At 74.1% G+C, this 114,286-nt stretch carries 98 protein-coding genes and 1 pseudogene (2 of these 99 cut by a window edge); 44 read left to right on the top strand and 55 right to left on the bottom strand.

From position 1 onward, the window contains the following. The 4 genes from IE295_RS07645 to IE295_RS07630 form a co-directional block, all read right to left on the bottom strand. Window positions 1–757, bottom strand: the 5' portion of a protein-coding gene (locus tag IE295_RS07645) for a cytochrome P450 (protein ID WP_190062740.1). The gene continues 455 nt to the left of window position 1, outside the view; 757 of the gene's 1,212 nt are visible here — the first part of the coding sequence; it begins with the start codon at window positions 755–757; its stop codon lies beyond the left edge, outside the window. 110 nt (window positions 758–867) lie between these two features. Then, entirely contained in the window at window positions 868–1,593 is a 726-nt protein-coding gene (locus IE295_RS07640; protein WP_190062739.1) for a transglycosylase SLT domain-containing protein, read from the bottom strand. Between the two features lie 289 nt (window positions 1,594–1,882). After that, complete coding sequence (locus tag IE295_RS07635) at window positions 1,883–2,461, bottom strand: hypothetical protein (protein ID WP_190062738.1); 579 nt, start codon at window positions 2,459–2,461, stop codon at window positions 1,883–1,885. A gap of 27 nt (window positions 2,462–2,488) precedes the next feature. After that, the gene (locus IE295_RS07630) at window positions 2,489–3,148 is read right to left on the bottom strand and encodes a hypothetical protein (RefSeq protein ID WP_190062737.1); all 660 of its coding nucleotides are present in this window, start codon (window positions 3,146–3,148) and stop codon (window positions 2,489–2,491) included. 181 nt (window positions 3,149–3,329) lie between these two features. On the opposite strand from IE295_RS07630, the gene IE295_RS07625 reads away from it, so the two are divergent. Beyond that, a complete protein-coding gene (locus tag IE295_RS07625) occupies window positions 3,330–4,574 on the top strand; it encodes a sensor histidine kinase (protein ID WP_190062736.1) in 1,245 nt (414 codons plus the stop codon). Continuing rightward, window positions 4,571–5,266, top strand: coding sequence for a response regulator (locus IE295_RS07620; protein ID WP_190062735.1), 696 nt, complete (start codon window positions 4,571–4,573; stop codon window positions 5,264–5,266). Before IE295_RS07625 ends, IE295_RS07620 begins: the two co-directional genes overlap by 4 nt. 75 nt (window positions 5,267–5,341) lie before the next feature. Here IE295_RS07620 and IE295_RS07615 read toward each other — a convergent pair whose 3' ends face one another. Continuing rightward, window positions 5,342–7,102 (bottom strand): serine/threonine-protein kinase, encoded by a 1,761-nt coding sequence (locus tag IE295_RS07615; protein WP_224323166.1) that lies wholly within the window; start codon window positions 7,100–7,102, stop codon window positions 5,342–5,344. Between the two features lie 94 nt (window positions 7,103–7,196). Continuing rightward, window positions 7,197–8,231 carry a methyltransferase gene (locus tag IE295_RS07610; protein ID WP_190062734.1) on the bottom strand — a complete coding sequence of 345 codons (1,035 nt, stop codon included), beginning with the start codon at window positions 8,229–8,231 and terminating at the stop codon, window positions 7,197–7,199. A gap of 216 nt (window positions 8,232–8,447) precedes the next feature. Here IE295_RS07610 and IE295_RS07605 point away from each other — a divergent pair, with 216 nt between their 5' ends. After that, complete coding sequence (locus IE295_RS07605) at window positions 8,448–9,863, top strand: sensor histidine kinase (protein WP_224323165.1); 1,416 nt, start codon at window positions 8,448–8,450, stop codon at window positions 9,861–9,863. 7 nt (window positions 9,864–9,870) lie between these two features. Next, window positions 9,871–10,554 (top strand): response regulator, encoded by a 684-nt coding sequence (locus IE295_RS07600; RefSeq protein ID WP_190062733.1) that lies wholly within the window; start codon window positions 9,871–9,873, stop codon window positions 10,552–10,554. On the opposite strand, the pseudogene IE295_RS07595 reads toward IE295_RS07600, so the two are convergent. The 6 genes and pseudogenes from IE295_RS07595 to IE295_RS07570 all read right to left on the bottom strand — a co-directional run. After that, window positions 10,552–11,250, bottom strand: a pseudogene (locus IE295_RS07595) (phosphatase PAP2 family protein); the annotation flags it as partial. The gene IE295_RS07600 and the pseudogene IE295_RS07595 overlap by 3 nt on opposite strands. An 87-nt stretch (window positions 11,251–11,337) precedes the next feature. After that, window positions 11,338–11,931 (bottom strand): hypothetical protein, encoded by a 594-nt coding sequence (locus IE295_RS07590; RefSeq protein ID WP_190062732.1) that lies wholly within the window; start codon window positions 11,929–11,931, stop codon window positions 11,338–11,340. A 122-nt stretch (window positions 11,932–12,053) separates the two neighbouring features. After that, window positions 12,054–14,096: an RICIN domain-containing protein gene (locus tag IE295_RS07585; protein ID WP_224323164.1), complete on the bottom strand. Its 2,043-nt coding sequence runs from the start codon at window positions 14,094–14,096 to the stop codon at window positions 12,054–12,056. Between the two features lie 182 nt (window positions 14,097–14,278). After that, complete coding sequence (locus IE295_RS07580; RefSeq protein ID WP_308013119.1) at window positions 14,279–15,856, bottom strand: sigma-70 family RNA polymerase sigma factor; 1,578 nt, start codon at window positions 15,854–15,856, stop codon at window positions 14,279–14,281. A 165-nt stretch (window positions 15,857–16,021) separates the two neighbouring features. Continuing rightward, on the bottom strand, window positions 16,022–18,259 hold the full coding sequence (locus tag IE295_RS07575; protein WP_224323163.1) for a HelD family protein: 2,238 nt from the start codon (window positions 18,257–18,259) through the stop codon (window positions 16,022–16,024). 162 nt (window positions 18,260–18,421) lie between these two features. Continuing rightward, a complete protein-coding gene (locus IE295_RS07570; protein ID WP_190062731.1) occupies window positions 18,422–19,483 on the bottom strand; it encodes an enoyl-CoA hydratase/isomerase family protein in 1,062 nt (353 codons plus the stop codon). A gap of 222 nt (window positions 19,484–19,705) precedes the next feature. Between IE295_RS07570 and IE295_RS07565 the strand changes: the two genes are divergently transcribed. Beyond that, on the top strand, window positions 19,706–20,830 hold the full coding sequence (locus IE295_RS07565; protein ID WP_190062730.1) for an alpha/beta hydrolase family protein: 1,125 nt from the start codon (window positions 19,706–19,708) through the stop codon (window positions 20,828–20,830). A gap of 166 nt (window positions 20,831–20,996) precedes the next feature. On the opposite strand, the gene IE295_RS07560 is transcribed toward IE295_RS07565, so the two are convergent. Both IE295_RS07560 and IE295_RS07555 read right to left on the bottom strand, forming a co-directional pair. Next, window positions 20,997–22,484: an amino acid permease gene (locus IE295_RS07560; protein ID WP_190062729.1), complete on the bottom strand. Its 1,488-nt coding sequence runs from the start codon at window positions 22,482–22,484 to the stop codon at window positions 20,997–20,999. Between the two features lie 416 nt (window positions 22,485–22,900). After that, complete coding sequence (locus tag IE295_RS07555; RefSeq protein ID WP_224323162.1) at window positions 22,901–24,034, bottom strand: L,D-transpeptidase family protein; 1,134 nt, start codon at window positions 24,032–24,034, stop codon at window positions 22,901–22,903. A gap of 262 nt (window positions 24,035–24,296) precedes the next feature. Here IE295_RS07555 and IE295_RS07550 point away from each other — a divergent pair, with 262 nt between their 5' ends. The 3 genes from IE295_RS07550 (at window position 24,297) to lepB (ending at window position 26,379) form a co-directional block, all read left to right on the top strand. Beyond that, entirely contained in the window at window positions 24,297–24,611 is a 315-nt protein-coding gene (locus tag IE295_RS07550; protein WP_190062727.1) for a DUF937 domain-containing protein, read from the top strand. A 69-nt stretch (window positions 24,612–24,680) separates the two neighbouring features. Further along, on the top strand, window positions 24,681–25,265 hold the full coding sequence (locus IE295_RS07545; protein WP_190062726.1) for a hypothetical protein: 585 nt from the start codon (window positions 24,681–24,683) through the stop codon (window positions 25,263–25,265). Between the two features lie 268 nt (window positions 25,266–25,533). Next, window positions 25,534–26,379, top strand: a complete 846-nt coding sequence (gene lepB, locus IE295_RS07540) for a signal peptidase I (protein WP_190062725.1) — start codon at window positions 25,534–25,536, stop codon at window positions 26,377–26,379. Window positions 26,380–26,454: 75 nt separating this feature from the next. On the opposite strand, the gene IE295_RS07535 is transcribed toward lepB, so the two are convergent. Next, on the bottom strand, window positions 26,455–27,201 hold the full coding sequence (locus IE295_RS07535) for a lysophospholipid acyltransferase family protein (RefSeq protein WP_190062724.1): 747 nt from the start codon (window positions 27,199–27,201) through the stop codon (window positions 26,455–26,457). Window positions 27,202–27,283: 82 nt separating this feature from the next. Beyond that, complete coding sequence (locus IE295_RS34100) at window positions 27,284–29,617, bottom strand: MMPL family transporter (RefSeq protein WP_190062723.1); 2,334 nt, start codon at window positions 29,615–29,617, stop codon at window positions 27,284–27,286. Window positions 29,618–29,804: 187 nt separating this feature from the next. On the opposite strand from IE295_RS34100, the gene IE295_RS07525 reads away from it, so the two are divergent. After that, window positions 29,805–30,197 carry a rodlin gene (locus IE295_RS07525; RefSeq protein WP_190062722.1) on the top strand — a complete coding sequence of 131 codons (393 nt, stop codon included), beginning with the start codon at window positions 29,805–29,807 and terminating at the stop codon, window positions 30,195–30,197. A 53-nt stretch (window positions 30,198–30,250) separates the two neighbouring features. Here IE295_RS07525 and IE295_RS07520 read toward each other — a convergent pair whose 3' ends face one another. Then, complete coding sequence (locus IE295_RS07520) at window positions 30,251–31,048, bottom strand: VOC family protein (protein WP_190062721.1); 798 nt, start codon at window positions 31,046–31,048, stop codon at window positions 30,251–30,253. Between the two features lie 188 nt (window positions 31,049–31,236). Here IE295_RS07520 and IE295_RS07515 point away from each other — a divergent pair, with 188 nt between their 5' ends. Continuing rightward, window positions 31,237–31,422 carry a hypothetical protein gene (locus tag IE295_RS07515; protein WP_190062720.1) on the top strand — a complete coding sequence of 62 codons (186 nt, stop codon included), beginning with the start codon at window positions 31,237–31,239 and terminating at the stop codon, window positions 31,420–31,422. An 8-nt stretch (window positions 31,423–31,430) separates the two neighbouring features. On the opposite strand, the gene IE295_RS07510 is transcribed toward IE295_RS07515, so the two are convergent. The 3 genes from IE295_RS07510 to IE295_RS07500 form a co-directional block, all read right to left on the bottom strand. Continuing rightward, window positions 31,431–31,712 carry a hypothetical protein gene (locus IE295_RS07510; RefSeq protein WP_190062719.1) on the bottom strand — a complete coding sequence of 94 codons (282 nt, stop codon included), beginning with the start codon at window positions 31,710–31,712 and terminating at the stop codon, window positions 31,431–31,433. 133 nt (window positions 31,713–31,845) lie between these two features. Then, entirely contained in the window at window positions 31,846–32,424 is a 579-nt protein-coding gene (locus tag IE295_RS07505) for a hypothetical protein (protein ID WP_190062718.1), read from the bottom strand. Window positions 32,425–32,573: 149 nt separating this feature from the next. Then, window positions 32,574–34,898 (bottom strand): polyprenyl synthetase family protein, encoded by a 2,325-nt coding sequence (locus tag IE295_RS07500; RefSeq protein ID WP_190062717.1) that lies wholly within the window; start codon window positions 34,896–34,898, stop codon window positions 32,574–32,576. Window positions 34,899–35,129: 231 nt separating this feature from the next. On the opposite strand from IE295_RS07500, the gene IE295_RS07495 reads away from it, so the two are divergent. From IE295_RS07495 to IE295_RS07485, 3 genes are read left to right on the top strand one after another with little or no spacing between them, the layout of a single operon-like run. Beyond that, the gene (locus IE295_RS07495) at window positions 35,130–37,367 is read left to right on the top strand and encodes an MMPL family transporter (RefSeq protein ID WP_190062716.1); all 2,238 of its coding nucleotides are present in this window, start codon (window positions 35,130–35,132) and stop codon (window positions 37,365–37,367) included. Continuing rightward, entirely contained in the window at window positions 37,364–37,960 is a 597-nt protein-coding gene (locus IE295_RS07490; RefSeq protein WP_190062715.1) for a hypothetical protein, read from the top strand. Before IE295_RS07495 ends, IE295_RS07490 begins: the two co-directional genes overlap by 4 nt. Before the next feature lie 49 nt (window positions 37,961–38,009). Further along, window positions 38,010–39,182, top strand: a complete 1,173-nt coding sequence (locus IE295_RS07485; protein ID WP_190062714.1) for a DUF5005 domain-containing protein — start codon at window positions 38,010–38,012, stop codon at window positions 39,180–39,182. On the opposite strand, the gene IE295_RS07480 is transcribed toward IE295_RS07485, so the two are convergent. Then, window positions 39,175–39,750: a GlcG/HbpS family heme-binding protein gene (locus tag IE295_RS07480; RefSeq protein ID WP_190062713.1), complete on the bottom strand. Its 576-nt coding sequence runs from the start codon at window positions 39,748–39,750 to the stop codon at window positions 39,175–39,177. The two genes, IE295_RS07485 and IE295_RS07480, sit on opposite strands and share 8 nt — an antisense overlap. 300 nt (window positions 39,751–40,050) lie before the next feature. On the opposite strand from IE295_RS07480, the gene IE295_RS07475 reads away from it, so the two are divergent. Both IE295_RS07475 and IE295_RS07470 read left to right on the top strand, forming a co-directional pair. Then, window positions 40,051–41,214 carry a sensor histidine kinase gene (locus tag IE295_RS07475; protein WP_224323171.1) on the top strand — a complete coding sequence of 388 codons (1,164 nt, stop codon included), beginning with the start codon at window positions 40,051–40,053 and terminating at the stop codon, window positions 41,212–41,214. Then, on the top strand, window positions 41,208–41,864 hold the full coding sequence (locus IE295_RS07470; RefSeq protein ID WP_190062964.1) for a response regulator: 657 nt from the start codon (window positions 41,208–41,210) through the stop codon (window positions 41,862–41,864). Before IE295_RS07475 ends, IE295_RS07470 begins: the two co-directional genes overlap by 7 nt. A 1-nt stretch (window position 41,865) precedes the next feature. Here the strand turns inward: IE295_RS07470 and IE295_RS07465 are convergent, their stop codons facing one another. Further along, window positions 41,866–43,098 (bottom strand): globin domain-containing protein, encoded by a 1,233-nt coding sequence (locus IE295_RS07465; protein ID WP_190062963.1) that lies wholly within the window; start codon window positions 43,096–43,098, stop codon window positions 41,866–41,868. A 286-nt stretch (window positions 43,099–43,384) separates the two neighbouring features. Here IE295_RS07465 and IE295_RS07460 point away from each other — a divergent pair, with 286 nt between their 5' ends. Next, entirely contained in the window at window positions 43,385–44,203 is an 819-nt protein-coding gene (locus IE295_RS07460) for a VOC family protein (protein WP_190062712.1), read from the top strand. Here the strand turns inward: IE295_RS07460 and IE295_RS07455 are convergent. Beyond that, a complete protein-coding gene (locus IE295_RS07455) occupies window positions 44,183–44,437 on the bottom strand; it encodes a hypothetical protein (RefSeq protein ID WP_190062711.1) in 255 nt (84 codons plus the stop codon). The two genes, IE295_RS07460 and IE295_RS07455, sit on opposite strands and share 21 nt — an antisense overlap. A 217-nt stretch (window positions 44,438–44,654) precedes the next feature. Here IE295_RS07455 and IE295_RS07450 point away from each other — a divergent pair, with 217 nt between their 5' ends. Beyond that, entirely contained in the window at window positions 44,655–45,350 is a 696-nt protein-coding gene (locus IE295_RS07450; RefSeq protein ID WP_308013118.1) for an AAA family ATPase, read from the top strand. 26 nt (window positions 45,351–45,376) lie between these two features. On the opposite strand, the gene IE295_RS07445 is transcribed toward IE295_RS07450, so the two are convergent. Together IE295_RS07445 and IE295_RS07440 are read right to left on the bottom strand one after the other, a co-directional pair. Beyond that, entirely contained in the window at window positions 45,377–45,829 is a 453-nt protein-coding gene (locus IE295_RS07445) for a nitroreductase family deazaflavin-dependent oxidoreductase (RefSeq protein WP_190062709.1), read from the bottom strand. A gap of 108 nt (window positions 45,830–45,937) precedes the next feature. Further along, on the bottom strand, window positions 45,938–51,907 hold the full coding sequence (locus IE295_RS07440; protein ID WP_190062708.1) for a TIR domain-containing protein: 5,970 nt from the start codon (window positions 51,905–51,907) through the stop codon (window positions 45,938–45,940). 71 nt (window positions 51,908–51,978) lie between these two features. Here IE295_RS07440 and IE295_RS07435 point away from each other — a divergent pair, with 71 nt between their 5' ends. Next, a complete protein-coding gene (locus IE295_RS07435; RefSeq protein WP_224323160.1) occupies window positions 51,979–53,169 on the top strand; it encodes an ArsB/NhaD family transporter in 1,191 nt (396 codons plus the stop codon). Here IE295_RS07435 and IE295_RS07430 read toward each other — a convergent pair. The 5 genes from IE295_RS07430 to IE295_RS07410 all read right to left on the bottom strand — a co-directional run bounded on the left by IE295_RS07430 (window position 53,159) and on the right by IE295_RS07410 (window position 57,823). Beyond that, complete coding sequence (locus IE295_RS07430; protein ID WP_190062706.1) at window positions 53,159–54,055, bottom strand: inositol monophosphatase family protein; 897 nt, start codon at window positions 54,053–54,055, stop codon at window positions 53,159–53,161. The two genes, IE295_RS07435 and IE295_RS07430, sit on opposite strands and share 11 nt — an antisense overlap. Further along, complete coding sequence (locus tag IE295_RS07425) at window positions 54,036–54,725, bottom strand: hypothetical protein (RefSeq protein WP_190062705.1); 690 nt, start codon at window positions 54,723–54,725, stop codon at window positions 54,036–54,038. The genes IE295_RS07430 and IE295_RS07425 overlap by 20 nt, the downstream gene beginning before the upstream one ends. A gap of 8 nt (window positions 54,726–54,733) precedes the next feature. Beyond that, on the bottom strand, window positions 54,734–55,696 hold the full coding sequence (locus IE295_RS07420; protein WP_190062704.1) for a hypothetical protein: 963 nt from the start codon (window positions 55,694–55,696) through the stop codon (window positions 54,734–54,736). A gap of 68 nt (window positions 55,697–55,764) precedes the next feature. Beyond that, entirely contained in the window at window positions 55,765–56,337 is a 573-nt protein-coding gene (locus tag IE295_RS07415; protein ID WP_190062703.1) for a L,D-transpeptidase, read from the bottom strand. 49 nt (window positions 56,338–56,386) lie between these two features. Next, window positions 56,387–57,823 carry an NAD(P)/FAD-dependent oxidoreductase gene (locus IE295_RS07410; protein ID WP_190062702.1) on the bottom strand — a complete coding sequence of 479 codons (1,437 nt, stop codon included), beginning with the start codon at window positions 57,821–57,823 and terminating at the stop codon, window positions 56,387–56,389. Between the two features lie 274 nt (window positions 57,824–58,097). On the opposite strand from IE295_RS07410, the gene IE295_RS07405 reads away from it, so the two are divergent. The 3 genes from IE295_RS07405 to polX all read left to right on the top strand — a co-directional run bounded on the left by IE295_RS07405 (window position 58,098) and on the right by polX (window position 64,092). After that, window positions 58,098–61,949, top strand: coding sequence for an nSTAND1 domain-containing NTPase (locus IE295_RS07405; protein ID WP_190062701.1), 3,852 nt, complete (start codon window positions 58,098–58,100; stop codon window positions 61,947–61,949). A 180-nt stretch (window positions 61,950–62,129) separates the two neighbouring features. Further along, the gene (locus IE295_RS07400) at window positions 62,130–62,324 is read left to right on the top strand and encodes a hypothetical protein (protein ID WP_190062700.1); all 195 of its coding nucleotides are present in this window, start codon (window positions 62,130–62,132) and stop codon (window positions 62,322–62,324) included. Between the two features lie 40 nt (window positions 62,325–62,364). Beyond that, on the top strand, window positions 62,365–64,092 hold the full coding sequence (gene polX, locus IE295_RS07395) for a DNA polymerase/3'-5' exonuclease PolX (protein ID WP_190062699.1): 1,728 nt from the start codon (window positions 62,365–62,367) through the stop codon (window positions 64,090–64,092). A 38-nt stretch (window positions 64,093–64,130) separates the two neighbouring features. On the opposite strand, the gene IE295_RS07390 is transcribed toward polX, so the two are convergent. The 3 genes from IE295_RS07390 to IE295_RS07380 form a co-directional block, all read right to left on the bottom strand. Then, complete coding sequence (locus IE295_RS07390; RefSeq protein ID WP_224323159.1) at window positions 64,131–65,306, bottom strand: macrolide family glycosyltransferase; 1,176 nt, start codon at window positions 65,304–65,306, stop codon at window positions 64,131–64,133. Window positions 65,307–65,381: 75 nt separating this feature from the next. Beyond that, window positions 65,382–66,032, bottom strand: a complete 651-nt coding sequence (locus IE295_RS07385; RefSeq protein ID WP_190062698.1) for a CatB-related O-acetyltransferase — start codon at window positions 66,030–66,032, stop codon at window positions 65,382–65,384. Between the two features lie 214 nt (window positions 66,033–66,246). Further along, the gene (locus IE295_RS07380; RefSeq protein ID WP_190062697.1) at window positions 66,247–66,759 is read right to left on the bottom strand and encodes an Ig-like domain-containing protein; all 513 of its coding nucleotides are present in this window, start codon (window positions 66,757–66,759) and stop codon (window positions 66,247–66,249) included. A gap of 238 nt (window positions 66,760–66,997) precedes the next feature. On the opposite strand from IE295_RS07380, the gene IE295_RS34095 reads away from it, so the two are divergent. Next, window positions 66,998–67,825: an NAD(P)H-binding protein gene (locus IE295_RS34095; protein WP_190062696.1), complete on the top strand. Its 828-nt coding sequence runs from the start codon at window positions 66,998–67,000 to the stop codon at window positions 67,823–67,825. 23 nt (window positions 67,826–67,848) lie between these two features. Here the strand turns inward: IE295_RS34095 and IE295_RS07370 are convergent, their stop codons facing one another. Continuing rightward, complete coding sequence (locus tag IE295_RS07370) at window positions 67,849–68,601, bottom strand: acyltransferase (protein ID WP_190062695.1); 753 nt, start codon at window positions 68,599–68,601, stop codon at window positions 67,849–67,851. A 13-nt stretch (window positions 68,602–68,614) separates the two neighbouring features. After that, window positions 68,615–70,024, bottom strand: a complete 1,410-nt coding sequence (locus IE295_RS07365) for a flavin monoamine oxidase family protein (RefSeq protein WP_190062694.1) — start codon at window positions 70,022–70,024, stop codon at window positions 68,615–68,617. Between the two features lie 120 nt (window positions 70,025–70,144). Between IE295_RS07365 and IE295_RS07360 the strand changes: the two genes are divergently transcribed. Both IE295_RS07360 and iscX read left to right on the top strand, forming a co-directional pair. Beyond that, window positions 70,145–71,602 carry an amino acid permease gene (locus IE295_RS07360; protein ID WP_224323169.1) on the top strand — a complete coding sequence of 486 codons (1,458 nt, stop codon included), beginning with the start codon at window positions 70,145–70,147 and terminating at the stop codon, window positions 71,600–71,602. Continuing rightward, window positions 71,589–71,783 carry a Fe-S cluster assembly protein IscX gene (gene iscX / locus IE295_RS07355; protein ID WP_190062692.1) on the top strand — a complete coding sequence of 65 codons (195 nt, stop codon included), beginning with the start codon at window positions 71,589–71,591 and terminating at the stop codon, window positions 71,781–71,783. The genes IE295_RS07360 and iscX overlap by 14 nt, the downstream gene beginning before the upstream one ends. A gap of 79 nt (window positions 71,784–71,862) precedes the next feature. Here iscX and IE295_RS07350 read toward each other — a convergent pair whose 3' ends face one another. The 3 genes from IE295_RS07350 to IE295_RS07340 all read right to left on the bottom strand — a co-directional run bounded on the left by IE295_RS07350 (window position 71,863) and on the right by IE295_RS07340 (window position 74,999). Beyond that, entirely contained in the window at window positions 71,863–72,570 is a 708-nt protein-coding gene (locus IE295_RS07350) for a VC0807 family protein (RefSeq protein WP_190062691.1), read from the bottom strand. An 88-nt stretch (window positions 72,571–72,658) separates the two neighbouring features. Continuing rightward, entirely contained in the window at window positions 72,659–73,885 is a 1,227-nt protein-coding gene (locus IE295_RS07345) for a cytochrome P450 (protein ID WP_190062690.1), read from the bottom strand. A gap of 148 nt (window positions 73,886–74,033) precedes the next feature. Beyond that, window positions 74,034–74,999, bottom strand: coding sequence for a GlxA family transcriptional regulator (locus IE295_RS07340; RefSeq protein WP_190062689.1), 966 nt, complete (start codon window positions 74,997–74,999; stop codon window positions 74,034–74,036). Window positions 75,000–75,198: 199 nt separating this feature from the next. Here IE295_RS07340 and IE295_RS07335 point away from each other — a divergent pair, with 199 nt between their 5' ends. Next, window positions 75,199–76,245, top strand: a complete 1,047-nt coding sequence (locus IE295_RS07335) for a questin oxidase family protein (RefSeq protein WP_190062688.1) — start codon at window positions 75,199–75,201, stop codon at window positions 76,243–76,245. Between the two features lie 24 nt (window positions 76,246–76,269). Here the strand turns inward: IE295_RS07335 and IE295_RS07330 are convergent, their stop codons facing one another. The 5 genes from IE295_RS07330 to IE295_RS07310 all read right to left on the bottom strand — a co-directional run bounded on the left by IE295_RS07330 (window position 76,270) and on the right by IE295_RS07310 (window position 81,827). Further along, on the bottom strand, window positions 76,270–77,184 hold the full coding sequence (locus IE295_RS07330; RefSeq protein WP_190062687.1) for an NAD-dependent epimerase/dehydratase family protein: 915 nt from the start codon (window positions 77,182–77,184) through the stop codon (window positions 76,270–76,272). Beyond that, on the bottom strand, window positions 77,181–78,407 hold the full coding sequence (locus IE295_RS07325; protein ID WP_224323158.1) for a cytochrome P450: 1,227 nt from the start codon (window positions 78,405–78,407) through the stop codon (window positions 77,181–77,183). Before IE295_RS07325 ends, IE295_RS07330 begins: the two co-directional genes overlap by 4 nt. Window positions 78,408–78,532: 125 nt before the next feature. Then, on the bottom strand, window positions 78,533–80,035 hold the full coding sequence (locus IE295_RS07320) for a class I adenylate-forming enzyme family protein (protein WP_190062685.1): 1,503 nt from the start codon (window positions 80,033–80,035) through the stop codon (window positions 78,533–78,535). Continuing rightward, window positions 80,035–80,799, bottom strand: coding sequence for a glycosyltransferase family 2 protein (locus IE295_RS07315; protein ID WP_190062684.1), 765 nt, complete (start codon window positions 80,797–80,799; stop codon window positions 80,035–80,037). Before IE295_RS07315 ends, IE295_RS07320 begins: the two co-directional genes overlap by 1 nt. Then, a complete protein-coding gene (locus IE295_RS07310; protein ID WP_190062683.1) occupies window positions 80,796–81,827 on the bottom strand; it encodes a 3-oxoacyl-ACP synthase III family protein in 1,032 nt (343 codons plus the stop codon). Before IE295_RS07310 ends, IE295_RS07315 begins: the two co-directional genes overlap by 4 nt. Window positions 81,828–82,071: 244 nt before the next feature. Here IE295_RS07310 and IE295_RS07305 point away from each other — a divergent pair, with 244 nt between their 5' ends. After that, on the top strand, window positions 82,072–83,187 hold the full coding sequence (locus tag IE295_RS07305) for a WD40/YVTN/BNR-like repeat-containing protein (RefSeq protein ID WP_190062682.1): 1,116 nt from the start codon (window positions 82,072–82,074) through the stop codon (window positions 83,185–83,187). Between the two features lie 28 nt (window positions 83,188–83,215). Here IE295_RS07305 and IE295_RS07300 read toward each other — a convergent pair whose 3' ends face one another. The 4 genes from IE295_RS07300 to IE295_RS07285 form a co-directional block, all read right to left on the bottom strand. Continuing rightward, window positions 83,216–84,994 (bottom strand): choice-of-anchor A family protein, encoded by a 1,779-nt coding sequence (locus tag IE295_RS07300; protein WP_190062681.1) that lies wholly within the window; start codon window positions 84,992–84,994, stop codon window positions 83,216–83,218. A 176-nt stretch (window positions 84,995–85,170) separates the two neighbouring features. After that, window positions 85,171–85,887, bottom strand: coding sequence for a L,D-transpeptidase (locus IE295_RS07295; RefSeq protein ID WP_190062680.1), 717 nt, complete (start codon window positions 85,885–85,887; stop codon window positions 85,171–85,173). 112 nt (window positions 85,888–85,999) lie between these two features. After that, window positions 86,000–86,326, bottom strand: coding sequence for a putative quinol monooxygenase (locus IE295_RS07290; RefSeq protein ID WP_190062679.1), 327 nt, complete (start codon window positions 86,324–86,326; stop codon window positions 86,000–86,002). Window positions 86,327–86,468: 142 nt separating this feature from the next. Further along, the gene (locus IE295_RS07285; protein ID WP_190062678.1) at window positions 86,469–87,383 is read right to left on the bottom strand and encodes a LysR family transcriptional regulator; all 915 of its coding nucleotides are present in this window, start codon (window positions 87,381–87,383) and stop codon (window positions 86,469–86,471) included. 95 nt (window positions 87,384–87,478) lie between these two features. Here IE295_RS07285 and tdh point away from each other — a divergent pair, with 95 nt between their 5' ends. Then, on the top strand, window positions 87,479–88,519 hold the full coding sequence (tdh, locus tag IE295_RS07280; protein WP_190062677.1) for an L-threonine 3-dehydrogenase: 1,041 nt from the start codon (window positions 87,479–87,481) through the stop codon (window positions 88,517–88,519). 34 nt (window positions 88,520–88,553) lie between these two features. Further along, window positions 88,554–89,735: a glycine C-acetyltransferase gene (locus IE295_RS07275; protein ID WP_224323157.1), complete on the top strand. Its 1,182-nt coding sequence runs from the start codon at window positions 88,554–88,556 to the stop codon at window positions 89,733–89,735. 187 nt (window positions 89,736–89,922) lie between these two features. Here IE295_RS07275 and IE295_RS07270 read toward each other — a convergent pair whose 3' ends face one another. From IE295_RS07270 to IE295_RS07260, 3 genes are all read right to left on the bottom strand, one after another. Beyond that, entirely contained in the window at window positions 89,923–90,102 is a 180-nt protein-coding gene (locus tag IE295_RS07270) for a hypothetical protein (protein WP_190062676.1), read from the bottom strand. Window positions 90,103–90,118: 16 nt separating this feature from the next. Then, window positions 90,119–90,859, bottom strand: coding sequence for a hypothetical protein (locus tag IE295_RS07265; RefSeq protein WP_190062675.1), 741 nt, complete (start codon window positions 90,857–90,859; stop codon window positions 90,119–90,121). A 234-nt stretch (window positions 90,860–91,093) separates the two neighbouring features. Next, the gene (locus tag IE295_RS07260) at window positions 91,094–92,317 is read right to left on the bottom strand and encodes a DUF418 domain-containing protein (RefSeq protein ID WP_190062674.1); all 1,224 of its coding nucleotides are present in this window, start codon (window positions 92,315–92,317) and stop codon (window positions 91,094–91,096) included. Between the two features lie 295 nt (window positions 92,318–92,612). On the opposite strand from IE295_RS07260, the gene IE295_RS07255 reads away from it, so the two are divergent. The 8 genes from IE295_RS07255 (at window position 92,613) to IE295_RS07220 (ending at window position 99,055) form a co-directional block, all read left to right on the top strand. Beyond that, window positions 92,613–92,996 carry a hypothetical protein gene (locus IE295_RS07255; RefSeq protein WP_190062673.1) on the top strand — a complete coding sequence of 128 codons (384 nt, stop codon included), beginning with the start codon at window positions 92,613–92,615 and terminating at the stop codon, window positions 92,994–92,996. Beyond that, on the top strand, window positions 92,993–93,805 hold the full coding sequence (locus IE295_RS07250; RefSeq protein ID WP_190062672.1) for a transcriptional regulator: 813 nt from the start codon (window positions 92,993–92,995) through the stop codon (window positions 93,803–93,805). The genes IE295_RS07255 and IE295_RS07250 overlap by 4 nt, the downstream gene beginning before the upstream one ends. Window positions 93,806–93,902: 97 nt before the next feature. Beyond that, window positions 93,903–94,295, top strand: a complete 393-nt coding sequence (locus tag IE295_RS07245) for a roadblock/LC7 domain-containing protein (RefSeq protein WP_224323156.1) — start codon at window positions 93,903–93,905, stop codon at window positions 94,293–94,295. Window positions 94,296–94,397: 102 nt separating this feature from the next. Then, window positions 94,398–94,772, top strand: a complete 375-nt coding sequence (locus tag IE295_RS07240; RefSeq protein WP_190062670.1) for a hypothetical protein — start codon at window positions 94,398–94,400, stop codon at window positions 94,770–94,772. A 166-nt stretch (window positions 94,773–94,938) separates the two neighbouring features. Beyond that, window positions 94,939–95,610: a hypothetical protein gene (locus tag IE295_RS07235; protein ID WP_190062669.1), complete on the top strand. Its 672-nt coding sequence runs from the start codon at window positions 94,939–94,941 to the stop codon at window positions 95,608–95,610. Between the two features lie 85 nt (window positions 95,611–95,695). After that, entirely contained in the window at window positions 95,696–97,216 is a 1,521-nt protein-coding gene (locus IE295_RS07230; RefSeq protein WP_224323155.1) for a hypothetical protein, read from the top strand. 193 nt (window positions 97,217–97,409) lie between these two features. Continuing rightward, window positions 97,410–98,267 carry a geranyl diphosphate 2-C-methyltransferase gene (locus IE295_RS07225; RefSeq protein ID WP_190062668.1) on the top strand — a complete coding sequence of 286 codons (858 nt, stop codon included), beginning with the start codon at window positions 97,410–97,412 and terminating at the stop codon, window positions 98,265–98,267. A gap of 143 nt (window positions 98,268–98,410) precedes the next feature. After that, a complete protein-coding gene (locus IE295_RS07220; protein ID WP_190062667.1) occupies window positions 98,411–99,055 on the top strand; it encodes a 50S ribosomal protein L25/general stress protein Ctc in 645 nt (214 codons plus the stop codon). Between the two features lie 73 nt (window positions 99,056–99,128). On the opposite strand, the gene IE295_RS07215 is transcribed toward IE295_RS07220, so the two are convergent. Next, the gene (locus IE295_RS07215; RefSeq protein ID WP_190062666.1) at window positions 99,129–100,544 is read right to left on the bottom strand and encodes an erythromycin esterase family protein; all 1,416 of its coding nucleotides are present in this window, start codon (window positions 100,542–100,544) and stop codon (window positions 99,129–99,131) included. Window positions 100,545–100,751: 207 nt separating this feature from the next. Between IE295_RS07215 and IE295_RS07210 the strand changes: the two genes are divergently transcribed. Continuing rightward, the gene (locus IE295_RS07210) at window positions 100,752–101,471 is read left to right on the top strand and encodes an oxygen-binding di-iron domain-containing protein (RefSeq protein WP_190062665.1); all 720 of its coding nucleotides are present in this window, start codon (window positions 100,752–100,754) and stop codon (window positions 101,469–101,471) included. Window positions 101,472–101,483: 12 nt separating this feature from the next. Beyond that, a complete protein-coding gene (gad, locus tag IE295_RS07205) occupies window positions 101,484–102,899 on the top strand; it encodes a glutamate decarboxylase (RefSeq protein ID WP_190062664.1) in 1,416 nt (471 codons plus the stop codon). Between the two features lie 66 nt (window positions 102,900–102,965). On the opposite strand, the gene IE295_RS07200 is transcribed toward gad, so the two are convergent. Further along, window positions 102,966–103,880, bottom strand: coding sequence for a universal stress protein (locus tag IE295_RS07200; RefSeq protein ID WP_190062663.1), 915 nt, complete (start codon window positions 103,878–103,880; stop codon window positions 102,966–102,968). Window positions 103,881–104,303: 423 nt separating this feature from the next. Between IE295_RS07200 and IE295_RS07195 the strand changes: the two genes are divergently transcribed. From IE295_RS07195 to IE295_RS07180, 4 genes are all read left to right on the top strand, one after another. Beyond that, the gene (locus IE295_RS07195) at window positions 104,304–105,326 is read left to right on the top strand and encodes a zinc-dependent alcohol dehydrogenase family protein (protein WP_190062662.1); all 1,023 of its coding nucleotides are present in this window, start codon (window positions 104,304–104,306) and stop codon (window positions 105,324–105,326) included. 77 nt (window positions 105,327–105,403) lie between these two features. After that, window positions 105,404–106,360 carry an ABC transporter ATP-binding protein gene (locus IE295_RS07190; RefSeq protein ID WP_190062661.1) on the top strand — a complete coding sequence of 319 codons (957 nt, stop codon included), beginning with the start codon at window positions 105,404–105,406 and terminating at the stop codon, window positions 106,358–106,360. Next, on the top strand, window positions 106,357–107,190 hold the full coding sequence (locus tag IE295_RS07185) for an ABC transporter permease subunit (RefSeq protein WP_190062660.1): 834 nt from the start codon (window positions 106,357–106,359) through the stop codon (window positions 107,188–107,190). Before IE295_RS07190 ends, IE295_RS07185 begins: the two co-directional genes overlap by 4 nt. Before the next feature lie 171 nt (window positions 107,191–107,361). Beyond that, window positions 107,362–108,069, top strand: coding sequence for a response regulator (locus IE295_RS07180; protein WP_190062659.1), 708 nt, complete (start codon window positions 107,362–107,364; stop codon window positions 108,067–108,069). Between the two features lie 4 nt (window positions 108,070–108,073). Here the strand turns inward: IE295_RS07180 and IE295_RS07175 are convergent, their stop codons facing one another. Then, window positions 108,074–108,520: a MarR family winged helix-turn-helix transcriptional regulator gene (locus IE295_RS07175; RefSeq protein WP_190062658.1), complete on the bottom strand. Its 447-nt coding sequence runs from the start codon at window positions 108,518–108,520 to the stop codon at window positions 108,074–108,076. 83 nt (window positions 108,521–108,603) lie between these two features. On the opposite strand from IE295_RS07175, the gene IE295_RS07170 reads away from it, so the two are divergent. Next, a complete protein-coding gene (locus IE295_RS07170) occupies window positions 108,604–109,656 on the top strand; it encodes a hypothetical protein (protein WP_190062657.1) in 1,053 nt (350 codons plus the stop codon). Window positions 109,657–109,897: 241 nt separating this feature from the next. Beyond that, window positions 109,898–111,010 carry a helix-turn-helix domain-containing protein gene (locus IE295_RS07165; protein WP_263453574.1) on the top strand — a complete coding sequence of 371 codons (1,113 nt, stop codon included), beginning with the start codon at window positions 109,898–109,900 and terminating at the stop codon, window positions 111,008–111,010. A 496-nt stretch (window positions 111,011–111,506) separates the two neighbouring features. On the opposite strand, the gene IE295_RS07160 is transcribed toward IE295_RS07165, so the two are convergent. Beyond that, entirely contained in the window at window positions 111,507–111,944 is a 438-nt protein-coding gene (locus IE295_RS07160) for a DUF4259 domain-containing protein (RefSeq protein ID WP_190062655.1), read from the bottom strand. A 20-nt stretch (window positions 111,945–111,964) separates the two neighbouring features. Beyond that, window positions 111,965–114,286, bottom strand: the 3' portion of a protein-coding gene (locus IE295_RS07155) for a polymorphic toxin-type HINT domain-containing protein (protein WP_224323154.1). 4,629 nt of this gene lie beyond the right edge of the window; the window shows 2,322 of its 6,951 coding nt (coding positions 4,630–6,951); its start codon lies beyond the right edge, outside the window; its stop codon occupies window positions 111,965–111,967.

The raw sequence follows: 114,286 nt of genomic DNA, 5'->3' as shown, positions 1-114,286 counted from the left end.
TGTTGACGCTGGCCTCGTGGCCGGCGTTGAGGAGCAGGACGCAGGTGGAGACCATTTCCTGCTCGGTGAGCCGGTCCCCGGCGTCGTGCGCGGCGATGAGCGCGCTGATGAGGTCGTCGGCGGGCCGCGCGCGCCGGTCGGCGATCAGTTCCCGCAGATAGGCGGAGAACTCCAGGGACGCCCGGACCGCGCGGCCCGCCGTCTCCTCGTCCGGATTCAGCTCGTACATCCCGCAGATGTCCGCCGACCAGGGCCGCAGCAGGGCCCGGTCCGCCGCGGGGATGCCGAGCATCTCGGCGATGACGGCCACCGGCAGCGGCTCGGCCACCGTGGCGATCAGATCGCCGCCGCCTTCCGCGAGCAGGTCGTCGACCAGCTCGCGGGCCAGCCGGCGCACGGTCGGCTCGAGCCCCTCGACCGTGCGCGGGGTGAAGGCCTGCGACACCAGGCGCCGGATCCTGGTGTGGTCGGGGGCCTCCAGGTCGAGCAGGCCGTTGCCGTTGAGGACGTGGAAGGGCTCGTGAGCGGCCGGCGGCGGGGTCCGGCCGAACTCCTCGTGCGTGAAGCGGTGGAGGTACGTGCGCCCCAGCCGCCGGTCGCGCAGCAGTGCCCGTACGTCCGCGTGGTGCGGCACCAGCCACTGCCGGCTGGGGGCGAACCAGTGGACCCGCCCGGAGGCGCGCAGCCGGGCGTAGCCGGGATACGGGTCGGCGACGAACCGGGGACTCCATGGGTCGAAATCGGCGCTCGCGTCCATGGACGGATGCTAGCCGGACGGCCGGGTTGTGTAGAGGGCCCGCCCACGCCGAGGCCCCCCGGGAACGAGTCCCGGGGGGCCTTGGGTGGTTTTGCGTCCGCTGAGTTCGATCAGTACGCGGAGTTGACGTTGTCCATCGAGCCGTACTTGTCGGCCGCGTAGTTACAGGAAGCGGTGATGTTGGCGACCGGGTCGTAGATGTCCCAGGACGTGCCCTCGACGTGATACGCCTTGAACGTCGGGTCGATGATCTGCAGCAGACCCTTCGACGGCACACCGTTCACAGCGTTGACGTCCCAGTCGTTGATCGCACGGGGATTACCGGTGGACTCACGCATGATGTTGCGCTTGATGCCCTCGTACGAGGCCGGGATGCCCTTGGAGCGCAGGACGTCCAGCGACTCGCTGATCCAGCCGTCCAGGTTGTCCGCGTAGGCCTTCTTCGCCGGAGCGGCGGGCTTGGCGGCCGGCTTGGCCGGGGCGGGCTTGGCGGCGGGCTTGAGGGCCTTGCGCTCGGTGGAACGGCTGGCGCGCTCGCGGTCGGCCTTGGCCTTCGCCTCGGCGTCCGCCTTCGCCTTCACCGCGGCCTTCGCGTCCACGCCCGCCTTCACGGCGGCGTCGTCGGCGGCCTTGGCCAGCTCGCCGTCCTGCGTCACACCGAACTCCTGAGCGCTCAGCGCCACCGGCTTCACACCCGCACTGTGAGCGTCCGCGGCCGAGGCCTGCGGGACCAGCGCGAACGTCAGCGCAGCGGCACCAGCAGCGGTCACCAGACCGGCAGCGGAGAACTTATGGGCCTTGGACAGAGCGGTATAACCGGAGACGGTGGAGCGCATAACGAGCTGAACCCTTCCAATCGCTTAGTCGCAATGGCCGTCAATGGCGCAAAGAAAGAGCGCCGTTTCTCGGTCGACGGCGCCGTGCGACTCGGCAATTGTTAGCGGCGCGAAAACCCGCTGGCAAAGGTGTGACCTACGGCCCCGGGCCGCACGACATGAGGCCGAATGCGGGGTTTTCCGCGTCATGACCGTGCGGGCGGAGCACGACTCTCTTTCGTATGTGAGCCAGGTCCCATGAGGGGCCTCACAGCGCCGCTTCTCCGTGCGAGCGTGCGCACGCGGAGCGTCAGCGAGCGCGGGTGCCGCGACGGCGCCGGTAGTAGGCGACCGTCACCAGGGCCAGCAGGGGGCCCCAGGCCAGTAGCGGGGCGTAGCAGACCGTCATCAGCGTGGCGAGCGCGCCCTTCGGGGACTCCGGCAGGTCCATCTGCCGTTGCCAGCCGCCGCATGCCGCTGCGACCGTGATGGCCGTGACCACCGCCGCGCCCAGTAGGGCGGGGACGACGGCGGCGAGGGTGGGAATGCGCCTGCCTCCGAGCCAGGGCACCCACCGGGGCAGTCTCTCGCCCCAGGACTGGACCAGGCCGAGGGTGAGCAGGCCCAGGCACTCGGCGAACACACTCAGTCCGATGAGATTGAGGGAGGTCGGGCCCGGAAAGTTGCTCTCGTGCAGGGGAGTGCCTTCGGCGAAGCCGGACGGCATGCCGAAGGCGACGGCACACCTCCAGAGCCCCGAGGGCACGAGGGTGAGCGCGGCCGCGTGGGCCGCCCAGCGGACCGGGCGGGAGACCGCCGGCTCGCCGGGCGGGCCCGCCGGCCGGTGGCGGGCCGGCGTGCCGGGTGCGGCCGTCAGGGAAGGGGACATGGGGTGTTCTCCTCGTCGCGGGGTCCGTCAGTGCTCTCGGCCGGGCCACCCGGCCGGCAGCGGGGGCAGCTCCGCGTGCCTGACCGTGAAGCCGCCCTCGGCCACGGGGGCGAAGGGAGCGGGTGCCATGCAGGTGCCGACGTGCGGCATGACGGCCTTGCCGTCGACGACGTCGAGGTTGCTGACGCCCAAGTGGAATCCGAACCGGCCCTTGCCCGGGCCCCCGGTCCTGACGCTGAAGCCCATGCGCGTGCCGATCTCCTTCGGGTCCTGCGACGTGGTGACGACGGCGGTGAGCGTCGCGGTGTCGCCACCGGTGACCAGGCAGTCCACGGCGGCCTCCCCGCGCCGCGCCTCCTTCTTCCCGGGAGACCAGTGGTAGATGGTGACCTTGCCCCGGGCGTCGGTGGGCATCCCCATCGGGAACTGGTCGACCGGGCGGCTGAAGGGCGCGGACTGGGCGTCCACGGAGAAGCGGATCTCGTCCTTGGGCGAGTAGGCGTAGGAGATGCGGGCCTGCCCGCTCACCCGGGCGACCGCCGCCGGCTTCTTCGCGCCGGCCGCCTCCCGAGCCGTGTCCGAGGCGGAAGCGGAAGTGGACACCGCGGCCAGAGCGGCGAATGTGGTCGCGGTGGCGACGGCCGCGGCGACGGTCCTGCGGCGGGTGGTGGAGAAGACGCCTGTCATGTCGGGCTCCTGGTGTTCGGGTTGTTCGGTGACTGGCTCCAATCTCGTCCGTGGCCCGGGGCCCGGGCCATCCGCCGATCAGCAGAGATGCGCGGTGAACGGGCCCGTGCGCTCTGCCGATCGGCAGAGGAGGGAGCCGGACGCCCGCTCGTAGGATCGAGGGGTGGGGACGACAGAACGCATGAGACAACGGGATGTGGGGCCGGCCGTGTTCGCGGCAGCGGCGGGCTGTGGCGGGGCGGGGGTCGTCGGCGCGTACGGCGCGCGGGCGGAGCCGTACGGGGTCGTGCCCGCCGTCGCCGCCGTGGCGCTGCTGGCGTGGTGCCTGGTCCGGTGGTCCCGGGCGCGGGGCCGTCTGGCCCTTCCCGTGGGGCTGGTGGGCGTCCTGTCGCTGGCGACCACGCTGGCCGGTGTTCCGCCGACGGTGTCCGGGGGCGCGTGGCCGCGGCTCGTGGAGACGGCGACGGTGCTTCTCCTGCTCGTGGTCGTGGCCCGCTGGGCGCCGCTGCGGCAGGCGGTGGCGGCGGGCGCGGTGGTGTGCGCGGCGGTGGCGGTGTGGACGCTCCCGCTGTTGCCGCACCCGTCGGTGCTGACGATGGGCGGCGCGGCGGCGTTCTGGACACTGCCCGTGGTCGGCGCGGCCGTCGTGGGCGGCTATCCGCGGCTGATGGAGCACCGCAGAGACCGGCTGGTCGCCGAGACGCGCCGCTCCCAGCAGCTGGAACTCGCCCGGGACCTGCACGACTTCGTCGCCCATGACGTCAGCGGCATCGTGGCGCAGGCGCAGGCCGCGCGGTTCGTCGCCGCGACCGACCCGGGGCAGGCCGTGCCGGCTCTGGAGCGCATCGAGAAGGCAGGCCTGAACGCCCTCGCGTCGATGGACCGCATGGTCCGGATGCTGCACGACGCGGACGGGACGGACGGTGCCGGCGGAGCACGTAAGGCCGGTACGGGCGACGACGAGATCGAGCCGCTGCCCGGGGTGGACCAACTGCCCGGCCTGGTCGAGCGGTTCACCGCCGCCGGGCCGGCCGAGGCCGGGCTCTCCGTGGACCCCGGGGCGGCCGGGGGCCTCTCCCGCGACACCGGCTCCACGGCCTACCGGGTGGTCGTCGAGGCCCTGACCAACGTGCGCCGGCACGCGCCCGGCGCCACGCGCGTCGACGTGACGCTCGGCCGCGTCCGGAGCGCCGACGGGGTACCCCGCGTCGAGGTGCGCGTGGCCGACGACGGCGGGGGCGGGACGCGCACCCGTGCGGCCGTGCGCCGGGAGCGGGAGGGCCACGGCGGGCGCGGCCTCGGTGGCTTGCGGGAGCGCGTGCGGTCGACGGGCGGGACCCTGTCCTACGGGCCGTGCGAGGGCGGCTGGCAGGTGGTCGCCGTGCTGCCGGCGGCCGCGGCCGTCGTCATGGGGCGGGCGTCATGAGCGGCGCGCCGACCCGCATCCTGCTGGCCGACGACCAGGACGACGTGCGCAGCGGCTTCCGTCTCGTCCTGGACTCGCAGCCGGACATGACCGTCGTCGGTGAGGCCGCCGACGGAGCCACCGCGCTCGAGCTGGCCCGGCGGCTGCGGCCCGACGTGGTGCTGGCGGACATCCGGATGCCGCGGCTCGACGGCCTGGAGCTGACGCGCCTCCTGGCGGGGCCCGAGGCGGTGCGGCCGACGCGGGTGGTCGTCGTGACGACGTTCGACCTCGACGACTACGTGCACACGGCGCTGCGCCACGGCGCCTGCGGCTTCCTGCTCAAGCGCTCGGGCCCGGCCCTGCTCATCGAGGGCGTCAGGGCGGCCATGGCCGGGGACGCGCTGATCAGCCCGCAGATCACCGTGCGGCTGCTGCGGCAGCTGTCCGCCACGCCGCCCTCGCCGTCCGCGTCGCCCGTTCCCGCCGCCCCGGCCGCCCCCGCCGAGGACCCGCTGACCGACCGTGAGCGGGAGATCGTCCGCCTGATCGCCCGTGGGCGCACCAACGCGGAGATCGGCACCGAGCTGTTCATCTCGCCGGGGACCGCGAAGACCCATGTCGCCAACATCCAGGCAAAGCTGAAGGCCGGCAACCGGGTCGGGATCGCGGCGTGGGCGTGGGAGACGGGCCTGGTGGCCCCGCGTCCGTAGGGTTCCCCGGCCCGTAGGGGTTCCCTAATACGGGCCGGAGGGGTTCCCTAATACGGGCCGGGGCCCGGCGGGCCGTCAGGAGGGCGGCTTCCAGAGGGTGAGCAGGCCGGAGTAGCCGGGCGGGTCGAAGGGGCGGCCCGTCGGCGTCACCTCGGTGATCTTGAACATGGCGAGATTGCCCTTGGAGGTCACCGTGCACAGCACGTCGTCCTTCTGCAGGACGTTCTTGTCCATCAGGTCCGCGCGGGTGAGCTCGGTGGGCAGCGGGGCGGTGTCCACCGCCTGGCGGCACTCCTGGGGCGTGGTCCCCTTGCTCTTGGCGGTCGCCTTCTTGAACGTCATCCACTGGGCCATGTACGACAGTTCCTTGTCGCCGGCCGGAAGGTCGTCGTTCGGTGACACCCGGGGCGCGTCGAAGTCCACGGTGACCAGCGAGCTGTTGGGCGGGCCGATGGTCAGCGCACGGTCGGTGAAGACGGTCTCGTAGTCGCGCTTGGCGGGCTTGTCGGGCTTGGCCTCCTGCGTCGCCTTCTTGCTCTGCTCGGCGGCGGGCGTGGCGTTGGCGGACGGCTTCGTCTCCGTGTGCGCGTCGGACTTCTCGTCGCCGCCGGACATCGCCCAGGCCGTGCCGGCCACGACGGCCAGGGCCACCACGAGTCCGATGGCCAGCGGCGTCCGCTTGCCACGGGACGGGGGCGTCGGGGCCGCCGGGGCGGGGGGTGTGTACGCGGGCGGCGGGGGCGTGGCCGGTGCGGCGCCCGCGGCCTGCGTGGGTGCGGCGTGCACGGAGTCGGCGGACGGCGTGCCCTGGTCGCGTCCCGGCGTCCGGGTGGGGACGTAGGTGGCCGTGCGCCGCGGCTCCTCCTGGCCCGGGCCCGGCGGCGTCTGCTCGCCGTCGCCCGACAGCAGCAGCCGCATCCGGCGCTCCCGTTCGCCGACCGCGGCCGCGAGCGGGGCCGGGAGCCAGCCGTCGAAGGCGCGCGGCGGGCGGCACGAGGCCCGCTCGCACAGGTCGGCCAGTTCGCGGGGCGTGGGCCGGGAGGCCGGGTCGGCGGCGAGGGAGCCCTCCAGCAGGGGGCGCAGCTCGTCCGGGTAGCCGGACAGGTCCGGCGGCCGCTGTGCGGTGTTGGCGATCTGCGTGGCCACGGTCAGGGCGCTGCCGGAGCCGTAGGGGTGGTTGCCGGTGGCGGTGACGGCGGCGATCAGGCCGAGCGAGAACACGTCGGCGGCGGGCGTGAGGTCGGCCCCGATGCCGTGCTCGGGCGACATGAACTGCGGGGTGCCGATGAACCCGCCGCTGCGGGTGAGCTGGGTGGCCTCGGCGGCCCGGGCGATGCCGAAGTCGATCACCCAGGGGCCGTCGGCGGCCAGCAGGATGTTGCCGGGCTTGAGGTCGCGGTGGATGACGCCGGCGGCGTGCACGGACTCCAGCGCCCGGGCCACGCAGCCGACGAGCTGCAGCGCCGCGGGCAGCGGCAGCGGGCCGTAGGTCTGCAGCGCCTCGTCCAGCGGCAGCCCCGGCACGTACGCGGTGGCCAGCCAGGGCTGTTCGCCGTCGGAGTCGTGGTCCACGACGGGCACGAGGTGGTAGCCGCGCACCTGCTGCGCGGCGCGCACCTCGTGCTGGAAGCGGTGGCGGAACTCCCCGTCACCGGCGTACTCCCGGCGGATCACCTTGAGGGCGACCGGCTGGTTGCCGCGCGTGTGCGAGAGGTAGACGGACCCCATGCCGCCCTCGCCGATCCTGGCGAGCAGCCGGTAGCCGGCGATCTCGCGCGGATCGGCCGCCGTCAGCGGGCGCAGTGCGCCGCCGTAGTTCCCACTGATGGGTCCCACCCCCGAGTGATGCGTTCATGCCGAAGATCAGAATCTACGTCATGGGGGAAGGCGGGGACGCATCCGGCCTCACGGGGCTCCCCATGACGTGCGCTCAGGAGGCGACGGCCTCGACGACCGACACGAAGCCGTCGGTCGGCAGGATGCGCGTGCGGCGCAGGCCCGCGCGCGCGAAGAGGGCGTCCAGCTCCTGCGGGTCGCGTCCCTTGCCGCCGAGGGCCGCCATCATCATCACGTCGACGGCCTTGCCGGGGTGGGGGGCGTTGCCCCGGGGCGGGACGGCGTCGACGACCAGGACGCGGCCGCCGGGGGCCATCGCGCGCCGGCAGGAGGCCAGGATGCGCACGGCGTTGTCGTCGTCCCAGTCGGGCAGCACGTGCTTGACGAGGTAGTAGTCGCCCCCGTCCGGTACGGAGGCCAGGAAGTCGCCGGGCTGCGTGCGCCAGCGGCCCGCCGTCCCGGGCGTGTCCACGAGGGGTTCGCGCAGCGCGGGTTCCTGGTCGAAGAGGACGCCGGTCAGGCCCGGGTGGCGCAGCAGGACCTCGCGGAGCAGGCCGCCGCGTCCGCCGCCGACGTCGACGACCGTGCCGTGGGCGGGAAAGGGGTAGGCGGCGGCGACGGCGGCGTCCCCGGGGCCGGAGAAGGCCGCCATGCCGGTGTCGAAGGTCTCGCGGGCGGCGGCGTCGGTCGCCAGGTACTCGAAGAAGGGCGCGCCGAACGCCGCCGGGAAGGCGGGCTTCCCGGTCCGTACGGTGTCGCCGAGGCCGGCCGAGGAGCGCAGGAACAGCTCGTCGGTGAACATCATGACGGCCGGGTGCAGTGAGCCGGGGACGTCGGTGCGCAGCGGCTGTGCGGCGGGCGTGAGGTGGAAGGCGCCGGCGTCGTCCTCGCGGAAGACCTCGCGCGAGGCGAGGTAGCGCAGGAGGCGGCGCAGGGCCGACGCGTCCGCTCCCGCGTCGCGGGCGAGGTCGGCGGCGGTGCGCGGGCCGTCCGCGAGCCGGTCGGCTATGCGCAGTTCGGCGGCGGTGCGCAGCGCGGCGGAGTAGAGGTGACCGAGGGTCAGCTCCTTCAGGTGCGCGGCCGCTGCGGCGTCGGCGGCGCCGTGGTCGGGGGTGGGTGTCGCGTCCAAGGCCGGCCTCCGGCGGTCGGGGGAAAGGGGTGCCGGGGCCACGCTGCCAGCCGGGCCGACCCGGGTCACCGGCCGTCGTACGGATCTTGGTGTGGGCCTTTCGGCCTAGGGCGGCCCCGGTCCGGGGCGGTGTGCCGGCGGGTCGACGGCCGGTCGCGTGTCCATGGGACCTTCGGCGAATGTCCTCGCGCCGGAGCCGCCCGTACCGTTCACGACGTGCGAAGAACGACAACGATGAGCAGGCGCGACCCCGGAGTGGTGCTCGCGGCGGCCGCGGTGGCGGCGACCGGGCTGAGTGCCGTGACGAGCCTGTGGTGGGCGCCCGCCGCCGCGACCGCCGCGTTCTCGGCGGGCCACCGTTCGGGGCGGACGCGGACCATGGCCGTGGCCGTGAGCGCGCTGGTCGTCGCGGGGGCGACGGCCGTGGTGACCGTGCCGGCCCTGCTGGCGCTGGGGGGCATCTTCGTGGCGCTGGTGGCCGCCGCGCTGCTGCTGCCCTGGTGCGCGGGCCGCGTCCTGCGCCAGTACCAGGAGCTGGTGCGGGCCGGCTGGAGCCGGGCGGAGCAGCTCGAGCGCGAGCAGCGGCTGATCGCCGAGCAGGCCCGGCTGCGCGAACGGGCCCGGATCGCACAGGACATGCACGACGCGCTCGGCCACGACCTGAGCCTGATCGCCCTGTCGGCCGGGGCGCTGAAGCTGGCCCCCGACCTGCCGGAGCGTCACCGCGCGGCCGCCGACGACCTGCGGGCACGGGCCGCGGGGGCCGTCGAGCGGCTGGGCGAGGTGATCGGCATCCTGCGCGAGGACGCCGAGGAGGTCCCCGGGGCCCCGGCGGACTTCGCCATCGGGCCGCTGGTCGAGGGTGCCGCGGCCTCCGGCCTCGACGTCACCCTGCACGTGGAGGGGGCACGGGCCGCCGAGGTGCCGGGGGTGGTGGAGCGGGCGGCCCACCGGGTCGTGCAGGAAGCGCTGACCAACGTCGTCAAGCACGCGCCCGGCGCGCGGGCGACGGTGCGTGTCGCGCACACGGCGGGCCGGACCACGGTCTTGGTGCACAACACCGCCCCGCACCCCGCGGCGACCGCCCCGCTGCCCGGCGGCGGCCGGGGGCTGATCGGGCTGGACGAGCGGGTGCGGCTGGCCGGCGGATCGCTCACGCACGGCCCGCACGACGGCGGCTTCGCCGTCACCGCCCACTTGCCGCACGTACCGCCGCCGCAGCCGCTCTCGCCCCCGGCCCGCAGCGCGCCCACCGCCCTGCCGCCCGAGCACCGGCGGGCCCGGCGGCGCGCGGGCCGCGCCCTCGTCGTCGCCGTCGTCGTGCCGCTGGCCGCCACGGCGGCGCTCGCGGCCGCGCTGGTGACCTGGGCTTCGCTGACGCTGTCCCACACCGTCCTCGACCCCGCCGACTACGCCGCCCTGCGCGTCGGGCAGAATCGCGCCGAGGTGGCGCCTCTGCTGCCCGAGCGTCAATTGCCGTACCGGCCCCGGGCGGCGGAACCGAAGGGACCCGGAGTCCGGTGCGAGTACTACGCGGTCACGGCCGACCGGTTCGTGGACGCCGCCGGCGACGCGTACCAGCTCTGCTTCCGGCGCGGCACGCTGGTGGGCCTCGCCGTCCTGCGCGAGTGAGCGCCCGGTGATCCGCGTTCTGGTCGCCGACGACGAGCCGATGATCCGCGCCGGCGTACGGGCCGTGCTCTCCACCGACCCCGGGCTGGACGTCGTCGCGGAGGCCGGCGACGGGGACGAGGCCGTGGAGCTGGTGCTCCGTCACCGGCCCGACGTGGCCGTGCTCGACATCCGCATGCCCCGCCTGAACGGCATCGAGGCGGCGGCACGCGTGCGTGCCGCCGCCCCGGACACGGCGGTCGTGATGCTGACGACGTTCGGCGAGGACGACTACATCCTCCGGGCCCTGTCCGGCGGGGCCGCGGGCTTCCTGGTCAAGTCCGGGCCGCCCGAGGAACTGATCGCGGGCGTCCGCGCGGTGGCCGGCGGCGCGGCCTGGCTCTCACCCTCGGTGGCCGCCCGTGTGGTCGCCCACCTGACGGCCACCGGCGCCGGTGGCGCGGCCGGCCGCCGTGCCACCGCCCGGGAACGCGTCGCCGCCCTCACCGCCCGGGAACGCGACGTGCTGTCCCATCTGGGCGCCGGCCTGTCCAACGGTCAGATCGCCCGGCGGCTGCACGTGGTGGAAGGCACCGTCAAGGCGCACGTCAGCTCCATCCTGGCCCGGCTGGGCGTGGACAACCGCGCCGCGGCGGCCGTCGTGGCCCACGAAGCGGGCGTCACTCCCCCGCCGGGCCCAGCCGGTCCGTGACACCACCCTGACGGCGAGCGGCCGCAGCGCCAGCATGGCGGCCGCCGCCACCGCGCCGCCGAGCAGCACGCCCGCCAGCACGTCGTGGGGGTAGTGGACGCCGACGGCCACGCGCAACAGCGCGGCGAGCGCGGCCAGCGGCAGGGTCACGGCGGCGAGCCGCGGGCGCACCACGGCCAGGCCGACGGCGAGCGCCGCGGCGAGGGTGGAGTGGTTGCTGGGGAACGACCAGTCCCCCGGCTCCGGGCACGGATCGACGGTGGCGACGGCCCCCAGCGCGCGGCAGGGGCGTTCCTCGTCGAGGACCGTCTTCAGGGCCTCGCTGGCCGCGTACGCCACCACGGTCGCCGCGCCCGCCAGCAGGATCCCGGCGAGGGCCCGCGCGTCGCGCCGGCGCAGGGCGATCAGGCCCACCCACACCAGCAGCAGCCCCAGCACCACCAGGGTGCCCTCGGTGGCCGCGCCGAGCAGCGAGCCCACCCAGGTGGGGGCGTCCGCGGCCGCGCCGGCCACCGAGCGGTAGGCGGAGACGGAGGGGCCGCCGGTGACCCGCACGGCCCCGGACGGGTCCGCTCCGGACGGTGCCAGCCAGGCCAGCAGCCCGGCGGCCACCGCCAGCACCCCGGCGGCGGCCAGGGGCCGCGCCCCGGCCTGCCGGGCGTGCCCCGCGCGTTCTTGTTCGGTAATGCGTTCCATGCCGCCGAACCTACGGACGGCGGGCCGTCGGCACCCGACCCGAACGGCATCGTCGTACCCCTGACGATCGTCAGGGGTGACGGCCGGTCAGGCGCCCTTCCCCGAGCGCCGGGCGCGCCGTACGAGCACCACGGCCGTGAGGGCGGCGGCGAGGACGGCGGCCGCGGTGACCGCCGTGGCGATGACGGTCCTGTCCGGGCCGTCGGCGGCATCGGCCTTCTCGGCCGGGCGCGCGGACGGCGCGGGGGCCGAGCGTGCGGCGGGCGACGACGACGGCGGGGAGGACGGGGGGACCTGGCCGAGGGCCGGTACGTTCACGGTGGCCTCGCCGTGGCCGAGGTCGGGGAAGCCGCAGTGGACGGTGATCTTCCAGGTGCCCGGGGTCAGCACCTCGCGGGTGGTGTACGTGGCCTTCGCGCCCTCGACGGGGACGAGCTGCCAGGGCCCGCGCGTGGTGCCGTTGGGGTCCTGCGCGGTCAGGGTGCCCGCGACCGGCTCGTCCACGGGGTCGTCGTCGTTGTCCCAGGCCGCGACGGCCCGTACGTGGCCGTCTGGCCGGTCGCCGGAGACGGTGAAGTGGATGGTGTCGCCGTGCGCGGCGGCCGGGTGGGCCGTGCCCAGCACGATCAGGGCGCCGAGCAGCCCGGCCGCCGGGGCGAGGGCTGCGGGACGGAAGGTCATCGGGTACTCCTCGTGGGGGGACGGCGAAAGACGGGGGAACGAAGGAGCCGGCGACCGCGGTGGGGGTGGTGAATGGGTCGCGGTCGCCGGCCCGGTTCAGGTGATGCCGGGGCTTTCGCCCGTCAGGACGCCTTGGTGAGCGTCCAGTTCTGGTAGCCCTGCTGGTTGCGCTGCTGCAGCTCGAGCAGCCATCCGCCGTAGTACCAGCGCTTGCTGATGCCCAGCGCCAGGGTGGACCCCTGCGGCTGGAGGACGTAGGAGCCGCCGCCGTTGTCGGTCAGCTTCCACTTCTGGGCGGCCGAGCCGCCGCAGGGCTGCTGGGCGACGTACTGGCCGGCCACCGCCCGCCCGTCGCTGCCCGGCTGGAGGCACTTGCCGGACTGGACGGACTTCACGCGCACGGCGCCGGCGCCCGCGTCCTCGAACGTCCACTGCTGGTTGGCGTAGCCGTGGCGCTGGTAGGCGATGGCGACCGTGCCGTTCGCGGTGGAGCCGCTCCACAGGTCGGCGGCCTGGCCGGTGAGGCCGTTGAGCAGCAGGAACTTGCCACCCGGCTTGGTCGGGCCGTTGCCGGCGGGCAGGGTGCGGAAGGAGGCGGTGCGGCCGGGCGCGGAGACCTTGCCGTTCGCGCCGCGCACGGCGACGGCGACCTTGTAGGCCGTGTCGGGGGTGAGGCGGACGAGCCGGACGGAGGTCTCCTTGACGTCCGCGTACTTCTTGCCGTTGAGCAGCAGGTCGTAGCCGGCGGCCGAGGCCGCCTTCGGCCAGCTGACCAGGGCGGAGTCCGGGGCGATCTGGGTGACCTGCGCGGCGGGCCCGGTGGAGGGGTCGGGGGTGGCGGTCCCGGTGGGGTTCGGGGTGGGGGTGGGGCTCGGGTTGGGGTTGGGGTCGGTGCTGCCGCCGCCGGCTATGAGGAAGCGGTTGTTGGCGATGTTCCAGTGGGTGGCCAGGTAGCTGCCGGGCCGTGGGTTGGTGTGGAAGTAGTCGTCGTGGCCGCAGTCCAGGCGCTCGTCGTTCGAGCGGTCGGGGCAGATGGTCTGCATCTTGGGGTAGTACGGCGCGTCCGAGTAGCACATGATGTCCCACTCGTCGACGCAGTGCGCGGCCTTGCTGGTGTGCGGGGCGCTGTTGTTGACCGCGCCGAGGTTGTGGCCCAGTTCGTGGGCGGGGGTGCTGCCGCCCCAGCAGCCGGAGTCCGTACGGCCGTAGGAGGGGCCGAAGTTGCTGAGGTTGTCCGAGCCGGGACGCTCGTCGCCGTTGAAGGTGCCGATGCCGCAGTACACCTGGGCGTCGGCGAAGATCATGTACTTGCGGTCGCGGCGGTTGAACCCCTTGGCGGCCAGGGCGTTGTTCATCGCCCCGAACTCGGCCAGGGAGCCGTCGGTGACCTCGACGTTCAGGACGGAAGCGGTGCAGTCGGACTCGGTGACGTAGCGGACGTGCCGCTCGCCGCCGGTCTCCTTGGCGCTCGCGTTGTAGATGACGTCGGTCTCCGCCGCCCACTGCTTGAACGAGGCGGCGTACTGCCCGAACCGGTCGCGGCCGGGGCCGTGGACGTACAGCACCTGGACCCGGTTGCCGGCGGAGCCGTCGCCCTCGCAGACGGTCTTCGAACCCCCGGGCGCCGCCGGGGCGGCCGGGGCCGTGCCGCCGGCGGCCGCGACGCTGCCGGTGCGGGCGTCGAGGGCGGGCGCCGAGCCCTGCAGGGCCTCGGCCGCCGCGGGAGCCTGCTTGCCGTCGCCGGTCAGGTCCGGCGCGGACGCGGCCTTGGCCACGGGCGGGGTGTCCTTGGTGATGTCGATGCCCTTGGGCGGCGCGTCCGGCCCGTGGGTGCACAGCCGGGCGTCGGAGACGCGGTAGACGCCCACGCAGGGGTCGCCCTTGGGCGCCGGGTCGAGGCCCTTGTAGACCAGACCGCGGGCCTTCTCGGCCTTGGGGGTCTTGGTCAGCGGCGCGGGCGGGGCCTTGTGCACCGGCTGGGCGGCGGCGGGAACGCCCTTGGCCTCGGGCGTCGACTCGTCCGGCGTCGTCGCCGAGCCGATGCCGATGACGCCGATGGCGAGGGCGGCGGCCGCGGCCGTCGCGGCCGCCGTGACGATCACCCGGCGCCGGGTTCTGCTCCGGCGGTGCGAGCTGGGTTTCTTACGAGCGTGTGTGGTGCGCATCGTGCGGTCCCATCGGTGGTGGAGGGTCACTGCTGCGGGGGCCCGAAGGCCCCGGGAACCGCCGGGCCCGCCCTTTGGCGGTGCGTGGGGGGTTCGTCCGGCGCCGTGACAGCGCACGGCGTGACGATCCGGGCGGGCCCGGCGGTGGTTCAGGGGGGTTCTGCGCAAGCGCCGGGGGCGCTTCAGCGGGTGGCGAAGGCCTGGTTCCAGCGCCGGGCGGCGGCGTCGGCCGTGACGCCGACGCCCAACTCGGTGCGCGAGCAGTCGAGGACGGCCTCGCGGCGGCCGGGCGTCTTCATCCAGACGGACACGACCGCGAGGGCGCTGGGCCGGCCGCCGACCGTGGTCACTCCCGAGAGGCTCCACCGGCCGCCGGCGGTCCGGCCCGCCCCGGCGGAGTGCTCCCGCGCGGTGTTCGCCAGCTCCGCGTTGTGCCGCAGCGGGCAGCAACCGGCCCGCGCGCGCTCGGCGTTGACCAGGCGTACGACCTCCTGCTCGAGGCCGTCGCGCGGGCCCCGCGGGCGCGGGGCGTCCCCGCGCGGGCCCTGCGGGGGCGTCGGGCGGCGGGGCGCCGTACGGGCCGGGGCGGGGGCCGGCGGGGTCGTCGGCGAGGTGACCGGCGCGGTGGCGGGGGCGGCCGGCTCCACGGCGCGGCGGCCGCCGGGCGAGGAGCGGTCGGCGGCCGCGGTCTCGTCGGCGCGCGCCGATGCCGACGGGGTGCCGGACGAGAGGGGAGCGGCGCCGGCCGGGACGTCACGGGCGGGGGCGCTCAGTTCCCTCGGCGCGGCCTGCTCCGGGGAGGCGAAGTACTCGCAGCCGCCCAGCACACCGCCGGCGACGACGGCGAGCGCGGCGACGGCCACGACGGGCCGGACCGCCCTGCGCGGGCCGCCGGCCGTGCCGTCCCGCCCGGGCGCGTCGTCCACGCCTTCCGGTGGAAGAGGCGTGGCGCCTGCGACGGGAGCGGCGGGCAGCGCCTCGGCGACCCGGTCGGCCAGCGCGGCGGCGACGGGCACCAGGCCCAGGCCGGCGAGCAGCCCCTCGGCGGGCACCAGGGCGGCCCGGTGGCCGCCGCACTCGGCGCAGCCGCGCGCGTGCCGGGCGATGCGCTTGCGCCACAGCGGGGAGGGCACGCCGTCCCAGGGGCCGAGGACGCCCGCCAGCTCCGGGCAGCGCGGGGCGGCCGACAGGACCCGCACGACGGACCGCGCGGTCTCCAGCTGGAGCTTGATGCGCTGGACGCGTACGGCCGTGTGCTGGGGCGAGAGTTCGAGCGCGGCGGCGACCTCGGCACGGGTCAGCTCGCCGGTCGCCTCCAGCCACCACAGGGACAGCACGGCCCGCTCGTCGTCGTCCAGCCAGCGGGTGGCCTCGGCGGCCTGTTTGCGCTCGCCCTCCAGGCTCAGCCGCACGATGGTCAGCCCCACGAAGTCCGCGTCGGGGTCGTGCACGTCGCCCGCGTCCTGCAGTCCGGTGACGGGCGCCTCCTGGCGCTCGCTGCGCCAGTGCCGGCGTATCTGGTTGACGGTGATCGCCACGAGCCACGAACGGAAGCGGCCCGGATCGCGCAGCCCGTCCAGGCCGCTGACCATCCGGATCATGGTCTCCTGCACGACGTCGTCGACGTCCGCGTGCCCGTTCAGCGCGCGCCCGACGATGTTGTAGACCAACGGAAGGCAGGCCGCGACGAGCTCCTCGCGCGCGGCCGTCTCCCCTGCCTGTGCCGCCTCGACCATGTCGGCCACGTTCGTTCCCGTCACGCTCCGCCCTCCTCGTTCCCGCCGCGCCGCTGTGGCGTTCCGGCACTTGGGAGACCTGAGGAGGACGGCCGCATAACAAAAAAGCTGCGATCCGATCGATTTTTCGTTCCGGCCCGGCCCGGCCCGCGGTGGCGTGGCGGGCCGGGACGGTCGTCCGGCGGACGGTCAGGCGGTGGCGGCCGGCACCTCCAGTCCGGCCGGCAGGGGGCCGGTGTGGGTCACGACCAGCCGCTGGGTGGCCCGGGTGAGCGCGACGTAGAGGTCGCTCACCCCGAAGTCCCCCGGCTCCGCCACGATCACCGTGTCGAACTCCAGCCCCTTGGCCTGCCGGGGGTCGAGCAGCACCACCGGGCTGGTCAGGTCGGGGGCCGGTCCGGCGGACGCGTCCGGGAGGGCGGCGGCCAGGGCCGCGTGGTGGTCCCGCGCGGCGATCACCGCCAGCCGGCCCTCCCCGCGCGTCTCGCGGGCGACGGCTTCGGCGACGGCACCGGGCAGGTCGCCGGTGCGGTGCGCCCGGGGCCGTACGCCCGTGGAGCGGATCGACTCCGGCGGTGCGAACGAGGGGTCCGCGGACCGGGCCACGCCCGCCGCGACCTCCATGATCTCCCGCGGGGTGCGGTAGTTGACGCCCAGCCTGACGTGGTGCCAGCGGTCGCCGACGTACGGGGCGAGGATCGTCTCCCATGCGCCGCACCCGCCCGGCTCGGCGGTCTGGGCCGGGTCGCCGACCAGAGTCATCGAGCGGGAGGGACAGCGGCGCATCAGCAGCCGCCACATCATCGCGGACAGCTCCTGCGCCTCGTCCACGATGATGTGGCCGAAGGCCCAGGTGCGGTCGGCGGCCGCGCGCTCGGCGGCGCTGCGGTGGTCGGCCTCCTCGTGGCGTTCGGCGAGCCGTTCGGCGTCGACGAGGTCGTGGGCGGCCAGCACCTCCGAGTCCTCGTCCTCGAGGTCCTCGAACTCCTGGGTGCGGGAGCCGTAGGAGAGGTCGAGGACGCCCTGCGCGTAGGCGATGCGCTCCTGCCGCTCGGCCTCGGCGGCCGCGCGGGCCGCCGAATCGTCCTCGCCGAGGAGTTCGGCGGCCTCGTCGAGCAGCGGCACGTCGGCGGGCGTCCAGGCGCCGTCCGCGCGGCGGACGGCGTCCGCGTCGGCGTCGGGGAGGTGGACGGGGTCGGCGAGGAAGTCGGCGACGAGGCGCTGCGGGGTGAGCGGCGGCCACAGCTCGTCGATCGCGGCGTGCACGCCGGGGCTGGCGGCGACGGCCTTGCCGAGCTGGGCGATGTCGTCGGGGCCGAGGAAGTTGGGGCCGCCGTAGGGGTCGGCGCCGAGCCGGTCGGCCAGTTGGGCGGTGAGCGCGTCGATGACGCGGAAGGCGAAGTAGGGGCGGGCGAGGTTGTGGGGCAGCCGGGTGGCGCGCGCGTGGCGGCGGGCCTCGGCGGCCATGCCGGCGTCCAGCAGCAGCTCGCCGTCCTCGTGGTCGATGACGGTCACCGGGTCGGGCAGGGTCTGCCGGTCCCGGACGAACGCGGCGAGGGCGCCGGCCATGGCGGCGGAGCCCTTGACCTCGGCGGCCCGGGGGGTGTCGGTGCCGTCGGCGCGCACGCCGGGGAAGAGCTCGCCGGGCGTGGCGAGCAGGACGCCCGTCTCGCCGAGCGAGGGCAGGACCTCGGCGATGTAGCCGAGGAACGCCGGGTTGGGCCCGACGATCAGCACGGCGCGGCGGGCCAGCTGCTCGCGGTGCGCGTAGAGCAGATAGGCGGCGCGGTGCAGGGCGACGACGGTCTTTCCGGTGCCGGGGCCGCCCTCGACGACGAGGACGCCGTGGTGCGGGGCGCGGATGATGCGGTCCTGTTCGGCCTGGATGGTCTGCACGATGTCGTGCATGCGGCCGGTACGGGCCGAGTCGAGCGCGGCGAACAGCACGGCGTCGGCGTCGGCGCCCTCGTGTCCGGTGCGTTCGGCGTCGGTGAGGTCCAGGATCTCGTCGTGCAGGGCGGTGACGCGGTGGTTCTCGGTGGTGATGTGACGCCTGCGGCGCAGCCCCATGGGGGTGTGCCCGGTGGCGAGGTAGAAGGGGCGCGCCACCTCGGCCCGCCAGTCGATGACCAGCGGGGTGCGGTCGGCGTCGTCGCGGCGGATGCCGATGCGGCCGATGTGGTGGTCGCGGCCGTCGCGGAACGCCAGCCGGCCGAAGCACAGCCCGCGCTCCCCCGCGTTGAAGGCGGCCAGCAGCCCGGACTGTTCGGCGACGAGGACGTCGCGCTCGAGCCGCGCCTGGTGGGTGGTGCCCGACGGTGCCAGGGCGGCCCGTACCTCGGCCTCGGCCGAGGCCCGCAGCTCGGTGAGGCGCTCATGGAGCAGGTCGATGAATTCCTGCTCGTGTCGCAATTCCTCGTTTGACAATTCGACTCCCGCCCGGATATGATGGCCTCATAAAGCTTCCCCATGCTCCGAGTTCAATCGGACATGGAAATCCCCAATATACGCGGGGAAATACCCCGGCCGTCAATGCGGCCGGGGTATTTCTTTCTCGTGACGGCTTCGCGCGGGGCGGGCGGGACGCGCTCAGTTCTTGGTGAACTCCGGTGCCGCCAGGGACAGTTCGCCCTCGCCGGGCGGGGCGAAGAAGCGGGCCACGTCCTCGTCCGTGACCTCGGCCAGGGTGGCGGGCGACCAGCGCGGACTGCGGTCCTTGTCGACGACCTGCGCGCGGATGCCCTCCACCAGATCGGCGGTGGACAGGGCCGCGCACGAGACGCGGTATTCCTGCTCGAGCACGCGTTCCAGCGAAATCGTTCCCCGGGCCCCGCGCAGCGCGGCGAGGGTGACCTTGAGCGCCGTCGGGGACTTCGCGAGGATCGTCGTGGCGGCCTCCTTCGCGGCGGGCGTGCCGTCGTCGAGGAGCCTTTCCACGATCTCCTCGACGGTGCCGGCGGCGTAGCAGTCGTCGATCCACGCGCGGTGTCCGGCGAGTTCACCGTCCGGCGCCGGGCGGGCGTAGCGGGGCAGGACGTCCCCGGCCGCGTCGCGCGCGAGGTCGGCGACCAGGTCCGGTACGGCCTCCGCCGGTACGAAGTGGTCGGCGAGCCCGCACAGCAGGGCGTCGGCCGCGCCGACCGCGGCGCCCGTGAGCGCCAGGTGGGTGCCGAGCTCGCCGGGCGCCCGGGCCAGCAGGTACGTACCGCCGACGTCCGGCACGAAGCCGATCCCGGTCTCCGGCATGGCCACGCGGGACCGTTCGGTGACGACGCGGACGTCGCCGTGGGCCGAGACGCCGACGCCGCCGCCCATCACGATGCCGTCCATGATCGCGACGTAGGGCTTGGGGTAGCGGGCGATGCGCGCGTTGAGCCGGTACTCGTCGCGCCAGAACGCCGCCGACGCCGCTCCCCCGCCGGAGCGGACGTCGTCGTGGATCGAGCGGATGTCGCCGCCCGCGCACAGGCCGCGCCCGCCGGCGCCGCTGATCACCACGGTCCCGACCGCGGGGTCGTGCTCCCAGGCGGTGAGCGCCTCGTCGATGCGGCGCACCATGGCGTGGTCGAGGGCGTTGAGGGCCCTGGGGCGGTTGAGCGTGAGGTGTCCGGCGCGCCCTTCGGTGCGTACCAGTACGGAGTCGTCGGTCATCGCGGGCCCTTCGATCGGGGACGATCTTCTCGACGCCATCGTCGCTCAGGCGGCCCCGGCCCCGCGCAAGGCCCCCGGCCCTGCGCGGGCCCCGGCCTCCGAGACCGATGACTGACGTTTCACGTCACACCGCCGCGCTCCTCCGGGCGGAGGAGCGGAAGCGGCCGCTCTCCCTCCTGAGTCGGATGCCGGGCCCGGTCGCGGCCGCCTAGCGTGTCGATCATGTTGAGCACGACGTCACGGCGGTCCTTCACGGTCGCCGCACTCCTGGCGGCCCTCGCCGCTCCGCAGATACCGGCGGCCGCGGCGGCGTCGCGCCCCGCCCCCACCCCCGCCCCGGCCGAACTGCCGGCGCCGGCCAAGGGCGCGCCGGTCGGCACCCGGACCCTGCACCTGGTCGACACCTCGCGGCCCGACCCGTGGAAGCCGGCCGCGGGCCACCGCGAGCTGATGGTCTCCCTGTGGTACCCGGCGGCGGTGCGGCACGGGCAGCGGGCGCCCTACGTCTCGAAGGAGCTGTCGAAGAAGATCCTCGGCACCGAGGCCCTGGCCGGCGTCCGGACGCACGGCCTCGTCAACGCGCTCCCCGCGCCGGGCCCCCGGCCGCTGGTCGTCCTCTCCCCCGGCTTCGGGATGAGCCGCGCCACGCTGACCACGCTGGGCGAGGACCTGGCCGCCCGCGGCTACACCGTGGCCGCGGTCGACCACACCTACGAGGCGCCGGTGGAGTTCCCCGGCGGACGCGTCGAGGACTGTCTGATCTGCGACAGGCAGGGTGCCCCCGTCGTGCCCAACCGGGCCAAGGACATCCGCTTCGTGCTCGACCGGCTGACGGCCCCCGGCAGCGGCCTGCACGTCGACCGCCGGCGCATCGGCGTGGCCGGGCATTCGATCGGCGGGGCGAGCGCGGTCGAGTTCATGCGCCAGGACCGGCGCGTGCGGGCGGCGGTCAACATGGACGGCAACTTCTTCACCGAGCCGCCCGCCGAAGGCCTCGACCGCCCGGTGCTGCTGCTCGGCGCCCAGCGGGAGAGGACGGCCGAGAGCAGGGCCGACTGGGAGCGCACGTGGAACCGGCTCGGCGGCTGGAAGCGCTGGCTCGACGTCCCCGACGGCGGGCACATGACCTTCACCGACGTGCCGTGGATCGCCGACCGGTTCGGCCTCGGGGACCGCATCCCGCCGGAGGCCGTGCCCTTCGCCTTCGGCACCCTCGCCTCCGACCGGGCCACCGCCCTGACCCGGGCCTATGTGAGCGCGTTCTTCGACCGGCACCTGCGGGGCGCGCGCGGCCCGCTGCTCGACGGGCCGTCCGCGGCGTACCCGGAGGTGACCTTCCTCAAGTAGGAGGACGCGCGGCGGGACGTCCCTCCAGGGACGCCGCGCTCCTCGCACAGCGGTGTCACCGGGACACACGGGGGTTCCGGCGGCACAACGCCGGAGGCGTCCCCCACGGCCACTGCCGTGGGGGACGCCTCCGTCTACGACCGGTTCCGGTCAGCCGATATGGGGGTTACGACTGCTCGGCACCGGCCCGCTCGAGCTCGCCCTCGCGCTGGATCCGGGCGACGCGACCGCGCACCATGAACCAGCCGCCGACCAGCGCCGCCACGATGATCGGCAGGCACAGCACGGTGGTGCGGCTGGCACCGGGCTCGGATGCCATCAGGCCCAGCACACCGGCCAGGAAGACCAGCGTGACGATCTGGGTGTACGGCGCCCAGGGCAGCTTGTAGCCGGGGCGGGTGACCCGGCCGTCCTGGGAGCGGCGGTAGAAGAGCAGGGAGCAGACCATGATCATGCCCCAGGTGCCGATGATGCCGATCGCGGCGAAGTTCAGCACGATCTCGAAGGCGTCCGCCGGGACGACGAAGTTCAGGCCGACGCCCAGCACGCAGAAGAACGCGGTGAGCAGGATGCCGCCGTAGGGCACCTGGCCCTTGTTCATCAGACCGGTGAACTTCGGCGCGGAGCCCGACATGGCCATCGAGCGCAGGATGCGGCCGGTGGAGTACAGGCCCGAGTTCAGGCTGGAGAGCGCCGCGGTGAGGACGACGAGGTTCATCACGCCGGCCGCGTACGGCACGCCGATCTTCGACAGGACGGTGACGAACGGGCTCTCACCGGCGACGTACTCGGTGAACGGCAGCAGCACCGCGAGCAGGATGACCGAGCCCACGTAGAAGAGGCCGACACGCCACATGATCGAGTTGATCGCCTTCGGCATGATCTTCTCGGGGTTCTTGGTCTCACCCGCGGCCACGCCGCACAGCTCGACGGAGGCGTAGGCGAAGACGACACCCTGGATGACGAGCAGCATCGGCATCACACCGGTCGGGAAGATACCGCCGTGGTCGACGATGTTCGCCAGACCCGGGGTCGTGTCGCCGACCTTGTGCTGGCTGGCCAGCAGGAAGATGCCGACGACCATGAAGAGCGTGATCGCGGCGACCTTGATGATCGCGAACCAGAACTCCATCTCGCCGAAGTACTTCACCGAGATCAGGTTCACGGTGAGGACGACCGCGAGGGCGATCAGGGCGAGCACCCACTGCGGGATGTCGCTGAACATGCCCCAGTAGTGGGTGTAGGTGGCGACGGCCGTGATGTCGGCGATGCCCGTCGTGGCCCAGTTCAGGAAGTAGAGCCAGCCGGCGGTGAAGGCACCCTTCTCGCCCATGAACTCACGGGCGTACGAGACGAACGCACCGGAGGAGGGACGGTAGAGCACCAGCTCGCCGAGCGCCCGCACCACGAAGAAGGCGAAGAGCCCGCACACCGCGTAGGCGATGAAGAGGGAAGGGCCCGCGCTCGCGAGGCGGCCACCGGCGCCGAGGAAGAGGCCGGTGCCGATGGCCCCGCCGATCGCGATCATGTTGACGTGGCGGGACTTGAGGTCCTTGCTGTAGCCCGCGTCACCGGCGTCGACGTGTGGGGACGTCGTCGCCGGCGCGGCAACGCCGGGCTGGGGGTCGGCCGCAGTGAGGGTGCGGTCACTCATATATGTCTTCGCCTTCACTGGAGGGGGGAACAGCATGCTCGGAATCCGGCTGGCGACGCCGGGGCCCGAGGTTGTTCGGAAGGTGTGGACCGGTGTTCAACGGTTATCGGACACGGTGGCTCGATCCAGTCCATGAGGTGAATGGTGTGAGGCGCGCCTGTACGCCGTCAAGAGTTTACGGAGAGTTGATTTTATGAATTGCATACGCTAGCCACGCCGGAACCCCCGGAACGAACGGCCGGGGGAATGCTGTGTAACGAAAAGACAACCGACCCCGGCGTGTGGCGGCCATAACAGCGGAGATCGCCGTCCGTAGCGCCCCCATAACCCTGAGGGGTGAATGCCGGGGGCACCTATTTTTGGAATAAAAAATCCGCGGGAGAGCCGATGGCCCTCCCGCGGACGATGGAAGCCGGTTACTTCAGCGCGCTGCGCTTCTGCCACTGCTCCCAGTTCTCCTGCCAGACCTCGAGACCGTTGCCGACATCGGTCACCTTGGTGCTGGTGGTGTTCTTGACCTCGACGGTGGAGCCGATGGACAGGAAGTCGTAGGCCCTCTTGGCGTCGGCGGTGGTCATGCCGAAGCAGCCGTGGCTGTTGTTCTCCACGCCGATCGAGTTGTTCCACGGCGCGGAGTGCAGGAACGTGCCGGAGGCGGTGAGGTGGGTGACCCACTTGGAGTCGAGCATCCACTCGTTGCCGTGGCCGATGGTCGCCGAGTCCATCGTCTCGGCGGCGTTCTTGCTGCGGACGGTGTGGATGCCGCCCCGGGTGGGGTCGACGGGCGAGCCCGCGGATCCCTTGATGGTGCCGACCGGCTTGCCGTCCTCGTACATGGTCAGGGTGTGCGAGGGAACGTCGATGACGGCCTTGTGGTCGGCGCCTATGGTGAAGCCGAAGTCGTAGTTCCGCGCGAACCAGCCGCCCTCGCCGGAGTCGACGCCCGTCAGGTTGCCCTTCACGGCGACCTTGGTGCCCGACGGCCAGTACGTCTTGGGCCGCCAGTCGATGCGGTCCTGTCCCGACCAGTCCTTCACCCAGCCCCAGGCGCCCTCCACCTTCGGCTGCGTGGTGACCGTCAGGGACTTCTCGATCTCGGCGCGCCTGTCCTTGTCGACGGGGTGGTCGAAGAGGATGGACACCGGCATGCCCGTACCGACGGTCTGCCCGTTGCCCGGGGTGTTGGTGAGCTTGTTGACGCTCGGGGCCGGCCGGGTGGTGAAGGTGGTCGTGGCGGAGGACTCCTTGCCCTTGCCGTCCTTGCCGCCCTTCGCGGTGGTGCGCACGGTGTAGGTGGTCTTGGGGCCGACCTTGCTCTCCGAGGTCCAGGAGGCGCCGTCGCCGGCCATCCGCCCCTCGACCTTCTGCCCCTTGTCGTCCTTGACCTCCACCCCCGTCAGGCGCCCGCCCTCGGCCTTCACCGATATCGGCGTGCCGAGAGCGACCTCCTTGCCTTCGCCCGGGGTGACGCTGACGCGGGCCTCGGCCGCCGAGCCGGAGCCCGAACCGCCGGAGCCCGACGAACAGGCGGAGAGGACCAGGGAGCCCATGAGCGCCGATGCCAACATGACGGAGCGACGACCCGTTCCGACGTGCACGTGAGTCGACCTTTCTCTACAGCGACGAAAGTGACGCGGCGGGCCTGCCTTTGCCGTCTCCTCCACGGGCGACGGCACCCCCCACCACACTCCTAGAGATGATCGACACGCTTGTACGGTTGCACGAAGAAAGAAACATTTGTTCAATGCGACCGGCCGGTGCGCCGCGCTACGTTCCGTACTCCGGCGGTCGCCTCCGCGTAATGTCGTCCGCATGGGAGATGACGCGCTGCGCGATGACGTCCTCGAGGAGCTGGGCGAGGACCGGATCCAGGAACTCGCCGGAGAGCTCGGCACCGACCCCGACGGGGCGAGACGGGTCGTGGCGGCCACCGTCTCCGCCCTCCCCGCCGACTTCGGCGACCGGTCCGGCGGCGGGCTGATGTCCGGGGTGCTGGCGCGGATCTCCACTCCGGTCGCCGAGTCCGTCGCCCGGCAGACCGGGATCCCCGTAGCGACCGTCGGCCGGGCCCTCGAGCTGCTGCTGCCCGTGATCGTGACGACCCTCGCCAAGCGCCGGAAGGGCTGATCCCGGCACCGGACGGCGAAGAACGGACCCCCGTGACCGGCCGCCCGAAGAGCAGCGGATCATGGGGGTATGAACAAGGAAATCGCAGGTCGCAAGGTATGGACAGGGGCGGCGATCGCCGCCTCGACGGCGGCACTGCTCGTCGAGATGTGCCTGGCGATCGCCGTCCTGGTCGTATGGGGCATGACCCACCCCGACCCCGACGAGGACCTCGACAGCCCCGCCATGGCCATCCTCGCCATGCCGGTCTGGCTGGGGTTCCTGACCGTGGCGTGCCTGATCCTCACCGTCGCCCTCGTCATGCCCTCCGCCACCCTCGCCCACCGGGCGGGCAGCCGGTGGGGCGGCGACGACTGGTGGTGGACGCCGGCCGCGGCCGCCGTGACGTCGACCGTGGTGGTGGGCGGGACGGGGCTGGCGGCGGGGCTGGGCGGGCACGTCGGCGCGCCCTCGGTCTACGCCTGGTGGTGGCTGGCGATCGCGGTGGCCATCGTGCCGGCGGGGTCGATGGCCCGGCTCTCCGCACGACGCGCCGCACGGGGGCAGGAGGCGGGGCTCGTCCGCCTCCTGCTCCTCAACGGCTGTGGTGGCGTGGCGGCGTTCCTCATCGTCGCCGCGATCGCCGGGATCCTGTGGGAGAGCGTCACCGGCTGAGGGGTGCGGGTCGTACGGAGGGTCAGTGGACGTTGCGCACGGGCCCCTTCCTCGAACTGGCGGAATCTCGAGGTGACCCCTGGGGGCCGTACGGTCGTTCGGTGCCGCCACGGAGCCCCCGATGATCGCGGGCGCACCCGCATCGGCGACAATTTCCCCGGGCCGGCCGACGGCCGGCCCGTGCGGCCCGGAACTCCCGATCGTTGACCAAGTGGTGGGCCCGCGCCGCGGACGGGGGTGGGCCGCAGCACAGACTGAGGAGTAACACGTGGGGAATCCAGCACAGACCGACGATCCCGTCGATGCGGGCGGCAGCCCGCCGGACGACGGGGATCCGACGGGCGGCACACGAGGCGGACGGCAGGCGGGGAACCAGCGCTCCTTCTGGAAGGAGTTCCCCTTCCTCATCGTCATCGCCCTGGTGCTGGCGCTGCTCATCAAGACCTTTCTCGTGCAGGCGTTCTCCATCCCGTCGAACTCGATGCAGAACACGCTGCAGATAGGCGACCGCGTCCTGGTCGACAAGCTGACGCCGTGGTTCGGCTCCGAGCCCGAGCGCGGCGAGGTCGTCGTCTTCCGCGACCCGGACAACTGGCTGGAGGGCGAGCCGACGGCCGAGCCGAACGCCCTGCAGAAGGCCCTCAGCTTCGTCGGGCTCATGCCGTCCGCCGACGAGAAGGACCTGATCAAGCGGGTCGTCGGGGTCGCCGGTGACACGGTGGAGTGCTCGGGCACGGGCCCGCTGAAGGTCAACGGCAAGGCGCTGAACGAGCCCTACGTCTTCGCCGGGAACACCCCCTGCAGCACTGACGACAAGGGCGGTCAGTTCAAGGTGACCGTGCCCAAGGGCAAGATCTGGGTGATGGGCGACCACCGGCAGGACTCGGCGGACTCCCGCTACCACCAGGAGGGCCCGGGCCAGGGCTTCGTGCCCGTCAACCACGTCATCGGCCGTGCCGTGGTGATCGCCTGGCCGCTGAACCGGTGGGACACGCTGCCCGTTCCGGACACCTTCGACCAGCGGGGCCTGAGCGCCGCGGCGGGCGTGGCCCCGGGGGCGCTGGCGCTCACCGCGGCCGTGCCCGTGGTGCTCTGGCGCCGGCGCCGCCGGTAGGTTCCCCCGTCGTCCCGGTCGCGCCGACGGCGCGACCNNNNCCCCCCCGGGACGGGGAAGCCCGGTGACGTACGGTCAGGCCGCGGCGGACCGGCCGGGCGACCGCACCGGTGCGGCGACGTCATGACCGGCGGGCGGGGGCGCCAGGCGCAGGGCCGCCCGGGCCTCGGTGGCGTAGGTGTCGACGTACTCCTGCCGCGAGAGCTTGAGGATCGCGTACATGATCTCGTCGGTGACCGCGCGCAGCACCGCGCGCTGGTCCTCCATCCCCGCGTAGCGGGAGAAGTCGAGCGGCTCGCCGAAGCGGATGGTGATGGGCACCAGGCGCGGCAGCCGCCGCCCGGTCGGCTGCGCCTCGAAGGTGCCGATCATGGCGCAGGGGATGACCGGGGCCCCCGACTTGAGCGCCATGGCGGCGACGCCGACCTTGCCCTTGTACAGCCGTCCGTCGTGCGAGCGCGTCCCCTCGGGGTAGATGCCGAGCAACTCGCCCCGCTCCAGCACGCCCAGCGCCGTGTCGACCGCCGCCTGCGCCGCCTCCTTGCCCGAGCGGTCCACCGGGATGCCGCCGATGCCCCGGAAGAACGCCGCCGTGAGCCGGCCCTTGAGGCCCGTGCCGGTGAAGTACTCCATCTTGGCGAGGAAGGTGATCCGGCGCTTGACCATCACCGGCATCATGAAGTGGTCGGAGAACGACAGGTGGTTCCCCGCGATGATGGCGGCGCCGGACGCCGGAAGGTGCTCCATGCCCTCGACCTTCGGCCGGAAGACCCACCGCAACAGTGGTATCAGCACGATGTTCTTGAAGAGGTAATAGAACATTGTTCGAGAAGCCCCTTGTCCGAGCGACCTGACCCCCGCGCCGACGCACGCTAGCCGGAGGGCGGGATCATGGGGAGAGTGTCTATTCGGCCACTCTCCGCGACCGCGTGGCGGGCCACCAATTGGCCTTTCCGGCCAGCGACATGATCGCGGGCACGAGCAGGGCGCGCACCAGGGTGCAGTCGATGACGACGGCCACGGCCAGGCCGAAGCCGATGAACTGAAGCATGATCAGGTCGCAGGCCGCCAGCGAGGCCATGACCACGGCGAAGATCAGCGCGGCTGAGGTGAACAGCCGCCCGGTGCGCTGCAGGCCGACGGCGACGGCATGTCCGGTGGGCGTGCCCCGGCGGTGTTCCTCGAGGATGCGGGAGAGCAGGAAGACCTCGTAGTCCATGGACAGGCCGAAGGCCGTACAGAACATCACCGCCGGAATGATCACGTCGGTGGTGGCCGGGCCGTTCATGTGGCCGAGCAGGGACTCCAGTCGGCCCTGCTGGAAGACGGCGACGATGATGCCGAACGTCGCGGCCAGGCTCAGGCCGTTGAGCAGCACCGCCTTGACGGGGACGAGCAGGCTGCGCGTGTAGAGGAACAGCAGGACGAGCGTGGCGGCCACGGTGAGCAGCATGGCCAGCGGCAGCGGGCCGGTGAGGGCCTGCTCGGTGTCGGTCAGCCGGGCCCCGGGGCCGCCCACCAGCGCCCGGGCGGGGGCGGGTTCCTCGCGCAGCCGCTCGGTCAGCAGACGGCCGTCGGGGGAGAGCGGGGTGTCGGTGGTGGGGGTGACGTCGAGCCAGGTGCCGGCCGGCCCGCTGAAGCCGGCGGCCCAGGGGCCGGCGGCGGCGGTGCGCCGGCCGTCGCGGTAGACGCCGGTGGCGGTCCTCACCTGGCGCACGCCGGGCAGGCCGGACAGCCGGGCGGCGTAGGCGTGCACCCGGGTCGTGGCGGCGGCGCCCGCGCGTGCGGCCGGGGTGGGTGGGGTGGCGGCCGCATCGTCGCCGGTGGGGGCGGTGGGGGCGGTGTCCCCGGACGCGGTGCCGCCCGGCGCGGTGTCCCCCGTGGCGCTGTTCGCGGGAGCGCCGCCCGCGGGCGGGACCTGGAGGTTCGGGAGGACGACGGTGGCCGCGGTGCCGCTTCCGCCGGCGAAGTCCTGGCGCAGCCGCTGGGAGGCCTGGGCCACGGGTGAGGAGGACGGCAGGACGCGGTCGTCGTACATGCCGAACCGCGCGCCGGCGCCGGGGGCGGCCAGCAGTCCGAGCAGCAGCAGGGTGCCGAGGGTGACGATGACCGGCCGCCGGGTCACCCACATGGCCAGCCGGTACCAGCGCCCTTCGGCGACCGGCCGTCCGGGACCGGTGCGCCAGCGGGCGAAGACGTCCCAGGCGTTGACCTTCTCCCCCAGCAGCACCAGCAGTGCGGGCAGCACCAGCAGCGCCCCCGCCGCCGAGCACAGGGCGACGGCCGCGCCGCCGACGGCGAGGGAACGGGTCAGGGTCAGCGGGAAGACCATCAGGGTGCCCAGGACCGCCGCGATGGTGGTCGCGGAGAAGAGCACGGCCCGCCCCGCGGTGCGCACGGCGCGCTCGACGGCCCTGAACGGTGAGGCGCCCTCGGCGAGCTCCTCGCGGCAGCGGCTGATGAGCAGCAGGCAGTAGTCGACGGCCAGCCCGAACCCGAGGGCGGTGGCGATGTTCAGGACGAACACCGAGACCGTCATCACCTCGCTCAGCGCGCGCAGCAGCGCGGTGGTGGTGAGGACGGCGAACGCGCCGACGGCCACGGGCAGGAGGGCGGCCACCAGGCTGCCGAAGACCCACAGCAGGATCAGCAGGACCACCGGCGCGACGATGACCTCGGCGATCAGCGCGCCCTTGGTGCTCAGGCGTTCCATCTCGGAGAACAGCGCGGCCTCGCCGGCGACGGAGACCCGCAGCGGTCCGGCGTGGCCGGTCTCGCTCTCGGCGACGGCCCGCCCGGCGGCCAGGACGGCCCGTTCGTCGCCCTTGAAGCGCACGGCGACGACGGCGGTGTGCCCGTCACGGCCGCGCAGTTCGGGCGTTCCCCGCGGCCAGTAGCCGTGCACCCAGGCGATGCGGGGGTCGGCGGCGAGGCGCTCGGTCAGCGCGCGGCCCGCGCGTGCGGCCCCGGGCGAGTCGACCGGCTCCTTGGAGGCGGCGAGCAGCATCAGGTGGGGCTGGCCCGCGCCGAAGCGGGCGGCCAGGAAGGCGTCGGCCCGGGTGGACTGCGCGGTGGCCGGCGTCCAGCCGCCGGGGGCGAGCCGTTTTCCCACGCCGTGGCCGGCCACGGCGGCCGCGAGGGCCACCAGGCCCAGCAGGACGAGCAGGACGGCGGCTCGCCGTCGGGTTCCGTAGGCCGTACGCGTCCAGGGCGGGCGGCGGGGCTGGTGGAGGAGCATCACACATCGCGCCCTTCGCCGCGTCACATGGCGGGTTATCTCGTCCTATTAAAAGGCGTACCGATGGAAATCCAAGCAGGAAACGTGGAGCGAATGAGTGAGCGTTCGAAACCTCGGCGGGAGAACGGAGTTACTCCGGTGGACTTCCCTCGACCGGGCAGCTCTTATTGATCCGAAGGACACAGACGTGCTCAAGAAAGTTCTCGCCACGGCCGTGCTCTCGGCCTCGGCCGTCGGTTTCGCCGCCTGCCCCGCCGTGGCGAGCGTCAACGACAGCAGGAACACCGCCAATGGCAACGACTCGGTGACCGAACACGGAAAGACCGTCACCGGCGGCCATGAGAGCCCGCAGATGACCGCCGTGCAGGGCTCGCTCGACAAGCTGTGCCTCGGCTTGGGGAAGCTGAATCTGCAGGCCATCCTCCTGGGCGGTGTCAACCTCCAGGACATTCCGGTCCTCACGTCGCAGCAGCAACAGCAGTGCACCGATAACTCCACCATCAACGACGGCGACGACCCGCTCTCGCACCTCGTCGACGAGATCGCCGTGGTCTCGGGCAACGGCTCCGCCAACGGCTGAGCACCGGCGCTCCCGCCGCCCCCGCCCGGGGCGGCGGGAGCGCCCGGCGGCGTCTAGGACTCCGTGGTCAGCCGGGGCATCTCGCCCTTCGTCGTTCCCGTGTCGATCACGGCGAAGGCCGCGCCCTGCGGGTCGCTCAGCGCCGCGAACCGGCCGAAGGGGCTGTCCACCGGCCCGAAGTGCAGCTGTCCGCCGTGCTCGACCGCCTTGGCCACGGTCGCGTCGCAGTCCCCGACGGCGAAGAACACGTTGATGTAGGGCGGGACCTCGGGCGGGAAGTCGTCCGTCATCCGCATCCGGCCCAGGACGATCTCGTCCCCCACGCTGAAGACCTTGAAGTCGACCGCCTCGTCCTCCATCCGCTTCACCGTGTACGGGAAGACGGCGGGGAAGAAGGCGTCGGCCTTCCCCGGCTCGCGCGTGAAGACCTCGGCCCAGCAGTAGGCGCCCGGCGTGCCGCGCTTCTCGAAGCCCTCGTGGGTGCCCGCCTGCCACACGCCGAAGGCCACCCCGCCCGGGTCCTGTGCGAGCACCATGGAGCCGAAGTCGCCCACCTTCATCGGCTCCATCAGCACGGTGCCGCCGTTGGCCCGGATCTTCTCCGCCGTGGCGCCGGCGTCCGGTGAGGAGAAGTACAGGCACCAGGCGGACTGGCCCTCCTGCCCCGGCATCGGGGGGACGACGGCCGCGACGGCCTTGCCGTCCGAGTAGGCCTGGGTGTAATTGCCGTACTCCGACGCGCTCTCACCGAACGTCCACCCCAGCACGTCGCCGTAGAACTTCTTCGCGCTCTCGAGGTCGGCGAACATCGCGTCGGCCCAGCACGGCACGCCTTCCGGTGGTGCGGCCATGACGGCGGCCCCTTCCCGTTCGATGGATGATCCGGCTTTCACGCTAACCGGACGATCACCTTCCGAGGCGTACGCACGACCGAGGCGACGATTCCCCTTGACCCGTACGGGCGACATGGGGCTTGTGCGACCGAGGGTGAGGGCAGGCACTGATACGTCAAAACCGATGACCGGATAAGAGGTCCTTCATGCGCCGTACCGCCGTCATGACCCTCGGAACCGCCGCCGTACTCGGTTTGCTGGGCGGTCCGGCCGCCGCCACGGGCAAGGGCTGCCGCGCTCCCGGCATCCCGGCGGCCCGTGCGCCGCACGGCCGCTCGGGCCGGCCCCTCGCCCCCGGCGCGGAGACGAAGGACCGGCGTTCCGGCGACTAGGCCGCGCGTCAGCGGCCGCTGTCGTCGCGGATGAGGGTGCGCACCATCCGGCAGGTGACGTCGGAGGGCCGGTGCACCCCGATCTCGGTCGCCACCCTCCGTATCCTGCGGTTGCTCGCCGTCCTCGGGCGGTAGACGCCGGAGTGGAGCAGCGCGATGGCCAGGCGCATGGCCTTCAGCCGGCGGTTGTGCGATTCGTACCACTCGCGCGGACGCCCGGCGGGCAGCCGCTTCCTGGGCAGGGTCGCAAGGCTCGGCAGCTCGGTAAGGGACGTTGCGGCGACAGCCATCGGCATCCTCCTGACGTGGTCGTGCGCTCTTCCTCGACTCTTCGATTTTACTGCGGGGCACTGACAATCGGCCCAGGTCAGAAGGTTCTTGAAGCAGCGCGACGGACGGCGCGGCAGGCGGCGCGAGGGCTCGTCAGGCGCTGCTGTTGAGGAAGCCGATGCCGGTCGCGCCCCACCAGCCGGCCTGGGAGAGGAGCACGCTCGCGGCGCAGCGGGCGAGCAGCGGGCGCGAGGCGCGGTGGTCGAGGAGGCGCCGGTGGAGGGCCATGGCGTGGACGCCGTTGAGGGCGACCAGGAGGACCAGGGCGAGCTTGACCTGGGTCAGGGTGGAGCCGGTGTCCGGGTGGAGGAAGACGCCGCTGGCGGTCAGGCCCACCAGGCCGCCCCATATCGGCAGGTGCACGGCGCCGGCGGTGGACAGGACGTCGCCGAGGGTGCGCCGGCCCATGAGCCACAGCGCCCCGATCCAGTCGACGGTCAGCACCGCGCCGAAGCCGACGAGCAGGCAGGCGAGGTGGGCGAAGAGCGCCACCCGGTGGAGCAGGGGGTCGGCGTGCACGTGCGGCGCGGTCCATACGGCCGCCGCCCACACCGCGCAGGCGGCGCCGGCCGCGAGCAGGTGGACGACGCCACGGGGGATCAGGCGCTCGGGTCCGGCCGGCGCCGGGCCGGCGGGAGCGGGGGCGGGAGCGTGCGGGGCGAGAAGCGTCATGGTCTGGCCCCCGGGTCGCGCGCGAGGCGGGCAGCACGGAGGCTCTCCGGGGAGTTCACTGCTGAACATCCGGGTATGGGCGATATGGAACTCACGGCAACCTCCACGTTTTTAGGCGAGGCTTACCTAAGAGCGTGCGCGGCCCAATGTCAAACCCGGTCGCCGGTCAGCCGCAGCGGCCTGCGGGGGGCCGGCGGCTGGGCGGCCGCGACGACCTCGGGCACGTCGTCCTCCCGCTGGGCGGCGTACCGCCCCAGGCCGCGCAGGAGCGCCTTGGGCATCGTCGGCGGCAGCACGGCGTCCACGGCGGGCCACGCCTCGTCGAGCAGCCGCACGGCGTGGGCGCGGGCGGCGTCCACCGCGCCGCACTCGGTGAGCACGGCGGCCACGGCCGCCGCGACGGCCGGGGTGGCCCGGCCGCCGCGCACGGCGGCCCACACGGCGCGCCGGCGCTCGGGCGACAGCAGCGGCACGGCGTGCGCCAGCGGCACGGTGACCTTGCCGTTCAGCAGGTCCTCCGCCACGCGCTTGGCCTGGCGGCGGCGCCCCTGGTGCCTGATGGTGCCGATGCCGCGCAGGTCCGCGACGTCGTCGCTGATCTGGTAGGCGACCCCGACGGCCTCGAAGTACGCGCCGATGGCGGCGATCTGCTCCTCCCCCGCGCCCGTCAACAGGGCGCTGGCCTCGGCGAACATCCGCACCGGCAGGCCGGACTTCAGCCGGTGGGTGGAGTGCAGCCGCTCCAGCAGCGCCGAGGCGTCGCCGGTGGCCACGGCGGCGTCCATGGCCCGGTCGTGCCCGGCGATGTCGAGCGCCTGCCCGGCGTGGCCGGCCCGCAGGGCGCGCAGGAAGGCCCGGTGCACGCGCAGGCGCAGCACGGGGTCCTCGGGCAGGACGTCGTCCCCGACCCGGTCGAACACGAAGTAGGCCGCCGTGCCCGCGTTGATGGCGGTCGGCACGCCGAAGACCTCGTGGACGGTGGGGCCGCCGCGCCGCAGCGGGGAGTCGTCCTCCACGTCGTCGACGATCAGGGATCCGGCGTGCAGCAGCTCGGTGACGGCCATCAGGGGGCGGTAGCGGTCGGCGTGGCGGCAGAAGAGGGCCATGACGCAGGCCGACGCGAACGAGCGCCAGGTCTTTCCGCCCAGGTCGGCCAGGTGCCGTACGGGCAGGACGAGTTGGGCGTGCACCTCGGCGGCCGAGGCGTCGTCGAGCGGCGCGTGGCCCTCGAGGCCGGCCAGGCCGCGCAGCACGGTGGGGTCCGCGGCGTCGGGGTAGTAGCGGCGCACTTCCGCGCGGGTGAGGCGGCCGACGCGGCGCATGAAGTCCTCGAGGTCGACGATGGCGTTGGGCGGGACGAACTCCACGCGGGCGTGCCCGCGCACGGGCCGGCCGCCCATGGTGCCCTCGACCTCGCACCCGCCCTGCCAGAAGGCGCGCCCCACGGCCATCGACAGGACCTCCTGCTCGCGCGGCGAGGCGGTCAGGCGCACGTCCAGGCCGGCCTCGGGGATCCGCAGCCGGGTGCCGACGGGATAGGAGTTGAGGGTGAGTGAGGAGTCCCAGTGCCGGAACGTGCGCAGCTCGGCCGTCACGGGACGGGCGGGGCCGTCGGGGCCGGCCAGGGCGCAGACCGTGTGCTGTGCCGTCGTGGTGTGGGTGGTCATCGGCCGGTCCGGTCCGGCGGGGTCCGGCGGCGGTGCCTCCGCCGTCTCCTCGACGAGGCTGGTGCGCAGGACGGTGGCGTCCCAGCCGTTGTCGAGCCGCACCTGCGCCCAGAGCCGGGCGCCGGGCCCGCCGTCCGGGCCGGGCGCGCGGCCCGGCGCACCGCCGTGGGAACGCTCCAGCCACGCCTCGCCGGTGACGGGCGCGGGAGCGCGGCCGGGTGCGGTCAGGGTGCCGCGGGCGGCCATGCGGGGCAGGCAGGAGGAGTGGAAGCCGCCGGGGCCCTCGCCGGCGCTCAGCGGCACCGGGGCCCTGCGGGGCCGGACGGTCAGCGCGAAGGCCTCGTCCCGGCCGGTCACCGTGAGCCCGTACGAGCCGTCGGGGTTCCGCCGCAGGGTGGCGACGCCCCCGAAGTCCAGGTCCAGCCGGTGTGCGGCGATGCGTACGGGCGCCGGCAGCAGCCGGTCCGGGAGCAGGGGGCGGCCGTCGGCCAGGGCGTCCAGGACGGCCCGGCGGACGTGGGGGTCCCAGGACCCGCCGTCCTCGAACGCCGAACGGGCGCGGGCGAAGGCGGCGTCGTCCAGCCAGGACTCGAAGGTGTGGGAACCCGTGGTGTGGTCGGTGTGCGACCAGATCAGGGTGTGGGCGGACGGCGGGGCCGGCGTGCCGCCGGGATCCGGGCGGTGGCAGAGGAACAGGACGGACAGGCCGTGTTCGTTCCCTTCGGCCGTCCGTACGCGGGCGTTGACGCACCACCTCTCCACGGCGCTGTCCGGGTGGGGCGGATCCTGTGCGATGTGCTGGTTCACGGGTGTCCCAAGGAGGAGGTTCCTGCGGTACGGAACGCGTACCGTCACGTAACCGCACGAACGTCAACACGGTCACGCGCGATCACCCGATCGATGGGTCACCGTCCGATGATTGACGCCCCGTCGACCGGCCATCCAGGTGAGGACGCAGCGCGCCGCCCGCGGGCGCGCCCGGCGGCCCCCGTATACCCGGGACACGACCCCCGACGTGGACGGGAACGGTGGACGAGCATGGTGACGCGGTGGGTGATCTCCCGTCCCTGGCGGGTGCTGACCGGGGCGGCGCTGCTCGCCGCGGTCCTGGGGCTGTGGCTCATGGGGGCGCGCCCGCAGTTCAGCGGCGGCGGCTATCTGGCCACCGGCACGGAGGCCGCGCGGGCCGACGCCGTACTGGCCGAGCGGTTCCACGCGGGCCTGCCGGACCTGGTGCTGCGGGCGGACGCCCGCTCCCCCGTCACGGACGAGGCGGTCACCCGCGCCGGCCTCGGCCTGACCGCCGCCCTCGCCCGGCAGCCGGGCGTCGAGCGGGTCTACTCCTACTGGAACACCGGCGCCGCCGAGCTGCTCGGCGCGGACCGGCGCGCCGCGCTGCTCGTGGTCGACCTGGCCGGGGACGACGCCGCCACGGCGCGGGCCGCCGAGCACCTGGTGCCGCGCTTCACCGGCCGCCACGGGCCGCTGCGCGTCTCGGCCACCGGCACCGCCTACGTCTCCGCCCAGGCCACCGCCGTCAGCCGGCACGAGCTGCTGCGGGCGGAGATGGTGGGCGTACCGCTGACCGCGCTGGCGCTGCTGCTGGCCTTCGGCTCCCCGGTCGCGGCCCTGCTGCCCGTGCTGACGGGGCTGTTCGCGGTGCTGGGCGCCTATCCCCTGCTCTGCGCGCTCGCCACCGCGATGCCGGTGTCCGCGCTGGCCACGAACCTCGTGACGGCCCTCGGCTTCGGAGTGGCCGTCGACTACGGCCTCTTCCTCGTCAGCCGCTACCGCCAGGAGCTCGCCGCGACGGGCGGCGACGCCCGCGAGGCCACCCTGCGCACCATGCGCACCGCGGGCCGCACCGTCTTCTTCTCCAGCGGCACGATCGCCCTCTGCCTGACGCCGATGCTGCTGTTCCCCGTGCCGTTCCTGCGCTCCCTGGCCTGCGCGGGCATCGCGGTCGTGCTGTGCTCGGGGCTCGTCACCGCGCTGCTGCTGCCCGCGCTGCTGATGCTCCTCGGCCGGTGGATCGACCGCGGTGACCCGTTCGCCCGGTGGCGCCGGGAAAGGTCCGCCGAGAGTGCGCTGTGGCGGCGCGTCGCCCGCGTCGCCACGGCGCGGCCACTGCTGACCGGCGGCTGCTGCGTGCTGCTGCTCGCCGCGTCGGCGCTGCCGTTCACGCACGTCCGCTTCGGCGTCACCGACTACCGCGTGCTGCCTCCCGAACTGGAATCGCATGCGGTCGCCGCGGGCATCGGGCGCGACTTCGCGCTCCCGTGGGACCGGGCCGTCACGGTGCTGCTGCCCGCCACCGACGCCGTCGAGCAGGAGGCGGAGGTGACCGACTACGCCCTCCGGCTCTCCGCACGCCCCGACGTCTCCCGCGTGGTGACGGGCCTGGGCGCCTATGCGCACGGGCGCGAGGTCGCCGGCCCCACGCCCGGATCGCTGCTGCAGATCACCGACGGCGGCACCTGGCTGGCCGTCACCGGCACGGGGCCTCCTTCACAGGACCCCGCGCTGGTACGGACGCTGCGCGCGCTGCCCGCCCCGGGCCCGCATCTGGTCACCGGCTCCCCGGCGCGCGTGCTGGACACCAAATCGGCGCTGGCGCACTCGCTGCCGTTCATCGGCGCGCTGCTGATCGGCTGTGTGCTGGTCCTGCTCTTCCTGTTCACCGGCTCCCTGATCGTCCCGCTCAAGGCGGTCGCGCTGGCCGCGCTGAGCCTGAGCGCCAGTTTCGGGGCGATGGTGTACGTCTTCCAGGAGGGCCATCTGCGGTGGCTCCTCGGGCCGTTCACGGTGACCGGCGAGCTGGAGACGTCCATGCCGGTGGTGATGTTCTGCTTCGCCTTCGGGCTCTCCGTGGACTACGAGCTGTTCCTCATCGCCCGCATCCAGGAGGAGTACCGCGCCGGTGCCGGCTGCCGGGACGCCGTGGTCGGCGGCATCGCCCGGACCGGACGCGTGATCACCACGGCGTCGGTCCTCGTCGCCATCGCCGTGCTGCCCCTGCTGACCTCGCACGTGGTCCTGCTGAAGATGTTCGGGTGCGGCATCGCGCTCGCCGTTCTCATGGACGCCACCGTCGTGCGCGGCGTCCTCGTCCCCGCCTTCATGCGGCTGGCCGGCCGGGCCAACTGGTGGGCGCCCGCGCCGCTGCCGCGGCTCCACCGCCGCCTGGGGCTGCACACCGCCTTCCTGCCGTCGGCGCCGGCCGGCGCCGTGCCGGCCCAGCAGAAACAGACCGTGAGGAAGAAGATCCGGACATGACCATCACCCGAGGCTCCCGCACCGCGGCCGTCCGCGGGGCCGCCGTCGCCCTGCTGCTCGGCGCCCTCACCACGGCGGCCTGTCCCACGGCGCCGCCCGCCACCGCCGTGCCCGCGCGGGGCGCGGCGGCCGCCCTCAGCTGCGCCCTGCAGACCGCGCCGGGCGAGCCCGTGGTCTTCCGCCCCGCCGTGACGGGCCGCATGCGCCAGGTCTCCGCGACGGGAACCCTCCTGCTCGACCGCTGCACGTCCCCCGACGGCAGCCAGCACGGCGTACGCTCCGGGCGGCTGGTCCTGAGCGGGTCCGCCATGGCCAACTGCCTGACGACCGACCGGATCGAGGGCTCCGGCACCATCACCTGGTACCACGGCTGGGCCCAGCGCGGCTACCGGGCCGGCGTCTCGCACCTCAGGCCCGCGGCCCGGGGCAGCGGCTACACCCCGGCCGACGCCTTCCTCAGCGGCGGCGTCGTCTCGGGACGGATGGCGCACCGCCGCGTCCGCGGCTGGGCGGTGCCCACCACCGACGTGACCGGCTGCGCCATCCGCGGGCTGCGGGCCGTCGCGGGACGGGGCAACATCTCCTTCAGATGACCCTTCAGGTGATCTGCCGTCAGCAGCGGGCTCCGTCGATCCTTGCGTCATGAAGAAGACCGCCCCGCCCGCCGTCCTCGCCGTCCTCGCCGCGCTCGCGGCCCTGTGCGCCTTCCTGCCCCCGCGGCCGGCTCCCGCCGGGCCGCCCCGCGTGACGGACGTACGGCCGCTGCGCTCCCTCGACGACGCGTTCACGCGGTACGCGGACCGCGGCCGTTCGCCGCGCCACTGGACGGGCGGCGACAGCACGTACTCCGTGCCGACGCCCGACGGCGAACTGTGGGTCTTCTCCGACACCTTCCTCGGCACCGTGCGGCGCGACGGCTCCCGCTCCCCCGTCACCGGCGAGGGCGGCACGACCCCCTTCGTCCACAACAGCTTCGTGCTGTGGACCGCGGGCGGACCCCGCACCGTCACCGGCCGGGACGCCTCCGGGCGGCCCGCCCCGCTCGTGCCCGGCACGGACCCCGGCCAGTGGTACTGGGCGCGGGCCGGCCTCGGCGACGGGCACGGCGTGAGCGTGGTCTACGCCCGCTACGCCCACACCGGGAGCGGCCCGCTGGACGTGGCCTGGCGCGGCAACGTCCTGGCCCGGTTCCGCACCGGGGCGCTGTCCCGCCCCGCGTCGCTGACCCCGCTGCCGTCCGCGTCCGGCGTCTCCTGGGGCGCGTGGCTCGAGCGCCGGGGTGCGTACACCTACGTCTACGGCACCGAGCGCTCCCCGTCGGGCGCCCACCACGTGCGGCTGGCCCGCGTCGACGGCCACGACCTGCGGCGGCCGTGGCGCTACCGCACGGCGCGCGGCGGCTGGTCCGCCCGCGAGGCGGACGCCGCCCGGCTGACCGGCCCCGGCGGCGCCGCGCTGCTCACCTCCGACGAGCTCAGCGTGGTCCGGCACGGCGACTGGTACGCCCTGGTGACCCAGCGCGCGGACCAGCCGTTCAGCGCCGAGACGCAGATCGCCTGGTCCCGGGACCCCGGCGGGCCCTTCACCCGGCCCCGGACGGTGCACACCGCGCCGGAAGCCGGACCCCTCGGCACGTACCGCGACGCGGACGTCATCGCCTACAACCCGCACGAGCATCCCGAGCTCGAGCGCCGGGGCCACCGGGAACTCGTCGTCTCCTACAACGTCAACAGCCTCCAGCCGCGCGACGTCATCCGCCGCGCGGCCATCTACCGGCCCCGGTTCCTGCGCATCACGCTCGCGCCCGCTACTTGACCCCGCCGAGCCCGGCCGCGCCCGCCCGGGCGTACTTCTCGTCCAGGTCCCCGCTCGGCGCGCCCGCGACGCCGATGCCCGCGACCGGGGCGCCGTCGGCCTGGACCGGGGTGCCTCCCGGCAGGAAGAGGGTGCCGGGGATGTCCTTCAGGCCCGGGGCCTGCTCGAGGCGCTTGACCAGCTCGGACGTGGGGGCGTTCCAGGAAACGGCCGTGAACGCCTTGCGCTGGGCGGACTCGTAGGACTGCGGGCCGGCGCCGTCGCCGCGCAGGACGACCACCGTGTTGCCGTTGCGGTCGACGACGGCGACGGTCACCTTCTGGCCGTCCTTGCGCGCGGCCGCCAGCGCGCCCTGCGCCGCCTTGGTCGCCGCGTCCACGGACAGGTGGGTCGAGCGGGTGAGGCCACCGCCGGAGGCCTGGACGGGAGCCGCCTGGTCCGCCGCGGGGGAGGCGGTCGCGGAGACGGCGCCGAAGGTGGCGGCGCCGACGGCGGCCGCCGCCGCGACGCCGGTCAGCACCCGGGCGCGGGTGGACGGACGGCGGGAGGGCTTGTCGGTGTTCGGCATGGGAACTCCTCGGTGAGATGGACGGGAGGTGGTGCGACGCACCCATCCTCGAAGCCCGGCCCGCCCCGGGGATCGCCGTTCCGGCTGCTCCGCCGAGGCGGTACGGACGACCCGGTGTCAACCGATCGGATGATGCGCGGTGGCCCCGCACGGTTTAGGACAGGAGACGGGAGATCCCCGCCGCGCGGACAGGCGCGGCACGACGAGCGGCCGAAGAAGGAGAACACGTACGTGCACGCCGACCCAGCGCACACCGCGGACCGGACACCGGAGCGGCAGCCCGACGCCTGGTGGCTCGCCATGGTCCGGCACACCGCGTTCCTCCTCCTGCTGGGCGCCTCCCTGGTCCGCTTCCTGATCCGCCACCCCGGCGACCCGCGCACCGCCTGGGTCGTCGCACTGAGCGCGGTGCTCGCGCTGCTGTACGGGATCGGCCGCGACGACGACCGCGCCACCACGAAGCGGCGGCTGTGGCTCGGCGCGCTGGTCGCGGTCTGGGCCGTGCTCGTCGTGCTCGCCCCGAGCTTCGCGTGGTGTGCGATCCCGCTGGTCTACACGAGCCTGCGGGCGCTGCCCACCCGCGCCGCCCTGGTCCTGATCGCCGCCCTGACGGTGTTCGTGACGGCCGCGCAGGTCAGCCTCTTCGGCCTCGACCCCGCCCTGGTGATCGCCCCGCCGGTCGTCGCCGCGATGGCGACCGCCGTCTTCGTCCACATGGAGCGGCAGGCGTCCCGGCAGCGGGCACTGATCGACGACCTGCTGCGCACCCGCCGCGAGCTGGCCGCGACCGAGCGGCGCGAGGGCACCCTGGCCGAGCGGCAGCGGCTGTCGATGGAGATCCACGACACCCTCGCCCAGGGCCTGTCCAGCCAGCGGATGCTGCTCCAGGCCGCCGACCGGGTCTGGGACGCCGACCCCGCCACGGCACGCGCCCACGTCCGTACGGCCACCCACATCGCCGCCCGCGGCCTGGCCGAGGCCCGCCGCTTCGTCCACGACCTCGCGCCGCCCGACCTCGAGCGCGGCGTACCGCTGGCCAGGGCCCTGCGCGGGCTGGCCGAGCGGGAGTCGGACGACGCCCTCACGGTGCGCTTCCATCTCGAGGGCGAGCCGGGAGAACTGCCGCCGCGGGTCGAATCCGCCCTGCTGCGCATCGCCCAGGGCGCCCTGGCCAACGTCCGCGAGCACTCCGGCGCCCGCCACGCGGCCCTGACCCTCACCTGCCTGGACGACCAGGTGGTCCTCGACGTGGCCGACGACGGGCGCGGCCTGGGCCCGCGCGGCGGCGAGCCGCGGCGGCCGGGCCGGGGCCGCGGGCACGGCCTGCCCGCCATGCGGGCCCGCGCCGAGCAGGTCGGCGGCCGGCTCAGCGTGGAGTCGGCGCCCGGCGAGGGCACCGTCGTCTCCGCCCGCGTCCCCCTTCCCGCTCACCCCGCCGCGTCGTCCCCCTCGGAGTCATCGTGAACGCCCCCGTACGCCTGCTGCTGTGCGACGACCACGTGGTCGTCCGGGCCGGTCTGCTGGCCCTGCTGGCCAGCGAGCCGGGCATCGAGGTGGTCGGCGAGACCGGCAGCGGCGAGGAGGCCGTCGCGCTGGCGGGCCGGCTGCGGCCGGACGTGGTGCTGATGGACCTGCAGCTCGGCCCGGCCACGGGCGCGGCGGGCGGCATCGACGGCGTGGAGGCCACCCGCCGCATCACCGCCGCGCCCGGCGCGCCGTACGTCCTGGTCCTGACGACCTATGACACCGACGCGGACGTCCGGCGGGCGGTCGAGGCCGGGGCGACCGGCTATCTGCTGAAGGCCGAACGCCCCGAGGAGCTGTTCGCCGCGATCCACGCGGCGGCCCGGGGGCGGACCGCCTTCTCCCAGCCGGTCGTCGGCCGGGTCATGGCGCAGATGCGCGGCGGCGCCGCTCCCGGCACGCTCACCGAGCGGGAGCAGGACATCCTCGGACAGCTGGCGCGCGGCCTGGGCAACCGGGAGATCGCCCGGGCGCTGTTCATCAGCGAGGCGACGGTCAAGACCCACCTGGGCCGGATCTACGCCAAGCTCGGCGTGGACACCCGCGCGGGCGCGGTGGCCGTGGCCAAGGAGCGGCGGCTGCTGCCCTGACTCACGGCCGGGCGCCGTGCCCGGCGGGGGCGGCGGCGTGCCGGGGGGCGTGCGGGAGGGGGTCGTGGTGGATCCGCCCGACGGGCAGGCCCATCGCGGTCAGCCGCGCGACGGTGGCGACGACCATCGCCGGGGGGCCGCTGACGTAGGCCGTCCTGTTCGACCAGTCGACGTCGTCCCGCCGGAGGGCGTCGACCACCGTGCCGCCGCCGCGCGTCGCGCTCTCGTCGCCGAGCACGGGCACCACGCGCAGCCACGGCCGCCGGCTCTCCAGGTCGGCGAGCCAGTCGCCGTCGTACAGGTCGGCGCGGTCCCGGGCGCCGACGACGAGGTGGACCAGCCGGTGCCCGGAGGGGCGTGCCGACACCTCCTGCAGCAGGGCCTTGAGGGGGGCCAGGCCCGTGCCGCCGGCCACCAGCAGCAGGTCGCGCGCGAGCTCGCCGCCCAGGGTCATCGCCCCCGTGGCGGGGCCGAGCCGCAGCGTGTCGCCCACGCCGGTGCGACGGACGAGCGCCTCGCTCACCCCGCCCGTGCCGGTCTGCCGGACGTGGAACTCGACGATGTCGTCGGCCCGGGGCGCGCAGGCGATCGAGTAGTGCCGCCAGGCGTGCGGGAGCAGCGGCGACTCCAGGGCGCCGTACTGCCCGGCCCGGTAGGGGTAGGCCTCATGGGTCCGCACGCGCAGCACCGCGAGGTCGGGGCGGCGGAGTTCGTGGGCGACCACCACCCCGTGCCAGGAGGGCGGTTCGCCGATGGCGGCGTCCGCGCCGGCGACCATGGCGTCGACGGCGGACCGCAGCATGCGCAGCCAGGCCTGTTCCAGCTCCGCGCTCCACCGCTCGCCCGCGCGGATCCGCAGCGCCTCGCACAGCGCGGCCTCGAAGGCCTCGTAGTGCGCCGGCCGGACGCCGAGCTTGCGGTGGTCGCGGCCGAGCCGGGTGAAGGTGGCGGCGACCTCGTCGGGGCGGTCCAGGTTCTCCGTCAGGTAGTGGAACATCCGGGCGAGGTGCTCGCGCTGGAAGGCCATGGACTCGGGGAAGAGGGACCTCAGGTAGGGCCAGCGCCTGAACATCACGTCGTACAGGTGGGTGATGAGGTCCTCGAAGGGCGTGACCAGGGGCAGCTCACGTCGGATCAGCCGCCGGTCGGCGTCGTCGGGGGCCGACGGGCGTGCCGGGGGCTCGTCCCGGGCGGATAACGCGCCGGGCGTCAGCAGCTGCCTGCGCAGCCGCATCGCGTCGTGCCTCGCCAGCAGCGCGTAGTAGTCGTTGCCCTGGGTGCTGGTGTTCACAGGCCGGATCTCCGGTAACGGGGGTGGGGTGGCAAAGCAGTATGTCACCGCCCGAACGGGCCCGTTCGGCCCGGGCGACAGGGCCGAACGGCCCTGTTCCGGCGGGCGGGTGCCGGTGGCCGGTGACAGGCTGTCCGGGCGAGGGCCCGGGCGGGTGCCACAGGGGACCGCCCGGGGATTTCGCCGCGGAACGGACGCGGAACGGACGAGGACCGGCGAAGGGCAGGCCATGATCACCACCGATTTCCGTCCCGGCTCTCCGAGCTGGATCGACCTGGGCGCCCCCGACGTGGCGGCGACGGCGGGGTTCTACCGGGCCGTCTTCGGCTGGGAGTTCGAGACCGCCGGTGCCGACATGGCCGATTACGGCATCTTCAAGCTGGACGGCCGGACGGTGGGCGGGCTGGGCCGGCTCACGGAGGAGGGTGCCCGTTCGGCCTGGATGATCTACTTCAACACCCCGGACGCCCGCGCCGCGGCCGAGGCCACCGAGCGGGCGGGCGGACGGGTGCGGGTCGCGCCGGTGGACGCCGACGGCGAGGGGATGATGGCCCAGCTCACCGATCCGCTGGGCGGGCAGTTCGCGGTGTGGCAGCCCGGCACGAGCCCGGGCCTGGAAGCGGTCGACGCCCCGGGCACGCTGGCCTGGACCGAGCTCTACACCACGGACGCGGCGGCCGCGAAGGCCTTCTACGGCTCCCTGTTCGGCTGGCAGACCTCGGACATGCAGCTGCCGGGCGGCGGCACGTACGCCCTCGTCACTCCCGCCGGCTGCGGCGAGGAGCGCATGCAGGGCGGCATCATGGAGCTCCCGGGGGAGCACCTGACCCTCACCTCCGGGCGCCCCTACTGGCACCCGGTCTTCGCGGTGACCGACTGCGACGCCACCGTCGACCGGGTCAGGGGCAACGGCGGCGGTCTGCAGATGGGCCCGGAGGACGCGGAGGGGGTCGGACGCCTGGCCATCTGCCTGGACCCCTCCGGCGCGGACTTCGTGGTGCTGGCCCCCGCGTCGGACGCCGGCGGATCAGGCGTCGGCCAGGGGTGACCGGACGTAGATCCGGCCGGTGGCCTCCTTGGGGATCTCCTCCTTCACCAGGGAGGCGGCCTGACCGACGGGCGCGGTGTCGACGGACGCCAGCCGGGAGACCCGCTCGGTCAGGGAAGGAGCTCCGGCGCCGTTCCCGTCGGCCGCCCGCGCGGTGCCCGCGGAGAGGGCGAGGCCGCACGCGGCGAGGAGAACCGGTCCCGCCGTGAGGCGCGTCGCGATGTGATTCTTCATGGTTTATTCAACGATCACGGCGTATTCCGGACACTGTCCGCGCCCTCCTTCCCCTCCCCCTGCCGCAGCACCCTGGCCGGTAGCCGGGGGCCGGGAAACCGACCGGCCCGCACCGGCGTCTCCCAGGCTGTCCCCCGCCCCTCCGGTGGGGGCTCTCCCGGGCCCGCCGGCAACGCCGTGCGAGGCTGGGGGACGACAGGTCGGGACAGGGGACACAGTGAGTGACATAGGCGGGCCGGCCACCACGGTCACGGAAACCGGGCCGGCCGAGGAGCCGGAGCGAGCGCTGAGGCCGCGTGGGCTGGTGGACCTGAGGGGGCGACGCGCCGTCCCGGCCGTGCTGTCCTATCCCCCGGGTGCCGTGGTGGTCGTCTCCGGCCTGCCCGGCAGCGGCAAGAGCACCCTGCTGCGCCGCTGGTCCCGCACGGCGGCCGTCGTGGACCCCCGGACCGTCCACGTCGCGTGCGAGGCCGTGATGCCGGCCCGGCTGCCCTACGCGGTGTACCGGCCCTGGGCCCGGCTCGAGCACGTCCGGTGGCTGCGCGCGGAGGTGCGCGGCGGCGGGCCGGTGCTGGTGCACGACTGCGGCAGCCGGCCCTGGATGCGCCGGTGGCTGGCCCGGGCCGCGGGACGCCAGGGGCGCGAACTGCACGTGGTGCTGCTGGACGTGGGGGCGGCCGAGGCCCTGGCCGGCCAGGAGGCCCGCGGCCGGTGGGCCCCGGCCCGCGTCTTCGACCGCCACCGGCGCGGCCTCGAACGACTGCTGACCGCCCTGAACGGGCACGACGGGCACGACGGGCGCCCGGAGCGGGAGGCCCCGCTGCCGGACGCCGTCGCCGAGGCGGCCTCGGTGGTGCTGCTCGACCGGACGTCGCGCGAGCGCGTCGCCGCCGTGGAGTTCGCCGGCCGCTAGGCGTGTCCGATGGGTCGGGGCGGGCCCTAGGCCGGCAGCCGGCCGGCAGCGGGCTCGAGGACGAACACGGGGATCTCGCGCTCGGTCTTGGCCTGGTAGTCGTCGTAGTCGGGGTACGCCTCGACCGCGCGCCCCCACCACAGGGCCTTCTCCTCGCCCTCGATCTCCCGGGCGACCATGTCCCGCCTGACCGGGCCGTCCTGCAGCTCGACGCGTGGCTGCGCCTTGAGGTTGAAGTACCACACCGGGTGCTTGGGGGCGCCGCCCAGGGAGGCGACCACGGCGTACAGGCCCTGGTGCTCGACCCGCATCAGGGGCGTCTTGCGGAGCTTGCCGGAGCGCGCCCCGACCGACGTCAGGATGATCACCGGCATGCCGCGCATCGTGGTGCCCTGGGTGCCGCCGGAACTCTCGTACAGCTCGACCTGCTCGCGTACCCACTGGGCGGAACTCGGCTCGTACTCACCGTCAAGAGGCATGCCCCCAGTGAACATCATGGGCCGGGCGCTCACCAGTGGCCACACGCCGGGGCATGCGGCCCCGCACGCCGTCGGACGGCGCCCGGATCGCGCCGTCCGACTGTGCCGTCAGATCGCCCCGTCCACCGGCAGGCGCCTCACCCCCGGCAGGAGGTCGTCGAGCTCGCCGGGCTCGAACCGGCACATCCCCACCACGTGCCAGAACTCGCCCGCCACGTCGCCGTCGAACTTGTAGCCCCCCGAGGGGTTCAGCGCGGCCCAGCCGCCCGGCACGCCGATCAGGACGGCCCGCGCGGTGGGCGGGCCCTCGGCCGGCACCGACCACAGCCGCACCGTGCCGTCCTCGCCGCCGCTGGCCAGCAACGCGCCGTCGGGGCTGAAGGCGAGGGCCAGGACGCGCCCGGTGTGGCCGGTGAGGCGGCCGGTCTCCCGGCCGGACTCGGGGTCCCACAGCCGCACGTCCCGGTCGTCCCCCGCCGTGGCCAGCAGCGAACGCGTCGGATGGGCGGCGGCGGCCCAGATCCTGCCGGAGTGGCCGCGCAGGCGGTGCCGGAGCCCGCCGTCCCGCCAGACGATGGCCTGCCCGTCCCACGAGGCGCTCGCCAGCCAGGCGTCGCCCGGGCCGTGGACCACCGCGTACACCCGGTCCTCGTGACCGGCGAGTTCGGCGACCAGGCCGCCTCCGGCCAGGTCCCACAGGCGTACGTACGTGTCGTCGCAGCCGGTGGCCAGTCGCGAGCCGTCCGCGGTGAAGGAGATGGAACGCACCCGTCCGCGGTGCCCGCCGAGCGTGGTCACCTGCGCGCCGGTGCTGCGGTACCACAGCCGCACGGTGTCGTCGTCGTTGGCGGTGGCGAGGATCTCGCCGTCGGCGCTGAAGGTCTCGGCCCAGACGTGGTCGGTCTCGGCGTCGATCTCGCGCTGGTACTCGCCCGTGGCGGCGTTCCACAGATAGACGTCGCCGTCGCTGCTGGGGGTCGCGAGCACGGGCGCGCCGGGGGTGAACACGGCGGAGACCAGGCGGTCGTTGTCCCCGGTGAGCTCGCGGACCTTGCGCCCGGTGGCGGGCTCCCACAGGCGGACCACGCCGTCGTTCCCGCAGGCCGCGAGGTGGGCGCCGCCGTCGCCGAACGCCAGGCTGACGATCTTGCGTCCGTGGCCGCGCAGGATGCTCCTGCCGCGGCCGGTGGCGGTGTCCCACAGCCGCACCGCTCCGTCGTTGCCCGCCGAGACCAGCAGCGGCCCGGCGTCCGGCGCTCCCGCCGCGCCGCCGTGCGGCCGGAACCGGCAGGCCCACACCGACCCCTGGTGGTCGGCCGGCTGCCGGCGCAGGGCGGTCGCCGACCAGCCGGCGCCGTCGGACGCGGGCGGGGTGAGCTGCCAGAGCCGGACCGAGCCGTCGCTGCCGCCCGCGGCCAGCATGCCGCCCTCGGGGTCGAACACCACTTGGTAGACGGCGCCGCCCCCGAGCAGCGGGGCGCCGGCGGGGCTTCCGGTGCGCGGGTCCCACAGCAGGACGCGGCCCTCGGTGTCGCCGCTGGCCAGCAGCGTGCCGGAGGGGTGGAAGTCGAGGGTGTAGATGCGGCCGGGGTGTCCGGCGCAGGTGTGGCGCAGCCGCCGTTCGGCGACGTCCCAGATCCGTACCGTGCCGCGGTCGCCCTCGCCCATGTCGCCGGTGGCCAGCAGCGTTCCGTCGGGGCTGAAGGAGGCGCGGTAGACCGCTCCCCGGTGGCCGGTCAGCTCGCCGAGGAGACGGCCGGAGCGGGTGTCCCACAGGCGTACGGCCGCCGCGGCGTCGCCGGTGGCCAGGACCGTGCCGTCGGGGCTGAACACGGCGGTGTAGACGGGGGCGTGGTGCCCCGCCAGCCGGTGCGCGGGCGTGCCGCCGGCGACGTCCCAGAGGGTGACGGTGCCGTCGGCGTCGCCGGTGGCCAGGCGGGTGCCGGACCGGTCGAGCGAGACCGGCCAGACGCCGCCGGAGTGCACCTCGAGCCGGTGCAGGCAGGCTCCCGAGACCGGGTCCCACAGTCGTACGGTGCCGTCGGCGCCTCCGGTGGCGAGCACGCCGGGGCGGAACTTGACGGCGTAGACGCGGCCCGTGTGCCCCTGGAGGGTGCGCAGGGCGGTGCCGGTGGCGGCGTCGCACACCAGGACGCCGCCGTCCTCGCTGCCGAGGGCGAGGAGTTCGCCGCCGGGGCTGAACGCGACGGGTTCGGGCAGGCGGCTGGTGCGCATGTCGAAGCCGTAGGGGACGCCGACCGCGGAGGGTCTGAAGCCCGGCTCGGCGGGCAGTCCGGGGGCGACGGCGGCGCCCCGCAGTTCGGGGGTGGCGAGGACGTCCCGGTCGGCGACGGTGTTGATCAGGGCCGCGCGGTGCCAGCTGCTGCCGGTGACCCGGGCGCCGCGCAGGTCGGTGCGCACCAGCCGGGCCCGGCGCAGGTCCGCGCCGCGCAGGTCGGCCCGGCTGAGGTCGGCGTCGTCCAGGCGGGCCCCGGCGAGGCGGGCCTCGCGCAGGATCGCGCCGGAGAAGTCGGCGCCCACCAGGCCGGCGTCGGTGAGGTCGGCGCGGGTGAGGTCGACGCCGGAGAAGTCGCGGTAGGAGAGGTCCTCCCCGGCGAGGACGGCGCCGCGCAGGTCGGTGTGGGCGGGCACCCGGAGGCGGTTGAGGATCTTCACGGCGTTGGCCCGGGCGGTCTCGCCCGCGCCGCCGTCCGCCTCGCCCGCCTCGGCGGCCAGCGTCGCCTCGGCCCACCGCTGGCAGGTGCGGTGGTCGGCGAGGTCGCACAGGAACTCGACGGCGAGCCGGCTGAGGTGGCGGCGGGCCAGCAGGCCGGCCTCGCCGTGGCCCTCCTGGCCGAGCCGCTCCGCGGCCTCGCGGGCCACCAGCCATTCGGCCACCGAGCCGTGGATGAACCGGAACAGGCCCTCGTCCGTACGGACGAGCAGGCTGCCCGAGCCGACGGCGTGCGCGGCCTGCGGCACGGACAGCCTGCTGTCGGCGAGCTCGGTGAGGGTCTCGGCGACGTCGTTGAGCTCGTCCAGCCGCAGGGCGCTCTCGCCGCTCTCCCACAGCCGCAGGGCCAGCGTGGTGACGGCCTGCCACAGCTGGCGCAGGCCGAGCCCGGGGGTGCCGCCGGGGCCGCCCTGGCCGCGCCGCTCCTCGTGGCGCAGCCAGGAGGTGAACACCTCTTCGTACAGCCGGGCGGGGCTCAGGGCGCGCCCGGCGCCGGCGACCGCGCGCAGCCGTTCGTGGTCGAGGTCGGCGACGAAGCTGAGGAGGCGGGGGTTGCGGCAGAGGGCGAGGAGGTCGGGGATGCCCTCCAGCAGCCGCATCCGGCGGTCGGCGGCGTGCTCGTCGCCGTAGCGGTTGACCAGGTAGGAGCGGATCTGGCGCGGGGTGAACTCCTGGACGGCCAGGACCCGGCGCTGCGGGAGGAGCCCGACCCGCTCGCCGAGGGCGGTGAGCACCTGGGCCTGGGAGCGGAAGTGCTGGGTGCGGCTGCTGACGACGATCTTGGCGCTGTCGACGGCGGCGTCGAGCAGCACCTGGAGGTGGTCGGCGGCGCGGTCGTAGCTGACCTGGTTGACGAGTTCGTCGAAGCCGTCGAAGAGCAGGACGATGCGGCCCTGCCGAAGCATGTAGCGGAAGGCGCGCAGGTCGATGCTGTCGACGCCGTGGCCGGCCAGGTGGGCGGCGACGAGGCCGTCGAGGGTGTGGGCCTTGTCGAGGGCGTTCAGCTGGATCAGTACGGGGACGAGGTGGGGCAGTTCCTCGGGGAGGCGGCGGGCGACCTCGCGCAGGGCGAAGGTCTTGCCGTGCCCGAAGTCGCCGAGGATCAGCAGGAAGCGGCCGTGGTCGGCGTCGAGCAGGCGCAGGACGTCGTCGACGAGGCCGTCGCGCTCGACGCCGCCGGGGCGTTCGAGTTCGCGGTAGCGCTGGGGGAGGTAGAGGGAGGGCTGGTACTGGGGGTCGCCGGCGAGCCGCTCGGTCTGGCCGGCGACGTAGCCGCGCAGGTCCAGCAGGCCCTGGAAGGCGGTGAAGCTGCGGACGAGGACGCCGCGGCGGCGGGCGCGTTCGCGCAGGGAGCGCTCGGGCGGCGGGCCGTCGTGGACGAGTTCGGCGTCGGGCTCGGTGTCGGAGGCGTGGACGTGGTCGATGAAGCGGTCGATGTCCTCGGCGCCCGGGGTGCCGGAGCAGACGCCGACGCGCTGTTGCCGGACGAAGCCGGCTTCGGTCCACGTGATCAGCAGGCTGGGCGGGTCGCCGGGGACGCGGCGCAGCTGGACGCCTTCGTGGCGGATGCGGCAGACGTCGGCGACGCGGTCCATCAGCGCCTCGAGGGGGGCCTGGACGGCGCGGGTCTCCGGCGCGGGGGGTTCGTCCCCGGCCGTGGGGTCGTCGGCGGGGGCCGGGTCGCCCGGGGCGGGGTCCGGCTCGAGGGCGCGGGTGCCGTGCCAGGCGACGGCGTAGCGGCGTGGCGCCCCGTCGGGGCTCTCCGGCCAGGCGGTGAATCCGTCGCGGGTGAGCTGGAGCAGCCGGTGCCGGCCCGGCCCGGGGGCGCCGAGGACGGGCAGGTCGCGGGCGGCCAGGGGCAGCGCGAAGGCGTCCGCCGGGCCGGAGGCCGGCCGCCCGTCGCCCGTGGGGCCGTGCAGCAGCAGGTGCAGGCGGGGCGCGGTGAGGCGGGTGAGGACGTCGGTGTCGCGCAGGCGCGGGGTGGTGGCGGTGCGCCGCGCGGGGCCGGGGGCGCGGACCGGGTCGTAGCCGAGGGTGGTGCGCGCGGGCCGGGCGGGGGTGGTGCCGGGGCGGCCCGGGCCGGCGTCGTCGGCGTCGAGCGCGCGGCCGGTCTCCGGGGCGTGCCGCAGGGCGCCGAGGCGCAGCCAGCCCTCCTGCTCGTACGGGCGCAGGGCCTGGGCGAACCAGGCGGCCTGTTCGGCGCCGATCCAGCCGTACTGGTCGTCGGGCCGGTGGCTGTAGGCCATGGAGGAGTTGAGGCCGGCGACGACCGTGCGCAGGGCGGGGACGGGGAAGAGGGTCCAGGGCTGATCGCTGTCGAAGACGGTGTCGAGGCCCTGGTAGAGCTCCTGGAACAGCCGTGCGTAGTGGCGCCACTTGGGCCAGTACGGGGGCCGCGGCTGCATCTCGTCGGCTTCGCAGGTGCTGAAGTAGGCGCGGCAGGCGGCCTGGTTGACGTCCTGGCCGCCGGGTACGACCGCGAGCCGGTCGGCGGCGAGGCCGAGCCGGGAGCGCAGGCCGGTCAGGAAGTTCAGCGCCTGGTCGCACTCGCGGGGGCTGCCGGAGGCGGTGAGGTCGCCGGTGACGACGAGGAGGTCGGGGGCGGGGGCGCCGGCGTCGGTGAGCTCGACGAGGTCGCCCCAGATGGTGGCCTGGAGTTCGGCCGGGTCGGCGCCGCGGCCGAAGGAGGGCCCGGCGAGGTGGAGGACGGTGAGGGACTCCCTGCCCCGGCCGCCGTCGGGGGCCTGGGGGTAGCCGGGCGGGCTCGCGGGGCGGCGGCGTCCCGCCCAGCCGGGGCTGCCCGGCTGCCGGCCGGGCGGCGGGACGCTCGCCGCGGGTCCCGACGGTCGGTCCGGTGGCTGGGGGAAGCCGGGGAAGCGGGGGTGGCTCTCGGGGCGGGCCCGGCCCTCGAGGGCGTGGCCGACGCGGGTGAGCAGCAGTTCGCGGGCGGCGTCGGTGTCCTGGACGCCGACGAGGTCGACGTAGGTGATGGTGGCGAGCAGGCCCTCGACGGGGATGTCCTCGACGCGGACGGTGATCAGCCGGCGTTCCGGGGCGTCGGGGTCGGCGCGCAGCGCGGCCTGCCACTCCATCCGGCCGTAGCGGGAGCGTTCGTAGTTGCGGGAGAGGACGGCGATGACGGCGGCGGACTCGCTGACGCCGCGGTCCATGAAGTCGACGAAGTTCGTTCCCGGTACGAAGTCCCAGGCCTGGATGACCGTGCGGTAGCCGGCCTCCTCGAGGATCCAGGCGATCCAGGCCGCCCAGCGTTCGTCGGCCGGGGAGTAGCTGATGAAGAAGTCCAACAGCCGGTGCTGCCCGGCGATTTCCTGGCGTGCGACCATGGTCCCCATCCTAGGAACGGTCTTCCCCGCGGTCACTGTGTTCGCGCGAATGGTGTGCGATGCTCTTGCCCGTGCACGCCTTACGACGTCTGCATGTGCTGGACTGGCTGGCCGGGGGGGTGCTGGCCTGCGGCCTGCTGTGCCTTGCCACGGGGCTGCTGCCGGCGCGGTCGGCGGGGGACGCGATGACGCGCATCGCGCCGCTGCTGGCGTTCCTCGGCACGGTGATCGTGCTGGCCGAGCTCACCAGCAGGGCCGAGGTGTTCGACGTGGTCGCCTCGTGGGTGGCGCGGGCGGGTCGCGGAAGTTACGCGATGCTGTTCGTGTTGTGCGTGGTGTTCGCCTCCCTCACGACGGTCACCCTCAACCTCGACACGACGGCGGTGCTGCTGACGCCGGTGATGCTGGCCCTGGCGTCCCGGGTGGGGATCGCGGCGGTGCCGCTGGCGATGACGACGGTGTGGCTGGCCAACACCGCGAGCCTGCTGCTGCCGGTGTCCAACCTGACGAACCTGCTGGCCGCCGACCGTGTGGCGCTCTCCCCCGCGGGCCTGGCCGCGCGCATGTGGGCGCCGCAACTGGCCTCCGTGGCGGTGACGATGGGCTGCCTGTGGCTGTTCTACTGGCGGCGCGGAGTGCGGGGCGCCGAGGTCTACGAGCCGCCCGCGCCGCACCGGCCGGCGGACCGGGTGCTGTTCCGGGTGTGCGCCCTGGCCTGCGCGGGGTTCCTGCTGGCCATCCTGGTCGACGCCGTGCCGCTGTGGGCCGCGTCGGCGGCGGCGGCCGCGGTCGCCGTGGGGGCCTTCGCGCTGCGGGAGCGGTCCGCGCTGCGGCCGTCGCTGGTGCCCTGGCGCCTGCTGATACTCGTACCGGGGCTGTTCCTCGTGGTGGAGACCGTCGACGTCAACGGCCTGCACAAGCTGCTGGCGGCCGCGGTGGGGACGGACGGCGCGCTGCCGGGGATGCTGCGGGCGGCGGCGGTCGGCGGCGGGCTGTCCAACGTGCTCAACAACCTCCCGGTCTACCTGGCCGGGGAGTCGGCGGTCCCGGTGGACAACCACGATCAGCTGCTGGCGCTGCTGGTGGGCACCAACGTGGGGCCGGTGGTGACGCCGTGGGCGTCGCTGGCGACCCTGCTGTGGTTCGAACGCTGTCACGCGCAGGGGGTCGGGGTGTCGTTCGGGCGGTTCGTGGCCACGGGCGCGGTGCTCGCCGTCACCGCCGTGCCGGCGGCCGTGGCCGCGCTGGCCCTCACGGGGTGAGCACGGGCGGGCGGCCGTTGTCCGCGCGGCGGGTGAGCAGGCCGAGGAGGTAGGGCATGTCCTCGGGCCGGCCCGCGACGAAACTGCGGTCGGTATCGGGGCCGCCGACGCCGCCCCGGAAGGCGCCGCCGTCCAGCGCCCGGATCTCCAGGCCCGCCTCGGCCGCCAGCAGCGCGCCCGCCGGGAGGTCGATGGCCTCGGCGCGGTAGCCGACGAAGCCGTCGATGTCGCCGCGGGCGAGCATCGCCCAGGCCAGCAGGGGCGCCCACAGCTGCAGCAGGCGGCGGCAGCGCGCCTCCAGCGCGTCCTTGAGCGCGTGGGCGACGGGGTCGCGGCGGCCGACGGCGTGCCCCTGGGTCCAGGCGAGCAGCGGCCCGGAGGGCGACAGCGGCGCGCGGGGGCCGGTGAGCCGGCCGCGCGGGCCGTAGGCGCCGCCGCCCTCCGACGCCGTCCACGTCCGCTCGGTCACGGGGTCGTGGACCACGCCGACCACGGGGCGGTCGTCGACGCACAGGGCGACCCCGACGACGTAGGCGGGCAGCCCGATGACGACGTTGTTGCTGCCGTCGAGCGGGTCCACCAGCCAGGTGCGGCGCGTGCCGGCGTCCGCCGCGCCCGTCGCGCCCGCCTCCTCGGCGAGGATCCGGTCGTGCGGATAGCGCTCCCGGATCCGGCGCACCACCAGGCGTTCGGCCAGCAGGTCGAGATCGGTGACCACGTCGCCCGCGTCGCCCTTGGCGCGGACGTCGTAGTCGTCCTGGAAGCGCGAGCGCAGCAGCGCCCCGGCCTCCCGGGCGGCGTCTACGGCCAGCCGGCGTTCCGCCGCGTACGGCCCGGCCGGCGGGGCCGGGGAGCGGGGGCTGTCGTCATCCGGAAGGGTGCCCATGGATCCTCCTGAGGACGGTGCGCGCCGTCCGGGCGGTCCGCTCGGCGCCGCATGTCTGTCGTACCACCCGGTGGACGGTGCCATGCACCGGCCCGAGGCTGAGGTCGTGCCGGCCGGGCAGCGCGCGCCCGAGCAGCAGGGTGGCGGCGAAGGTGCCGGGCGGCACCACGGTGGCGTGGAAGTGCCCGGCCGGGAGGGTGTAGATCTCGCCGCCGACGCTGGTCTCCTCGGGGCCGGACTCATAGGTCACCAGGCGTGGGGTCGGCCGGATCTCGTCCACGGACGAGGCGCCGCTGTGCACTTCGTAGACGCGGTGGGTGGGCCGCTCGGGGTTCTCGCGCACCCGGACCCGCAGATTGCCGACCTCCCCGTACAGCACGCAGCTGGCCAGGTCCCAGCTGTGCGCGTGGACGGGCGAGGTGGTCAGGGCGGCGGCCTGCCGCGCGCCGGGGCCGAAGACGTGGACGCAGACCCCGCGTTCCCCCTCCCGCTCCACGGGCAGGCACAGGAAGCCCAGCGGGTGGCGCACGGCCCGCAGTTCGCGCCGCCCGGAGGCGATCTCCTCGAGGGCCGCGGCGGCGGCGCCCAGCAGCGTGCCCGTTCCCCCGGTGCCGTCGCGGGCCCGGGCCATGGCCTCTTCGATCAGTCCGTACTCCACGGGACGACGCACTGGGGAGTTCACCTCCGGTACGGATTCTCCGCGTGCAGTGCCTTGTCGATGATGTCGCCGACGTCACCGTCGGTGAAGGCGGCGGGGAGCGGCAGCGCGAGCCGGTCGAAGAGCCGCAGCACCTCGTCGACGGTCGGTTCCTCGCTCAGCGGCTCGGTGCGGCTGAGGTCGAGGGTGTGGGCCTGTTCGCGGCTCTGGTGGAGCTCGGTGACGTAGTAGTCGTACAGCGGCCGGTCCCGCTCCACGAGCAGATTGACGCGCTGGGGGTCGTCCTGAGTGATGATCAGGCAGGACGAGGAGAGGTCGAAGCGGAGGGTGGGGACGACCGAGGAGAGATAGACGTCGACCTCCAGGGTGTCCAGGCGCTGGCGGTACCAGCAGGCGGCGAGCACCGTGGCGAAGGATTCCTTGCGGGTGCGCTCGGCGCTCCAGGCCTCGGCCGGCACGGCATGCAGCCGGTGGGCGAAGGTCTGCCGGAAGCGGGCGTAGGCCGCGCAGGCCTGCTCGTCGGCGGGGTTGACGATGTCGATCTTCATGGTGAGGGAGCGGCGCTGGCGCTGCGCCTCCCTGACGCACACCGGCAGGGTCACCGCACGCAGGTACGTGCCCGTGCCGCCCTTGAACACCCAGCGGTCGGTGTTCAGCCGGGCCCGGTCCAGGGCGCTCTCGAGCTCGGCGCCGGAGAGCGAGCGCACCATGGTCAGGTCCTCGAGGGCGTGCCGGGTGCCGCTCATCGCCTCCCTGATGTCGACGACCCGGCGCCGCCGCTCGGTCAGCGTCCCGAACACCAGCGCCGCCAGGACCAGCAGGATGGCACCGGAGGTGACATTGCTGTCGATCTTCTGGTCGAGGATGTCCAGGGTGCCGATGATCAGGGCGGCGGCCATGGCGACGACGCCGTCGAGATTGCGCAGGGTCCAGGCGACGGCCTGTTCGATCCCGCGTCCCAGTTCAGCAGTTCGGCGCGCCATGGCCCACGACCTCTCCCCCGGTTACGGCAATCGTAGGATCGGTGCCTGGCCGAAAGCCAGGCTGTGGATCAGCCGTTGACGACCCGCAGGGTCGTCGGCCAGCCATTTCTGTCGAGGGTGCGGAAGAGGCTCTTGATGTCCTGCGGGCTGAGTTTGACGCAGCCGTGGGAGGCGTAGTCGCCGGCGCCGTCCCAGCGCAGGCCCTCCGGGCCGGCCTGGCTTCCCTGGCCTCCGGCGCGGGTCATCTCGCTGTGGATGAACAGCTCGGTCCGGTTGATTCCCTGGTAGCAGAGCTTGTTGCCCAGCTCGATGGCGTAGCCCTTGATGAGGTTCCCGTCGTAGGCGGTGTGGTGCCGGCCGAGCGGATACGTGCCGTTGGGCAGCCAGCCGCGTCCGCGTTCGCACTCCTTGTCGTTGACTCCCGACCCGGCGCGGTAGACCGCGACGGTCCGGTTGTTCCGCACGACGCTCAGCCGGGAGTCGGTGGGCGAGTACTTCGTGAACTGCAGCCGGGTGGGCTCGGGGGCGGCCGCCGCCCGCCCCGAGGGGGCGGCGGCGAGCAGGGCGACGGCGGCCAGGGCCGCGGCCAGGGAGCCGCCGCGCACGACGGAGGCCGTGCGCGGCGGTGAGGTGGAGGACATCGTCGGCTCTCCTGGGTCTGCGCGTCTCGGACGCGGACGGAGCGGCCCGTCACCCCTGTTCTTCGGGGTGGGCCGGCGGCTCGGTGGGGGCCCACGGCGCGGGGCCGAAGAGGACGGCCCGGGCGATGGACGGTGCGAACAGGGCGGTGGTCGGGGCGGTGAGGGACAGCACGCCCCGGAAGACCTCGCCGACGCGCGGGTCGCCGGTGGCACGCTGCTGCACGCGCCGCAGGTACCAGTCGGCGGGCCGGTCGATGGCCCGGGGGCGCAGCGCGTTGCCGGTGGCGCCCGGCATGTTCTTGTCCGCCCCCGCCGATATCTCCCACGCCTGCCGGACGGCGTCGAACAGGGCCTTCTGCACGCGCCGCGTCGTGGGCACCCGGCGCCCTCCGGCCAGGGCGTCGCGGAGGACGACGGCGCTGAGCGCGGCCACCGACATGCCCTGCCCGTAGACGGGGTTGAAGGAGCACAGGGCCTCGCCGATGGCGAGGAAGCCGGCCGGGCGACGGCCCGGGCGGTCGTAGCGGCGCCGGACGTTGCCGGTCTTGCGGTAGCCGTGGATGGGCGTGTCCGGTACCGCCTTCAGCAGCCAGTCGTGCAGGACCGGGTGCGGCAGCCGGGAGGCGAACTCGAGGAAACCGGCCTCGTCGGTGGGCGGTTCGGCGCCGCGCAGGCCGGAGAGGATGACGGACCAGCGGCCGTTCTCCAGCGGCATGAGGATGCCGCCCTGCAGCTGGGCGGGGTTGGGGACGACGAAGATGCCCCGGTAGGGGAGCTCCTCGTCGCGGCCGGAGGAGCGGTAGAAGCGGGTGGCGTACGCCAGGCCGGTCTCGAGGGTCTCCTCGTGCGGCGGCTCGGCGCCCAGGTCGGTCAGCCACTGCGGGGCGCGCGAGGAGCGTCCGGAGGCGTCCACGACGAGGTCGGCCGCCAGGTCGCGGGTGTCCCGTACGCCCGTTCCCCTCTCGCGCAGCCGGACGCCGCGCACGCGGGTGGCGTCGCCGAGCAGGCCGGTCACCTCCACGCCCTCGACGGTGGCGACGCGGGCGCCGGCCAGGACGCGGCGGCGCACCAGCCAGTCGGTCAACGGCCGGGATCCGGTGAGGATGTGAGCGGTCGCCCGCGTACGCCGGTACCAGTGGCCCGCCTGCCACTGCACGACCTCGGTGGGCATGCCCACGCTCGGCGAGCCGTGCTCGCGCATCTCGTCGAGGATGCCCGGCAGCAGGTCCTCCAGCGCCCGCTGGCCGCTCTCCAGCATGACGTGCGTGTGCTTGTCCTGCGGCACGCCGGCTCGGGACTCGGGGCCGTCGGGGAAGCGGTCCCGCTCCACCAGCGTCACCTTGTCGGCGTGCGCGCTCAGCACGTGCGCCGCGAGGAGGCCGGCCAGGCCGCCCCCGATGACGACGGCGTGGCGCGGTGCCCGCCCGCCCACGGCCCGCAGGCCGTGGTCCCGTGCCGTGACGTCCGCGTCCGCTGTGTTCTCCATGCCCACCCCATCCGGTCGTCCGGGCTGTCAACTGCCCGTGTGGGCAACGGTACCGGCCGGGGGCGGTGCGCCGGACCGGACCCCGCGGAGCTTCGCCTCCCCCTGCGCCCCTCCCGTCACCTCCGTTCCGGCCGGTCACCCGAAGGACCGGTTTTGCCGGTGGCACATCCCCGTACAGCCCTCGCGCGCACCCCACGGGGACAGACTGCAGGAAAAGGGATTGGAAGAACGGGATCGGGGAAAACCGGATCGTTCGCGGAGAAAGGCCGCCTTCATGGCCCCACGGGGAGACGACGGCGAGAGCGGCGGCGCCCCCGCCTCCACCGTCGCGCCGGGTGAACACCTGCGCCGGCTGCGGCAGGAGCGCGGGATGTCGCTGGCAGGGCTGTCCCATCTGGTGCACTACACCAAGAGCTACCTGAGCCGGGTCGAGACCGGCGAGAAGCCGATGACCGCCGAGGTCGCCCGCCGCTGCGAGGGCGCTCTGCGGGCGGGCGGGGAGCTGACCCGGCTCGTCGCCCGCTCGGCGGGCCGGCGCGGGGCGCGCGGGGCACCGCTGGAGGTGTGCCCGTACCGGGGGCTCGCGGCCTTCGGGACCGCCGACGCGGACTGGTTCTTCGGACGCGAACGGGCGACGGCGGCGCTCGTGCGGCTGCTCACCGAGCGGCTGGACGGCTCCGGGCCGACCGCGGTGGTGGCGGCCTCCGGCACGGGGAAGTCGTCGTTGCTGCAGGCCGGGCTGGTGCCCGAGCTGCGCCGGGGCGTGCTGCCGGTGCACGGTTCGAGCCGCTGGCCCGTGGTCACCCTGCAGCCGGGGGAACGGCCGCTGGCGGAGCTCGCGGCCAAGGTCGCGTCCGCCGTCGGGGCCGACCCCGCGGACCTCGCGCGGGTGCTGGCCGACGACGGGCCCGGGGCCTTCGCCCGGGCCGTGCGGGCCGCGCTCGACGCGGCGCCGGGCGGGGAGGGGGAGCCCGTACGGCTGGTGCTCGTCATCGACCAGTTCGAGGAGGTCTTCACCCTCTGCCCGGACGCTCGCGAGCGGGCGGAGTTCATCCGTGCCGGGCACGCGCTGGCGACCGGCCCCGTACCCTCCGACGGCCCGGGCGCCCCGGCGGCGCTGGTGGTGCTCGGCCTGCGCGCCGACTTCTACGGGCGGTGCCTGGCCTTCCCCGAACTGGCCGCCGCCCTGCGGGACGGCCAGCTGCCCCTGGAACCCCTGCGGGCGGCGGAGCTGCGCGACGCCGTGGTGCGGCCCGCGCACGCCGTGGGCCTGGATCTCCAGCCGGGGCTGGTGGAGCTGATCCTGCGCGACCTGGGAGCCGGAGGGGGCGGGGGCGGCGGGGACCGGGAGCCCGGCCACGAGCCGGGCGCCCTGCCGCTGTTGTCCCACGCGTTGCTGGCCACCTGGCAGCGGCGCCGGGACCGCTCGCTGACGGTGGAGGGCTACCAGCAGGCCGGAGGCATCGCCGGGGCGGTGGCGGCCACCGCGGAACGGGCCTACGCGCGGCTGCCCCCGGACCGTCAGGAGGCCGCCAGGTCCGCGCTGCTGCAGCTGGTCCGCGTCGACGCCGACGGCCGGGCCGCCCGCCGCCGGGTGCCGCGCGAACTGCTGGCGCCGGAGACGGTGGAGGAGTTCGCCCGGGCCAGGCTGCTGACCGTCGACGCCGACCGCGTCGCCCTGGCCCACGACGCGGTGCCGCACGCCTGGCCCCGGCTGCGGGAGTGGATCGAGAGCCATGCCGCCCTGCTGCACGGCTGGCAGCGGCTGAGGGCCGCCGCCGAGCAGTGGGACGCGGAAGGCCGCGACCCGGCGCTGCTGCCGCGCGGCGCCCGGCTCGCCGCCGCCCGCGACCTGGCCGCCCACCCCGTCGCCACGGTGACCGGCGTCGAACAGGCCTATCTGGACGCCGCGACCGCGCACGCCGCCGCCGAGCTGGAATCCGAGCGCCGCCGCACCCGGCGGCTGCACCGGCTGCTGGCCTGCCTGGCCGTACTGCTCGTGCTGACCCTGACCGGCGGCGCGGTGGCGCTCCACCAGGGCCGGCGGGCCATGGCCGAGCGGGCCGCGGCCCGCTCGGACGAACTGGCCTTCCGCGCGGCGGCGCTGAGCACCTCCCGGCCGGAGGCTTCGATACTGCTGGCGACCGCCGCGTGGCGGCAGGCGCACACCCCGGCCGCGGCCAGCGCCGTGCTCAGCTCGCAGGCCCAGTCGTACGCCGGACGGCTGACGGGCCACCACGGCCCGGTCCTCGCCGTCGCCTGGCGGCCCGACGGGACCCGGGGCGGCGGCGGCCTGCTGTCGGCCGGGGCGGACGGGACCGTCCGCGCGTGGGACACCGCCCGCTCCCGGCAGGCGCGCGTCGTGGCGCGCGGGCGCGCGCCGGTCGGCGCGCTCGCCGTGGCGCGCGACGACGCCCTGGCCGCCTGGGGCGACGACGCGGGCACGGTGTCGGTCCGGGACACCGGCGCCGGCAGGCCCGTTCCGGTGCCGGCGGGCGCGGCTCACCACGGGCCGGTGCGGGCCGTGGCCCTGTCCGGCGACGGAAAGCTCATGGCAACGGCGGGCAGGGACGGCACGGTGCGGCTCTCCCACCCCCGCGACGGCGCGGCCGGGGTCACGGTGAGCGACCCCGGGCTCGGGCCGCTGTACGCCGTGGCCGTCACCGGCGACGGCGACCGGGTGGCCGCGGCCGGGCTGGACGGCAGGGTGTGGCTTCGCGACGTCCGCGACGGACACGCCCGGCTCATCGGCACGCGGGACCACGGGCAGGTCCACGCGCTCGCCTTCTCCCCCGACGGGCGGCACCTGGCCACGGGCGAATGGCACGACGCCGTCGGACTGTGGAACACCGCGACCGGCGAACGGGAGGCCGCCCTCGAGGGCGCCCAGGACTCGGTCTTCGCCGTCGCGTTCTCCCCCGACGGCACGCGCCTGGCCGCCGCGAGCCAGGACGACACCGCCGCCGTCTGGGACGTCGCCGGGCGGCGCCGCATCGCCCTCCTGGCCAGTCACCTCGGCCCCGTCCACGGCGTCGCGTTCTCGCCCGACGGCCGGTCGCTGGCGACCTCCGGCGAGGACGGCACGCTGCGCCTGTGGTCCCCGCAGTCGTCGGTCAGCGCTCCCCTTCCCGGTACGGCGTGGCTGGACGCGGCCATCGGCCCGGACCGGTCGCTGCTGGCGGCCGCCGGCCACGACGGCACGCTGCGCCTGTGGCGGACGCGCGAGGCCGGGCACCGTACGGTACGGACGCTGCGGGTGTCCCGGGAGCCCGTCCGCGCGGTGGCCTTCAGCCACGACGGTTCGCTGGTCGCGGCCGGTGACCAGCAGGGCGCCGTCACCGTATGGCGCACGGCCGACGCCGTGCGCCCGGCCGGCCCGTACCGGCCGGTGGGCCATTGGCGGGCGCACGGCCGCGCCGTCACGTCCCTGTCCTTCCGGCCCGGCGACGCCGGCTCGCTGGCCACCGGCGGCGAGGACCACACCGCCAGGCTGTGGCGCCTCGCCGGCGGGGCCGCCGAGGAGACCCCCCGGCCGGAGCGGACGTTCGCCGGCCACGACGACGCCGTCTACCGCGTGCTCTTCCTCGACGGCGCCACGCTCGCCACGGGCAGCCTGGACAACACCGCCCGCATCTGGCGGGTGTCCGACGGCCGCGTGCTGCACCGGCTGACCGAACACGCCGACACCGTCCTCGGCCTGGCCGTCGGCCCCACCGGCACCCTCGCCACGGCGAGCCGCGACGACACGGTCAAGCTCTGGAACCCGCGCGACGGGCGGAGCCTGCGCACCCTGGCGGGCCACACGGGCCCGGTCACCTCGGTCGCCTTCAGCCCCGACGGCACGCGCCTGGCGACGGCCGGGCGCGACAACACCGTACGGATCTGGGACGCGCACGAGGGGCGCCTGCTGCTCACCCTGACCGGGCACACCGACCGGGTCCGCTCCGCGGCCTTCGTCTCCGACGAGGGCCCGGTGGTGTCCGTCTCCGAGGACGGTTCGGTGCGCTGGTGGCGGCTCGACGTGCCGGGCGTCCTGGCCGGCACCTGCCGGGCGCTGAGCCGTGTGGACGAGCCCGCCTGGCGCAGGCTGCTGCCCGACGTGGCATACGGCCCCGGCTGCCCCTGAGGAAGACGTCGCAGGTCGAAGGGGGTTGCCCGACCCCCTCTCGCGCAGAGGCAACGGGAAACCCCTGTGCCCGCACCGGTCCGGTCGCCGAAGCTCTGGATGTCGGACATATCCGTCCCGCACCCCTAGCCCCCTAGCCCCCTCGCCCCCTCGCCCCCTCGCCGTCGAAGGAAGCCGGACATGAACCACAGCGCTCCCACGCCCACCGCGCCGCCCCCCGGAGCGGACCGCGACGAGGTCTACGCCTTCACCGTCACCATGGCCGCCTGCCTCGCCCTCGCCCTGGCCGGGCGCGCCTCCCCGGCCGCCCTCACCGACTACGCGGCGGCCCTCACCGGCCTCTACACCGCCTGGCACAACCGCCCCCGGGCGTGACCGTCATGCGCCGCGGACCTCCCGATGGCAGGCTGGACGTATGGCCCGGGCCAACGAGGAGGTCGAGGCGCTGCTGCAGGAGTACGCCGACCTGATCGCGATCACGGGCGGCGACGCCTACAAGGCACGCGCCTACGAAAAGGCCGCCCGCGCCATCGGCGGACACCCCGGCGACGTCTCCGGACTCGACGAGAAGGGCCTGCGCGACATCCCGAACGTCGGCAGGTCCATCGCCGACAAGGTCCTGGAATTCCTGCGCACCGGCCACGTCACGGCACTCGAGGAGACGAGGGCGGACATCCCCGCCGGCGTGCGGGAGCTCATCACCATCCCCACCCTCGGCCCCAAGAAGGCCATGACCCTCTACGACGAGCTGGGCATCGCGTCGGTGGAGGAACTGCTCGACGCCATCCACGAGGAACGACTGCGCGGCCTGAAGGGCTTCGGCGAGAAGACCGAGGCCAACATCGTGCACGGCATCGCCCTCATGCAGAAGGCCGGCGGCGGCCGCATCCTCCTCAGCAGCGCCATGGACGTCGCCGACCAGGTCGTCGCCGCGCTCTCCGCCGTGCCCGGCTGCGAGGGCTGCGCGTACGCCGGCTCGCTGCGCCGCATGCGCGAGACCATCGGCGACGTCGACGTGCTCGTCGCCGCCGAACGGTCGGCCCCGTTCATGGAGGCCTTCACGGCCCTCCCCCACACCGCCGAGGTCATCGCCCACGGCGAGAAGAAGACCTCGGTCCGCACGACCAAGGGCCTGCAGGTCGACCTGCGGGTGCTGCCCCCGGACTCCTGGGGCGCGGGCCTGCTGTACTTCACCGGCTCCAAGGCGCACAACATCCGGGTGCGCGAGATCGCCGTGCGACAGAAGCTCAAGCTCTCGGAGTACGGCCTCTTCCACGTCAAGAGCGGCAAGAAGATCGTGTCCGAGACGGAGGAAGAGGTCTACGCCCGCCTCGGCCTGCCCTGGATCGCACCGACCCTGCGCGAGGACCGGGGCGAGATCGCGGCCGGACTACGGGACGAGCTCCCCGACCTGGTCGAGGAGAGCGACATCCGCGGCGACCTCCACACCCACACCGACCTCACCGACGGCATCGCCCCGCTCGAGGACATGGTGGCCGCGGCGGCGCAGCGCGGCTACGCGTACTACGCGATCACGGACCACGCCCCGAACCTCTACATGCAGCGCATGACCGACGAGAAGATCCTCGCCCAGCGGGAGAAGGTCCGCTCCCTGGACGGCAAGCACCGCAAGATGCGCCTGCTGCACGGTACGGAGTTGAACATCGGTCCGGAGGGCGACCTGGACTGGCCCGACGACTTCCTCGCGGGCTTCGACCTGTGCGTGGCGTCCGTGCACTCGCACTTCAACCAGTCCCGCGAAGAGCTGACCCGTCGGCTCGTACGGGCCTGCGAGAACCCCCACGTGGCCATCATCGGCCACCCCACCACCCGCCAGATCGGCAAACGCCCCGGCATCGACGCCGACTTCGACGCCGTCTTCGAGGCGTGCGGGCGTACGGGCACGGCGCTGGAGATCAACTCCCACCCGCAGCGACTGGACCTGTGCGACGAGGACATCCTGCGGGCGAAACGCTACGGCGTGAAGTTCGCCGTGAACACGGACGCCCACTCGGTGACGCACCTGCCGTACATGCGCTACGGCGTGGGCACCGCGCAGCGGGGGTGGCTGACGAAGGACGACATCATCAACACGTGGCCGCTGCAGAAGCTCAGGCGCTTCCTGCGCCCGGGGGGCCGCTGACTCAGCCGCCCCCCTTCCCCCGCCGTGGCGGGCAGGGCTCAGGCCAGCATGTTCTCGATGAGGTCGGCGGCGCGCGGGGTGCCGCCCTCGGCCCGTGCGGCGGCGCGCAGCCGAGCCGAGCGGCGGGCGACCTCCGCGTCGGTGACCAGGTCGTTCAGGGCCTTCCGCAGGGTGCCGGCGGTGGCTTCCGCGGTGTCGATGCGGCTGGCCACGCCCAGTTCCACGAGCCGGTCGGCGTTCATGAACTGTTCGGCGGCCTGCGGTACGGCGATCATCGGGACGCCTGCCAGCAGTCCCTCGCCGCAGCCGCCCATACCGGCGTGGGTGACGAAGGCATCCGCCTGCTCCAGGATCGCCCGCTGCGGGACCCAGGAGTGCACCTCGACGTTGGGCGGGATGTCGCCGAGTTCCCTCGGATCGGTGTACTTGCCGATCTGGAGGACGACGTGCCAGCCGGGCAGGTTGCCGTAGGCCGCCAGGCACTGGCGGTAGAACTCCGGTTGACGGGTGTACGCCGAGCCCAGGGAGATCAGCAGCACGTTCTCCGCGTCCGCCGGGCGGGTCCAACCGTCCACGCTCGCCGTTGCGTCGAAGCAGGGCCCGACGAAGGTCACCGTGTCGGTGTCGACCCGGTCGGCGTGCGGCTGCATCGCCCGGGTGATCAGGGCCAGGGCCCGCGCGGGGCGGCCGGAGAAGGCGTCCACGTCGGTGGTGGACGCCCCGCAGCCGGCGAGCCACTGGGCGAACTTCGCCCGGTAGGCGTCGGCGCCCGGCAGTCGGCGCAGGTGTGCCGCGACGTCCTGGTCGTAGCCGTCCCAGGCCACGAACGTCGGGGACAGCTGCATGAGGGGCCGGTCCTGCGATTCGGCGAGGGCGCGCGCGGCGTAGGCGCCGATGTCGTACAGGTACAGGTCCGCCGGGTCCTGGTCGTAGGCGGCGCGCAACTGCGGGAGTGCCTGGACGGCATCATCGAGGAAGAGGCCCATCGCGGCGATGGGGTCGTCGGGCCAGTCGTTGTCGGCGACCGGCAGTCGGGATGTGCAGGGGACGAGTTCGGCACCGGTGGCCGCGATCAGGTCGGCCACCGCCGGGTCGTTGGCGTAGGTCACCCGGTGGCCACGGGCCACCAGCTCGCGGATGATCTCAAGGCTGGGCAGGACGTGGCTGACGGCGGGGATGCCGGCCATCGCGATGTGGGCACGGCGACGGGACATGAAAGCTCACCCATTTCAGGTCTACGGCGAAAGCCCGTGCAAGCCGATGCGCCTGCACGGGCATTCCCGCACGCGTCACGCGTGCGGGGTGTCCGGGGCGGCGGCTTCGAGATCGGCGATGCTGCCCGACATGATCGTCCGCACGTGCTCGGTGACGTGCTCCGCGGGCCAGTCCCACCAGGCCACCGCCAGCAGCCGGGCGATGTCCTGGTCGTTGTAGCGGGTGCGGATGAGGCGGGCCGGATTGCCGCCGACGATGCCGTAGTCGGGTACGTCGCTGGTGACCACGGCGCCGGAGGCGATGATCGCCCCATGTCCGATCCGTACGCCCGGCATGATCGTCGTGCCGTGGCCGAACCAGACGTCGTTGCCGACCACGGTGTCCCCTCGGTTGGGCAGGCCGGTGAGCAGGTCGAAGTGTTCGGACCAGGAGCCGCCCATGGAGGGGAAGGGGAAGGTCGAGGGGCCGTCCATACGGTGGTTGGCGCCGTTCATGATGAAACGCACGCCCGTGCCCAGCGCGCAGAACTTGCCGATGATCAGCTTCTCCGGCCCGTAGTGGTAGAGCACGTTGCGCGTCTCGAACGCGGTCGGGTCGTCCGGGTCGTCGTAGTAGGAGTACTCCCCGACCTCGATCAGCGGGGACTTCACGAGCGGCTTGAGCAGCACCACCCGGGGATGCTCGGGCATCGGATGGAGGACCGTCGGGTCGGCAGGCACGGGCATGGGGCAGGGATTCCTCGTCGGTGGCGGGTCGGTGTCCGGTCCATGATCGCGGACCCGCGCCGTCCCAGGAAACCCGTTTACCACCTGCACGAACGCGGCCTGCTGCCTGTCGGCGCTGCCCGGATCCCGTCCGCACCACGCGGGCCGCAGGCGCAGTTCATGGACAGTGCGGACGGCAGTCCCTGCCGTCCGCACTCCCCCGGGCCTGCCGGCCTCAGCCGATACCGGGCTCGATCTTGCCGTGAGCCGTGGCGGGCATGTACTTCTTGCTGCCCTGGTAGTGCACCTCGTAGCCGGAGCCGATCGCGTGCACCCACAGCAACGGGTCGAGGAGGTTCGACCCGCTGTCCAGGTGCGCCACGCCAGTGGCGTCGGTCACCGCGGTACCGATCTGCCGGCCGCTGACGGTGAAGCTGATCGGCTGTCCCTTGATCGGCTCACCGTCGTTGTTGATGAGCGTCCCACTGATCTGGGCCTGCGCCTGGCCGAGCACCGTGCCCTTCACCGTCGCCGCGCTGAGCTGAGGGTATTCCTTCTCCTCGTCGTGCGGCGGCATCGGGTACGGGTAACCCTGCGGCGGGTACGGGTACGGGTACCCCTGGGGCGGGTACGGGTACGGGTAGCCCTGCGGCGGGTACGGGTAGCCCTGTGGCGGCTGGGGGTACCCCTGCGGCGGCTGCGGCGGGTAGTACCCCGGCTGCTGCGGTGGCATGTACGGCTGTGTCACCAGAATGCTCCTAGTGGTCGTTGGAAACGACGGGGCGGTTCTGCCCGGGATGGGCGTGACACTCACCCCTGAGCGTGCGCAGACACCGAAACTCCCAAACCACCCACACAGGGGGCGTATTGCACCAACCAGACGCGCCGGGCCAAAGCCATGAGAGACAGTGCATGCCTCTTATCCAGCTGAAATTGCGCATATATGCTGACGGGATGCGCCAGCCGGCACGGCCGTCAGCACGGGCATGACACAGATTCTCGTGCTCGGCGCCACCGTCAAGACCGGCAAGACCGGCAGCCGCGTCGTCCCCCGCCTCAAGGCCCTTGGCCACACCGTCCGTTGCGCTTCCCGCTCGGCGGCTACCCGTTTCGACTGGACCGACCGCTCCACCTGGGATCCGGCCCTGGCCGGAGCGGAGGCGGTGTACTTCGTCCCGACCGAGACGCTCGGCCTGTCCGAGCGCGCCGAGCCGGCGGACCGGGCGAAGGCGGCCGGGGTCCGGCGGTTCGTCCAGCTGTCCGTACGCGGTCTCGACACCGACGGGAGTGTGCCGGAAACGGAGGCGGCGGTGCGGGAGTCGGGGTCGGAGTGGACGATGGTGCGGCCCTGCTGGTTCTCGCAGGACTTCGCCGCGCCGGACTTCTTCCTGCCGGCCGTCCTCGCCGGCGAGCTCACGACTCCTGCCGGGGACGGCCGTGAACCGTTCGTCGACGTGGAGGACATCGCGGACGTGGTGGTGGCCGCCCTCACCGGCGACGGCCACGCGGGCCGGACCTACGAACTCTCCGGCCCCCGCGCCCTCTCCTTCGCCGAGGCCCTCGCCGTCATCGGCGACGCCGTCGGACGCGAGCTGCGCCACCGCCACCAGGATCCGGCCGCCTACGTCGCCGCCCAGGTCGCGGCGGGTCACGACATCGCGGACGCCGAAGCCGTCGCCTCCTTCCTGGACGGCATACGGCTCGGCGAGGACGACTACATCAGCACCGGTGTGCAGGAGGCACTCGGCCGCGCTCCGCGCTCCTTCGAGGACTACGTGCGGGCGACAGCGCCCACGGGGATCTGGCACCCCTGACCGTCCGCGTGGTCCCGGTGCCGTCAGTCCTGCTCGAGCGCCGCCGCCTCGAGGTGGGCCAGGCCCTTGAGCTGGTCGGCCGTCAGGCCTTCGGGGAGGGGGACCGGGGCGGGGCTGCGCAGGGGTGGCTGCCAGCCGGACTCGCGGTCCCAGGTGCGGACGATCCTGGCGGGGGCGCCGGCGACCACCGCGTGGTCGGGGACCTCGCCGCGGACGACGGCGCCGGCCGCGACGACGACGTTGCGGCCCAGCCGGGCGCCGGGGAGGATGACCGCCCCCGTGCCGATCCAGCTGCCGGGGCCGATCTCCACGGGCGCGCTGCGGGGCCACTGCTTGCCGATGGGCACGTCGGGGTCGTCGTAGCTGTGGTTGGTGGTCGTCACGTAGACGCCGGGGCCGAAGAAGCAGTCGTCGCCGATCGTCAGCGGCGCCTCGGCGACGACGTGGCTGCCGCGGCCGAGGACGACCCCGTTGCCCAGGCGTACGACGGTGTCCTGCCCGAGGTCGAGGTCGGGCATCATGCCGGCGGTGAGGGTGACGCCCTGGCCGATGATGCAGTGGTCGCCCAGTTCGATCCACGCCTCGCCGAAGACGGTGCCCTGGGGGAAGGCGAGCCGGGTGCCGGTGCCGAGGGCGCGGAAGCGGTACGGGCCGGGGCGCTCGGCGCTGACGGCGCCGGCCTCGCGGACCCAGCGCGCGCCGCGGTGCACTGCCCGGGAGACGGCTCGGCGCCTGAGGGCCGCGAGGGAGGAGAACAGGTTCTGCTGTGTCGGCACCCGCTCACCGTACTCAGCGCTCCGCCGCCCGTTGGCCGCCCTGACCTGTGATCTTCGCCCCACGCGCGGCGGCGCGCAGGATGCGGCGGGCCTCGTCGCGGCCGGAGATCAGGGCGCCGTGGACGGTGCTCGCGAAGTCGGCGGTGGTGGCCTCGCCCGCGAAGTGGAGGCGGTCGCCGACGGGGGCGGCGAGGGCGGGGCGGTCGCCGGGGAGGGTGCCGGCGGCGGGGTAGGAGTAGGAGCCGCGGGCGTAGGGGTCGGCGGCCCAGCGGGTGCGGCGGTGTGCGACGGGCTCGGTCACCGCGGCGCCGTAGATGCCGCGCAGGGACGCCAGCGCCTCGCGGACGAGGGCCGCGTCGTCGAGGGTCTCCAGGCGGCGGGCGACGGGTCCGCCGGCCAGGGTGGCCAGGACGGGCGCGCCGAGGACGCGCCGGAGGTCGAACCAGTTGGCGAAGGCGCCGTGGGGGGTGTCCTCCTGGCGGATCAGGTCGGTGTCGTCCCAGAAGGCCGCGGGGAAGCGCAGGTAGAGCTTGTCGTAGACGCCCATGCCCAGGCGTTCGATCGCGTGGCGCTTGGGCTCGGGGAGGGCGGGGGCGAAGGTGACGGTGCCGGCCTTGAGCACCCCGAGGGGCAGGGTGAGCAGGACGCGGTCGGCGACGAAGGTTCCGTGGCCGGCGGTGTGGACCCGCACGCCGGGGCCGTCGTGGTCCACGTGGGTGACCCGGTGGCCGAGGCGTACGTCCAGCCCCTGGGCGAGGTGGTCGGTCAGGCGGTCGTATCCCTGGGGGAAGACGACCTCGTGGCCCGTGAAGTCCTCGCCCTCGAACAGGAACGCCAGCGACAGCTCCTCGAGGCCGGCGCCCCAGTCGTCCTCCACCATGCGGCCGCGCGCCGCGATCACCCGCTCCGCGCGCCCGGGGTCGAGGCCGTCGTCCTCCAGCACCTTCCGCAGGCCGTCGGCCGCGGACTCGCGGTAGTCGGCGTGCTCGGCGCGGGCGGCCAGTGCGCCTGCGGCGGCCTCCTCGTCGGCTTCCCTCTCCAGTGCCTCGGCTCGGGTGAGCCGGCGCCCGTCGGCGGCGTAGGCGGTGACGCCCCGGGGGCTGTCGTAGTCGAAGTCGAGGGTGCCGACGTCGTAGACGACGGTGGGGGCGCCCGCCTCCTCGGCGAGTTCCGTGACGGGGTTGCCGTCGACGCCGTGGATCCAGGACGCGCCCAGGTCGATGCGCACGCCCTCCCAGTCCTCGCTCCACAGCCGGCCGCCGGTGCGCTCCCGTGCCTCGAGCACGGTGACGGCGTGCCCGGCCCGGTGCAGTTCCCGGGCGGCGGCGAGCCCGGCCATGCCGGCGCCGACGACCAGGGTGCGGGTGCCGGCGGGGCGCGGACCGGCCGGGGCGTCCGGGGCGGGAGGGGGATGTGCGGGCATGTCCCCATTACACACCGGGCGCCCGGCGGCTTTACGCGTGGGCCGCGTGGGCAGGCTGATGCGGTGAATGATGACGAATTACTGCGCGGGCTGGGGTACAGCCCGCAACTGAAGCGCCGCATGGGGGCGATGGGGAACTTCGCCGTCTCGTTCTCGGTGATCTCGGTGCTGTCCGGGTGCATGACGCTCTACGGTTTCGGGCTGGCGACCGGCGGCCCGGCGGTGATGGTGTGGGGCTGGGTCGGGGTCGGCGCGATGGTGCTGTTCGTCGCGGCCGGCCTGGCCGAGGTGACCAGTGCCTATCCGACGAGCGGTGCGCTGTACTACATGGCGGACCGGCTGGGCGGCCGCCGCTGGGGCTGGTACACCGGCTGGCTGAACCTGCTGGGCCTGCTCGGCGCGATCGCCGGGATCGACTACGGGGCGGCCCTGTTCGTGGGGGCGTTCGCCGATCTGCAGTGGGGCCTCGCGCCGACCCCCGGCTCGACCCTGGCCGTCTTCTTCTGCGTCCTGCTGCTGCACGCGCTGCTGAACCTCTTCGGCGTCCGGGTGGTGAGCGTCCTCAACGCGGTCAGCGTGTGGTGGCACCTGGCCGGTGTCGCGGTCGTCGTCGGCGTCCTGGCGTTCGTTCCGGCCCACCATCGGACGCCCTCGTTCGTCTTCGGCGAGTTCGTCAACGACACCGGCTGGTCGAATCCCCTCTACGTCACCGCGATCGGGCTGCTGCTGGCGCAGTACACCTTCAGCGGATACGACGCGAGCGCCCACCTGTCGGAGGAGACCACCGGTGCGCAGGTCAACGCGCCCCGGGGCATCATGCGGGCCGTCCTGTGGTCCTGGGTGGCGGGGTTCGTGCTGCTGGTGGGGCTGACGTTCGCCATTCAGGACTACGCCGGCGCCCGGGACACCGCGACCGGCGTGCCGCCCGCCCAGATCTTCCTCGACGCCCTGGGGCCGTCCGGGGCCAAGGCGCTGCTGCTCGTCGTGATCGTCGCCCAGCTCTTCTGCGGCAACGCCGAGGTCGCCGCCTGCTCCCGGATGGTCTTCGCCTTCTCCCGCGACGGCGCGCTGCCCGGCTCGGCGTGGTGGCGGCAGGTGGACCGCCGGACGGGGAGCCCGCGCCGCGCGGTGTGGCTGTCCGTCGCCGTGGCGGGCGTGCTCGCCCTGCCGTCGCTGTACAGCACCACCGCCTACGGGGCGGTCACGGCCGTCAACGTCATCGGGATCACCCCCGCGTACGCCATCCCGATCTACCTCCGGCTGCGCCGCCACGACTCCTTCCGTCCGGGCCCGTGGAACCTCGGGCGCTGGAGCAGGCCGGTGGGCTGGATCGCGGTGGTGTGGGTGGCGGTGGTGACGGTGCTCTTCTGCCTTCCGCAGTCCCGTCCCGAGCACGGCACGCTCTCCGTCGACACCTTCAACTACGCCCCCGTCGCCCTCGGCGCGGTGCTCCTGCTCGCCGCCGTCCGGTGGCGCGTCGCGGGCCGGCGCTCGTACGGGACCCCCGGTGGGAGCGGTGACGGCACCCTGGACCTGGCACGCCCGTTCGGACACACTCATGGCCATGCGATGGACTGACATCGAACAGATCGCGGCGGATCTCGCCGCGCGACACCCCGGCACCAAGCCGCTCACGGTCAAGCCCACGGAGATCCGCGACCGCGTCGCCGCGCTGAGCGGGTTCACCGACGACCCCACGCTGTGCAACCCGCGCATCCTGGAGTCGATTCAGCTGGCCTGGAGCGACAGAGCCAGATGAGGAAGCGCCCGGCGCCCCGGCGGACGGCCGATGCCGTGGGCCGGGGCGCCGGGCGCCGGATTCCGCGGGCGCGGCGCTCTCACGCCGCCGCGGGCGCCGATTCCGCTGCGGCGGCGGCCGCGGCCGACGCGGCCTCGCCCCGGGCGCGGGCGCGCTTGGAGTAGGTGATGGTCCAGGTGATCAGGACGACGGGCATGCCGTAGGACAGGGCGGAGTTGACGCCGACCATGGCCGACGTCGACAGGGCGTAGGACAGGGCGATGCGCGCCGCCGCCTCGACGACGTAGCCCACGCCCCACACCATCGTGATCGTCTTCAGCGTGCGCCGGAAGCCCGGGAGCTGCTCCCACATCCCGTTCCAGCGGGCGACGCCCTCCTTGGTGCCGTCGGTGCCGAACTTGCGGCCCAGGTAGAACATCAGCGGCCGCGGCGTGGCCAGGCTGACCAGGCAGACCACGCCGAACAGTCCGGTGACGGCCGAGTCCTTGACCAGCAGCAGCCGGGTGGAGTGCGGGCCGATGCCGGTGACGACGAGCGTCAGCACCATGAAGATCATCGTGATGACGGCGAACTCGTCGATCCGGCGGTGCCAGATCAGGTACACGACGGTGTCCGCCAGCGGCCAGAGGCCGGAGACCGCCAGGGCGGCGAACTCGCTCCAGCCGCGGTCGGTCAGCTGGTTGTACGTGACGATCGGCAGCACCACGTTGAAGACGATCGACACGATCCAGCTGAGTGCGGTGGTCGTACTGAAGCGCCGGTCCGGCGCGGAAGGCTGAGCAGACACAGGTCCCCCGAAGTGAAAACGCGTAACAAACCGCACGGACCATAGGGGGAAGATCCACTTCCGCACAACTCCCGGTACTCCGGGTACGTCACCAGGTCACCCACAGTTCCTCGGGACCGCGGTTGATCGACCCGCGCCGCCATCGCATCTGGTCGTGACCGACGGCCAGGCGCAGGCGGGGGAAGCGCTCCAGCAGGGTCGCGAGCATGACCTCGGCCTCCATGCGGGTCAGCATCGCGCCGACGCAGTAGTGCGCGCCGTGGCCGAACGACAGGTTGGGGGCCTCGTCGCGGGAGAGGTCGAGCCGGTCGGGTTCGGTGAAGACGGTGGAGTCCCGGTTGGCCGCGAGGTAGGACACGTAGACCACGTCGCCGTCGCGGATCACGGCCTCGCCGACCTCCAGCTCGCCGGTGGCGATGCGCGGCAGGCCGACGCCGTTGCGGTGCGGGATGAAGCGCAGCAGTTCCTCGACGGCCTGCGGCAGCAGCGAGGGCTCCGCCCGCAGCTTCTCGAGCTGTTCGGGGTGGGTCAGCAGGGCGTAGACCATGTTGGAGACCTGGTTGCGCACGGCGTCCATGCCGTTGAGCACCAGCATCACGGCGAGCGAGATCAGCTCCGGCATGCTGAGCCCGCCGTCGGCCTGTTCGGCCACCAGGGCGCTGAAGAGGTCGTCGCCGGGGTGTTCGGTGCGGTGCCGGGCCATCCCGCGGAAGTAGTCGGCGATCTCGCGCTTGACCGCGTCGCTCTCCTGCTGCGAATGGCTGCTGGAGAGGATGACGCCCCGCCAGGCCTGCAGCCGGTCGATGTCGTGGGACGGGACCCCGAGCAGGTCCCCGATCAGCTGGGCGGGCAGCGGCCCGGTCAGGTGCTCGGCCAGGTCGGCCGGCGGACCCTGTTCCAGCATCCGGCCGGTCATGCGCTCGGCGAGCTCCCGGGCCCGGGGGCGCAGGGCCTCCACCCGCTTGCGGCCGAAGGTCTGGGCGACCAGGCGGCGCAGCCGGGTGTGGTCCGGCGGGTCGGTGCGGCCGATGCCGCCGGCGGGCGCGACCACGTGCGGGGTCATGCTGGTGACCGGCCGGTCCACGGTGAGGGCGCGGCTCATCCGGGGGTCGGCGGCGACGATTTTGACGTCCTCGTACCGCGTCACCAGCCAGGCGTCGCCCTCGCCGAAGCGCATCTTGACGCGGGCCACCGGCTCCTCGCGCAGCAGGCGGTGCAGCAGCGGGTCGAACTCCAGGCCGGGCAGGTGGTCCACGGGCCAGTCGTACACCACCTCACCGGGCCGCTGCCGGGCCGGACAGGCTTCCTCGGTCATGGGTCGCTCCCCGTCTCGTGCCGGCCGTCTCCTGCCGGAACCGGTCATGGGCCGCACAGCGGACAGCCCCGTACGAGATGGGTATTCCCGCTGTGGTGAGGCTTGTCCCGATGTCGGCGGATTACACCCGCAGGTGTGAGGGCCGATGTCACAGCGGCCGGCGGCGCAGCCGGCCGGGGGTGGTGTCCAGGCGTTCCCTGAGCAGGGTGGTGAGCGTGGTGACGTTCTCGTAGCCGACGCGGCGGGCGACGACGTCCGTCGGCAGGGTGGTGGTCCGCAGCAGCTGGACGGCCTGCTCCAGGCGGATGCGCTGGGCGAAGCGCAGGGGCGAGACGCCCAGCACGCGGTCCACCGCGCGCTGCAGGGTGCGTTCGCCGGTGCCCAGGGCGCGGGCGACGTCGGCGATCCGCAGCGGCTGTTCGAGGTGCTCGCGCACCCAGCGTTCGAACGCGCCGACGGTCGGGTCGGTGCGCGCCAGGTGGCCGGGCACGGCGTAACCGGCCTGGCCGGTCCTGCTGTCGATCAGGAGGTAACGGGCGGTGAGGTCGGCGAGGGCGGGGCTGGCCCCGCGGACCAGGCCGAGAGCCAGGTCCAGGTGGGCCATGGCGGCCCCGGCGGTGGTGATGCCGGGCGCGTGGGTGAGCAGGTGGGTCTCGTCGAGGGTCACGCCGGGGTAGCGCCGGCGGAAGTGCGGTGCCAGCCACCAGCTGGTGGTGGCCGGCAGCCCCTCGAGGACGCCGCTCTCGGCGAGCAGGTAGGTCCCGGTGCACGCGGCCGCCAGCGGCACGCCGTCGGCGCGGGCCTGCCGCACGGCGTCCAGCGCGGGCCGCCGCTCGGCGGAGCCGGCCCATTCCTCGAGCGGCCCGGGCCGCGTGTGCCCGACGCCGGGCACCACCACGGCGTCGGGTCCGCGCGCGGCCCCCGGAGCGACGGTGTCCACCAGATGGCCCGCGGCCGTGCGCACCGGTCCGTTCTCGCCGACGCAGCTCACCCGCCACGGCGGCGGGGGCTGCGGCAGTTCCTCGCGCAGTTCGTTGGCCGTCCGCAGGACGTCGAGCACCGCGGAGAGCCCGGAGTCGAAGACACGGTCCATGACCAGCACGGAGATTCTCACGCCGGGAACGGTAGGTGACGCGCCCCGTCCGCCACCGGGGACACGACCGACACATCCATAGGTTGATCACACCGGCCGCGCACCCCACCGGCGACGAGCGGAGGACTACGTCCTCCGGCCGGGGTCGAAGACCTTACGACCAGCGGTGTAGGGCCCAGGACCGTTACGCCGGCGGCGGCCGGAAGCCTAGCCTCGGGCCATGGATACGACGAACGGCACCCTCGACGAAGCCCTGCAGCGTCTCCACCGGTCGGGCCCCGAGTTCCAGGGCTACCTGAGCAATCACGGCCCCATGGCGGTGGAGGCGCTCGTCCGCAACGGCCATGCCCCCACCGTCCACCACTGGCTCGACACCTACGAGACCAAGCTGGAGGACCTGCCCCCCGCGCGGACCCCCATCGGCGACGACGACTGGCGCGAAGCGCTCGGCGATCAGGGCCGGGTCACCGACTGGACCGGCTACTTCTCCCGGCGCATCGCCGAGCGGCCCTGGCAGGAGGTCCTCACCGAGTGGTGGCCCCGGCTCCTGCCCGGCATCGCCGGCGCCGCGACCCACCCCGCCATCCGCGTCGGCCACGCCGTGCGCGCCCTCCTGCGCGACGGCGAGGACACCACACGCCTGTCCGAACTGGCCCACGCCCTCGGCTACTGGGCCGCCCGCCACACCCTCCTGCCCGTCACCGTCACCCCCTCCGGCGGCGCGACGCCCGCCGACGCCCTCGCCGCCCTCCCCCGCGTCGCCGAGCGGAACCTGCTGCCCCAGCTCGGCTACGACCAGCTGCCCACCACCCCCGGCTGGCTCGGGGCCGCCGAGTCGCTGTACGTCCCCGAGAACCCGGACGCGGTCCGCGACCGGCTCGCCGACCTCGTCCGCGCCGCCACCCTCACCTACGCCACCCACGGCCACGGCTCGCCCGTCATGCTCGTCCACGCCGCCACCGCCCCGAACGCGGTGCTGCGCACGCTGCCCGCCCTCCCCCGGGAGCTGTGGGGACTCTCGCTCACCGTCGCCTGGGCGGCGACCGCCGCGATCACCTCCATCTACGCGGCCGACGAGCCCCTGCCCCCGCCCGGCGCCTCCTCCCTCACCCCCGAGGAGGTCTTCGAGCGGGCCGCGGCGCACGGCGACGCACACGTCATCAAGTTCGCGGACACCGCGCTCGACGTGGCCGCCGCCTCGGAGGACGGCGACGACCGCGCCCTCGCCGCCGCGCTCAACGCCGTACGGCTGATCGACGGCGACTGATCGCCCCCGCGCGCGTCCTCGCGCCTACGGGCGCACGGCCGCCAGGAAGTCCTCGAGCGTCCGCCGCGGCGCCCAGCCGCACGCGCGCGCCTTGGTGATGTCGAGAACCACCGGGTGGGCGAGCTGGTCGACCGCGTAGCGCGAGAGCGCCACCTCGGATCCCGGCCGCAGGCGTGCCGCCGTCTCGGCGGCGAGGGCCGCGAAGCGGGCGGCCCCGGACGGCATGTGATGGACCGTCACCCGCGTGCCGTGGGCGCGCAGCACCCGGCGCAGGGTCGCGTCGCGCGCGTACGCCTCGCCGTCGGCGATGTTGTAGGCGCCCGGCGGCCAGCCGGCGGCGGCGAGGGCGGCGTCGGCGAGGTTCTCCACCGCCGTCAGGCTCAGCCGTACGTCCGGGCCGGGCAGCAGCAGCCGCCCGGCCCGGACCCGGGCCCGCAGGCGGGGCAGCAGGTGCGGGTCGCCCGGGCCGTAGACGGCACGGGGCCGCAGCACCACCGCGCCGGCGTCCAGCGCCAGCCGCTCGCCGGCGGCCTTGGTCCGTCCGTAGGCGTTGAGCTGCCCGGCCACCGGGTGGTCCTCGCGGACGAGGGACCTCTCCCGGCGCGGGTCGTAGACGCTGGCGCTGCTCACCCAGACGACCGGGCGGCCCCCGGCGGCCTCCAGCAGGCGTGCCGTGCCGTCGACGTTGACCGCGCGCATGAGCGCCTCGGCACGGGAGCCCGGGGCGGGGTCGCCGACGGCGGCCGCGCAGTGGATCACGATGTCGGCCCCCGCGAGGTCGGGCACCTGGCGCGCGGCGTCCCACGGGACGTGGCGCCCGGCGGGGCCCGGGCGGCGCCCCACGCAGACCACGTCGGCGAACGCCGCGGCGGCGGTGGCGACATGACCGCCGCAGAATCCGCTCGCACCCGTCACGGCGATGCGCGGCGGCGCCGTCACGACGCCTCCCCCGCGCGGACGACGAGCGAGCGCCAGCCGGGCAGCGCGGCACGCCGGTCGGCGCGGGCACGCACCACGACGGGCCGGTACGGGGCCAGCGCGGCGAGGGCGTCGCCGAGCTGGACGCGGGCCAGCCGGGCGCCGGGGCAGGCGTGCGGCCCGGCGCCGAACACGAGCTGGGAGACGGCCGGTTCGGCGGGGTGCCAGGGGTCGGGGTCGTCGCGGTGGGCGCCCACGGCGTGGCGGGCGACGAGCAGCAGCCGGTCGCCGGGCCGCACCGGGCGCCCGCCCACGGTGCCGCTCGCGGCGGCGACGCGCGGCAGCAGCGGCGAGGGTGCGGTGACCCGCAGCAGCTCGTCCACCAGGACCGCCCGCCGGCCCTCGTCCGCGGCCCGGTCCCACCACGCCGCGTCGGCGCACCAGGCCGCGGCACGCGGCAGGGCCGCGACGACGGTGGTGACCGCCGCCACGGCGAGCATCGCCCGCGCCGCATCGTCCCCGCCCGCGCCGCCGTCGCCGAGCAGGGCCCGCAGCCGGGCCACGGGGTCGGCGGTGGCGCGCCGCCGCAGCCGGGACGGGCCGGGCAGATGGTCCCGTACGGCCGCGTACGCCGCGTCCCCGGCGGCGCCGGCCAGCGCCAGCGGGTCGGCGCCCGTGCCCAGCAGGGTGGCGGCGGTGGCCCCGGCCAGCTCCCGGGCCACCGGCACCAGGTCGACCGGGCGGCCCGCCGCCAGGGGCTCGAGGCGGCGGGCGAGAACGGCGCTCCACACCGGCCGCAGGCGCTCCACACCGGCCGATGACAGGTCGTCGGCCAGCGCCCGGCGTGCGGCGCGGTGCCCGGCGCCCTGCTGGTCGAAGAGCACCCCGCCGGCAGGCGCGCCGGCACGGCCGAGCGCGGACCGGGCGGCCCGGCCGGTCGTCCCGGCGGCCTCCCGGTCCAGCGGCACCCGCGTCAGCGCCTCGCGGAAGGCGTCGGCGTCATGGACGAGAACGCTCCGGCCGACGCGGACGACGGGCCGGCGGCGCGAGGCCGCGAGCAGCGCGAAGAGGACGGGGTGCCCGGCCAGATAGACCCGCCGGTCACGGCGCCGCGCGGTGGCCACGGCCGCGGCGCGGGCGGCGGGGTGACCTTCGCGGGGTCGGACGGACGGCGCCTGCCCGGCGGCGGCAGCCGCTGCCGGGCCATCGGCGGGACCGCTCTCACCACGTCGTGCGGTCGGCACCCGCCCTGGCGTGGCGGCCACCGGCTCACCAACTGCCGCAGTATTTCGCATTCCTGACGTAGCACCAGATGCGAACGGGCAGCCGGGCTTTACTGGCAGCCGCCCGCCGCCCTCCATGCTCGTCGTCATCGCGTCCCTCCCTTCCGGCCGCCGCCGGTCCGGTGCGCCGGCAGGCGGTCCGCCGCCTGGCGTGCGGCGGCCTCGCGGTCCGGCTTGCGGGAGCGGCCGGACAGGGGGATGTCCCCCAGCAGCACCGCGTCGGGGCGCGCGGCGCCCATGCGGGCCAGGGGGCCGGCGAGCGCGGCGCGCAGGGCGCGGGGGTCCGTGCCGGGCCGTGGCTGGACGAGGGCGGCGAGCCGCTCGTCGCCGTCCTCGGCGGGGACGCCGACGAGGACGGCGAGTTCGACGCCGGGCACGTGCAGGGCGGGCTCGTACAGGCCGGGGTAGATGTTCTCGGCGCCGCGCAGCACCATGTCCTTGCACCGGCCCTCGAGGACGAGGCGGCCGTCCTCGAGGCGGCCGCGGTCGCCGGTGCGCACCCAGGGGTCGGGGTCCTCGCCGAGGTAGCGGTGCCGGGCGGCCGGGCCGGTGAGGAGCAGTTCGCCGGTGTCGTCGGTCCGCGCCCGGACGCCGGGCAGCGGGGCGCCGACGAGGTCGCCGTCGCCCGTGAAGGCCGCCTTCTCGGTCTGTTCCACGGCGGCCGCCGGGAACAGCTCGGTCAGGGCGTACACGCCCCACGCCCGCGCGGCGCCCGCCCGCTTGACGCGGGTGAGCAGCTCGGCACTCGCCGGCGCGGAGCCGGTCCACACGCCGCCGGTGAAGCGGGCGCCGGCGGCGAGGGCGGCGCGCAGCTGAGGCGGGGTCAGGTAGGTGGCCTGGGGACGCAGCCCCGCGAGCTGGCGGGCCAGTACCCGGGGCGAGCGGGCGGGCAGGGCGACCGGGGCGCCCTGGGCGAGGGACGGTACGAGGACGAAGAAGGTGCCGCCCAGGACGGGCCGGTGCGGGCGGGGGTCGACGAGGGCGGTGACGGCCTCCATGCCGGCCGCGAAGGAGGAGCGGGTGTGGACCACGGCCCGCGGCCGGGAGGTGGTGCCGGAGGTGAAGACGACGGCGGCGTCCGCGTCGCCGGTGGGCCGGGCGGGCAGGGCGGTGCGCGGCGCGGCCGGGTCCAGGGCCGGGGCGCAGCCGGGCAGCCGGGGGCCGAGGGTGGCGACCGGGCCCAGCTCGGCGAGGTCGGGCAGGGCGAGGTGGGCGCGGCGGGCCAGCGGGCGGGCCCAGCCGGCGACGGCCTGGGCGGTGGCGTCGGCGAGGACGAGCGTGGGCCGGGCCAGGGCGAGGCGGGCGCGGAGCACGTCGGGTCCGGCGCCGAGGTCCAGGACGGCGGCCCGCAGCCCCAGCCGGTCGGCGGCGAGCAGGACGGCGAGGGCGCGCGGGCCGGGCCGTACGGCGACGCCGAGCGTGTCGCCCGGCCGCAGGCCGCGGGCGCGCAGGGCGGCGGCGCAGCCGTCGGCGAGGTCGGCGAGGTCGCCCCGGGTGGCGCGCACGCGCACCGCGCCGGTGCGCGTGGTGGCCAGCACGGCGGGGCGGTGGGGGTCGCGGCGCAGGGTGAAGTCCAGGCGGTCGAGCATCAGCGGGGGTCCTCCCCCTGGGGGCCGCAGCCCTTGTCGAGGTACCAGCGGGCGGTGCCGAGGAGTCCGTAGGCCTTCAGGCGGCGGGTGGAGTTCTCGACGACCATGCCGCCGCAGTGGGTGATGGCGGTGGTGTGGCGGCGCACCCGGTTGAGGAAGGTCCGGTCGGTGGGCGAGGGGCGGCGCGGCATGCCGCCGACGCGCAGGTACAGCCCGGGGGTGATGGCCATGTTGTTGCCGGCGTGCATCCGGTAGGGGGCGAGGTAGCCGTGGCGGCGCGCGTGGGCGGGGCGGAGCCGGCCGAAGAGGGCGGCGGCCCGGACCATGGCGCGGAACGCGGCGCGGCCCAGCGGCCCGTGCTCGTCGCGGCGGGCGTCGACGCGCCCGCACACCAGGGCCCCTTCGGGCCCGGCGGCGGTGAGGGCGGCGCGGGCGGCGGCGGTCCAGCCGGGGCGGGGAAGGCAGTCGGCGTCGGTGCGGGCGAGGTGGACGGCGCCGCGCTCGATGGCGTAGCGGAAGGCGGTGTCGACGGCGCAGCCGACGCCCTTGTCCTGCTCCTCGATGACGTGGACGGGGAAGGGGGCGCGGGCGGCGAAGGAGCGGGCGATGCGGCCGGTGCCGTCGGTCGAGGCGTTGTCGACGACGACGAGCGTGAAGTCGCGGTCGTGCTGGGCGGCGAGGGCCCGCAGGGTGCCGTCGATGCGGGCCTCCTCCTGGTGGGCGGGGACCACGACCCACAGGCCGGACGGGGCGGGGGCGGTCATGACTTCTCCCAGACGAGCGTCATGACGCTGGTGCCGCCGCCGAGCCCGACGAGCAGGACGCGGTCGCCGGGGACGAGTTCGCGGTATATCCGGTCCAGCTGTACGCCGAGCGTGGCGCTGGCCATGTTGCCGAGCTCGGGGACGGTCAGGACGAGCTTGTCCGCGGGGACGCCGGTGAGTTCGACGAAGCGCTCGAGGTAGGGCACGGTCACCTGGTGGACGAGGATCCTGCGGAAGTCGTCCCAGTCCAGGCCGGTGCGGTGGCGCATGCGGTCGAGGACGGCGGTGCCGCTCTTCTCGAAGACCTCGCGCAGGGTGCGGCCGTCGCCGTGGAAGTAGGTGTGCTCCTCGGAGCGCGGGTGGCGCGAGCCGCCGCCGAAGATGCCGCCGACCTCCCAGTGTTCGGAGTGGGTCTCGGTGCCGGTGTCCAGGATGCCGCCCCGTTCGACACCTTCGAGCACGACGGCGGCGCCGGCGTCCCCGAAGGTGTAGCCGGCGAAGCCGTCGCGGAACTGGGCGGGGCCCGTGGGGGCGCGGCGTATCGCGCGGCTGGGCGTCTCGCCGGTGACGACCAGGGCCCGCCGGGCGCGGCCGGCCAGGATCATCGCGCGGGCGGTGTCGATGCCGTTGACGAAGCTGTTGCAGGCGTTGCCGATGTCCAGGGCGTGGGCCCTGGAGCCGAGCCCGTCCTGCACGATGTGCGCGGTGGCGGGCTCGGCCACGTCGCGGGTGGCGGAGGCGTACACCAGCAGGTCGACGTCGAGGGGGTCCAGCCCGGCCGTCGCGAGGGCCCGGCGGGCGGCGCCGAGCGCGAGGGTGGAGGCGTACTCGCCGTCGGCCGCGACGCGCCGGGTGGCGATGCCGGTCGCCCGCTCGAAGAGCCCCGGGGGCAGGGTGAGGCCGGCGGCACGGGCCACTTCCTCCTGCAGCCGGTCGGAGGTCAGGACGTGTTCGGGCAGGTACGACCCGGTGGCGGTGATGCCGACCCCGCCGCCGGGCCGGGCCCCGGTCTCGCTGTGCTTGGACATGCGTTCAGCATCGGCGCCGCGCGGGGCGGCGGGCGTGAGTACTCGTACTCATATACGACTGGGGAGATCGCGCAGCAATGTCCGTCATCGGGCACACGCGACCGGATTTTTTCGCAAGCGCCTTTCACGCCAGGAACTTTGACGCTGGATCGCGTTCTGCGGCGAAGGATCGACCGGATAGAACATGATCGTCGACCCGACATCACCCCCCGCCTCACGTCTCACGCCTCACAAGGGAGAGCTCATGAAGCGCCTCGGTGCCGCCGTCACCACGGCAGCCGCCGCCCTCGTCCTCGCCACGCAGACCGCCACCCCGGCCGCCGGCGCGGACACCGCCGCGTGGCCCGTCCCGTCCTGCGGCCGCGTGGTGGGCGACGGCGGGGTCACCTTCACCACCGACGACGGCGCGAGCCTCGCGCCCACCACCGGAACGCTGAAGAGGACCAGCTACACCCACGGCCTGGTCGCGCTGGACACCCCCGGCACCCTCCTGGCCACCCGCGACGGCGAACTCCAGCGCTCCACCGACGCCGGCTGCACCTGGAGCCGGGTGGCCGCGCTCGGCAGCGGCTCCACCCGCCTGGCGGCCGCCAAGGGCGGCCGGGCCTTCGCCTGGGAGATGAGCGGCGGCTATCTGGCCCGCGTCGACGGCCGGACCGTCACCCGTCTGACCTCGCCGACCGCCGACATCGTGGGCCTGGGCACCGACCGCGCCCGCCCGGACCACGTGCGCGTCGCCGGGCGCGACGGCCGGCTCTACGACTCGGCCGACGCCGGCGCCCACTGGCGCCCCGTCGGCACGGCGGCGTTCGGCGGCGCGGGGAGCGTGTACTCCGTGGCCTTCGACCGCGCCGACCTCGACCACGCCGTCGCGGGCGGCATGGTGCGCGGCGGCGAGGTGACCACCGACGGCGGGACCACCTGGAAGCCGTCCACCGGCCTGTCCGCCGGCGGCTCGGCGAACCTCTTCGACGTCGCCGTCTCCCCCGCCGACTCCTCGGTGGTCTACGGCCTGGGCCTCGACCTGGGCGAGGCCGCGCCGGGCAGGGCAGGCGAGGGCCGGCACCTGTACCGCTCGGCCGACGGCGGCCGCACCTTCGCCAGGGTCGTCGACGACTCCGCGGACACCCAGCTCACCAACAGCACGCTGCTGGCCCCGAGCCCGGCCGACGCAAACGTCCTCTACTTCGAGTACGGCACGTACTTCTCCGGCTACGGCACCGACCTCTACCGCCTCGACGCGGCCACCGGAAAGGTCACCAGGACCCACAACGCCTACGACGGCATCTCCGCCATCGCCTTCCACCCCACCCGGCCGTCGGTGATGTACCTGGGCCTGGAGGAGGTGCGCGTCGACTGACGTGACGTCATGATCTCGCCTGCCACCGCTACTTGCCCTTGGGTGGCTCACCCGGCGTGTTGAGGACGGTGACGGTGATGCCGGCCTTCAGGTTGGCGGTGGTCAGGCGGTACGGGCCGAACACGTGCCGGGCCGGCAGCAGGTATCCCTCGGGGACGGCGGTCTCGCGCAGGTAGTACGCGCCCAGCGGCTGTCCCGCGAACGCGCACCGGCCCAGCCGGTCCGTGGCGCAGCCGCTGTCGGTCCGCTGGTCGGGGCGGGCGCCGGAGACCTGCAGGCCCGCCCGGCCGTTGGTCTCCCGCCACAGCTCGAAGACCGCGCCGGCCAGCGGGCGTTTGGTCCGCGCGTCCTTCTTCACCAGGCGCACGGTGCCGCGCGGGTCCCTCGGCCTGGTGTTGACGGCCGTGGCCGAGGGGCCCTGCGGCGCGCCGGCCTCGGCGAGGGTGAGCGGGCCGAAGACGTCGCGGGAGGCCTTCGCGTAGCCGGCGGGCGCCTGCACCTCCTGCCAGTAGTAGGCGCCCGGCTCCACGGTCCTGCGGCACAGGCCCCGGGCGTCGGTCACGCACACGCCCTGGGACCTGGTGTCAGGACGGGTGCCGCCGGTCTGCAGGCCCGGGGTGCCGTTGGTGTCCTTCCACAGCTGGAAGCGCGCTCCGGGCAGTGCCTTGCCGGTCGCCCCGTCGCGCTTGAGCAGGGAGACGGCGCCCGCCTGGCGGCCGCTCGCGCACTCGGGCAGCCGGCCGTTGAAGGGGTAGGCGTGGAAAGCCTGCCCGCCTCCCCCGGTCGGGGCCGAGGTGTGGGTCAGCGAGCCGGTGGTGAGGAACCGTCCGTTGACGCCCGGCACGGTGACCGTCGCCTCGCCGGCGCGCTCGCCGATCAGCACGCTGCCCTGGAACTGTCCCGTGCCGTGGAAGTCGGCGCGCCGGGCGTCGGGCAGGTTCCACAGCAGGCGCTCGCGCATCCGGTTGAGCGGGGCGTCGTCGGTCAGGCCGCCGCTGTGGGTGTTGACGACGCGGGCGGGGCCGTTGAGGTTGACCAGGACGGTGGCCGCCGTGGGGATGCCGGCGAAGCGGATGCCCTGAGGGCCCCCGCCGGGGCCGACGAGGTCGAAGTCGACGTTGAAGACCTGCAGCGCGGAGGTGCCGTCGCCGGTGAAGACGGTCTCGGAGCCGGTGTTGCGTGCGGTGCCGGTGGCCGGGCGGCCCCGGCCGTCGGGGCCTCGGGCGTAGCAGCGGCTGGCGGCCGCCAGCTCGTCGCGCAGGGCCGTGTACGGGCCGGCTGCGGCCGCGTCCGGCACGGCGCGCTTGAGGATGGTGCCGCTGGCGGGGCCCGCGTGCCGGACGACGCCCCCGTCGGCTTCCAGGCGCTGGCCGGGGGCGACGGTGACCGGGCCGCCGGCGGTCAGGAAGTCCGTACCGTCGGCCGGGGGGACGCGGGAGCCGGTGCCCAGGACGCCCACGCCGTACGCGGAGCCGCCGGAGGACTTGTTCACGTCGAAGCGGCCGAGGGTGACCACGCGTCCCTCGGCTCCGGCGGCCGCCGCGCGCACCCGGTAGTCGCCGCCGACGAAGACGTTGATGTTGTTGTCGCGGCCGGCGAACGGCCCGCCGCCGACGGCGGGGTAGGCGGTGGGGCAGCTGCCGGGCAGGCACGGTCCCAGGCCCCCGGGCAGGGGCGCCGCCGCGGCCGGCACGGCCAGGCCGCCGACCAGGGCGGCGGCCGAGGCGACGCTCACCGCCGCCCGCCACAGCCGACCCGGGCGGCGGGCGGGGGCGGCGTCGGGGGGTCCGGACGTGCTTGCGTTCACTGTGCCCTCGCCTGGTCGAATCGCTATGTCGACGTTTCCGCCGTACCGATCCCGACTATGGCGTTCGGCATCTCGTCCGATATTCCGACGCGCCGGGGCGGTGCCCCGAACAGCCGATCACCGCCCCGCCGGGCCCGCGTCGCGTGGTCCGCGTCGCGCGGGCTGCGTCCCTTGGGCTACGTACCGGGTTTGCGGCCCCACACCTGGACCGGGTCGCCGATCTGCAGTACGTCCCACAGCCGTTGGGCGTCGGGGACGGTGAGGTTCACGCAGCCCGCCGAGCCGCCGCCGTCGAAGAGGGTGCCCGGCCGGCCGTGGAAGGCCTGGCCGCCCGAGAAGAACTGCGAGTACGGCATGGGGGAGTTGGCGTAGAGGGTGGAGACGTGGTCCTTGCTCCTGAGGTACACCTTGTGCCGTCCGGTGCGCGTGGTCTGTCCCGCCCGCCCGGTGCGCACGGCGACGGGCCCGTAGGTGACCTTGCGCCCCTCCTGCACCCACATCAGCTGCCGGTCGAGGTCCACGCAGGCCGTCCGGCCGGTGTCCACCGGGCACTTGCCGGCCGCGTTGGGGTTCGCCCGGGCCTGCACGACCAGCATCGTGCGGTACGTGGCCAGGCCCGCGTACCCGTCGGCCGGCCGGACGCCCTCCGTGCGCTGGAACGCGGCGATGGCGGCGCAGTCCGCCGCCGACTGCCGCCCGTCCTGCGGCCGGCGCAGATGCGCCTCGAGCTCCCACTGGTACGGCCCCGTCTCCACCCGGCATCCCTCCGCCGCGCGGGCGGTGCCCGCCGCCGGGAGGACGACGACGGCGGACGCGGCCACGAGCAGGGCCGCCGTGATGGCGGTGCGCCGGGGCACGGGGCGCACCCGGGGCACCGCCTGTCCGATGTTCATGAACGACATCTACCGGGCGCGGCCGCGACCGGCATCCCGCGCGGGCCGAACAGGCGGACCGTTCACCCGTGGGTGTTCCCCGCCGCCCGCGGCACCGGGCGCGGACGGGCCGTCACGCGCGCGGCGAGACCTCGGCCATCGCCGACCAGCCGGTGCCCGGCACCTCGACGTTGATGATCTGCGGGGTCTCGGCGACGGCGTCGGGCATCCAGGCCATGGCAGTCTTGAAGTGCTCGGAGTTCACGTGGACCTCGCCCGCCTCGGCGGACTCGAAGGCCTCGAGCAGCACGTACTGGTGCTCGTCGTCCACGCTCTTGGACCACTCGTAGAAGACGTTGCCCGGCTCCTCGCGGGTGGCCCGGGTGAACTCCGCGACGTCCTCGAGCCACCGCGCGCTGCGCTCGGGGCGGATGGTGAACTTGACGGCGATGAAGATCATGCGGCGCTCCAGGAGTCGTCGGTCGGAGTGTTCCGGGCGGAACCGGCACCATGCTGCCGCCCGCGCGACGGGCGGGCGAGCGGAAGCGCCGCGCATTCCGGCCCTGCCGGAAAACCGGCCGGCCCGGCAGGTCCCGGGCCCCTCAGGTCGTGAGCCGGGCGGCCTGGGCGCGCAGGCCCTCGAGCGCCAGCCGCAGGAGGGGGTGCCCCTCGCTGCCCCGGCGCACCGCGGTGAAGACGCGGCGGGTGGGGCCGGGGCCGCGCACGGGGCGCACGGCCGGGGTGAGCGCCGGGCGGATGCCGTGCAGCGCCGAGCGGGGCACCAGGGCGACGCCCGCGCCGACGGCCACCAGGGCGCAGACGGCGGAGAAGTCGTCCGACAGGCACTCCACGCGGGGCTGGAAGTGCGCCTCCTCGCAGGCGCGCACGACCGCCTCGTGGACGGGGTTGCCGGGCCACGGCGTGATCCACAGCTCGTCGCGCAGGTCGGCGAGGCCGATCTCCGGCGCCTCGGCGAGCCGGTGGCCGGGCGGCAGGACGGCGTCGAAGGGCTCCGCGTAGAGCGGGGTGCGCAGCAGCTGCCCGTCCATGGTGCCCAGCGAGTCGCGGTGTTCCACGGCCACGGCGATGTCGACCTCGCCGTCCATGAGCAGGCGGGCGCTGGTGTGCCCCTCGGCGTCCTTGACCCTCACCCGCACCTGGGGCGCCCGCTCGCGCAGGGCGGCGACGGCCGGGGCGACGACCTCGGTGATCGAGGTGGCGAACGCCGCGACGGCCACGTCCCCGGCCAGCCCCGTCGAGCACCGGGCCAGGTCGGCCTCGGCCCGCTCGAGCTGGGCGGCGACCTCGGTGGCGTGCCGGGCCAGGACGCTGCCGGCGGCGGTGAGCCGGACCGTGCGGCCGCGGCGCTCCAGCAGGGTGTGCCCGGTCTCGGCCTCGAGGGCGGCCAGCTGCTGGGAGACCGCCGAGGGTGAGAGGTAGAGGGCGTGGGCCGCGGCGGTGACGGTGCCGTGGTCGGCCAGGGCGCGCAGCACCCTCAGACGGCGGGGGTCGATCATTTGTCCACTATCCCAGATCGTGAAGTGAATCTTCACAGGCAGCACCGCAAAACGTTGATGGACTTCACAGTTCCGAGGCGTCACAGTGATCCCCCATGAGGGCATTGGTGAAGACCACCGCCGGACCGGGTCTGGAGCTGACCGAGGTCCCGACGCCGACGGCCGGCGCGGGACAGGTACTGATCAAGGTTCTGCGTACGGGCATCTGCGGTACGGACCTGCACATCGACAGCTGGGACGAGTGGGCGGCCCGTGTGGTCCGCGCCCCTCTCGTGCTCGGCCACGAGTTCGCCGGCGAGGTCGTCGAGACCGGCCCCGGCGTCACCGGCGTGAGCGTGGGCGACATCGTCAGCGGCGAGGGCCACCTCGTCTGCGGCACCTGCCGCAACTGCATGGCCGGCCGCCGCCACCTGTGCATCCGCACCGTCGGCCTGGGCGTGAACACCGACGGCGCCTTCGCCGAGTACGTGGTCCTGCCCCAGTCGAACGTCTGGGTCCACCGCCACGAGATCGACATCGACGTGGCCGCCATATTCGACCCGTTCGGCAACGCGGTGCACACCGCCCTGTCCTTCCCCGTCCTCAATGAGGACGTGCTGATCACCGGCGCCGGCCCCATCGGCATGATGGCCGCGGCCGTGGCCAACCACGCCGGTGCCCGCTCCACCGTCGTCACCGACGTCAGCCCGTACCGGCTGGCCCTGGCGGAGAAGATGGGCGCCACCCTCGCCGTCGACGTCAGCAGCCGCCGGATCGCCGACGTCATGCCCGAGCTGAACATGACCGAGGGCTTCGACGTCGGCATGGAGATGTCCGGCCGCGCCGACGCCCTGCAGGACATGATCGCCACCATGTCGCCCGGCGGCCGCATCGCCGCCCTCGGCCTGCCCGCCGGTGACGTCAGCATCGACATGGCCACCGTCGTCACCCGCATGCTGACCCTGCGCGGCATCTACGGCCGGGAGATGTTCGAGACCTGGTACGCGATGTCCGTCCTGCTGCGCAGCGGCCTCGACATCTCCCCGGTGATCACGCACCGCTTCGGCTTCGAGCAGCACGCCGAGGCGTTCGCCACCGCCCGGTCCGGCCAGTGCGGGAAGGTCGTCATCGACTGGACCCGGCCAACCGCCCCCTGACGCCGCCCACGACCACACGACGAGGAGAGTCCCCGTGTTCGACAGCATGCGCGAGCACCTGCGCACCGAGCTGCAGGGCATCCGCGACGCCGGGCTGTACAAGTCCGAGCGCGTGATCACCAGCCCGCAGTCCGCCGCCATCAGCGTCGGCGACGGCCGGGTCGTCAACTTCTGCTCCAACAACTACCTGGACCTCGCCGACCACCCCGACGTCATCGCGGCCGCCAAGCGGGCGCTGGACGAGTGGGGCTTCGGCATGGCCTCGGTGCGCTTCATCTGCGGCACCCAGTCGCCGCACAAGGAGCTCGAGCGGCGGATCTCGCAGTTCCTGGGCACCGAGGACACGATCCTCTACAGCTCCTGCTTCGACGCCAACGGCGGCGTCTTCGAGACGCTGCTCGGCGCCGAGGACGCGGTGATCTCCGACGAGCTCAACCACGCCAGCATCATCGACGGCATCCGCCTGTCGAAGGCGGCCCGCTTCCGCTACCGCAACCGCGACATGGCCGACCTGGAGCGCTGCCTGAAGGAGGCCTCCGGCGCCCGCCACAAGCTGATCGTCACCGACGGCGTGTTCTCCATGGACGGCTACATCGCCCCCCTGGACGAGATCTGCGACCTGGCCGAGCGCTACGGCGCCCTGGTGATGGTCGACGACTCGCACGCGGTCGGCTTCGTCGGCGAGGAGGGCCGGGGCACCCCGGAGCTGTTCGGCGTGACCGAGCGGGTCGACATCATCACCGGCACCCTCGGCAAGGCGCTCGGCGGCGCCAGCGGCGGCTACGTCGCCGCCCGCGCCGAGATCGTCGAGCTGCTGCGGCAGCGCTCGCGCCCGTACCTGTTCTCCAACTCCCTGGCGCCCTCCATCGTCGGCGCCTCGCTGCGGGTCCTCGACCTGCTGACGGAGTCCGGCGACCGCCGCGCGCGGCTGCGGGAGAACACCGCGCTGTTCCGCAAGGAGATGACCGCCGCGGGCTTCGACGTCCTGCCCGGCGAGCACCCGATCAGCCCGGTGATGGTCGGCGACGCGGCGCTGGCCGCCCGCATGGCCGCGGCGCTGCTGGAGAAGGGCATCTACGTGATCGCCTTCTCCTACCCCGTCGTGCCCAAGGGCAAGGCGCGCATCCGCGTCCAGCTCTCCGCTGCGCACTCCCGCGAGGACGTGCTGCGCACGGTGGCCGCGTTCCGCGAGGTCCGGGACGAGTTCGCCGCCTGACGTCCCGTACGGGCGAACCGTACGCGCGAGAAGGCCCCCCGCACTGCAGTGCGGGGGGCCTTCTCACTGCGGCGTCGCGGCACTGGTCACCACGTGACGTTGTGCGCCATGCCGTTGAGGATGAGGACGATCAGCACGGCCAGCACCGCGATCGTCACCTTCTGGCGGGGAGTGGCGGACAGCTGCCTCATACCGCGGCTCCTTCCTCGACGACGGAGACCACAGGTGCCCCGCCCATCTTGCGGTCGCCGCCGCTGCCGCCGTCGTCCCCGGACGCGAAGAGCGCGATTCCGGCGACGGCGAGGGCCACGAGGGCTGCGAGGATCACGGTCAGTGCGGTGATGACCGTCTTGGCGGACATGGTCATGCGGCCTCCCTCAAGGTCAGATGTTCTTCAGGTACCCGCCCTGGTAACCGTACTCGTTGGCCCAGACCTGCTGGCGCTTGTCGATCTGGATGCCGAAGCCCTTGTAGATGATGCTGCCTTCCCAGTTGACGGAACCGTAGGCATACGAGCCCGACTGCCACGCCTTGGGCACACTCATGGAGATGGAAACGGCGGCGTTGAAGTTCCGCTTGGCGCCGTCGGCGAAGTTGACCTTACGGATCTTGTTGCCGTCGGTGTAGTAGTTCACCCACACCTTCAGCTTGGTCACCGTGACGCCGAAGATCTTCTGCGAGACGGTGTACGTGGTCTCCCACGTGCCCCTGGACAGCTTGCCCTTGGCCAGCACCTCGTTCCGCGCGTCGGGGCGGAAGGTGGCCGTGTGCTTGCCCTCGAGGACGACGTCGCCCTTGTACAGCGAGGTCGAGCGCGCGGCGGCACCCGGCTTGTCCGCCTCCTTCAGGAGGGCCTTGAGCGCCTTGGGGTCGTTGAGGTAGTCCAGGTACTTCTGCTGCTTGGCGGTCGACAGGCCCTTGAAGTCCTTCAGGGTCTGCGCGGCGCCCTCCTCGTGCGAGGTGCCGAGGTAGCTGATGTAGGCGGCCGGCGTGGCCGTCTTCGCGCTGCGGGCGGCACCGGAGCCGGCGTCCGTGGCGGCGGTGGCGGCGGTGGCGGTGCCTCCCGCGAGGATCGCGGCGGTACCCAGGGTGGCTATGGCTCTGACGGCGGTTCGACGGTTCACTTCTTCTCCCCGTCCCCCAATGGGTCACGTGTCATGGGCTGTTGGGGGTCCCCGGCCCACGGGAGAGATCCTGCAGGGGGGCCGGAGCGGGGGACAAGTGATTTGAGAGAGTTCTGAGTATCAAGTGGCCGGCCTCCGGTTCCTCTTACGCCTCCCGTCAAGTCGGCCGAGGGGGCGCGGAGTTGGGCCCGCCGGCGCGAAGGAGCAGGAGAGGAGGGGTGGGGCGCGACCCCGTCACCTCCGCAGCGCCCACTTCTGCACCGCCTCCAGCGGGCCGGTGGAGAATCGGCGCAGCCACAGGGTCGAACCGGCCATCAGCAGCAGGCAGGTCACCGCCCACATGCCCATCACCCACCACGGTCCGCTGCCGTCGAGGCGGGCCGCCAGGCCGAGGCCGATGCCGTAGGAGGCGAGCGCGCACAGCACGTTCTGGGTGACGTAGCAGGACAGCGCGGTGCGGCCCACCGACGTCAGGCCCGTCGTGAGCGGACCGCCGCCGCGCAGGCGGTCCGTCAGCACGCCGATGAGGCCGAGGTAGCCGAGGGCCAGGACGGGGGCGGCCACGTAGCGGCTCAGGAGGAAGAAGTCCGGCCCGGCCAGGGAGACGGCGAGGTTCAGCGGCAGGCCGAGGCCCAGGCCCCAGCCGAGCAGGCGGGCGCGCAGGCGCCGCCCGGTGGCGTCGGGGCCGAAGGCGCCAGCGCGGAACAGCCGCACGCCGAGCAGGAAGAGGAAGACCAGCAGCCCGAAGGAGAGCACCGGCTCCATGCGCAGGACGCCGGCGTTGCTCAGGCGGAAGAGGATCTGGTCCGGGTAGCCGCCGTCGGCGTACAGGTCCACCACGCTCCGGTCGGGCCCGTCGCCCCCTCCGGAGCCGGACGAGGCCGCCGCCCCCAGCGTGACCAGGGACATGAACGCGAGGTGCAGCGATGCCGCCGTCCACATCACCACCCGCCGGAACCGTTCGGTCCGGGTGAGCAGCCAGGCCACCAGGAGCGCGGTGACCGCGTACCCCATGAGGACGTCCCATGCGAAGACCAGGACGAAGTGGAGCGTTCCCTCGGCGAAGAGGAACAGCGCCCGCCGGGGGTAGCGGCCGGGCCACGGCTGTCCGCGCCGGGCGGCGGAGCCGAACTGGATGGCCAGGCCCACCCCGAAGAGCATGGTGAGCATGGCCAGGAACTTGCCGTCGGCGAGGAAGCGGAAGACGCTCTCGGCGGCCAGGGGCAGGGAGGGCTCGGAGAACAGGCGGCGCAGTGACGAGCCGTCCGCGCCGCCCTCGAGGATGCCCCATTCCGCCCCCGGGGCGGCGAAGATCCAGACGTTGGTCATGAGCGTGCCGAGGATCGCCGCGCCGCGCAGCACGTCCAGGAGCGGAAGCCGCCCCGCCGGAGCGGCGGGGCGCGGCCCCGCGATGGTCTCGGCCGGGCTTCCGGAAGCCGGCCGTACCGTGTCCGACATGGGAACCTCCGAAGCGATCGTTGTTGGTCGTTTCCCTTCATCGTCGATCGCGCATAGGGCATAAGACCTCGTATGCAGAGATGAAACGGGCCTACATCCTTCGATGTAGTGCAGGCGGAATCCGGCCATCCTGAGCCGCCGCCGGACCTCCACATGTGCCGAGAGAAAATGCCAAACCCTCGCCACACGCTGCCCTTTTCGATTACCTTCCGTCGCAGGCGACACGCCACTGGTGATCGACACCCGTACGGAAGTCGCGGCGTCCCCTGATCGCCGCGCAACTGGAGAGGATCGTGTGACCGGTATCGACGGGTGCTTAGCCGAGGCCATGACCATTCCCGGGGCCCGGGGCGCCGGCCTCGTGGACTGGACCAGCGGGCTCACCTTGGGGGCGGTGGGCGAGGGGCCGGACGGCGACCACGAGGCGGCGGCGGCCGACGCCGCGGAACTGGCGAGACTCGCCTTCGAGAACGGCGCGTTCACCCGCGCCGGCCGCGCCGCCGGGCCGGTGGAGGACCTGGTCGTCACGGCACGCGGCAGCTACCACCTGATCCGCTTCGTGGAGACCGCCTTCGACAGCAGCGTCTTCCTCTATCTCTGGCTGGATCGCGCCGAGGCCAATCTCGCGGTGGCGCTGTTCCGGCTCAAGGACCTGACGGCACGGCTGGTACTGGCATGACCATCGCCCCGGGCACGGACCTCGCGAGCACCCCGCTGGCCCGGCTGGCCGCCGAGGGGGCGACGGGCGCGCTGCACGGCCACGCCGGAGCGCTCTACCTCGCCGACGGCGCCGTGGTGCACGCCGAGAGCCCCGTGGTCCCCGACGTCGGCCGGCGGCTGACGGCGGGCGGCCGGCTGTCGGCGGAGGCATGGGAGGAGGCCGTCGCGGAGGGCGGACCCGACTACCGGGCGGGCCGCTTCCTGGTCGAGCACGGCCGGCTCAGCCGCGGCGAGCTGGAACTGTGCCACCTGAGCGCCCTCTTCGACGCCGCGTACTTCGTCCTGTCCCCGCCCGACCGCTCCCAGCGCGCCCCGGAGCGCTTCCTGAAGGAGGCGCGGCACTGGCTCGGGCCGGTCCGCCCGGTGCCCGTGCCGCTCCTGCAGCGGGAGCTGTGCCGGCGCGGGGACCTGCTGCGGCGGGCCTGGCCATGGCCCGAGGTGGACACCGCGCCGGTGGTGCCCGTTCCCGGGGCCGTGCCGTCCGGGGCGTCCGGCGCGGGGCCGACGTGCGGGCGGCGGGCGGTCCTGGAGGCGGCCGACGGGGTGCGCACGCCCGTGCAGATCGCCCGCGCGCTGGGCCGCTCGGCCTTCGCCACCCTCCTCGACGTCCGGCGGCTGGCGGCCGCCGGCCTGGTCCGCACCCCGGCGCCGGGCGCCCCCGCGGAGGGCGGCCCGCGGGCGCGTACGCCGCTGCCCGGCCCGGCACCGGCCGCCGCCGTGGAGGTCTCGCTCCTCTACCGGATCCGTGACGCCTTGGAGGCCCTGTGACCCCTCTCCGCCCCGTGACCGTGCCGCGCACCGGTCAGGTCCCACCGATCTCATGATGAGGCGCGCTTTGAGACAGTTCGCCGGAAGGAGACAGCCGATGACCCCCGCACCCGAGGTGCTCGCCGAGCTCCAGGGGTTACGTGTCCGGGTACCGCACCTGACGGGTGCGATGGTGGCGAGCACGGACGGGCTGGTGATCGCGCATCTCGTCACGGAGATGGAACCGGACCCGGTGGCCGCGCTCACGGCCGCCGCGCTGGGCGTCGGCGCACGGCTGACGGACGCCGTGGGCCACGGCGGCTTCCGCGAGCTGATCGTCAGCGGCGAGCGCGGCTACGTCGCCACCTACGCGGCCGGGAACTCCTGCGTGCTGACCCTGCTGGCCTCGGCCGACGCCAACGTGGGCCGGCTCAACCTGGAGGCGCGCCGGACGGGCGCGCGCATCGCCGCCCTGGCCGGGGAGGCACTGGAGCGCCCGGGCCGGCTGTGACGGCCGGCCGGCCGCGGCCGGCCATCGTCGACACATCGACACCACCACAAACCAAGCCCTCTACCGACTCTTCTACCGACCCTCTACGGAAGCGGAATTCTCATGGCGAACACCGAAACGGCCCTCAAGGACGCGATGAGCTCGATCGACGGAGCTCTCGGCGTGGCCCTCGTCGACTACGGCAGCGGGATGGCCCTCGGCACCCTCGGGGGATCCCAGTCGCTCGACCTCAACGTCGCCGCCGCGGGCAACACCGATGTCGTGCGGGCCAAGTTGAGGGCCATGGAGATGCTCAACATCCAGGACTCCATCGAGGACATCCTCATCACCCTCGGCAGCCAGTACCACCTGATCAGGCTGCTGACCGGCCGCGGCGGACAGGGGCTGTTCCTCTACCTCGTCCTCGACGGCAAGCGCGCCAACCTCGCGATGGCCCGCCACCAGCTCCGGCGCATCGAGGCCGACCTGGAGGTGTGAACCCGTCCCGGCGGGCGGGACATTGACTTGTCGACAAACCGCCCGCCGGACGCGACGTCACCTGACTTCACGTCATCTGGCGCCCGGTCAGACTCCTCCGGATTGCGGGGACACCACCCCCGCCGCAGGGTGATCGTGAAGATGCCCCGCTCGAAGGAGTACGTCCATGAGTGCCTCCCGAAGATCCCGTCTCCTCGTCACCGGCGCCGTGTGCGGTGCGCTCGTCCTGGGCGTGGCCGGCCCCACGGCCACGGCCGGGCCGGCCTCTCCCCCGCCCGGCTCGCCCGGTGCCCGCGTCGCCCGCCCGCCGGCCCCCGAGGCGTTGCGCAAGGCCGCCGGCGAAGGGGTCAAGGCCATCGACGACAACGTCATCGGCAAGCAGGCCACCGCGGCCGTGGCCGAGTGCCGGGCCGGGCGGGCACCGGACGCGAAGCGCGACGGGTACTGCGCGGCGCTCGAGAGCCACCTCGGCGAGCTGGGCGGGGCCCGCGCCGGCCTGGCGCGGCAGGCCGCCGCCGAGCGGCCGGACGTCGACGCGGTCACCACCGCGACCACCGGCGCCGTCGCGGCCATGGCCCGCCTCGCCAAGGCCCGCGCCGAGCACGACCGCGATCACGACGACGACCACGGCCGGGACCGGGACCACGGCCAGGACCGGGACCACGGCCGGGAACGCCACGACCGCCACGACGACCGCGACGGCCCCGGCAGGAACGGCTCCAACGGCCTGCTCGGCTCCGTGACCAACCTCGTCGGCCCGCTCGTCAACTCCGTGGGCAGCGTCGTCGGAGGTCTGACCTCCACCGTCTCGGGCCTGCTCCAGTCGCTGCTGGGCTGACCCGCCCGGCCCGGGTTCCCCCGGTCGTTCGGCCGACTGCCCGGCCCGTGTCGCGGGCCGGGCCCGGCCGCCCGATCGTGGCCCCATGAGGTCAGCACGCCTGGCTCCCGGCCCGGTCGGCCGCCGGGGCACGATCCCGGCGGGCCGTGGACCGGGCGCCGACCCGGCCCTGCCGTGGCTCGTGGCCGTCGCCGCCGCGTACACCCTCGCCCAGCTCGTCCTGGTCGTGCCCGGCGTCGGCCTCGGCTGGGACGAGACGGTGTACATCAGCCAGGTCGGCCCGCACGCCCCCGCCGCGTTCTTCAGCGCGCCCCGCGCCCGGGGCATCACCCTCCTCGTCGCTCCCGTGGCCGCGCTGACGGCCTCCACCACGGCCCTGCGGATCTGGCTGTCCGTGCTCTCCGGCTGCGGGCTCCTCCTCTCCCTGTGGGTCTGGCGGCGGCTGCTCCCGCCGCACGTGCTCGCGGCCGCGGGCGCGCTCTTCGCCGGCCTGTGGATCACCCTCTTCTACGGTCCGCTGGCCATGCCCAACCTCTGGGTGGCCTACGGCGCCCTGTGCGCCACGGGCTGCTTCCTGCGCGCCGTGCGCGACCCCGGCGACCGGCGCGCCCCGGCCGGCCTCGCGGCCGCCGTGGCGGCCACCGCCCTCATGCGGCCGGGCGACGCCCTGGCGCTGGTCGCGCCGCTGGCCGCCGCCGCGGTGTGCGTACGGGACTGGCGGCGCCCCGCCGTACTGGCCGCCCTGCTGGCGGGCGCGGCGCTCGGCGGCGCCGAGTGGGTGCTCGAGGCGTACGTCCGTTACGGCGGCCTCGCGACGCGCCTGCACCGGGCGGCCGAGATCCAGGGCGGCATGGGCGCCCACCTGGCCCTGGACGACCACGTCCGCGCGCTCGAGGGCCGGTCGCTGTGCCGGCCCTGCGACGTGCCGTGGCGTCACCCCGTCACCGCCGCCTGGTGGTTCGCCCTCCCGGTCCTGGCGGCCGGCGGGCTGGTGGCGGCGGCCCGCACCCGCCGCCTCGCCGTCGTGCTGCCCCCCGTCCTCGTCGGGCTGAGCCTGGCGGTCCCGTACCAGCTGATCGACTACGCCGCGCCCCGCTTCCTGCTCCCCTCCTACGCCCTGCTGGCCCTGCCCGTGGCGCTGTTCCTGTGCACGGTGGTCACGGCCCCGCGGCGGCGGTGGCGGTGGCCGGTCGCCGCGGCCCTCGCGTGCGCGCTGCTCGGGCACGTCGCGGTCCAGTACAAGGTCCTCGAGAGGGCCGTGGCCCGCAGCGGCGCCACCCACGACGCCATCGACCGCGTCGTGGCCGTGCTGCGCCGCCAGGGCGTGCGCCCGCCGTGCGTCGTCACCGGGCCGGAGGCCGTGCGCGTCGCATTCCGGGCGGGCTGCTCCTCCCGTCAGACGAGCGGGCACGACGGCAGCATCACCGTGCCGGAGCTGCTGGGGACGGCCCGCCGGCAGCCGGTGGCGGTGCTGGTGGACGGGGGCCGGCCCGTACCCGCGTACGCCCGCGGCTGGCGCTCCGAGCCGCTGCCGTCGCTGCCCGGGACCGCCGCCGGATCCCGCGTCTTCCTCTCGCCGCGGCCCGAGGCGGGCGCCGCCCGCTGAGGCGGCCCGGCCGGAGCACGGGTGGGGCGGCCGGGCGGGGCGTGCGGGCGCACAGGGCCTTCACAGAATGCACCGGGTACGCCCGTTCACCCCGCAGTGCGCCTCCCGGCGGATCACCGGGGTGGTGTGCAGTGGAGGAAGTACCGGGGCGAAGCGGAAATTCATTGGCGAAACAGAGAAAGCGAACATCGGCATGGACATCCCCCGGAAGGAACAGCGCGGCCCCTCGGGGCCCCGCCCGGCCGCCGCCCCCTGGTGGGTCCCGGGCCGGGCCCGCCGCGCCGACGTGCTCCTCGGCGAGGCCGGCGACCTCTACCACCACCACTACGGCCTCGGCCCCTACGACCCGGCCGTGCTCGACGAGCCGCCCGAGACCCGCGACGACCGCGTCCTCGACGAGCTGCACCGGCTGGAGACGGCGCAGGCCGACGCCCTGCTCGACCGCCTCGGCGACATCCGGCCCGAGGACCGGCTGCTGGACGCCGGATCGGGCCGCGGCGGCACGAGCTTCATGGCCCACGAGCGCTTCGGGTGCCGGGTGGACGGCGTGTCGCTCTCCGACCACCAGGTCGACTTCTCCAACCACCAGTCCCGCGAGCGGGGGTGCCGGGGCCAGGTGTGCTTCCACCACCGCAACATGCTCAACACCGGCTTCCCCGACGGGTACTTCCGGGCCGCGTGGACCAACGAGACGACGATGTACGTCGACCTGGCCGCCCTCTTCCGGGAGTTCGCCCGCCTGCTGCCCCTCGGCGGCCGCTATGTGTGCGTCACCGGCTGCGCCAACGACGCCCACGGGCGGCGGTCGCCGGCCGTGGCCCGCATCGACCGCCACTACATCTGCGGCGTCCACTCCCGCGGCGACTACTTCCAGGCGCTGGCCGCCCACGGCCTCGCGCCCGTGGAGGTCGTCGACCTGACCCCCCAGGCGGTCCCCTACTGGGAGCTGCGCGCCCGTTCGCCCGTGCGCACCGGGATCGAGGAGACCTTCCTGACCGCCTACGCCGAGGGGGCCTTCCAGTACCTGCTCATCGCCGCCGACCGCGTCTAGCGCGCGCCGCGGCACACAATTCCGTCGGCGTCCGGAAATGCCCGCGACATTACGGCTGGGCCGAACGGAGTAATGACGGGCTGTCCGGCTTCCCGGGCTGGATACACTCTCGCGGAGTTGTCCGAAATCCGAGGAGTGCCGTCATGGCCGAGGTAAAGCTGAGTGCCAGTAAGCGTACCGACTTCGGCAAGGGTGCGGCGCGCCGCACCCGCCGGGAGAACCGGGTTCCCGGTGTCATCTACGGTCACGGCGCCGAGCCGAAACACGTGGCGCTCGACGGCCACGCGCTGATGATGGCCCTCAAGACGCCGAACGTCCTCCTCCGCCTGGACGTCGAGGGGAAGGGCGAACTCGTCATTCCCAAGGCCGTCCAGCGCGACCCGCTCAAGGGCTTTCTCATCCATGTGGATTTCCTCGCCGTGAAGAAGGGCGAGAAAGTCACCGTGGAAGTGCCGGTGCACACCGAAGGGGAACTCGCACCGGGCGGAAACCTGCTCGAACACATGCTCAACGCGGTGCCCGTCGAGGCCGAGGCGACGCATATCCCCGAGGGATTCACCGTCTCCATCGAGGGCCTCGAGGCCGGTCACACCGTACGCGCCGAGGACATCGAACTGCCGCGCGGCTGCACCCTGGCGGTCGACGGGAGCACCGCTCTCCTGCAGGTCGTCACCGCCCAGACCGAGCCGCTGCCCGAGGAGGAGGAAGAGGCCGAGGAGGAGGCCGCGGAGGGAGCCCCCGCCGAGGCCGAGCAGGAGGCGCCCGCCGAGGAGGGCGCCGAGAGCTGAGACGCCCTCGGCTCCTCCCCACGCGACGATCCGCGGGACCGCCCCGGCACGGAGCCGGGGCGGTCCCGCGCGGTCAGCCGGTGGCGCCGGGCAGCAGCCGGGCCGCCGTGACGCGGTGCAGGTGGATGAGGACGTCGTACGAGGGCGCGAGCGCCGTCCGGTACAGCGGTTCGGGGTAGGCCGTGCCGATGTTGCGGGTCGGCCGTGCCACGTTCAGCCAGGCGCGGGCCGCGGCGGGGGCGGTGCGCATGTCGAGGACGTAGTCGCGGTACGGCACCCGGTCCAGGGTGTGTTCGTTGCTGCCGGGTCCGGCGGAGCCGACCGTGCAGACCTCGATCTTCGTCTCCTCCGGGTCGGTCGTCGCGTTGAACGAACCGGCGTCGAAGGTCAGCCGGACGTTGACGTAGTCCTTGCCGAGCCGGTCCCGCAGGAAGGCGCCCTGCACCTTGGGGTACCTCTCGTCGTCGCTCACGTAGGCCACGTGCGCGTTGTGCGCGGAGAGCAGGACCTTGCCGCCCGTGTGCTCCCGCCACCAGGCGACGTTGGCGGCCATCTGCTCGTCGCGGTAGAGCATGGCCCGGGTGACGTCGGCGGTGTCGTTCAGGTCGTAGGCGTACTGGCCGGCGACCTGCGCGATGTTCCGCGCGTGCTGCACGGCGAGGTCGAACTGCGCACGGCCGGCGGCCGGCCGCTGCGCGCTCAGCAGCTCGAGCGCCCGGCGGGACCGGTCGGCCATGTCCTTCCGCTCGGCCAGGGGCCGCTGGAGGAGGGCCTTCATGCGGTCACCGACGCTCGTGCCGTCCGCCGGGCGCTGCCCCCGGTAGAGCTCCGCGAAGCGGGCCCGCAGGCCGGGGTGGTGTTCGGCGACGTAGCGGGTGACCTCGTCGAAGACCCGCGGCCCGGCGTGGCCGATGTCGTCGCCGACGAAGTGGACCTTCTTCTCGTGGTGGATGTTGTACTGCCTCATCCACTTGATGAGGTCCAGGTACTCCCGGGTGTTCCAGAAGCCGTAGTCGCGCTGGAACTCCTCCTTCATGATCTGCTGCGGGTCCCCCTTGCCGTGCACGACGTAGTCGTCGATGCGCAGCCCGGTGCTCCACGGCGCCTCGAGGGCGAAGGCGGTGAAGCCCTTCTCCTCGACGAGGTAGCGCAGGACGCGGTGCTTGTTGGTGAAGAACTCGTGCGAGCTGTGGGTGGCCTCGCCCAGGCCGACCACGCCGGCGTCGCCGATCATCCGGCCCAGCGGCCGCAGGTCCCGCAGGTCGCCGCCCGGTTCGGTGGTGCGCAGCGGGTACGCGGCGCGGGTGAGGGCCGCCACGGGATCGGCGGCGCCCTGCTCCGCCGCGGACGCGGCCGGCCGGGCGGCGGCCGGGGAAGCGGCGGCAGGTTGCGCGACGGCGGTGGCGGAGACGCCCGCGCACAGCAGCAGCGCGGCCAGTGCCGACGACGCGCGGTGGCGCTGCCGGAGGTGAGGTGCCTTGTGTGCCATGCCGTTCATGGTTCCGGCCGGGCGGCCGCGGCCGCCATCCGGCGCTCCCCCCTGACGGGGTGGGGCCGGCCCCACCCGGGCGGCCCCACCCCGCCGGCACCGGCGGGTCGGCACCGGCGTGTTGGCCGGGCGCCCCCGGCGGCCTGGGTCACAGTGGTGGGTGCGCCCACTGCGGACGGGCACGGGATCAGGGCGAGGACGGTGCCGGTGGAGACCCAGGTCACGGAGATCGCGCCGGACATCTACCGGCTGTCGACGTACATCCCCGACGCCGACTTCATGTTCAACCAGTTCCTCGTCGACGCCGAGGAACCGCTGCTGTTCCACTGCGGGCTCAGGGCGCTCTTCCCGCTGGTGTCCGAGGCCGTCGGCCGGGTGACGCCCGTCGAGCGACTGGGCTGGATCACCTTCGGCCACGTCGAGGCCGACGAGTGCGGTTCGCTGAACGAGTGGGTGGCCGCGGCCCCCCGGGCGAAGGTCGCGCACGGCGCGACGGGGTGCCTGGTGTCGGTGAACGACCTGTCCGACCGGCAGCCGGTGCCCCTGGACGACGGCGAGGTGATCGACCTCGGCGGCAAGCGGGTGCGGCGCCTGGAGACCCCGCACGTGCCGCACGGCTGGGACGCGGGGCTGCTGTACGAGGAGACGACCGGCACCCTCCTGTGCGGTGACCTCTTCACCGCGATCGGGGACGCGCCGGCGCTGACCGAGCGGGAGATCGTCGGCCCGGCGCTCGCGGCCGAGGACGTCTTCGGCGCGACCTGTCTGACGGCCGGCACGGCGCCCGCCATGCGGCGGCTGGCCGATCTGGAACCCACCACGCTGGGCCTGATGCACGGCCCCGCGTACGCGGGCGACTGCGGCACGGCGCTGCGCGAACTGGCCACCGGCTACGCCGAGCGGTTCGCCCGTTCCCAGGACGGCTGAGGAGGCGGCGCGATGACGCTGCACCAGGGCGAGCACGGCGGTCCCGGCCGGCGCGGCTACTCGCTCAACCCCTTCTACGGCGCGGCCGATCCGCTGTCGGACATGGCGGCCGAGCCGCCGCGCCACTGCCTGCCCGACGGACCGATGCCGCCGCACGCCGCCTACCAGTTCGTCCACGACGAGCTGATGCTCGACGGCAACGCCCGGCTCAACCTCGCCACGTTCGTCACCACGTGGATGGAGCCGCAGGCGGCGGTGCTGCTGGCCGAGTGCCGCGACAAGAACATGATCGACAAGGACGAGTACCCGCGCACCGCCGAGCTGGAACAGCGCTGTGTGACGATGCTCGCCGACCTGTGGCACGCCCCCGACCCGGCCGCCGCCGTGGGGTGTTCGACCACCGGCTCGAGCGAGGCCTGCATGCTCGCGGGCCTGGCCTTCAAGCGCCGCTGGGCGCTCGCCAACGCCGGCCGCTACCCGTCGGCCGGCGTCCGGCCCAACCTGGTGATGGGCGCGAACGTCCAGGTCTGCTGGGAGAAGTTCTGCAACTTCTGGGAGGTCGAGGCGCGCCAGGTCCCCCTGGAGGGCGACCGCTTCCACCTCGACCCCCAAGCCGCCGCCGGCCTGTGCGACGAGAACACCATCGGCGTCGTCACCGTCCTCGGCTCCACCTTCGACGGGTCCTACGAACCGGTCGCCGACGTCTGCGCGGCCCTGGACGACCTCCAGGAACGCACCGGCCTGGACGTCCCGGTCCATGTGGACGGCGCCTCCGGCGCGATGATCGCGCCGTTCCTCGACGAGGACCTGGTGTGGGACTTCCGGCTGCCGCGCGTGGCGTCGGTCAACACCTCCGGGCACAAGTACGGCCTGGTCTACCCCGGTGTGGGCTGGGCGCTGTGGCGGGACCGGGCCGCACTGCCGGAGGAGCTGGTCTTCCGCGTCAACTACCTGGGCGGCGACATGCCGACGTTCGCCCTGAACTTCTCGCGTCCCGGCGCCCAGGTGGCGGCGCAGTACTACACCTTCCTGCGCCTGGGCCGCGAGGGCTTCCGGGCCGTGCAGCGCAACGCCCGCGACGTGGCCCGCGGCCTCGCCGAACGCATCGGCGCCCTGGGCGACTTCCGGCTGCTCACGCACGGCGACCAGCTGCCGGTGTTCGCCTTCACCACCGCCGACGGGGTGACGAACTTCGACGTCTTCGACGTCTCGCGCCGCCTGCGCGAGCGCGGCTGGCTGGTGCCCGCCTACACGTTCCCGCCGAACCGGGAGGACCTGTCGGTCCTGCGCATCGTCTGCCGCAACGGCTTCTCCCGCGACCTGGCGGACCTGCTGCTGGCCGACCTCACCGCCCTGCTGCCCGAGCTGCGCGCGCAGCCCGCCCCGCCGGCCCGGCCCGAGCGGCCGGTGACGGCGTTCCACCACTGACGCCGGGCGCGCCCGTCCGCACCGCACTTCTTGGCGATCGGTCAGGTTGGCGATCGGTCAGGGGCGTCAGTCGTGCGGCACCACCACGACCGGGCACGGGGCGTGGTGCACGCACGCCTGGGCCACCGCGCTGAGGCGGGGGACGAGCGCCGGGCGGTGCCGGCGGCGGCCGACGACCAGGAGGTCGGCTCCCCCGGCCGCGCGGACGACGGCCTTGGCGGGGCTCTCCAGGCTGACGGCGTCGATCACGGTGACGTCCGGGTGCCTCTCGCGCCACGGCCGCAGCGCCTGTGCGACCTCCAGCTCCGCGTGCTCGGTGATCTCCTGGGCGACCTCGGGGTCCACGCCCCAGGGCGCGTACGCCTGGACGGGCAGCGGGCGGCCGTGCAGCACGCGCAGGGGCACCCCGCGCGCGGCGGCGGCGTCGAACGCGAAGTCGAGCAGGTCGTGCGCCGGGCGGCGCAGGCCGAGTCCCAGGACGACGCCTCCGCCGCCGGCGGGTGACCCGGCGGAAGAGCCGGTGGGAGAGGCGGCGGGGGCGGGGTGCCGGGGGCGCGAGCCCATGCCGGTCCGTACGAGCACCACCGGCCGCTCGGCCCTCCCGGCGACGTGGAGTCCGACGTCGCCGAGGAAGAAGCTCTCGAGGCGGTCCAGGCCGCGCGAGCCGAGGACGACCATGGCCGAGGCCTCCGCCGCCTTCAGCAGGGCCGCGCCGGGTTCGTCCGCCACGATGTCCTCGGTGACGTCCAGGGCCGGGAACCGGGCGCGGACCTCGGCGTGCGCGGCGTGCACGATGCGCTTCGCCCAGTAGTCGCGGTCCCGCTCGGGCGGGACGTCCGCCGGCTCGGGGACGTGGAGGATCCAGGCGTGGAGCAGGCGCAGGGCGAGCCCGCGCCGGGCCGCCTCCGCCGCGGCCCAGTGGGCGGCGGCCAGGCTCTCGGCCGAGCCGTCCAGTCCCGCGGTGATGGGTGCGGGCTCCATCGCGACCGCCTCCGTCCGTCTCGGTGCCTCGTCACCGGGCCCGGGCCCCGGTCCGTGCCGGGCCGGGCCGGGGCCGGGAAGGTCCTGCTTCCAGTGTCGGCCCGGCACGTCGTATCCCGCCGGGCCGCCGGAGCGCGCCCTCGGCGTTCCGGCTCCGGCCGGCCCGGCGGCCCCGGCGGGAGCCCGGCCGGGGACGGGCGCGGGACGGGTGTCCGGCCGGGCTGCTCCCAGCCTCGCGGCGGGCGGGCGGCGCGCGCATGGGCCGGGCGGTCACCGGCGGAGGGACACCTGGCCCTTTCCCGGTTCCCCTCGCTGCCCTCGCTCACGTGCGTCGTCCGGCGTCGCACCCGGCTCCCCCGTCCCGTGCGTTGCCCCGCGTCCTCCTCCGGCGCACGGTGGAGACAGCGAGCGGAGGTGAGCGCGATGACCACGCGTGAGGCCGGCACGGCCTGGGTGGTCGACCACCCGGCCCCGGCGCCCGAGCACCCGCTGCGCCGCGTGCGCCGCGCCCCGGCCGCGCCGGGCGGCACGGAACTGCTGCTCGAGGTGCGCGCGTGCGGCGTGTGCCGTACGGACCTCCACCTCGCGGAGGGCGACCTGCCGCCGCGCCTGCCGGGGTGCACCCCCGGCCACGAGATCGTGGGCCGGGTGGTGGCGTGCGGACCGGACGCCCAGGGCTTCGCGCCCGGCGACCGGGTCGGCGCCGCCTGGCTCGCGCTGACCTGCGGCCGCTGCCGGTACTGCCTGGCGGGCCGGGAGAACCTGTGCCCCGCCTCCCGCTACACCGGCTGGGACGTCCACGGCGGCTACGCGGACCACATGGTGGCCGACGCCCGCTTCGTCTACCGGCTGCCGGAGGGCCCGGCGGACGAGGAGCTGGCGCCGCTGCTGTGCGCGGGCATCATCGGCTACCGGGCGCTGGAGCGGGCCCAGCTGCCGCCCGGCGGCAGGCTCGGCCTCTACGGCTTCGGAGCCTCCGCCCACCTGACCGCCCAGCTGGCCGCGGCCCGGGGCGCCACCGTCCACGTACTCACCCGGGGCGAGGGAGCCCGGCGCCTGGCCCTGGAGCTCGGCGCGGCCTCGGCGGGCGACGCCCGCGACGCGCCGCCCGAGCCGCTGGACGCGGCGATCCTCTTCGCCCCCGTCGGCGACCTCGTGCCGGTGGCGCTCGAGGCCCTCGACCGCGGCGGCACGCTCGCGGTGGCGGGCATCCACCTCAGCGACATCCCGGCCCTGACGTACCAGCGGCATCTGTTCCAGGAACGCACGGTGCGCAGTGTCACCGCCAACACCCGGGCGGACGGCCGGGCCTACCTCGCCGAGGCGGCCCGGCACCCCCCGGTCGTCCATGTGCGGCCGTACCGGATGAGCCGGGCCGACGAGGCCCTCGCGGACCTGGCGGGCGGCCACGTCACGGGGGCGGCGGTGCTGGTGGCGGACCACTGATCCGCCGACACCCGCGGCCGGCGTCCCGTCGGTGTCCCGTCGGCGTCCCACCGCCCGTCCGGCGAGAGGAGCTTTGGATGCGTGCCACCGGACCCGCCATCGAGATCAGCTCGCTGACCAAGCGTTACGGCCGGACCGTGGGCGTCGAACGGCTCGACATCACGGTCGGCACGGGCGAGGTGTTCGGCTTCCTGGGCCCGAACGGGGCGGGCAAGACGACGACCCTGCGGTGCCTGGTGGGGCTGCTGAAGCCGACCGCGGGCCGCGTGCGGGTGCTGGGGCTCGACCCGGTCGCCGACCACCGCGCGCTCGCCCCCGCGCTGGGCTACCTGCCCGGCGAGCTGCGTCTGTACCCCGAGCTGACCGGCGCCCGGACGCTGGACCTGCTGGCGCGCCTGAGCCGCGCCCCCACCCCGCGCCGCGCGGAACTCTGCGAGCGCCTGCGGCTGTCCTCCGGCGACCTCGGGCGGCCGGTCGCCGCGTACTCGCACGGGACCAAGCAGAAGCTGGGCCTGGTCCAGGCCCTGCAGCACGACCCGGAGCTGGTCGTGCTGGACGAGCCGACCGAGGGCCTGGACCCGCTGGTCCAGGAGACGTTCTACGAGCTGCTGGCCGAGGCCGCGGCGGCCGGCCGCACGGTGCTGCTCTCCAGTCACGTCCTGCCCGAGGTCCAGCGCAGCTGCGGGCGGGTGGCGATCGTACGCAAAGGACACCTGGTGACCGTGCGGTCGGTGGCGGCGCTGCGCGAGGCCCGGGCCCGCAGGGTGCGGCTGACCTTCTCCGACGGTCGCGGACGCCGGCCGCTCCCCGGGGCCGAGCGGTGGTCGCCGCGCTGGGAGGACGACCGCGTCGAACTGCTGATCCCGCCGCACGAGGTGGTGGCCGCGCTGCGTGACCTGCTGACCCTGCCCGTGACCGACCTGACCGTCGAGGAGGCGGGGCTGGAGGAGGCGTTCCTGGACCTCTACCGCGACGCGCCCGGCGTACGGCCGGACGTGTCCGGACAGGACGTCCGGCGGGAGGAGCGGCCGTGAACGGCGGCAGCGGGCGCGGCTTCCCGCTCTTGTGGCTGGCGCTGCTGCGCCGCCGGCGGATGCTGGTGGCGCTGCTGCTCGGCATGGTCGTCTTCGAGACCCTCATCGTGGTGATCGTCGACACCGTGCCGCCCACGACGTTCTTCTCGGCCGGCGGGCGGCGGCCGCCCGCCGTCTTCAGGGCCTTCAGCGGAACCAGCGGCGAGGTGTCGATCGCCAGCTATCCGGGGCTGCTCGGCGCGGGCCTGGTCCACCCGTTCTGGATCGCCCTGCAGCTCACCGCGGTCGGCTCGCTCGCCGCGGCGGCGGTCGCCGCCGACGTGGAGTCCGGCACGATCGAGCTGCTGATGGCCCGTCCGCTGTCGCGCACCCGGCTGCTGGCCGAGCGCACGGCGGCGCTCCTGGTGGTGTCCGCGCTGCTCAACACCGCGGCGACGCTGACCGTGGCCACGGGGGTGGCGCTGTCGCCGCGGCTGCGCGAGGCGGTGCCGCTGGGCGGGGTGTTCGCCGCCGGGCTGATGGGCTGGGCCTTCGCGCTGTGCGTGACGGGCCCGGCCCTGGCCGTGTCCGCGGCGGGCCGGCACCGGGCGAGGGTGGTGGGCGCGACGATCGCGGTCGGGGCGGTCGGGTTCGCCGTGAACTTCGTCGCGCTGGCCTGGGAGGCGGCGGCGCCGCTGCGCTTCGTCAGCCCGTTCCACTATTACGCGCCGGCCGACGTGCTGGCCCACGGCGCGGTCCCGTGGGGGTCGTTCGGCGTGCTGGCGGGCGTCGGAACGCTCGGGATCGCCCTGGCGTTCGCGCTCCTCGCGCGCCGCGACCTCGCGCCGTGAGCACCGGGAACGCGCCGGGGCCCGGGCGGATCCGTGCCGGGTGCGCGCCGACGGGGAGCCGGGGCCGTTCGGCCCATGGCGTGACGCCCCGCCGATGGACCATGATCGAATAAGCGTGGAAGCGCGTGCGTGCGGATCGTCGACCGCGCGGACCGTCGACAGGGAGCGGTAGTGGACCAGTCAAGGACGTTCTCCCAGGAACGGCCGATCCGGGTGTTCCTGCTGGACGACCACGAGGTCGTCCGGCGGGGCATCCATGACCTGCTGGACGGCGAGGACGACATCACGGTCGTCGGCGAGGCCGGCACCACCGACCACGCCCTGACCCGGGGCCCCGCCCTGCGGCCCGACGTGGCCGTGCTGGACGTCCGGCTGCCCGACGGCGACGGCATCACGGTCTGCCGCGAGCTGCGCTCACGCATGCCGGGCCTGGCGTGCCTGATGCTGACCTCCTTCGACGACGACGATGCGCTCCTCGACGCGATCATGGCCGGGGCGGCCGGTTACGTCCTCAAGCAGATCAAGGGCTCGGACCTCGTCGCCGCGATCCGTACGGTCGCCGCCGGCCAGTCCATGCTCGACCCGGAGACCACCACCCGGCTGATGAACAGCCTGCGCGGCGGCGGCGAGCCGGAGGAGGACGCCCCGGGGCCGGAGGACGAGCGCCTGGCCGTGCTCTCCCCGCGCGAGCACGACGTCCTCGCCCTCATCGGTGAGGGGCTCACCAACCGGCAGATCGCCCAGCGGCTGTTCCTGTCCGAGAAGACGGTCAAGAACCACATCTCCCGCATGCTCGCCAAGCTCGGCGTCGAGCGGCGCATCCAGGCGGCCGTCCTGGCCACCCATGCCGGCCCCTACCGCCCGGCGGCCGGTTCGTAGCCTCCTAGCCCTCCTGGCCCGCCTGGCCCTCGTAGCCCTCGTTGTAGCGCAGGAGGTAGCCGGCGAAGCGGGCGAGGTCGTCCTCGTCCCAGTCGGCGAGGCGCTCCTGGAAGGCCGCCAGCCGGCTGGCGGCGACCTGGGCGAGACTCGCGGCACCGGCGTCGGTCAGGTGCAGCACCTGGACGCGGTGGTCGTCGGGGTCGAGGCGGCGCTCGACGAGCCCGAGGCGCTCGAGGGTGGCGATCTGCCGGCTCACCGTCGACTTGTCGAGCAGGTAGTGCGCCGCGAGGTCGGTCGCCCGGCAGCCCCGCCGGTCCTCGAGGTGGGCGAGCAGGGTGAAGGAGACGAGCGAGAGCTCCGGGTGCATCCGGGCGGCGGCGGCCCGGGCGCGGCGGGCGAAGGCGGTCAGCTCGCGCTGGATGGTCTCCACGGACGCGTCACGAGGGGGCACGGGGGTTTCCTTTCGGCCATGTAGTTGTATAGTACAACTTGAAGAAAGAGTTGCATTTACCAACTATCTGAGGAAGGGCGCCGATGAAACCCGCCACCGGCGGCGCGCTGCGCCACGTGCTGACCCATCTGCTCACCCCCCTGCTGATGTGCGTCGGGATGGGGCTCGCCTACCTGGGCGCGTTCGCCCACCCCTCGCCGCACCAGCTGCCCGTCGCGGTGGTCGGGGAGGCCCCTGGCGCCCGGGTGCTGGCACAGACCATCGACGACAAGGCGGACGGCCGCCTCGCCGTACGGACCGTCGCCGACCGGGCGGAGGCCGTCCGCCGGCTCGAGCACCGCGACGTCTTCGGGGCGTACGTCCCGGACCGGCGCCACCCGGAGCTGCTGGTGGCCTCCGCCGGCTCGGACACCACGGCGATGGCGGTGCAGAAGGTCTTCACCCCCGTGGCCGCGAAGCAGGGCGCGCCCCTGAAGGTGACCGACATCGTGCCGCCGGCCGAGGGCGACCCGACCGGCCAGGGCGTCTTCTTCCTGCTCGTCGCGCTCAGCATCGGTTCGTACGCCTCCGTGGCCGTCATAGGCGGCGCGGGCGCGGCGCTGCCGATGCGGCTGCGGGCGGTGCTGGCGGCGGGCATGTCGCTGGTGGTCGCCGTGCTCGGCGCCGCCTTCGCCGGCCCGGTCTTCCACCTGGTCGACCACGGTCTGTGGGGGCTGTGGGGGATGGCGTGGCTGTACTCGGCGGGCATCCTGCTCGTCGGCACCGGTCTGCACACCTTCCTCAAGCGCTGGACCACGCTGGGCGTGATGGTGTTGTTCGTGATGCTCAACTTCACCAGCGCGGGCGGGGTCTACCGCCCCGAGCTGCAGAACGGCTTCTTCGCCGCCCTCCACTCCTTCTGGAACGGTGCCGGATTCGTCGAGGGCGTGCGCTCCCTCGTCTACTTCGGCCACTCCGGCCTCGGCCGGAACGTGACGACGCTGGCCGTGTGGCTCGCCGTGGGCGCGGTGACGATCGCGGCCGCCTGGGCCGTCGAGAAGCGGCGCGCCACGCGGCCCGCCGCGGCCGCCGTCCCCGCGGCCGGAACCCGGGCCGAGGAGGCCGAAGAGGAGATGGAGGAGGCCGTCGGGGTGTGACGCCCCGGGATCGGGCCGAGCCCGGTCCACCGCCTCCCCTCCTCATGGCGGTGGCCCGGGCACCGCACCCGGCGACGGGCGCGGTGACCCGAGCCATGAGCCCGGACGGGCACCCCCGTGGCACGCCCGGACCTGATGATCACCCGTCGCTCCCACTGTCTCCGGGCGGACATCCGCCCGGTAGTGGCATTCGTAGTGGCATTCGAGGGGTGATTTCCGGGGGAAGATGGCCTGTGTGGCAATGGGTGAGGTCGTCAGGGAGCTGCGGAAGGCGCGTGGATGGAGTCAGGGCCGGCTGGCGTCGGAGATCAATGACGCCTTCGGCACCACCCTGACCCGGGAGTACGTGAGCGGCTGGGAACGCGGCAAGGTCCGGCCCGGACCGTTCTACGTCCGGTGCCTGTCGACGGTGCTCGACGTCCCGCCGGCGGTCCTGGACGGGGAGACCGCCCGTCAGAACCCCGCCGGCCACGGCCTGCCGAGCGGCATCGCCGCGGCCTCCGTAGCACCCCAGCTGGCGGCGGACCTCCTCACCGTGGGCTTCACCGCCCGGCTGCGGGGCGGCCCCTCCCCCCAGGAGTGGGAGGAGAAGCTGACCGCCTACGGCGCCGACTACATGTCCCAGGGGGCGGCCGACATCCAGCGCCGCGCGGCGCGCGACCTCATGGTCGTGCAGCAGCAGCTCGACGACGACCGCATGTGGTCCGTGGCGGCCCGTCTGATGACGCTGTACGCCACCACGTTCACCTGGCCCGACCAGACCAAGGCCGTCGCGTGGTTCCGCATGGCCGCCGAGGCGGCGGACCGCTCGGGCGACGTCCGCACCCGCGTCTGGACGCGCGGCCGGGCCGCCCTGACCCTCGGCTACGGCGGCAAGGGCCTCGGCTACGCCAACGTCCTGGCCGACCAGGCCATGGCCATCAGCGACAAGCCGTCCGCGGGCCTCCTCAACGCCACCCTGGGCAAGGCCTACGCCCTCGCCCTGCAGGGCGACAAGGCCACCGCGCTCGACCTCGCCGACCGCGCCCGCCGGGTCTTCGACGCCTCGGGCCCCAGCACCCAGGTCAGCGACTACGCGGTGACCCACTGGCGGCTGAACGGCTTCCTGTCCCTGCTCTCCGCCCGCCTCGGCGACGAGGACCGCGCCGTACGGGCCCAGGAGGCCGCCCGCCGCGAACTCCCCGCGAGCCTCCCCCGCTTCGCCGCCCACCTGGAGATGCACACCGCCCTCATGCTCACCCGCTCCGGCGACAAAACCGCCGGCCGCGCCCACGCCCGCGCCACGCTTGCGGCCCTCCCCTCCGAGAAGCACTGCAGCACGCTGCAGATGCTGATGGAGGAGATCAAGGCGTAAGGCCGGGCCGAGCCACGACCTCCCAGCGGTCGCCCTCCGACGCTGCAATCCCCGTTTACCGCCAAACGCCCCGGAGGTCGGCCTCCGTGTGGGCCGTGCCACCCTGCCCCATTTTGTGCACCGCGCCCGGTGACACACCTGCGGCATGGGCCAGTTCTTCCTGGCTCATCCCAGCCCGCGCCGGCACTTGCGGACGCTGTCAGCCAGCTCCGTAGTCATCTGCTCACTACCTTCAGCGGCACGATACGCCGGGCGGGCGCATCAACCAGTGGATGTCCGGCGGATACCCACCCCGGAGTGATCGCCCACTAGCGACGCGTCGTGCCCAACGCCTACCGGGCCCCGGCAGGCTCGGGGCCCGAGCCGGAAAAGGAACTGCTCGGCCACGACCACATCGACGTTGCCGTCAAAGACTGAAGAGCCCCATCAAATTTGGAAATTCGATGGGGCTCTTCGCACGCTTCCGCCTCTGGCCTCGATATTAAGTGAAGGCCACCTACCGAGATTCACCTTCGCTGGCAGGACGCAGCACAGACCGCAAGCGGTCAATCGCGGCCTGAGCCTCGAACTTCTCCTCTGCATCCACCCAGCTTCGCCAGAACCAGCCGTCTACAGGCAACGCCGCTTCCAGGGCTTGAATGGCGGATGACGCTAGGGCAGGAGTGACCGGCTTCGCCAGCCATTCCACAATGCCCGGACATTCCTCGTTCCAAGTCAGAGAACGGCCAGCAGGGATGTTGGCCGCAACCAAAGCCGCGGCAGCCATTACCTCTTCTGGTAGCACGGATGAGGACGAACTCCCACCCCCCTCAATCGCAAAACGGAAAGTTCGCTCCACGACCGCCAGCCGCTGCGGAGCGGACTGTTCTTCCAGCTCATCAAGGAAGTCTTCAGCCGTGTCACTGTCGAACGGACCCGAACCCCAGGTTCCCATCACAAACTCCAGATAGAGATTTACGGCAGGTACCTGCCGAATGGAACTTCGATTTCCGGATCTCTTCGATTAAGGAGACGCCCACCCCTCTCCTTAACGCCCTCCATCATCGTTTGCTCCATACGACGGATCGCCGTCTTGCTTGTCCCGGCAGGCAGAGTGAAGTACGTGACGTTCGCCACATCATCAGACGTGTACCCGGCCTTGCGAACCGCATGCTTGGAGCGCATCGACTTATTCACTCGCTCCCTGATGCTTGATGTCGAGCTTCCTACGTATTTCGTTCCGTCATTTAGGTGAATAGTGTAGATGCCCGGCTCACTCGGTACATCAAACTTTGTACCCGGCCCACAGTTTGAGTTGTGGACCAAGACCGGCGACTTACCCGCCAGCACATGGTACGTGTGAACACCACGGACGGTCAGGTCGTGGGTGCGCTGCTGCTTGACGAAGTGACGGGCCGACGTGACCTGGAGGGTCTCGCCCTTCGCACTCCGCAGGTGGGCGCCCGGGCGGAGGTCGCCCGCGTCGACCCACTTCTTTTCGACGGCCTCCCAGAACGGATGGGTGTCGGTGGCGATGATGCTCGCCGCGCCGCGGTCCGTCTGGACCGTCAGGTCGGTGAAGTCCTTGTCGTGCGCGGTGTCGAAGGTGGCGACGACTTCGCGTGAGGTCGTCTCCCCCGTCTCGGGGTCGGTCGCCAGGACCTTGTCGCCCGTCTTGACGTCCTCGATCGGCTTGCTGCTGCCGTCCTCGAGCAGGACTTCGGTGCCGGGGGTGAAGCTGTGGAGGCACGCCCCGCTTCCTCCGCGCCCTCCCCGGCTTCCTCCGCCCCGGGCGCCCCGCAGGCCGGGGAAGCCACCACTCATCCCGTTCTCGAGCTGCATGAGCGCCGCAGCGCCCAGGGCCTCCCTGAACGTACTCACGCTCTCGGGGCAGTCGACGTCCCGACAGGCGATGTAGGCGAAGAACTTCAGCCGGCTGAGCACCGATCGCACGTGGCTCTCGTCGCCGGTGTACACCACATCGCTCATGCAGTTGATCGACTCGCCATGGCAGAAGGCGGCCACTTCCCGGTAGAAGGCCTCCTGGAACTTCTCCTTCTCCTCCCAGTGGGCCGGGACCTCGACGCCTGCGTAGATGACCTCGTTGCCGCGACTGGCCGCGTCCTCCCAGTCGTTGTAGACGGGACCGTCGTAGTCGTCGTAGTCCTCGTATTCCGCTTCGCCCCACAGGACGTTGGCCGTGGACCCGCAGCCGTAGGGACATCCCCCGGTGCTGGGTGAGTACCCGTAGCATTTACCGAGCGTTCCGCAGCCCTCGGGGATCATGCCGGTCGGGTCGGAGAGGGTCGCCGGGTTGTTGTTGGCGTAGGTGTAGCCGTGGTTCTGCTGGGGGTCCTCCAGGTCCAGGAGTGGGTCGACGCTGATGAACCGGCCGATCGACGGGTCGTATTCACGGGCCCCGAGGTGCGTCAGGCCCGTTGTCGCGTCGTTCGTTCCCCCTACGAAGCCCTTCGTTCCGGGCCAGTTCTTCGGCTGCTCGCCGCGCGGGGCGCCGAAAGGTGTGGTGCGCCGGTGTGTCGCCGTCGCCGACTTGGAATCGATGGCGAGCTGGCCCGTACCGACCTGGTCCGCGATGACGAAGGACGCACTGCCGTCGTCGCTCTGGACCGCTTGGACGCCGTTGCCGAGGTCGATGTAGCGGGTGGCCTTCGGGGTGGTGGTGCCCTTGGTGAGGGTGATCTCGGTGGGGCCGAGGTAGAGGGTCGTCTCGGTGTCGGTCCGGCCGATCAGCCGCCCGCCCTCGGCGTCGTAGAGATAGGAGGTGGTCCCGGCGGGCTTTCCGTCCTTCATCTGGGTCGCCTTGGCCAGGTGGCCTTCGGCGTCCCACTCCAGCGACTGGGTGTCGCCGCCCAGGACGCGGGTGGCGGTGTTGCCGGCCGGGTCGTAGGTGTAGGAGTCCTTGGCCGTGCCCGTAGGGCCGCTGGTGTTCACGGCGGAGAGGGCGTGCGGCTGGGGACCGCCGGCAGCCGGGTAGGCGTACGTCCGCTTGACGTCCTTGGCACCGTCTCCGCCGGAGTCGTGCCGGGTCTCGGTGAGGCGGTTGCCCGTCTTGTCGTAGGTGTACGAGTTCCAGTAGGGGGCCGGGCCACCGGTCAGGTTCGCCGCCGGCGCCGCGGCGCACGTCGGCGTGGACTGCGTCCACTCGTCCGTGACGCGGCGCAGGTAGTCGTAGGTGAAGCACTGCGTGTCCGTGCCGCCCGCCGCCGCGTCGGACACGGCCCGGATGTTGCCCGCCTCGTCGTACGTGTACGTCGCGGCCTTGTCGACGGCCGGGGC

It is taken from the genome of Streptomyces griseocarneus, from assembly GCF_014655595.1.
Lineage (GTDB): Bacteria > Actinomycetota > Actinomycetes > Streptomycetales > Streptomycetaceae > Streptomyces > Streptomyces griseocarneus.
The sequence above is the reverse complement of the archived record's forward strand: the minus strand, read 5'-3'. Positions and strand labels throughout refer to the sequence as shown.

Coding starts and splice junctions, on each gene's coding strand:
- IE295_RS07640 (WP_190062739.1), bottom strand. CDS start 1,593: ATGCGCTCCACCGTCTCCGGTTATACCGCTCTGTCCAAGGCCCATAAG.
- IE295_RS07635 (WP_190062738.1), bottom strand. CDS start 2,461: ATGTCCCCTTCCCTGACGGCCGCACCCGGCACGCCGGCCCGCCACCGG.
- IE295_RS07630 (WP_190062737.1), bottom strand. CDS start 3,148: ATGACAGGCGTCTTCTCCACCACCCGCCGCAGGACCGTCGCCGCGGCC.
- IE295_RS07625 (WP_190062736.1), top strand. CDS start 3,330: ATGAGACAACGGGATGTGGGGCCGGCCGTGTTCGCGGCAGCGGCGGGC.
- IE295_RS07620 (WP_190062735.1), top strand. CDS start 4,571: ATGAGCGGCGCGCCGACCCGCATCCTGCTGGCCGACGACCAGGACGAC.
- IE295_RS07590 (WP_190062732.1), bottom strand. CDS start 11,931: ATGACCTTCCGTCCCGCAGCCCTCGCCCCGGCGGCCGGGCTGCTCGGC.
- IE295_RS07585 (WP_224323164.1), bottom strand. CDS start 14,096: ATGCGCACCACACACGCTCGTAAGAAACCCAGCTCGCACCGCCGGAGC.
- IE295_RS07570 (WP_190062731.1), bottom strand. CDS start 19,483: ATGACCGACGACTCCGTACTGGTACGCACCGAAGGGCGCGCCGGACAC.
- IE295_RS07565 (WP_190062730.1), top strand. CDS start 19,706: ATGTTGAGCACGACGTCACGGCGGTCCTTCACGGTCGCCGCACTCCTG.
- IE295_RS07560 (WP_190062729.1), bottom strand. CDS start 22,484: ATGAGTGACCGCACCCTCACTGCGGCCGACCCCCAGCCCGGCGTTGCC.
- IE295_RS07555 (WP_224323162.1), bottom strand. CDS start 24,034: ATGGGCTCCCTGGTCCTCTCCGCCTGTTCGTCGGGCTCCGGCGGTTCG.
- IE295_RS07550 (WP_190062727.1), top strand. CDS start 24,297: ATGGGAGATGACGCGCTGCGCGATGACGTCCTCGAGGAGCTGGGCGAG.
- IE295_RS07545 (WP_190062726.1), top strand. CDS start 24,681: ATGAACAAGGAAATCGCAGGTCGCAAGGTATGGACAGGGGCGGCGATC.
- IE295_RS07535 (WP_190062724.1), bottom strand. CDS start 27,201: ATGTTCTATTACCTCTTCAAGAACATCGTGCTGATACCACTGTTGCGG.
- IE295_RS34100 (WP_190062723.1), bottom strand. CDS start 29,617: ATGCTCCTCCACCAGCCCCGCCGCCCGCCCTGGACGCGTACGGCCTAC.
- IE295_RS07520 (WP_190062721.1), bottom strand. CDS start 31,048: ATGGCCGCACCACCGGAAGGCGTGCCGTGCTGGGCCGACGCGATGTTC.
- IE295_RS07515 (WP_190062720.1), top strand. CDS start 31,237: ATGCGCCGTACCGCCGTCATGACCCTCGGAACCGCCGCCGTACTCGGT.
- IE295_RS07510 (WP_190062719.1), bottom strand. CDS start 31,712: ATGGCTGTCGCCGCAACGTCCCTTACCGAGCTGCCGAGCCTTGCGACC.
- IE295_RS07505 (WP_190062718.1), bottom strand. CDS start 32,424: ATGACGCTTCTCGCCCCGCACGCTCCCGCCCCCGCTCCCGCCGGCCCG.
- IE295_RS07495 (WP_190062716.1), top strand. CDS start 35,130: ATGGTGACGCGGTGGGTGATCTCCCGTCCCTGGCGGGTGCTGACCGGG.
- IE295_RS07490 (WP_190062715.1), top strand. CDS start 37,364: ATGACCATCACCCGAGGCTCCCGCACCGCGGCCGTCCGCGGGGCCGCC.
- IE295_RS07485 (WP_190062714.1), top strand. CDS start 38,010: ATGAAGAAGACCGCCCCGCCCGCCGTCCTCGCCGTCCTCGCCGCGCTC.
- IE295_RS07480 (WP_190062713.1), bottom strand. CDS start 39,750: ATGCCGAACACCGACAAGCCCTCCCGCCGTCCGTCCACCCGCGCCCGG.
- IE295_RS07475 (WP_224323171.1), top strand. CDS start 40,051: ATGGTCCGGCACACCGCGTTCCTCCTCCTGCTGGGCGCCTCCCTGGTC.
- IE295_RS07465 (WP_190062963.1), bottom strand. CDS start 43,098: ATGCGGCTGCGCAGGCAGCTGCTGACGCCCGGCGCGTTATCCGCCCGG.
- IE295_RS07460 (WP_190062712.1), top strand. CDS start 43,385: ATGATCACCACCGATTTCCGTCCCGGCTCTCCGAGCTGGATCGACCTG.
- IE295_RS07455 (WP_190062711.1), bottom strand. CDS start 44,437: ATGAAGAATCACATCGCGACGCGCCTCACGGCGGGACCGGTTCTCCTC.
- IE295_RS07445 (WP_190062709.1), bottom strand. CDS start 45,829: ATGCCTCTTGACGGTGAGTACGAGCCGAGTTCCGCCCAGTGGGTACGC.
- IE295_RS07440 (WP_190062708.1), bottom strand. CDS start 51,907: ATGGTCGCACGCCAGGAAATCGCCGGGCAGCACCGGCTGTTGGACTTC.
- IE295_RS07430 (WP_190062706.1), bottom strand. CDS start 54,055: ATGGGCACCCTTCCGGATGACGACAGCCCCCGCTCCCCGGCCCCGCCG.
- IE295_RS07420 (WP_190062704.1), bottom strand. CDS start 55,696: ATGGCGCGCCGAACTGCTGAACTGGGACGCGGGATCGAACAGGCCGTC.
- IE295_RS07415 (WP_190062703.1), bottom strand. CDS start 56,337: ATGTCCTCCACCTCACCGCCGCGCACGGCCTCCGTCGTGCGCGGCGGC.
- IE295_RS07410 (WP_190062702.1), bottom strand. CDS start 57,823: ATGGAGAACACAGCGGACGCGGACGTCACGGCACGGGACCACGGCCTG.
- IE295_RS07405 (WP_190062701.1), top strand. CDS start 58,098: ATGGCCCCACGGGGAGACGACGGCGAGAGCGGCGGCGCCCCCGCCTCC.
- IE295_RS07400 (WP_190062700.1), top strand. CDS start 62,130: ATGAACCACAGCGCTCCCACGCCCACCGCGCCGCCCCCCGGAGCGGAC.
- polX (WP_190062699.1), top strand. CDS start 62,365: ATGGCCCGGGCCAACGAGGAGGTCGAGGCGCTGCTGCAGGAGTACGCC.
- IE295_RS07390 (WP_224323159.1), bottom strand. CDS start 65,306: ATGTCCCGTCGCCGTGCCCACATCGCGATGGCCGGCATCCCCGCCGTC.
- IE295_RS07385 (WP_190062698.1), bottom strand. CDS start 66,032: ATGCCCGTGCCTGCCGACCCGACGGTCCTCCATCCGATGCCCGAGCAT.
- IE295_RS34095 (WP_190062696.1), top strand. CDS start 66,998: ATGACACAGATTCTCGTGCTCGGCGCCACCGTCAAGACCGGCAAGACC.
- IE295_RS07365 (WP_190062694.1), bottom strand. CDS start 70,024: ATGCCCGCACATCCCCCTCCCGCCCCGGACGCCCCGGCCGGTCCGCGC.
- IE295_RS07360 (WP_224323169.1), top strand. CDS start 70,145: ATGGGGGCGATGGGGAACTTCGCCGTCTCGTTCTCGGTGATCTCGGTG.
- iscX (WP_190062692.1), top strand. CDS start 71,589: ATGCGATGGACTGACATCGAACAGATCGCGGCGGATCTCGCCGCGCGA.
- IE295_RS07345 (WP_190062690.1), bottom strand. CDS start 73,885: ATGACCGAGGAAGCCTGTCCGGCCCGGCAGCGGCCCGGTGAGGTGGTG.
- IE295_RS07335 (WP_190062688.1), top strand. CDS start 75,199: ATGGATACGACGAACGGCACCCTCGACGAAGCCCTGCAGCGTCTCCAC.
- IE295_RS07320 (WP_190062685.1), bottom strand. CDS start 80,035: ATGCTCGACCGCCTGGACTTCACCCTGCGCCGCGACCCCCACCGCCCC.
- IE295_RS07315 (WP_190062684.1), bottom strand. CDS start 80,799: ATGACCGCCCCCGCCCCGTCCGGCCTGTGGGTCGTGGTCCCCGCCCAC.
- IE295_RS07310 (WP_190062683.1), bottom strand. CDS start 81,827: ATGTCCAAGCACAGCGAGACCGGGGCCCGGCCCGGCGGCGGGGTCGGC.
- IE295_RS07305 (WP_190062682.1), top strand. CDS start 82,072: ATGAAGCGCCTCGGTGCCGCCGTCACCACGGCAGCCGCCGCCCTCGTC.
- IE295_RS07295 (WP_190062680.1), bottom strand. CDS start 85,887: ATGAACATCGGACAGGCGGTGCCCCGGGTGCGCCCCGTGCCCCGGCGC.
- IE295_RS07290 (WP_190062679.1), bottom strand. CDS start 86,326: ATGATCTTCATCGCCGTCAAGTTCACCATCCGCCCCGAGCGCAGCGCG.
- IE295_RS07285 (WP_190062678.1), bottom strand. CDS start 87,383: ATGATCGACCCCCGCCGTCTGAGGGTGCTGCGCGCCCTGGCCGACCAC.
- tdh (WP_190062677.1), top strand. CDS start 87,479: ATGAGGGCATTGGTGAAGACCACCGCCGGACCGGGTCTGGAGCTGACC.
- IE295_RS07270 (WP_190062676.1), bottom strand. CDS start 90,102: ATGACCATGTCCGCCAAGACGGTCATCACCGCACTGACCGTGATCCTC.
- IE295_RS07260 (WP_190062674.1), bottom strand. CDS start 92,317: ATGTCGGACACGGTACGGCCGGCTTCCGGAAGCCCGGCCGAGACCATC.
- IE295_RS07250 (WP_190062672.1), top strand. CDS start 92,993: ATGACCATCGCCCCGGGCACGGACCTCGCGAGCACCCCGCTGGCCCGG.
- IE295_RS07245 (WP_224323156.1), top strand. CDS start 93,903: ATGACCCCCGCACCCGAGGTGCTCGCCGAGCTCCAGGGGTTACGTGTC.
- IE295_RS07240 (WP_190062670.1), top strand. CDS start 94,398: ATGGCGAACACCGAAACGGCCCTCAAGGACGCGATGAGCTCGATCGAC.
- IE295_RS07235 (WP_190062669.1), top strand. CDS start 94,939: ATGAGTGCCTCCCGAAGATCCCGTCTCCTCGTCACCGGCGCCGTGTGC.
- IE295_RS07230 (WP_224323155.1), top strand. CDS start 95,696: ATGAGGTCAGCACGCCTGGCTCCCGGCCCGGTCGGCCGCCGGGGCACG.
- IE295_RS07225 (WP_190062668.1), top strand. CDS start 97,410: ATGGACATCCCCCGGAAGGAACAGCGCGGCCCCTCGGGGCCCCGCCCG.
- IE295_RS07220 (WP_190062667.1), top strand. CDS start 98,411: ATGGCCGAGGTAAAGCTGAGTGCCAGTAAGCGTACCGACTTCGGCAAG.
- IE295_RS07215 (WP_190062666.1), bottom strand. CDS start 100,544: ATGGCACACAAGGCACCTCACCTCCGGCAGCGCCACCGCGCGTCGTCG.
- gad (WP_190062664.1), top strand. CDS start 101,484: ATGACGCTGCACCAGGGCGAGCACGGCGGTCCCGGCCGGCGCGGCTAC.
- IE295_RS07200 (WP_190062663.1), bottom strand. CDS start 103,880: ATGGAGCCCGCACCCATCACCGCGGGACTGGACGGCTCGGCCGAGAGC.
- IE295_RS07195 (WP_190062662.1), top strand. CDS start 104,304: ATGACCACGCGTGAGGCCGGCACGGCCTGGGTGGTCGACCACCCGGCC.
- IE295_RS07190 (WP_190062661.1), top strand. CDS start 105,404: ATGCGTGCCACCGGACCCGCCATCGAGATCAGCTCGCTGACCAAGCGT.
- IE295_RS07170 (WP_190062657.1), top strand. CDS start 108,604: ATGAAACCCGCCACCGGCGGCGCGCTGCGCCACGTGCTGACCCATCTG.
- IE295_RS07165 (WP_263453574.1), top strand. CDS start 109,898: ATGGGTGAGGTCGTCAGGGAGCTGCGGAAGGCGCGTGGATGGAGTCAG.
- IE295_RS07160 (WP_190062655.1), bottom strand. CDS start 111,944: ATGGGAACCTGGGGTTCGGGTCCGTTCGACAGTGACACGGCTGAAGAC.